This is a genomic window from Photobacterium ganghwense, assembly GCF_003025595.1.
Classification (GTDB): domain Bacteria; phylum Pseudomonadota; class Gammaproteobacteria; order Enterobacterales; family Vibrionaceae; genus Photobacterium; species Photobacterium ganghwense.
In genome coordinates, this window is sequence record NZ_PYMI01000001.1 from 1,152,461 (window position 1) to 1,267,803 (window position 115,343).

Below are 115,343 nucleotides of genomic sequence, written 5' to 3' on the forward strand. Positions count from 1 at the left end.
CTCCGCCAGCTGCACAAAGTTGAGCACAATCCCGTGCTTACGCCATTCGGTGATCAATGACATGATCTGCACCGAATCCAGACCGTAATCGACCAAGTTTTCATCCGGATCAAACTCGTTGACGTCTTCTTCCACCAGGCCGGCAATGCGCGCCAGCAGGCCGCTGCGGGTCAGAACAGCAGGCAGGTCATCCTGCTGGTCATCGATAAGTTGAGGCTGTTGAGGCTCTCCAATCAAGGCGGCGGTAGACACCACCATCCCGGCCCGTCCGGCCACATAGCGCAGCGCCATTTCATGCTCTTCCAGTGAAAAATCAGCAATGGCGTCCCCCACCATGAACGGTTTGATATCACGCATAAAGGCATCCACCGCCGTCATCAGGCAGCCGATGTGGCCATAGATCCCGCCAATCAGCAGCTGATCCCGACCCAGCTCTTTGAGCATGTGCTCCAGCGGCGAACGCTGAAACGCCGAGTAACGCCACTTGTCGAGGACGGTATCGCCGGCTTCCGGCGCCAGCGCCTCAACCACTTGTTGTAGCTCAGGAGACTTGTTCAGGCCCGGGCCCCACATGTCGTTGAGCAGGGCACGATCTGCCATGTTCTGCTCTTTCGGCTGGGCGGTGTAAATCACCGGAATACCGTTGGCTTTGCAAAAACGCTTCAGGGCAACCAGATTACTCAGCAAGGTCTGCATCAGCGCGCTGTCACGCTCATAGAAACTGACAAAGTACTCTTGCATGTCGTGGATCAGAAAAGCCGCTTTCTCCGGCGCAAATGCCCACTCGACTTTATTGGCAGGAAACGCCTCGGCAGCTGGCATGGTGTAAGTCGGCAATGATGGGATAGTCATGATAAAACGTCCTTTTCTGGCTGAGGCTGTAACTGGGCGTGAACTTGGTCGGCGATCTGCTGACGCAGGGCTTTTTTGTCAATTTTGCCGACATGGGTCATCGGCATGGCATCGACGGTTTCGATGCGATCGGGCAGCTTGTAGTCGGCGATACCGCATGCCCGCAGATGCTTTCGAATCGCAATGGTTTTGAGTTTGGGGTTAGTGGTAACGATAAAGGCACAGCTTTTCTCACCCATCACCGGATCCGGCATCGCCACCAGCGCGGCCTGAGTGATTTCCGGCAGGGCCAGCAGCTGGTTTTCGATCTCTTCCGCCGCAACTTTCTCGCCGCCACGATTAATCTGATCTTTGTCACGACCAACCACCATCAGGTAGCCGTCGTCAGTCATCACCACCACGTCGCCGGAGCGGTAGAAGCCATCCTGATCAAACGCGGTTTGGTTATGTTCGGGGCTGTTGTAGTACCCGCGGAAGGTATAAGGGCCACGGGTCAGCAGCGCACCGGGGGTGCCTCGCGGCACATCCTGACCGTTTTCGTCAACGATGCGGATTTCGTCATCTTCGCTGATAGGCCGCCCTTGGGTATTGAGCACATGCCATTCGCTGTCGTCGAAGCGGGTGTAGTTCACCAGCCCTTCGGCCATGCCGAAGACCTGCTGCAACTGACAGCCCAGTTCCGGCTGAATACGGCGAGCCAGACTCTCCCCGAGCCGGGCACCACCAACCTGCAGAAACTGCAGACTTGCCAATTCTGAGCCATCATCGGCCGCGGCCTGTAGCCACAATGTAACCGCCGGCGGCACCAGAGAGGTCATGGTGACCTGATGGCGTTTGATCAGCGGGAAGCAGGTCATCGGACTAGGCTCCGGTGCCAGTACCACGGTGCCTCCGGCATAGAACACCCCCAGCGCTCCCGGAGAGCTCAGGGTAAAGTTATGCGGCACCGGTAATGCACAGAGGAAAACCGAGTCGCGGTCCAGCAGGCAAATCTCGGCACTGGCTCGCACGCTGTAGTAGTAGTCATTGTGAGTACGTGGAATGAGTTTCGGCGTACCGGTACTGCCGCCGGATAACTGGAAGAAGGCAACTTCAGAGGCATCCAGCTCAGGCCATGAGCGGAGGGCGTCATTGTGGCCATGTGTTGTACTACCAGACACGGTATTGTCAGACACAATATGAGTCGCGGTCAGTTCACCTTTGATAGCCGCAGCCAGCGAGTGGCCCAAAGGCGCCTCATCAGAAGTCTCACCGTCCACCAGCCAGTGCTGCAGCGAAGGATACTGCTGGCTGAGCGCCTGTGGATACTCATTGTCGGCGAACAAGCTGTGGCGGGAAGACACCACCGCCAGCGTCGGCTGAATTTGCCCGGCATACGCCGACAGCTCGTGGCGGTTATGGCTGAACAACGCATTCACCGGCACCACGCCCAGTTTCATCAGGGCAAAAAAGACAATGTAGAACTCTGCCACATTTGGCAGGTGCACCAGGGCGGTATCCCCCGGTTTTACGCCCAGCTGCAGCAGCGAATCCGCCAATCGGGCAGCGTCCAGCTCCAACTGGCGATACGTCCAGCTGCGCTCGCCGCAAATCAGCGCCCGGTGTTCCGCGCGCTCACTCTGATGACGGATAAGGATGTCGGTCATCGGCACATCGGTCCAATAGCCTTTCTCCCGATATGAAGCGGCAATCTCGGCCGGCCAGGGGGTATACGCAATGCTCATGCGACCACCTGTTCGCCCAGTCCGAAGGCATTGAGCATGGTGCCCAATTTAGCCTCGGTTTCGGCCCACTCCGCCTGCGGACAGGACGCATTGACAATACCGGCCCCGGCAAACAACCGTACGGAGTTGTTAAACACCTTGCCACAGCGGATGGTCACCGCCCACTCACCGTTCCCCTGGGAGTCACACCAGCCCACCATGCCGGTGAACATGCCGCGCTCGTACGGCTCCAGCTCTTTAATCGCATCACGGGACAAGTTAAACGGGAAACCGCACACCGCGGGGGTCGGATGCAGCAGGCAGGCCAGTTGCAGCACATTGTAGCTGGCCTTGTTACTATCCTTGTTACTATCCTTGTTACTGGCCTTGTTACTAGAGTTGTTGTTGGCATTAAGGCTGGCTTGGCCGCTGGCTGACTGAGTTGCTGGTTCCTGATTCTCACAGACGTTGAGCTGCCCCTCGATACGAGTCGACAGATGCCACATCGCGGGGGTATGAATCAGTGACGGGCCGGCCGGGACGTCGAGCTCACGGCAATATGGCGCTAGCTGCTGGGCGATCTCGTCTATCACCAGCCGGTGCTCGTAGAGATCTTTTTGCGAATGAAGCAGCGCTTGGCTGATTTGCTCATCCGCGTCTTTACTAGCCTGACGCTTCGCTGAACCCGCCAGTGGATTAGACAGAATGTGGTTTCCTTCCTGGCGAATCAGCAGCTCAGGGCTGGCGCCCAGCAATACGGACTGATCCGGCTGCGGAACAGAAAAGTGGAACCCCTGCGGGTTTTGGCTGATCAGCCGGGCAAGAATATCGTGGGCCGAAACCGTGTCGCTCAGCTCGATATTAAGGACCCGAGACAACACGGCTTTCTCCAGACGGGTGTGATGGAACTTCTCTACCGCCTGAGCGACTGCGTGTTTGAACACCGATTCTTCCGGCTCACTGCGGGTCGACAAGACGTGGAATGGCTTGGCCCGAGCCGCGTCAGATTGCCCGCTGACCATCACCGGATTGTGTTCGGTCACTTCAACCTGTTCGGGAATATAAAGGCAAGAAGGCTCGGAGACATCAAACGGAATCGAACCGATAAGAATAGGATTTTCGATGCCGCGGGCTTTTGCCTCGGCAAATTGCTGCGAAATGACCTGCTGGAATTCGCTGTGCGGGTGTTCGCCGTTAATGGCGGGGGTGGTAATCCGCTGGCTAATTCCCCGTCCTCTGACGGTCCGGTAGGCGGAGGAGAAAAAAAGGTCACTGTCGGGTGAGAATACCGGATTCAGTGACTGATTCTCACTTTGCGCGTGTTGCATGTCACAACTCCCTTTTTACGCAAGACAAAGTGCAGCTTACTGGGGACAGTAAACCGGCTGTTTGTGCTTTGACGTTGGCTTTTGACGTTAGGTTTTAATTGTTAGAAAGTGACGTCACATTGCTGGTCGTAAGGAAAGAAAGAGCCAACTCCGTTGGCTCTTTCGGTGTCAGTCGTGCTGACCATTGTTATTAGAAGTCGTAGGAAATCCCTGCGTACACACTGCGGGCTTTCAGGATGTAATCAAGCTGTGTCGCGGTATCGTCCCGCTCTTCATCAGTCAGGTTGGTGACGCCCAACTTCAGGTTCAGGTTCTTGATGGCTTCGTAGCGGGCACCCAGATCCAGTGTGCCGTACCCATCCAGTTTTTCACCCGAACGTACATACTGAGAACCGGTGTACTGATAAGACGTGTAGGCATGCAGGTTATCCAGCGCCTGCCAGTCAATCTGAACATTCGCCGTATGTTTCGGAGTCAGGATCAGATCTTTCTTCGTGTTTTTGTCTTCAGCACTGGTGTACATGTAGTTTGCCGACACAGTGATCGTGTCGGTAAGATCAAACCATGCCATGGTTTCCACGCCTTTAACTTCAGCTTCATCTACGTTGAAGTAGCTCAGCTCAGTTTTCACACGATCCCAGTTCTCTGCCTGAATCATGTCCTCAATGTCGTTTTCGAACAGGGTCAGACCGGCACCCCAGCGACTAGCTTCGTAGCTGGTGCCCAGCTCATAGCTCAGAGAGGTTTCCGCTTTCAGGTTCGGGTTACCGACCACGCTACAGGCACCACGACAGGCCAGCACGGAGTAAGCATCACTGTACTGGTTCAGGCTTGGTGCTTTGAAGGCTTTACCCACACCACCTTTCACAACCCAGTTGTCGTTGATTTTGTACACCGCATACGCACGTGGGCTGAATTCGCCACCGTAGACTTCGTGGTCGTCAAATCGGCCACCCAGCGTGATCGCCAGATCTCCCAGAGAGAATTCATCCTGCAGGTAGACCGCTGCCTGGTTATAGCTCACCGAGCCACTGCCCAGCGTCAGGTTATTCTTGAGCTTGATGTCACGGTACTCCGCCCCGCCGGTCAGCAGGTGATCACCAACATAGCCCGACAACTGCACGTCAACCGTGTTGTTGGTCTGTTTGATGTCACCCACGGCACCATTCAGCTCAGAGTCATCCATCAGCTTGGACTCATCAAAGCTGTAGCGCAGACGGGAATCAAAGTTTTCCCAGTAGCCATTGTGAGTCAGGGCAACGTTATAACGCTCCAGCTCCTGCACATTGTTCACGGCACGGCCCCAGTTATTCCAGTCCGCATCACGATCATCTTTGCTGTACAGCAGATCCAGGTCGATATCCTGCTGCTGGTTCACCAGCCATTTCAGGTTTGAGAAAATGTTCAGCTCATCGCGTTCTTCCAGAACATCCGTATCCGGGTTAACGGATTTGTTGGTACGCCAGGCATCACGATCGCTTTTTTCAACAATCAGGTTCGCCAGCAGGGTGTCAGGAACCAGCGCACCGCTCACATAAGCGTTCAGCTTGTGGGTATCTCCACCGGAACCTTTGGTAATACCGTCATATTGGTAACCCACTGAACCCTGCACATCTTCTGTCGGCTTACGCAGGATCACGTTAACCACCCCGCCCAGCGCATCCGCACCATAAAGGGATGACATCGGGCCACGAATCACCTCGATACGCTCAACCGCAGACATCGGGATGCTGGACAGGTCAAAATCATTACCGTAGGCACTGGTCAGTGCATCACGGGAGTTAATACGACGACCATTTACCAGCAGTAGCGTGTAATCTGCCGCCAGGCCACGGATTTTGATTTCATTTCGGCCGTAAGACGTACCCGGGTTAATGTTGATACCTGGCAGCTTGCGGATCGCTTCTGCGACATCGTTGACCACCAACTGATCCAGATCTTCACGGGTGACATAAGACACAGAGGCTGGTGCTGTCAGCTCCGGGTGCGCCGTTTGACTCGCCGTCACCACCATCACTTCATCGGTGGCGCTCTCTGCCATCGCTGTAAATGATGAAACCAGGCCCAATACGCACAAGGCGCGGTTTAAACGAGTTAGCTTGATAACACTATCCCCTTGATGCTGATACATTTTCACACTCCATTACGAACAATGGCGCAAATGATAATTATTGTTATTTTCATCGTCAACAAGGAATCTACACTTTCATGCACTTTTTTGACATGCGTGTAAATTATTGACGCATATTAGTAACAGCTTGACTGGGGTTTTTCAGACTGAGGAGTGAAGATGAGGGTTGCCCCGGGGAATTACCCCGGAGCGTGTTGTGAAGCCTGCGACTGTTTCAACGCAGGAATGAACCAGCAGGCAAGCAGAGGAACGGTTAACGCAGAAACCATGGTCAAGGCGGCCAGTGTATCCAGCCCCAGCAACTGATGATCTTTGCCGGACACCAAATACAGCGAACTCATTACACTTGCCGCGCCGGCTGCCAGATTGGACATGGTTGACTGATACGTCATGAACGCGGCCCGAAACTGTGGCGGCGGAACCCGCGAAGTAAAGGCGGCCAGCACCGCACTGCGCGCCGAACTCGATGCCATAAACAGAATGAAAATCAGATATACCAGCTTGTCGGCGCCTTCACTGACAAAGCCGTAATACACCACTACAGCCACCACCGCGCTGAGGCCGAACAGCGCAGTTTGGCCAAGGCCTTTATCCATCATCCGGCCGGAGTAACGCATGGCAACAATGCTCATCAGACCACCCAGCAAATACAGATAGCTGATTTCATCGCGCGGGAACCCCAGATTGAACTGGAAGTACGTTGACAGGTTTGGCACCAACAGGAAATGGCCGAACAAGCTGACCGCCATCATGCCCATCGCGAGCAAGAACGGCGTAGACCAAATCATTGCCGACAGCCCAGATGCTCTCGCGCCATTCGTTGCTGTTGTCGTTGTTGTTGGTAACGGGGAGTGAGGTTGCAGCGAAGGCATGTACAGCTGTACTGCCATTGCCATCATCAGGCCCATTGCGCCAAACAGGAAGAACGTTGACTGCCAGCTCAGCCATTGGGACATCTGCAAAGAGACCGGAACGATAATGATCGCTGCCAGTGAAAAGCCACTGGCGACAAAAGCCATCGCCCTTCCCCGCTCGGCGACCTGAGTCACATCAATGACCGCCGCCATAATCAGTCCGCTCAGTGGACCAGAGAAACATCCTGCCGCGACAAACAACAGCAGTAACTGCTCCGGGGTGGCCGCAAAACCGCAGATCAAAATCAGTACTGAACGGAGGAAAAGAAACAGGGTCAGCGCCGAGCGCCGGTCATAGCGATCAAGAAGCGGAGCCAACAGAAAACCGACAATCGCCGAGCCCAATGTGGCTCCACCACTGATGTAGCCGATGTGCTCACCCTGAAAACCGATGTCCCGCACCAGATCCGGGCCAAGCGGCATAACCATCATCAGGGTACCGACAGAGAGCATGTTAATCAGCAAAGCAAGCCGTAAAACAGACTTGGAATTCAGCGTGTTATTGTCCATAACGACACTACCAGTAAGAAAAAAGGCGATTGTAGCGACCTTCACTCCAAATCACAATAATGATAATTATTATCAATCGAAATATTCTGAGCGAGTAAAGGTGAGCACTGACTCCCCCATCATCTGGTAATACACTTTGCCTTTTCGCCCGGAGGGCAACGTTGCCGCCAGTTCGCACTTCAGCTCAAAATGGAGCCATTGCTCATCCAGGTGGGTAAACGCCACTTCCAGAAAGTCAAAATAACGCTGTACCTGAGGATACAACGCTTTAAAAATGCTCTCTTTGGCAGAGAAAATCAGTGTCATCAGGACACAATCATCCATCCCCTGCGTACTGAGCCTTCGCCCTTCTTCAGGGTCAGTCACCACTCCTGCCATTCCGGCAACGAGCTCTGGTGCAATCAATCGTTCAATATCCAGCCCAACACCGCAGCGATCATGAGTTTGATGGCTGATCACACAGGCTGCCAACTGGTCATGATGACTGATACTGCCGACAATGCCATGCGGCCAGATTGGCGCTCGATTCGGCCCAATTGCCACATCCTGAGACTGGATGCCTCTCTGCTCCAGCAATGTGCGCGCCAGAAAACGCCCGGCCAGAAACTCAGCCTGGCGTTTAGCCACCGCTGTTTTAACAGGCTCAGGCGCCGATATCGAGAGTTGCCGGAACAACTCGTCAGAAAAATGACCTAACTCGAAACGACCAACCAGCATAGCAAGATCGTCATCAGGCAGGAAAACGGACTCAACCTCGTGAATAAATGCCGAATCATCCATGTGAATACAACACTCTATTAAACGATAATAACTCGCATTATCGCAATAATAGAATTGCAATACAACGGCCATTTCGTTCTACGAAAATGCGATAACAACAACCGTATTTACCATCATTTCTACAGCTAGGGCCGATTGCCAAGGGCTCTACATCAGCAATGGGCTGTAGGCAGAATATCCGCCAACAAGTGACATACTGCCATTTTGGCCTTCACGATCCACCCAGTTAACCGTTACCTTCAGTTTCTTGAACAGGATATTGCCAGAGGCATCCGTTTTTGCCGCCCCAACCACTGCGACGCTACCGGTCATGGGTGAAAAGTCAATTTTACAAGACTCCAGATTCGACAACGTCAGCGAGGTCACAGTACCGTTGCAACTGACATTGGCTCCAACATTCTGCCACAGCATGAGTTGCTGCTCTGCTTTACGCACGGCCTGATACTGTAAATCGGTTTGTTCACTTTTCAGCTCGACATAGGACTGCAGTTTCAAAATGGCAACCAGCGAAAAAGAGATCACCAGCACTGACACCAGCACCTCTACCAAACTGAAGCCTCGCGATGGCTTAATCTGCAAATTAAAAGTCATGCCAACTCCCTTTCAAAATAACAGGCTTCTTACCAAAGGGGCTCTCAGAGTAATCGACTTTACCTTTAGAATAACCCGGCTGGAAAGCCCCAAACACATGAGAAATACGATCTGGTGAGTCTAAATTGAATGCTCCACGCGTTATGAAACTGCCGCGAAAATAAAAAGGCACATTAGCTAAATCAGTGCCCGGCAAATACACCCCAAGACCAGAATCACTCCAGGCAGCCAGCAGTTGTTCATTTGTCATGCTGATATCAAATAAATAGAGATTCCCATGAAAATAGATATTGGCTGAGGAGTACAACAAACCATCTTTAATAACAACCGTCACGGCATCTTCCGCACTGGCAACTTGCGGATACGTTACTCCTTCCAAGTCACAGGTGCCTTCAATCCATATGTAACGCTGTTTCTCTTTCAATGGCTTAGATTTATTTGTATCAATGATATTTTGAATTTTAGTTCCACAATTTTGTACTTTTTTAAACTCGACTGTTTTTTTAACGTCACCGACGGTTATCTCTTTGCTCAGGGTATCTCCGGTAATTTTCACTTGAAATTTATCCACCACCTCAGCCCAACGCTCCCTCGGCACCGCAAAGTTTTCGTCAAAGAGATCAAGCTCTAATATATCTTGCTGAATATCATTCTTATATTCTTCAGGTTTTTTAGGAGAAACCGTTTTATGTGATTCATTACAACTAATTTCCATCCCATCTATTTTTTTTCTGTGCCCATTCTGATCATGGGGATCACGCACAACTAAATCGGCACCATTAAGCAGGTGAAGTTTCCCGCCGGTTCTAATCGAACTGCAGTCATATCCCGCACCATTTTTCGCACCTTCATAAGGATCTATTGTTTGAGAAACGTTGAAAGCGATACTGCCAGATGAAGAAAAAGCGGCCGTTGGTCCATTCGAACCTGATGCCATAATATAGAGAGACGATACGGCTTCACCATTTGTTACCGCATCTTTCGATACTGACGTTAATTTATATTTTCCTGATGCAGGAATATGATTAAAACTTATCGTGCCATCATGACAACTAGTGAAATCATGAGAGGCCGTCACATCTTTGGAGGTAACAATAATTTCTGCCGCACATTGTAATGCCGTATTTGACTTCGCTTTTAATTCTTTAGAGACAATCACATTTTGGGCTTTTTTCAAGTTGAATCCCTGTACGGCTAATACACTAAATGCATACAAAGCCATAACTATGGCTATTACCATAGTGATCATCAATGTTGAAAAGCCATGCGCTTTCTGCCGGATTCTATTCATGACTCAATGTCCTATGGCGCTATATTCGGTAGAGTGACATTCACACTTCGCTGCTCAGTCATGGTGCCAAGCGTTCCCTGAATGGTAATGGTTAAATTTTCGATACTTGCCGATGAACCCGGTTTTACAGAGGGTAACTTTGTTCGTAAAAAGTCTAATTGCGTTACCGTTACCATCGGATTGTTGTAATCCTGCCAATGAGAACTGCTACAAGACCAATTAGTTAGCCCACTATAGTTTTTATAAATTTCGAATTCTTTCTTGCCGTCTTTATTACTGTCATTCCAGCGATAACCTCGGGCATCGTTATCCCTGACACTGACCACACCCGGGCTAGAATCCTCATTGTAGGCAAACACAATACAAGTACCACTCGAAGCAGTTGCAGACCCATCAAGTAGAAGGCTCGATTTTGCGCCCGAAACATCATTCAGAATAAAGTTATTCGAAGACGTACAGTCTCCGCAGTATCCTGCACGGCGGATATCATCCGCCATCATGAGTAAAATCCCGTCTAATTCTGATTTCAAAGACGCATGCTTTAATTGATTATTACTGGTCGATAAGCCAAACGAATAAGATGAAGTAATGACACTTAACGCAATCAATCCAAGAAAGGTAGAGATCAGTAATTCAATTAATGTAAATCCCTTCATTATACGCATAAAGATTTACCACCATGTGTTAAGCTAGAACAAGGAAATATAAAGCCTACATCCGTTATCCTTACGCCTGATACAAAATTGGGGTCACTGGTACTGTTTACCAGTACTCTTCGGCTATTTGTTGATTTTCCTGTTGTGGGATTAAAGGCGACTAATATTCCTTCAGAGAGATTAACAACACCCCCACCAGCATTAACCGTTTTTATATTGTAATGATGACTATTATCGAATATAAAACGAGGATAATCCGATGAGGCTAATTCACAGCTATCACTGTCTCCTTGCTTTCTCATGCCTATACAGTGATTATTATTCGAGTCAATTTCATAAAATAACTCAACAGAAACGTTTCTCTTTACTGCTTCTGTTTTAGCCAATCTAACAAATTCAAATAATTGTTCGGCTTCGCTATTTACCTTGCTGTGATTAACCATGGTATTAAAATTTGGAACCGAAAAGGTAGCTATTATTCCAATTATACTGATGCTGAGTATGAGTTCTAAAAGCGTTATACCTTGATTCATCTTCCAATATTTCATAAAAACCACTAAAACTGAAATAGATTACTTGAAAGCAATCTATCACAGGGTTTAATTTTGAGCATATCCACAAAATTTGTTTTCGTCGCGGTTAAAAAAATGAGTGAAATGAAAAGGTGTTTTTTTCAGAAAGGTTTGACCTTGATTGAATTACTGATCGTCGTCAGCATCATCAGTATTATTAGTGCCATTGCCGTCCCAGCTTACAACAACCACGTCGAGTCAGCGCGACGAGTCGAAGCGCGTTCAAGTCTGATGGAACTGCATTTATGGGCGGAACAATATTTCACTCTCAACAGAAGCTATCCCAGTTCTGGTAACTTAAGTGCGGGATCGCCATCCTGCAGCGCCTGTACACTCTCCACGCACTATACATTTTCGATTACTAATTCCGGGGCGGGGCAAGACCGGTTTGTGATTACAGCTGCACCCAAATCAACCGGGGCACAAAAAAATGACAGTTGTAAAAAGCTGACCATCAATGCTGCTGGTATTAAGAAAGGCTATGGTTCTGGGGGGGCTAACAACTCGGATTGCTGGTCATGACAAGTGAAAAGTAAAAAGTGAGTAACCAGATCTATTTACTGTCATAGGCGTATAGCTCTTGCAGTATGCGCTACCATAAATAAGCGTTAACCATATACGGTTCACAAGCAACAAAAAAGCCAGCATTTGCTGGCTTTTGTATTTTATCAGGGCTTATGAATTACCCGGTCAAATCATCAAAAAACTTCTTCACGCCGTCGAAGAAACCTTCTGATTTTGGCTTATGCTTTTTCGCGGCTGAGCCACCCAGGGTCTCTTCCAGCTCCTGCAGCAGTTCTTTCTGGCGTGTACTCAGATTCACCGGTGTTTCAACAACCAGCTTACAGATCAGATCACCCACTGCGCCACCGCGTACCGATTTCACACCTTTACCACGCATGCGGAACATGCGCCCGGTTTGGGTCTCTGCCGGTACTTTCAGTTTCACACGGCCATCCAGCGTCGGGACTTCCACCTCGCCGCCCAGTGCCGCCATCGTAAAGCTGACTGGTACTTCGCAGTACAGGTTGTTGCCGTCACGCTCGAAAATGTGGTGCTGCGCCACGTGAACCTGAACGTACAGATCCCCGGCTGGTGCACCAAATTCTCCGGCCTCACCTTCACCGGTCAGACGAATACGGTCACCCGTATCCACACCGGCAGGGATTTTAACTGACAGTGTCTTGGTTTCTTCTTTGCGACCCTGACCATGACAAGTACCACACGGCTCTTTAATGATCTTACCGCGGCCATGACAATGCGGACAGGTTTGCTGTACTGCAAAGAAGCCCTGACGCATCTGTACCTGGCCTGAGCCATGACAGGTACCACAAGTGGTTGCAGAGGTACCTTTTTTCGCACCGCTACCGTCACAGGTATCACAGTGAACCAGTGTCGGAACACGAATTTCTTTGGTACAACCGCGAACAGCTTCTTCGAGTGTCAGCTCCATGTTGTAGCGCAGATCGGCGCCGCGCTGCGCACGTTGCTGACCACCCCGACGGCCACCGCCACCGAAGATATCGCCAAACACATCACCGAAAATATCACCGAAATCAGCACCGCCGCCGAAACCGCCACCACCAAAGCCACCGCCCTGTTCAAAGGCTGCGTGACCGTACTGATCGTACGCGGCGCGCTTCTGAGGATCCGTCAGGATTTCATACGCGTGCTTTACTTCTTTGAATTTTTCCGCTGCCTGTTCATCCCCCTGATTACGGTCAGGGTGGAATTTCATGGCAAGACGCTTGTACGCCTTTTTAATGTCACGTTCTGAAGCATCACGAGCAACGCCCAGAACCTCGTAAAAATCTCTTTTTGACATAAGGATTTGTCACCTGCCTTAATACAGCTACGGGCGTAAGAGTAGCCTCCAACGCCCGTGCTCAAAATAAGATTAAGCGTTAGCTCTCTTATTTCTTGTCATCTTTGACTTCTTCAAACTCAGCATCAACAACGTTGTCGTCTTGCTTCGCTTGCTGCTCGCCAGCACCGCCTTGGGCTTGCTGAGCTTGAGCTTGCTGCTGGGCAATTTCCATCAGCTTCTGAGAGGCTGCGATCAGTGCTTGTACTTTCGCATCGATTTCCGCTTTGTCTTCGCCTTTACGTGCTGTTTCCAGCTCGTTTACAGCCGCTTCAATCTTCTCTTTCTCATCAGCTGGCAGTGCATCACCCGCTTCTTCGATTTGCTTACGAGTACCGTGAACCAGCTGGTCAGCTTGGTTACGTGCAGCCGCTAACTCTTCGAACTTTTTGTCCGCTTCTTTGTTAGCTTCTGCTTCCTGAACCATTTTCTCGATCTCTTCCTCGCTCAGACCGCCTGAAGCCTGGATAGTGATCTTCTGCTCTTTACCCGTTTGCTTGTCTTTCGCAGACACGTGCAGGATACCGTCCGCATCCAGGTCGAATGTTACTTCGATCTGAGGCATACCGCGTGGAGCAGGCTGGATGCCTTCCAGGTTGAACTGACCAAGCGACTTGTTGAAGTGCGCTTGCTTACGCTCACCCTGCAGAACGTGGATAGTTACTGCGTTCTGGTTATCTTCTGCTGTCGAGAACACCTGGTTCGCCTTAGTAGGGATTGTGGTGTTTTTCTCAATCAGCTTAGTCATCACACCGCCCATGGTTTCGATACCCAGAGACAGTGGAGTTACATCCAGCAGCAGTACGTCTTTTACTTCACCAGCTAGTACGCCACCCTGAACCGCAGCACCGATAGCAACAGCTTCATCAGGGTTCACGTCTTTACGTGCTTCTTTGCCGAAGAACTCAGCCACTTTCGCCTGAACCATAGGCATACGAGTCTGACCACCCACCAGGATAACGTCAGTGATGTCGCCTACAGACAGATCAGCATCAGCCAGTGCTACTTTCAGCGGCTCAAGAGAACGCTGTACCAGATCTTCAACCAGAGACTCAAGCTTCGCACGAGTCACTTTGATGTTCATGTGCTTAGGACCTGTTGCATCTGCAGTGATGTAAGGTAGGTTCACATCAGTTTGCTGTGCAGATGACAGTTCGATTTTCGCTTTCTCTGCGGCTTCTTTCAGACGCTGCATCGCCAACGGATCGTTCTTCAGGTTGATACCTTGCTCTTTGTTGAACTCGTCAACCAGATAGTTGATCATGCGGTTGTCGAAGTCTTCACCACCCAGGTGTGTGTCACCGTTGGTTGCCAGAACTTCGAAGGTTTTCTCGCCTTCAACTTCATCGATTTCGATGATAGAGATATCAAATGTACCACCACCCAGGTCGTAAACCGCGATAGTGCGGTCGCCGCCTTTCTTGTCCAGACCGTAAGCCAGAGCAGCTGCAGTTGGTTCGTTGATGATACGTTTAACTTCCAGACCTGCGATACGGCCAGCATCTTTTGTTGCCTGACGCTGTGCATCGTTAAAGTAAGCAGGAACGGTGATTACTGCGCCAGTTACTTCCTCACCCAGGAAGTCTTCAGCAGTTTTCTTCATTTTTTTCAGAACTTCAGCAGATACCTGAGGCGCTGCCATTTTCTGGCCTTTCGCTTCTACCCATGCATCGCCGTTGTCAGCCTTAACAATTTTGAAAGGCATGATTTCGATGTCGCGCTGAACTTCTTCGTCTTCAAAACGACGGCCGATCAGACGCTTGATCGCAAACAGTGTGTTTTCAGGGTTAGTCACCGCCTGACGTTTAGCAGGCTGACCAACCAGAGTTTCACCGTCTTGGGTGTAAGCGATAACAGATGCCGTTGTGCGCTCACCCTCAGCATTTTCAATTACACGTGGCTTGTCACCATCAAGTACTGCTACACAAGAGTTGGTTGTACCCAAGTCAATACCAATGATTTTACCCATCAGGCTTTCTCCGAAATTCATTTAGCTTATTTGCCAATAAACCGTTCTTGGTTATTGGCAACGCGGAAGCGTCCGCAGAAATTGGTTTACGATGTCGTATGACTACTAGATAAGGGCAGCCATTCGCTTTTCAAGGGTGACATCGAAAAAAAATTCAAAAAAATAAAAGCCCGCCTGAAAAGCGGGCTTGGTTGGCAACTCTGCCCGCTTACGCCTGAGTATCGACGTTACCGGATGCCGCTTTAGATACCATGACCATCGCCGGACGTACCACACGGCCGTTCAGCTCATAGCCCTTCTGCATCACCAGCATCACAGTGTTTGGCTCGTGCTCAGCGCTTTCCTGAATCGACATCGCCTGATGGAATTCAGGGTTGAACGCTTCACCAACCGGGTTGATAGCAACCAGACCAAATTTCGCGACAGTGTCGGTCATGGTCTTCAGCGTCAGCTCAACGCCTTCCAGCATTGGCTTGATCGCTTCATCAGTCTTGTCGGCCATCTCAATGGCACGTTCCATATTGTCGATAACCGGCAGTAGTTCGCCCGCAAAACGCTCCAGCGCAAATTTACGTGCTTTATCGATTTCCTGCTCAGTACGGCGACGCATATTTTCTACGTCAGCGCGAGCACGCAGAACGCTGTCCTGCTGCTCTCTCACTCGAGCTTCGCTTGTCAGCAACGCCGCTTCCAGCTCAGCAATACGTGCTGCTTGCTGTTCTTCCAGCGTCATTTCCACAACGTCGGCTTCAGCATTGTCTGTTGATTCAGTCTCAACCGTTTCAACTGTCTCGTCTTGCTTCAGCTGCTCGTCCTGTACTTTTTTCTCTTCGTTGCTCATGCTTTCGCTTCTCCGCCAAGATCATGGTGTTCATTCAGAGGATGATATCGTCCACATCATCCTAAAATCTACGTATGCGCATATTATGGGGATGAAGTTCAATGATTCAAGCCGATATCGCTCACAAAGCGCGACAAGTCGACAATCCAAACGCTATACTGGCTGTCTATTAATTTGTTGGATCATGAACATGACACGCGTATTCAGCACTATTGCGATTATTGGCAAACCCCGCAACCCGGACGCCCTGCAGACTCATATGAGCCTGTATAGCTGGCTGACCGAACGGGGATACGACGTCATGGTTGAACACCGACTTGCGAACGATCTGGACTTACCCGCTAATGTGTTCAGTGACTTGCTGACGATCGGCGATAAAGCTGACCTTGCCATTGTGGTTGGCGGTGACGGTAACATGCTGGGTGCGGCACGGGTGCTTTCCCGCTTTGATATTACGGTGATTGGTGTAAACCGCGGCAGCCTCGGCTTTCTGACAGATCTGGATCCCGATGCCTTCGAGGAAGAGTTACAGCTGGTATTGCACGGTGAATACGTGGTCGAAAAACGGTTTCTGCTGGAAGCGGAAGTCCACCGGCACGGCATGATAAAAAGCCGGAATGCGGCACTCAACGAAGCCGTGCTTCACCCGGATAAAATCGCGCACATGATTGAGTTTGAAGTGTATATCGATGACCGCTTCGCTTTCTCTCAGCGCTCGGACGGGCTGATTATCTCCACCCCAACCGGCTCCACCGCGTACTCACTGTCTGGTGGCGGACCAATCCTATCTTCTGAGCTGAATGCCATTTCGCTGGTTCCAATGTTCCCGCACACGCTGTCGTGTCGCCCGTTGGTGGTTGACGGTAACAGCCGAATCAAACTGCTTGTCTCACCGGAAAACGGCAGCACGCTGGAAGTCAGCTGCGACGGTCAGGTTTCCCTGCCAGTCAGCCCAGGCGATGAAATCCACATTTATCAGAGCCCGGAAACCCTAAAGCTGATCCACCCGAAAAATTACAGTTATTACGAGGTGCTGCGCGGCAAACTGGGGTGGTCAAGCCGGCTGTTTTAACGCCATCTTCCCCCATCAAGCCAGCCTATAAAGCTGGCTTTTTTATTCTCCTTTATCAGCATGTTATCTCCCTCCCAAATCACCTGCTAAAAATTTCTCAACAGTACTTTACTGTATGTAGATACAGTATATACTGTATGAAAAAACAGGTGTTGATTTAAACAGGTGAACACATGCTGGCTCATATGACGATCTCAAACTTTGCAATTGTCAAAAACCTTGAATTTGAACTGAAACCGGGAATGACCACCATTACCGGTGAAACCGGTGCCGGTAAGTCGATTGCTATCGATGCCCTTGGCCTTTGCCTGGGCGATCGAGCCGAAGCCAGCATGGTCCGCCCCCATGAGGATAAAGCCGAAATCTCGGCTGCCTTTTCACTGCTGAATAACCAAGCTGCACGTCGCTGGCTGGAAGACAATGATCTGATTGATGGCGACGAGTGCATTCTGCGTCGTGTAATCACCAAAGAAGGTCGCTCCCGGGGTTTTATTAACGGTAGCCCGGTGCCAGCCTCGCAGCAAAAAGCACTGGGACAGTTGCTGATCAATATTCATGGCCAGCACGCTCATCAGCAGCTTATGCGGGCCGACTACCAGCAGCAGATGCTAGATCAGTACGCCGGCCACCATCAGTTGATGGAAAAAACCCGCGATAGCTACCAGCGCTGGCGCCTCGCCAGTAACGAGCTGAAACGTTTGACCCAGAGCCGCGAAGAAAACGAAGCTCAGAAACAACTGATTCAGTACCAGGTAAAAGAGCTGGATGAGCTGGCACTGGGTGAAGAGGAATACGCGGAAATCGAAGATGATCACAAACGTTTGTCGAACTGTGGCGAGCTGGCTGTGTCCAGTCAGATGGCTCTTTCCATGCTGTACGACAACGATGATGGCAACGCATTGCAGTTGCTGCAAATGGCCAGCCAGCAAGTGATTAATCTGGGGGATATCGACAGCAGCCTGAGTGCCATTCCGCAGATGCTGGAAGACGCCATTATTCAGGTACAGGAAGCCAGCCAAGAGCTACGCGGTTATCTGGATAACTTGGATATGGATCCGCAGCGCCTGATTTATCTGGAAGAGCGCTTGGCAAAGATTATGTCACTGTCACGCAAACATTATGTGATGCCAAACGAGCTGTATAACAAGCACCAGGATCTACTGAAAGAGCTTGAAATGTTGGATTGCAGTGACGAACGCTTGGAAGATATGGCCGAGCAAGTCGAACTACTGCGCCAGAAGTTTTTAGCCTGGGCGGAAAAACTGAGCAAGAGCCGCCGCCGCTACGCCAAAGAGCTCGATAAAAAGATCTCTGACAGCATGCATCAGCTGAGCATGGAGAACGGCATCTTTAAAATCGACATCCAGAGCGATGCCACCAGTCTGCTCAGCCCGCTGGGATTCGACACCATTACGTTTTTGGTTTCCACCAACCCGGGACAACCATTACAGCCGCTGGGCAAAGTAGCCTCTGGGGGTGAACTGTCGCGTATTTCCCTGGCTATCCAGGTGATCACCGCGCAGAAAGTCGAGACTCCGAGCCTGATCTTCGATGAGGTAGACGTAGGTATCAGTGGCCCGACGGCCGCCATCGTCGGTAAAATGCTGCGCACTCTGGGCGAATCAACCCAAGTCATGTGTGTCACGCATTTACCTCAGGTCGCCGGTTGTGGCCACCAGCAAATGTTCGTTGCCAAAAAATCAAGCAACGGGCAGACCGAAACCAACATGTATCCGCTTTCGGCGGAAGAACGTGTCGGCGAGCTGGCACGCCTGTTAGGTGGCAGTGAAATTACCGAACGTACCCTGGCAAATGCAAAAGAGCTGCTGTTTGCTGCGTAATTAGAATAAACTTAACCGTTGATGCAACTAATTGGTTGTACAGGGGTCTCAATTAGCGTTTTTTTCTTAACCGCTTTTTTACTTCTGCCAACGGGTTGTTTATTATCGCTGCAGAATAAAGCTAATTTGCCGGGATGCTATGAGTTGGAAAAACCTTGCTGCCGTGACACTGGCAGTCAGCCTGCTGGGCGGCTGCTCCGTCGTCGAACGGCTGGTGTACCGCATCGATATTAACCAGGGCAACTACCTGGAACAAAAAGATATCGATACGCTTCGGTACGGAATGAATAAAGAGCAGGTACAGTACGTACTGGGATCACCGATGCTGGTTGAACCGGAATACCCGAATACCTGGTATTACGTGTACTATCACAAGCCAGGTCATGATCCGGTACAGCAGAAAAACCTGATTCTGAAGTTTAACGATCAAAATCAGCTGGTGAGTTTAGATGGGGACTACCAACGAGGCCCTAACTTCACCAGTCAGATTAACTAAGTAGTGATCCTCCGATCGCAAAAAGCTCGCCACTGGCGAGCTTTTTTATATCCATAGTTCCGTTCGGACAGTCAAAAAACAAAGCCTTAATTCGCTTTTTTCTCTTCTGCCTTCTCCGCTTCTTTGGCCGCAAGAGCTTCCTGTTTCGCTTGCTCTGCCCGCTTACGGCGGATGTCTTTCGGATCGGCTAACAGTGGGCGGTAGATTTCAATGCGATCACCGTCATGAACGGTTGCATCCAACTTCACGTTGCGGCTGAAAATTCCCACTTTATTTTTTTTCAGGTCGATTTCCGGATACAACTCCAGGACACCAGACTGTTCGATAATCTGCTGCACTTGCATATCCGGTGTTACCGCTACGCGAATCACCTTCTGCACATGAGGCAGTGCATAGACCACCTCCACATGGATCAGCTTTTCATCAGAAGCCATACACTTCTCTCGCTCGCTGAGTAAACGCACTTATCATGTTACCGGTCAGCTCTTTAAAAACCTTACCAAACGCCGCTTCAACCAGCGCATTGGTAAATTCAAAGTCGAGCTTCAGCTCTACCTTACAGGCATCGGCATCCAGTTCAATAAAATGCCAGCCGCCCACTAAGCGCCGGAACGGGCCATCCACCAGCTGCATGTCAATCTTGCTACCTGCTGTCAGCGCATTTCGGGTAACAAACGTCTTCTTAATCCCGGCTTTCGACACATCGACGGCTGCCATCATATGCAGCTCAGAGCTTTCAATGATCTTCGTGCCGGAACATCCCGGAAGAAACGCCGGATACGATTCAACATCATTCACAAGTTCAAACATCTGCTTCGCACTGAATGGTACCAGTGCAGAGCGGCTAATCTGAGGCATAGCTTCTCCTTTACCCAACGAACGCGCCGCTTCACATTTCAGTTATCAGGCACACTCGCCAAACCTATGAGAAGGGCTGGCACAATGATACCATCACTGGGCTAACAGCCAAAATCAGCGTAATGCTCACTCTTCAAACTTTTGATTTTGTGGCGTTACACTTTCGACCAGCGGGCAAATTCACGCTGGGACTACAGAGATTTAAGAGAAACTATGGCAAAGAAAAAACCAAGCAAGCCGGGCAGCAATACCATTGCGAAAAACAAAACTGCCCGTTTTGAATTTGCGATTCAGGATGAATACGAAGCCGGTGTCGAGCTTCAGGGCTGGGAAGTGAAAGCTATTCGCTCCGGTAAAGTCAACATTTCAGAAAGTTACGTATTCCTGCGTAATGGCGAAGCCTTTATTTCAGGCACTCAAATCACACCGCTGAATGCTGCATCTACTCACGTGGTTGCTGACCCGAACCGTACCCGTAAGCTGCTGCTAAGCCGCCGCGAGCTTGATAAACTGGCGGGTGCTGTGAACCGTGACGGTGAAACCATCGTAGCCCTGAGCATGTACTGGAAAGGTTCCTGGGTTAAACTAAAGATAGGTACCGCGAAAGGTAAGAAACTGCACGATAAGCGTGCTGATAAGAAAGATCGTGACTGGCAGCGCGACAAAGCGCGCATTATGAAGCACAGTAACCGTTAATCTTTCAGGGCTTTACTGATACCTGCCAGCTAAGTGATGGATTTTTCTCCACAAACACAGAGCGGGCAGTGAATTGTGTTGACGGTGATAGTAAATCTGTTACCATCAATCATAACTCTGGGGCTGATTTAGGATTCGACAGGATCACGACGGCTTGTGGAGCATGCCGAGGTGCGGTTTGCCTCGTTAAAAAGCCGCAAAAAAATAGTCGCAAACGACGAAAACTACGCACTAGCAGCTTAATACCCTGCTTAGAGCCTACCCTCCCTAGCCTTAGCTCGTAGGACGGGGATCAAGGGTAGTCAAACCCAAACGAGATCGCGTGGATGATTTGACCTGGGATCTGAAGCGTTAAACCTGATTCAGGTGTGTCTTTGTGTGGCGTGTCTTTCCGCAGCACACTGACGAGATTAAAGACAGACTAAGCATGTAGCGCCATTAGTTAGACTGGTTTTGGACGCGGGTTCAACTCCCGCCAGCTCCACCAAACGTTTGGAAAGGCGATAACCTTCGGGTTATCGCCTTTTTGTTTTTTATACATTCAACGTTATGCGCCATGCCAAACTTTGCATTTATCAATGGCCTCATCATCCAAAGTTCCAACTCCAGCTTAACGCTGATAGGCCTTCAAGTGCCTCTCACTTCATTAATTAAATGCTTAAATAGAACGTTTTAGTCTGAAACAAGAGTGGCTCTAATTCCTCAAAAACCCCGAAAAATTTCCATCCGGTGGTGTGATAGGAAAGGCTTGTGCTCACGATGCAGGTTCACCGCCATGTCATCTCGAATCCCTAATACTTCTGGATCTTCCAACTGGCGGGCAATCATCACTTTGCCGCTATCTTGAAATGAGATGAAACCCAAATCGAAGGCTTTGTCGATATTCGCGAGCAACAACAAGCCATTATAGGGATTCAGACGCTCGCGGTTGTTAGCATCGCGCCAAGGCTTAATGTGAGAAGCCACTAACATCTGAGTTTCCGAATATCCGGTGACCGCACAATGGCCATGCCAATAGCGGATCAATTGCTCTCGAAAATGCCCCTGACCTAAGCGGGTACTCACCAAAATCGATTTCTCGGTTGCAGAAAGAGCGTTGTCTTCAAGGATATCTTCGACGTCTTGCTTTAAATCGACTTGAGCGATATCAGCTAAAAACCGCGAGTAAGCATTGAGCGCCGCGCTGTACATGCCATTTCCGTTGGTGTTGCGAATTTTAAACTCATCCAACTGTCTGGTTCGCTCAACGAGCGCATGAAATTGTTGATAAGAGCGAATTTTTGTCAAAGGCTGCAGCTCTATGAGCTGTTTCTCAGCCATCCACCGAGGAATTGAACTTTGCAATGCTTGCAAATAGTTTTTTGCCGTTTTTTCTGACTTCCCCAACCCGATTAGCCAATTTGAGAACAAATCAGATAGATTGCTCAGGTTGTTGGTCAACGCATCTTTTAAATCGGTAGCCGCGATTGGGCTACGCATGTAATCAAATAGCTCATCATCAAGCCGCACATGTGAAACCGTCTTGGCCGAGAAACGTTTGACCGAATATGAGTCAACACCTGGGTGGTAAACCAAATGCCAAAAACCCTCAGTTTTTAAGTGATAAAATGGGTTTTCTGGTGTATTTCGGTCATTGGCTTGGCGCATCTGGGCAAAACATTCGCTAAAACTCGCTTTCAACAAGTCATCAAATACAATCCGATTTTGCGTGATAATACCTTCATCAATCAGCTTCATCACTGCCAGCAGCATACAAACCTTATGCGGGCTATTACGGCCATTAATGCTATTGGTATTAAGATTTTGAAACTTATCGATATAGTATTGAAGATACATAGGCTTAGCTGAAGGTTAAACGCGGTGACTCGCACGGCTGATAATAAACAAAATGAATAATAAACCCATCGCACAACAAGTTCGATAACCATTTATTTTAAAAGTATTTTATCACTCAAAAACTGTGACCATCCTACACTTATTCGCCTTACTACACGCCCTTTAAAGGGCTTATACCCAAATATGCGCACTCCATAACAAGCTATCGAAAATTAGTAACCCAACAGCAGTTTGTTTATCTAGATAATCGCATACGTTAAACCAGCCACTCATGCTGGCCCAGAAAATCCAAAAAGGTCCGTACTCTTCGGGGAACATGTTTTCGGCTGCTGTAGGCGGCGAACAGTTCAAGGTCGGCAGGGCTGGCGTCTAATGCAATGCACTTCAGGCTTCCGTTTTCCAATTCTGCCCGGCAGGCCACTTCAGCCAGAATTGCCAACCCCATTCCTTTAAGTGCGGCCGCTTTAGCCATTGCGCCACTGTTCACCTTAAAACGGGATGGCACGTGGCAGGTCACTTCTTTCCCTACTTGCTTGAAAATCCAAGGTTTACCGCAAATAGCGCTCAGGCTGGTGATACAAGGGTAGTCTTTCAACTCACTGATAGTCGCCGGAGGGGTGTGCTTAGCCATCCATCCGGGTGAAGCCACCACAACGCTGGGCCAACTTGCTACTTTTCTCGCAACCCAACCGCTGTCTTTAAGCTGGCCGCGGTTAAAGCTGAGCACTAAATCAAAGCTGTCCAACGAAGAAAGATCTGGCTGTAAGCGGGTATCGCAGGAAATCGCAATGTTCGGATGCAAACAGGCGAAGTGAGTGACCACCTCGGCCAAATCCGGAAGATCCGGCATGAGTAAGCGCAAGTTGCCACGCAAGGCGCGGGCATGGTTCCCCGACTCTTCCAGCGCGCTATCGAGGGCTGCAAAAAGCGGATAGGTTGACTCATATAACTGCTGCCCTTGTTCGGTAATGCTGACCCTACGGGTCGTGCGTTCAAACAAGCGAATCGACAAGCTCTCTTCCAGTTGCGCGATATGGCGGCTGATATTGGACGAGGGTAAGCCCAGGTAATCCGCCGCTTTGTTAAAGCTGCCAAACTTGCACACCTGGTAAAAACTGCGAAGCCACAGGTGATCAATCCGCTCAAGCACATCATTCTCCTTGAAAGTCAGTGGTGGAAAGTCAGTCGGCTTTTATCCCATCATGCGGGATAAACTAGCCCATTATTTCGTATTTATTGCCAAATATGGAATAGATAGCATAACGCCAACATTCACCAAACTGAATCACACTTAATGGACACACACCTGACACCCACTTCATACACGCGTTATGGATTACCTCTTGTGGCTTTCTTCATTCACTTTTTAGTCGCACTGGATGGATTGATGTCCGTCCCGCTCAGCGCGATGATGACGGCGGCCAGCCACACTCCGGTATCACAGGCTGGATACCTGACCTCGAGCTACACCCTTGCTGCTGCGATCACTTGCTTGCTCATTCGTTCACGTACATCCAATCGGTTCATCGTCATGCTTTACCTTATCGGCCTGGCCGCAAGTACGGTGGCTGTCACGGCAACCTCTGACTTTGCCTTCATGCTGGCAGCGCGAGTGGCTGCCGGTGTATTTGGTGGGGCATTAACGGTGCTGAATGTGGAACATTTGCTCGCCTGTACCCATCCCAGCCAAAAGAAAAAGTTCACCGCATACATCATGAGTACCTACCCGCTCGCGCTGACCGTTGGCATACCGGTTTTATTGCTGTTCGCCGGGAAGACTGACTGGCAAAGCGCCTTTTGGATGGTTGGCGGACTACTGGTCATCGCTTTGCTTGGTTTTGGCTTACTCCCCCTTTCTTCTTTTACAAGCATTGCAAACACAGCAAACGCATGCCCCCCACCGGCAGCTGGCAGCCAATCTCATACGGTGGACGAAGGTATGAACCGACCACTGATAGCGGGAATCGCTACGATTATTCTGGCGGTATTTAGCACCTTCCTGCTTTCCTTACAGTTTCCGGTGATGCTGCTTGAGCGACTGGCCATCAGCGAAGCGCAATTGAGTCTGAGCTACCTGCTTGGCGGGAGCGGCTGTTTTGTAGCGATGCAATGGTATGGCCGTCACCACCCGAAACAATCCCTTCGATTGATCACCGCACTCTCCGGCGGGATGGTTATCACTGCACTGGCGGGCTTCAGCCTCCAATGGAGCTTGCTGGCCGTGTTCTGCTTTGCCGGTTTTATGGTTGTCAGTGCCACCCGAACTTTGGTTCTGGTGACGGAAATCATCAGTTCGGTCAGCGACAGCATACGGGTCAGGGTGCTTGGGATGCAAAATGCCCTGCAGCATTTTGCGGTGGGGAGTGCGGGTGCCATCAGTAGCATGCTGATTATTCCCGCCGAGGCCGGTTCGCCCGGTTACACGCCTTTGCTGGTGTTTGCCATCTTGTGCATCGGGATCACACCCGTTATGTGGCGCATGACACTGCGGCTTTCTCGGGCGTGATAACGCACCGACATATCCGTGGCGCGACCTTGAATTCAGCTGCTGGCTTGTCCAATATGGGGAAAGAGCAGCCAAATAAGGAGCAAATTGATGAGGACATCCACGCCACGATTGAACCTACGAGTCATTGAAAAAAGCGACTATCCGGAGCTGGCGGCGCTGATGGACTTAGTCTTCCATGATGTGGGGGGATCCTGGCCCAGAATGACGATAATGGATCTGATCCATCAGTTTCCCGACGGTCAGATCTGTATTGAGGATGATGGCAAAATCATTGGTGCCGCCCTTACTATCAAAGTCGATTACAACCGCTTTTCCCTCCCCCATGTTTACACCGATATCATCAACGAAAACAATGTTATCCAGCATCAACCCAGTGGTGATGCCCTGTACGGGCTGGATGTGTTCGTGCATCCGGATTACCGCGGGCTGCGACTGGGTCGCCGACTGTATGAAGCCCGCAAAGAGCTGTGTCGCAATGACAACCTGAAAGCGATTCTGGCCGGTGGCCGGATTCCGGGCTATCACAAACATGCCAGTTCGATGAAAGTGACCGAATACATTGAAAAGGTCAAACGCCGCGAGCTGCATGATCCAATCCTGTCTTTCCAGCTTTCGAACGACTTTGATGTCAAACGGATCATGCGCCATTACCTGCCGGAAGATGACAGCTCATGCGGCTATGCCACCCTGCTGGAGTGGGATAACTTTTTCTACGAGGAAGACATTGATTCAGTTCACGATATCGATAAGACCCTGATTCGAATCGGCATTGTCCAGTGGCAGATGCGTGCCGTACGCAGCGTTGATGACCTGATTGATCAGGCTGAGTTTTTTGTCTCGTCGCTGTCGAACTACAAGGCAGACTTTGCCCTGTTCCCGGAATTTTTTAATGCCCCGCTGATGGGACTGCGCCGCGAGCAGAACTCGGTCGAGGCCATCCGCTTCCTTGCCTCGTTTACCGAAGTCATCAAGCAACGTTTTGCCGAGCTGGCCATTACTTACAACATCAATATTATTGCCGGGAGTATGCCGGAGCTGCGTGATGGCATGCTTTATAACGTTTCTTACCTGCTGCATCGGGACGGAACAATCGACGAGCAGGATAAAATCCACATCACCCCACACGAAAAGCGCGATTGGGTAATCGACGGCGGCAATCAGGTGAAAGTGTTCGATACCGATGCCGGACGGGTTGGGATCCTGATCTGTTACGACAGCGAGTTTCCGGAGCTGGGACGAATGCTGGCCGAGCAAAACGTGCAGATTATCTTTGTCCCCTTCTGGACCGATACCAAAAACGGCTATCAGCGGGTAAGGCTCTGCGCCCAGGCCCGGGCCATTGAAAACGAATGCTATGTTGCGATCGGCGGCAGCGTCGGCAACCTGCCGCGCGTGGATAACGTCGATATTCAGTACGCTCAGTCCGCGGTGTTCTCACCCTCGGATATTTATTTCCCCCATGACGCCACCATTGCCGAAGCCAGTCCGAATACGGAGATGATCATTTTTGCTGATGTGGATCTGGATAAACTCAAGCAGCTCAATACCGAAGGCTCGGTGACCAATTTACGCCACCGCCGCCTGGATTTGTATGGGGGATTTACCCAGCCTAAGTAACAGCAAGCACGCGAATCTGACCACGCACTGCCATGACGCTGAGCCTCAATATTGGCTCAGCGTTTATATTGGTGCTGTTCTCGGTCAAGTTTAAACAGGCTCAGCGGTTTGGCCGGTAACAGCCTGTGAGGCCAGCAGAGCATCGAATGCATGCAGAGCCGGAGTCCAGGCATCTTGCGCGGTGGCAACAAAGCAGGTTTCCACCACAGCCAGTGGATTGGGGAGCGGGTAACTGTGCAAGGCAAACCGCCCACGATGCGCGTCAACCACCGCCAGTGGCAACACAGCATACCCCATTCCGGCCGCGACACAGCCCAAAATCGCATCCAGCGTGCCGAATTCCACGATTCTGGCTGCCGGAATCCCGTGCTGAGCCAGCAGCAATTCGGTTTTCTGCCGGTAACTGCAGCCCTGACGAAAGGCAATAAAGGTCGAGGTCATAAGTTTTTCCGGCGAGGGGAACGCCGTCAGCGCAGATGATGAGACCAGCACCAGTTGCTCCCGAAACACCGGTACCGCCACCAGCTGGGAATGTCCAACCGGACCGGCGACAAACGCACAATCCAGCTCACCGGCCAGCAACTTTTGCAACAGGGTGGCGGTCGGGCCGCTTTCCAGGTGCAGGTGCACGTCCGGCACCGCAGCATGGTAAGCCGCCAGCACCGACGGCAAACGAATGGCCAGGGTGGTTTCCATCGCCCCCAGACGTAAGCTGCCGCTGGGTTTCCCCTGTCCCCGCAAGGCGGCCACGGCTTCATCATGCGTAGTCAGCATCTTCCGGGCATAATCAAGTAACGCATACCCGGCGGGGGTCGGCGCTGAACGCCCCTGACGCTGGATCAACTGAACCCCCAGCTCCTGCTCCAGCTTTTTAATGTGGGAAGTAATATTTGATTGCACAGTGTGCAGGCGTTCCGCCGCCGCAACAAAGCTGCCAGTTTCCACCACCATCGCGAACATTTTGAGAGATTTCAGCTGCATGTCGTCCTCCCTGTTTCCTGCCATCCTTGTTTTTTTATCTGAGTCATAGCGATAGCGCTTGTTGATAAAGACTATTTTTTTGATAAAGACTGGCTTTTTGATAAAAACTAAGTTGTCAGAAGCGAACCCAACTGCACCACAGCCCAAGTCACTATCTCTTTTACAGATACATAGCATCACAATGAATCATTTTTAGTCAATGGAAAATCCTGCCATGCTGATTCTGCAACAGCCTAAAACCGTTAAGGAATATCAGGCGCTGGATATAGAGGCTCAGGATAAACACATAGCACTCAAGCAGGAAGCGAGTGCTCTCGATGCCCCAAAAGTGGCATCCCCGGACAAACAGGACAGGATCATGCATCGCAGGCACACAGACCATCAGGACAATCACAGGCAACAGAAAACGGCGGCTATATTGGTTGGTATGACCGCGACCCTTATTGGCGTCGGCCTTGCCCGCTTTGCCTATACCCCGTTGATCCCCGCAATGATTGAAGCCAGTTGGTTCACCGCCAGTCAGGCAACCCAACTGGCTGCTGCGAATTTGCTGGGCTACCTGCTCGGTGCCGTCGGGGCGCACCGCCTGACCCGCATCATCAAGGTGCCATGGGTCATTGGCGGTTCGCTGCTGGTGATCATTCTGAGCTTTTTGCTGTGCGCACAACCCGCGTCTTTCGGCTGGTTTTATCTCTGGCGGTTGCTCTCCGGGCTGGCGGGCGCGCTGTTGATGGTATGCGGCCCCTCTCTGGCGCTGGCGCTGTTGCCGGTTTCACAGCGTCATCTCGGCTCCACATGCATCTTTATGGGCATCGGGCTGGGAATCGTGCTGTCCGCCGTCTTGCTCCCGCCCATGCTGGCACACGCCCTGACGCTGACCTGGCAAGGACTGACCGGACTGGCGGTGCTGTGTGGCCTGCTTAACTTGTGGGGACTGTGCCACCTTCGCCCTTCTGCGACAACTCAGCAACCATCCTCCGCCACACACAATGCAACGCCTGCCGCGGCGGCGATCCGCCTGGTTATTCTGGCTTATGCCCTTGATGCGGCGGGTTTCATCCCTCACACCCTGTTCTGGGTCGATTATCTCAGCCGGGAAATAATGCTGGGTACCACCAAAGCTGCGTTTTACTGGGGAGCATTGGGCATCGGCGCAGTCGCGGGGCCAATAGTGGCCGGTATCCTGTCTCGCACACTGGGCTGGAACCGCGCCCTGTTAATGGCATTTGGCCTTAAAACGGCCGCGGTTTTGCTTCCGGCATTCAGCCAGACTGGTTGGGTATTGTGGCTCTCTGCGGCCGGTGTCGGCGCGATGATCCCTGGCATCGTCGCCCTGACGGCAGGGCGGCTGGCCGAACTGGCTCACGTTGATCAGCATCAGCGAAACTGGGGAATGGCTACCGCGGCCTTTGCCGGCATGCAAGCGCTGGCCGGATTCAGCTTCGCAGCCTGTTACGCCTGGCTGGGGACCTATCAGCCCTTTTTTACCGTCGCCGGACTGTTACTGGGAGGAGGAACCCTTTGTGTGCTGCTGGCTGGCCGCCGGATGCAGCCTGGTCAGAAAGAGGTAGATCAATTGCAGCCAACTGCACCATACCACCGCGCCCAAAAAGAAACGGTAAAACAGCAAGAAACTGCAGCCCCGGCTTTACATAAAGAGACCCGATAATGCATCGCGCCGTCGACACAACAAGGAGTGTGAAATGAAACTGTACCTGAACGCCACATCGCCTTACGCCAGAGTGGTCCGTATTGCCTTGCTGGAAAAGCAACTGGAAGACATCTGCACCTTGGTCTGGGTGGATCCGTGGGCCTCACCGGACGTACTTCTGGCGGTCAACCCTGGGGCAAAAGTGCCGGTATTAGAAATCTCGCCCCACCTCGCGGTTTCTGAAACCTTACTGATCCTCGATTATCTGGAAGCCCACTATCCAGCAATTGCGCTTTATCCGGATCGAGCCCAAACCCTGCACTGGCTGGGACTGGGTCAGGGACTGATTGACGCTGCCTTTGCGACCGTCATCAGCCGAAAACATGAGACCGAGTCCGCCTCATCACTGCTGTCTCAGCGGCGGTTACAGGCCATCGAGCGTCTGTTAGCCGCATTAGATCAGGACTTACCGGCGCCGGCAGACCATTCCATCACAATCAGCCATATCATGGTCACCGTCGCCCTGGATTACCTAGCCTTTCGGCTACCGGATATACAGTGGCAACCGCAATATCCGGCACTGGCTCAGTGGTATCACGAGATATTGGCACGGGAGAGTTTTTGCCAGACTACCTTTAGCTAAAAACAGCGGAAAAGAAATAAGCCGGAGACGATAAATCGCCGATCCGGCATTTCGCCGATGGTATTTCGTTTAGGTCGTGTTGCTCTTCTTGCATCATTATGGCTGTGATGTGGTTTTATCTGGGTGCATACGTATTTCCCGTAATGTTTTCGACGCGCTTTACCATAAAAGCGTTTCCGAAATACTTTCTACGTTACTTGCATCGCCACTAACTCAGGTTGATTTTTACAACCAGCTCACTATTCCCAATTTCACCCCAGATAAAAACGGAATTAAAAATATTGTTTCCTAACCAAAGTCATCACGGCTAATTCTCTCAACCGTGTCAGTATTGCTACAGCGCATAATTTATCAACACAACACTCAATAAAGGTATCGATTACATGATAACAATAGCTTAACTTTATTGATGCCATAAAAAACACTAACCAATTAGTCAGTTATCGCACCATATTCACCAATGCGCTTACCCATACAACAAAACACACCAAAAACCTTACCATTCATATAGTTATAGTATTGGCAAGCAAAACGGTCACTAATGACTCATTACACTGTTTCGCTCATCTCACTGACAAAAGTGAGGAAAATCACACTCAGTGGTCGGATAAGCGCTTAATTCAATTCTAAAATTTTGTGCCATTTTTTTCCCATCCAGGAAATTTGTGATATTCCCATGACGAAACCTATCGCATTTTCTATACCCAATAGCTCCTTTTTTTTCTGTTATTAGTAAAATCAATATGACTTTTAAGAATGAATTTCTATTTTGTATTTTTAAGCAGGAAGCTAGTGAGCATGGAATATTTAGAGAGAATTAAGCGCCTTGCCAAAATTCAGGGGATAAGTCAGAAACAACTGGGTGAAGCCCTGGAACTTCAGCAAGGCACCATGAGCCGTAAGTTATCCGGTAAATACGGGATTGAAGTCCGTGAACTGGAAAAAATTGCCGAAGCACTGAATACCTCAATCAGTTATCTGCTAACCGGTCAGGTTGATACCGGCACACAAGCCACCACCACCATTAGTAATGGCAGCGATTACGGGACAACCAGCACTTATATTCCCATTATCCATCGCAAAGATTTTATGTCATTCCGCAACGGGGCCACGGTCGATGTCGTCAGCAAACGCGCGATTCCGCAGCATCTGGTGCGTGAAGACTGCCTCGGCCTGGTAGTGGATAATGAAAACATTGCGCAATGTGCGCCGGTCGGCAGCTACGCGCTGGCCACCAAGAAAGCACCTTACCGCCCGAAACAGCCGGTATTTGCCTCGGTTCGCGGCAGTGAGCCGGATTTTTACCACATGACTCAGCTGGCCGACGGGGTGGTATTTTCAACCTCTCAACCGGATTTCCCGAATCTGTTCGTCAATAACGGAGAATTCCAGATCCACGGCTACATCATTCAGTCCGATTGGTCTTACGACCGCTAAGGCTGCCACAGCACGCATTTGACCGGTGCTGTGTCTTCTCCTCCTACGCTCCTCCTGGCGCAGCCCATCCGGGCTGCCCGGTGGACGTGGTTCCCCTTGAGGTGACAAACCGCCTCGGCCGCGTACAATAAAGCCATACATTCACCTTCCCTTAAGAATAAAGGTTAGCAAGAGCCGGTATGTCCAAGATTATTGTCGCATCGACCAACCCAGCCAAAATCGCCGCGGTGGAGCAAGCCTTTGAACAGGCCTTTCCAGCCAGACTGTTTGAGTTTGAAGGCATCAGTGTCGCCAGTGGCGTGCGCGACCAACCAATGACCGCCGATGAAACCCTGCAGGGCGCCCGCAACCGGGTCACCAATGCCCGTCAGGCTGTCCCGGATGCCGATTACTACGTAGGCCTGGAAGCCGGACTGGACGGAAACCTGACCTTTGCCTGGATGGTGATTGAAAGCGGCCAGCGTCGCGGTGAAGCCCGCTCGGCGTCTCTGCCATTGCCTCCGGCGGCACTGGAAAAACTGCATCAGGGTCAAGAGTTGGGTGATGTGATGGATGACATGTTCAACCAGACCAACATCAAACAGAAAGGTGGAGCAATTGCGATGCTGACCAATCACATGCTGAGCCGCAGCTCGGTCTATCATCAGGCGCTGCTGCTGGCGCTGATCCCGTTTCTGAACCCGGCATTGTTTCCGGCAGAAGATTAACGGCGCATAAACGGAATTCCCCCGAAATAACGGCTTCATGTTCAGCGAATAAAAAAATCCCCCTCAGCCCGACGGCTGAAGGGGATTGGGTCAGATTTGGCTTGTCAGAATAGCAAAATTACTGATTCGGACGCTGCTGATCCAGCAAGGCTGCCAGCCAGGCTTTGGTGGCTTCATCGTGATGCTTGAGCTCATTGGAGCCTCGGGTGATAGTTGCCACCCCTACCCCCAGCAGTTCACTGATCTTACGCTGACTGCGCTCACCATTGAGCAGTTCATGCAGAATATTCACCCGGGATAACAGCACCGAACGCTCATCAGGGGTTAACAGGAGTTTGAGCATGACATCGTCTTTCTGCTCAGTTGCAGCCTGACGTAAAATCTCGACCACCTGTTGCCACTCAGTGAATTCCGGCGTTTCTTGGATATTCGACATGTCATCCTCGTTTGATGTACTCGTTACCGAGTACTGATTCTATCCCGTTCCGCGTTATCCACCTAGCCCAAAAATCACAATCCGGCAGCTTAGTACTTGGCCGCCAGCTCATTTTTGGTCAACAACGGTGTTTTCACCCCGGTCAGGTTACCGTAGTAAATTTCAAACATCAGGATGTTCTGCACGTACGTCCGGGTTTCATTGAACGGAATTGCTTCAATAAACGCGTAAGCATCCAACTGGCCGTTGGTGCCTGCCCGCCAGCGATCAACCCGCCCCGGACCGGCGTTATAACCAGCAAAGGCAAAAATACGGTTATTATCGAATCGCTCCAGCATCATTTTCAGATACCCGCTGCCCAGACGGATATTCACCCCGGGATCAAACAGGCTATTCTGGCCTTCATAGTTGCGCCCCAGCTTTTTCGCAGTTTCCCGCGCCGTTGCCGGCATCAACTGCATCAGTCCCCGCGCCCCGACCGGTGATACCGCTTCGCTGTTAAGCGCACTTTCCTGACGGGCCAGCGCCATCATGGTCGTGGTCGACAGTTCACGTTTCTTGCTGAAGAAATCAAACCACCACTTATGGGCCACCGGGAAGCGCAGCTCAATGTACTCCCATAATTGGCCGGAAATCGTGGCCTGCACCGCGAGGTGATGCCATTTATTCACCGCCGCATACTGGGCCAGCGCAACAATGTCGTCGTTGTTCAGTCCCTGCAGCAGGTAATACCATTCACGGTTGGCAGCCAGCAGTTTGTCGAGCGCAATCAGCTCTCGGATTCGGGTCAGGGTCTCCGCATATTTTTTGGTAACAGCCGGATTACTGCTGGCCGACTTCACCGGGTACTCAATCGGTTTGCCCAGCACAGTAGCCGCTGCGGCACTGTAGAAATCGCGCTGTCCCAGAATCTCGGTGTATTTTTCCTGCGCCAGTTTGCGGTTACCAGCCTGCTCAGCCAACCGCGCCTGCCAGAAAGTCCAGCGGGTGGTTTTCTTGGCGTCCTCAGGCAGACGTTTGACCCAAACCGACACTTCCTGCCAACGGTTTTCCCGCATAGCCTGACGAATACGGCGCTCCAGCAGGGGAATATTGGTGCTCTTGGCCAACATCTGATCGCGCCATACCTGCAGCTCGGCATCTTCCGTACCGATCAGCCGACTGGCGGTATAATCAGCCAGCGCCTGTTTGGTCTCAGCCTTAAAATGCTGCCCTTCCACCGTACGAGGATACTGTTTGATCGCCTCACGAATATCATCCCGCACCAGTTTTTTGTACGTCAGCTCGGTCAGTGTCTGGTTGAACGGCGTCACTTTGCTGCGTTTGGCAAAATCCGCTACGCCCTGCGGTTTATCGTACAGATCCAGCATCTGCTGGCCCTGGGCCTGCCCGTTTTTGCTCAGCAGCTTATTCAGGTATTTCAGACGACTACGGCTGCCTTCGGCATACACCAGCAGCATCCGTTCAAGCACCTTCTCATCCGTACGCAACCCGGCCTGCTGCCAGTTGTCCAGCAGCGAATCACAGGCTTTGTGGGTCGAGCTGCCGGTTAGCCAGAGAGACTCCGCGCCCTGCCAGGCCTCTTTTTTGTTCCCTTTCTGGCTCTGGGCATAGTAATAGTGACAGCGCAGTGACAGGCTTCGCGGCGGTAACGGCTGCACCGACAGAAACTCCTGCCAGCGCTCAGCATCCGCCAAGTGACCCAGATAGCGAACCTGTACCGTATCGCTGAACGGCAGGCTCTTGTATTTCTGGATAAAGGCATCAACGTCAGCCGGAGACTTTCCGGCCAGCGACTGAGTAAAATCACGGTATTCCAGATACGGCGTCAACGGATAATCATCCAGTTTTTTACGCAGTGCCTGATAGGCCGCCTGGTCTTTTTCATCCAACGCAACCTGAGCCTGCTCATACCATTCCCGCTGCTGTTCCAGCGTGGCAGCCTGAACCGGTGACAGCAGCATTAGCCCAAGGCCGGCAACCCAGCCAGACCAGAATTTGTTATTTAACTTGCAATGCACAGCATCATCCCATTGTTAACTTTCATGCCGGTGGAAATTGATTGTCAGCACTCTACTTGAACATTGTGGCGCTAAAACCACAATGGCTGACGAGGAAGTCGGGACCCACTTCACACCCGAGCTTCCCAGAACTAGCACAGCTTGGTGATCGGCTCATGACAGAGGCCTGTATTGAGCTTACTCGTTCCTGCGCATTTTTTCCGGCGACTTCTTGCCGCCCCCGAAACGGTCAATGCGCCACTCTAACTGCAAACGAAGTGATAACCAGCATTTTGATGTGATCTGCGGCAGTGAGTTCCGTTTAATAACGGGTATTAACCACTAATTATGAACATTGCTGTTAAACTTATGTCCAGAACAGGTAAAATACCCCTTTTCATTGAGTTTAGAGATCGCAAACGGATATGGCTGAATACGTCTATACCATGTCGCGCGTAGGCAAAATCGTCCCGCCTAAGCGCCAAATACTGAAAGATATTTCCCTAAGCTTCTTCCCTGGCGCCAAGATCGGTGTCCTGGGCCTGAACGGTTCCGGTAAATCAACTCTGCTGCGCATCATGGCGGGTATCGATACCGATATCGAAGGTGAAGCGCGTCCGCAACCGGGCCTGAATGTCGGCTACCTGCCGCAGGAGCCAGTACTGGACGAAGAAAAAACCGTCCGCGAAGTGGTTGAAGAAGCCGTGGGCGATGTGAAGCACGCCCTGACCCGTCTGGACGCTGTGTACGCCGCGTACGCCGAGCCGGATGCGGACTTCGACGCTCTGGCCAAAGAGCAAGGCGAGCTGGAAGCACTGATCGCCGCGAAAGACGGTCACAACCTGGACAACCAACTGGAGCGTGCGGCCGATGCCCTGCGCCTGCCGGAATGGGATGCCAAAGTCAAACACCTGTCGGGTGGTGAGCGCCGCCGTGTGGCAATCTGTCGCCTGCTGCTGGAAAAACCAGACATGCTGCTGCTAGACGAACCAACCAACCACTTGGATGCCGAATCCGTGGCTTGGCTAGAGCACTTCCTGGTCGATTACAGTGGTACTGTTGTGGCTATCACGCACGACCGTTACTTCCTGGATAACGCTGCCGGCTGGATTCTGGAACTTGACCGTGGTGAAGGTATTCCATGGGAAGGTAACTACACCTCATGGCTGGAGCAGAAAGATGCCCGTCTGAAGCAGGAAGCCTCTCAGGAGAAAGCCCGCCAGAAGACCATCGAGAAAGAGCTGGAATGGGTTCGCCAGAATCCAAAAGGCCGTCAGGCGAAATCAAAAGCGCGTATGGCTCGCTTCGAAGAGCTGAACAACACCGAACACCAGCGTCGTAACGAAACCAACGAACTGTTCATCCCGCCGGGTGAGCGTCTGGGTGAGAAGGTTATCGAGGTACAGAACCTGACCAAGTCATTCGGTGACCGCGTTCTGATCGACGATCTGTCTTTCAGCGTGCCTAAGGGTGCTATCGTGGGCATCATCGGTGCCAACGGTGCCGGTAAATCGACCCTGTTCAAGATGCTGAGCGGCACTGAGCAGCCGGATTCAGGCTCTATCGAGCTGGGCGAAACCGTGAAACTGGCATCGGTTGAACAGTTCCGTGACAGCATGAACGACAACAACACGGTTTACCAGGAGATCTCGGAAGGTTCGGATATTATCCGTATCAACAACTTCGAGCTGCAATCCCGTGCTTACGTGTCACGCTTTAACTTCAAAGGCAGCGACCAGCAGAAGCGCATCGGGGAACTGTCCGGGGGTGAGCGTAACCGTGTTCACCTGGCAAAACTGCTGAAAGCCGGCGGCAACGTACTGCTGCTCGATGAACCAACCAACGACCTGGACGTAGAAACACTGCGCGCCCTGGAAGAGGCCCTGCTGGAATTCCCTGGCTGTGCCATGGTGATCTCGCACGACCGTTGGTTCCTGGACCGTATCGCGACCCACATTCTGGACTACCGTGATGAAGGTCAGGTGAACTTCTTCGAAGGTAACTACACCGAATACACCGACTGGCTGAAGAAAACGCTGGGTGCGCAGGCTGCAGAGCCACACCGCATCAAGTACAAGCGTATTGCGAAGTAACCCTGAGCAATATGGCGTAGCCAAACTAAAAAAACCGGGCACTGAGCCCGGTTTTTTATTGCTGTTATTACTGCTTATGTGATGTATGCGCCACTTAGTGCTCGCCAGCAAGCTTTAGCCACACTCTTTAGCCACACACGCGATCAAACGCAGTCAGGGCTTCCTGCAAATCTTCGACCGGGATAATTTCAATCCCCGGCACCTGACGGCTGGCATTAGCTCTCGGCACAATCGCCCGGGTAAAACCCTGTTTGGCCGCTTCGCGGATACGCTCGACTCCATTGGCCGCCGGACGAATATCGGCATTCAGGCCAATCTCCCCGAAGACCAGCACATCCTGCGGGATCGGGGCATTTTTAAAGCTTGAGAAAATCGCCAGCAGCACCGCCAAATCCGCAGACGTCTCATCCACCTTGATCCCGCCGACACAGTTCACAAAAATGTCCATGTCCGACAGCATCACCCCGCCATGGCGGGCCAGAACGGCAATCGACATCGCCAGGCGGTTCGAGTCATAGCCGACCGTCAGCCGACGCGGGTTTTCCGTCACGGACTGGTTGCACAGCGCCTGAATTTCCACCAGCAACGGACGCGTCCCTTCCCACAATGTGGTACACGCCGAACCAGCGTGATTCTTGTTCGAGCGGCTGAGGAAAATCGCCGACGGGTTCTTGACCTGCTTCATCCCGGTTTCCGTCATGGCAAAGAAGCAGGACTCGGAATCGGCCCCGAAACGGTTCTTTGAGGTCCGCAACACCCGGAATTTTTCATCGGCCGTAGAAGACAGCGCGAACAACCCGTCGACAATGTGGATCAGCTGCATCGGGCCGGCCACATTCGAGTCTTTATTGATGTGACCCACGATCATAAAAGTGACCCCTTCGGTTTTGGCAAACCGGGTCAACGCCGCCGCCGATTCCTTCACCTGGCTCGGGCTGCCGGCCGCCGAATCGTTATGGGCAACAGTCATAGTCTGGATCGAGTCAATGATCACAAACTCCGCTTTTTGTGCGGTGATATGGTTGAGCACCTGCTCAACAGAGGTTTCAGCCACTACGCTGATCTTATCAAGGTGATCGATACCCAGACGTTTGGCGCGCTGGGAGATCTGGTGAATCGACTCTTCCCCGGACACGTACAACGCTGACTTGGTTGCCGCCACCGCGCCGATGCTTTGCAGAAGCAGCGTTGACTTACCGGCTCCCGGGTCGCCGCACAGCAACAGCACGGAACCCGGCACGATACCACCGCCAAACACCCGATCCAGCTCAGACACGCCCGAGCTGTAGCGCGGCAGATCCTTGCTTTCGACTTCCGACAGCTTCTGGACTTTGGTCGAGCTGCCAGCATAGCTACTGGTGCCTGCTGCGGCAGCCCCGCCAACGGCAGCACGGGTTTTCGGTATGGTAAACTCCGTTATCGTATTCCATGCGGCACACGCGCTACACTGCCCCTGCCAGCGGGGGAAATCGGCTCCACAGTCGCTACAGACATAAGCACGCTTGGTTTTAGCCATGTATCACCTTGAAAATTGTATAAACTCACAGTATCCCCGAAGAGATCTGCTTTATGTAAAAAATCGGGCCGAGCGTTGATCACTGACTCAGTTTTTAGGGCAAAATACCGATAATAAACGAAGAGGTTAATAATAAAAAAGAACTATGTTGCTTGATGCTTACAAAGGACTGATCGAACAGCTGATTCCCGCTTATGACAGCGAAGACTTTGACAATGTCTTCCAAATGATGACTGATGGCGAGGACGGACCGACCAAGCTGCAGATAAAAATGGAGCTGCACCGGCTGATGACACCATGTCGTCAGGCCGTTGATCTGCGAGGCAGGGTGAAGGGGGAATGTCGCCCGTACGAACTGCACGGTATTCAGCACTGGCTGGATGACGTTGCCATTAACACCTACCATAAACGCATTAACGCTTACGGTGGTAAGTTCCGGGTTGGCCTGTATGAAGCGCTGATGAACACCCGCAACAATTTCCGGGTGATGCACCAACAAGGCAAACTGCAACCCAGCCCGGTTCCCGACGTGGCGGTATCGCAGCGCGATACCCAGTTTGATGCGCCGCTGATCCGGTTTGGCCATTACCTGACCCGCAATGAAAACCGCCTGAAAATAGCGACTCCGGTAACTCTTGAGCTGCCGCTCGGTCAAATGATTCATGGCTTTACCGCCGACCTGTCCTATTCCGGTGCCCGCTTTAAAGTACCGGCGGCGTTCAACTATCACCTGGGGATGGACATTACCGCCCGTTTTCCCAAACTGGCTGACGTGCTCAATGACGATAAGCTGAATCAGGGTGTAGCCTACCGGATCCTCGGGGTTGATGAAAACCCCGACAACGACAGTTACAAGTGGCTGCGCCTCAAAGTGGTTGGCGACAACCAGATTCTGCGAACAGCCATAGACCACAGCCTGCATCGCTCCCAGAGCCGCCTGCGCCAGAATCATGACGACAAGGTGATTCAGGTACGCACCCGAGGCTATGAACATTGCTTTCTCAAGCACAGCGGAGCGATGCCGTTGTTTTTTGCCGGCTCGGAACTGAAATACAGCCTGCTGACTCAGCATAACCGCCACCTGTGGGAACGCTGGCACGATGAACGCAATCAGCCGATGCTGAACCATCTGCTGTCTGAGCCCCGCATCGCCAGTTTAGGCAAATCCGGCCTGAAACAGTCCAGCACCCTGATTTACGGCTTCAGCCACCAGCATGACAACAAAACCTATTTTTACTCGGCCGCCATTCCGGAGATGGACAGTGAGCAGCGACGGCTGTTCTGGCACATCGGTGCCCAACGCGACAGCTGGCAGGTGATGCGCCTGACCCTGCAATCGATCGAAAAAGACGATCTTGACTGGCTGAAAGACATCGCACCGGACATGGCCGAGCAGCTCAGTACCCTGACGCACATCGGGCTGCTGCAGGATCTGACCAACCCGCTTTCCCGTCAGGATTACCGGTTGTCGGTCAAACCCAGTCTGCCGGGCAAAGCGCTGCAGGCATTTCGCCACCCACGTAATCCCGTCGCCTCAGCCAGGGCTATCTATTTTGACCCTAAGCCCCAGCGCAGTGAAGACCGCTATTTGTTTGAAACGCCGGTTGAGTTCCAGCTCGACGATCAGCCGATACAACCGGCTGTCAGCATCGATTTTTCCACCCGCGGCCTGAACCTGCGCCTGCCTGCCCCGGTTGTTGCCAAGCGGGGCGATGATGTCGCGATCTCATTCCCGCAGCTGCAAAAACTTGATCGCAATGCGCCGCTGTACAACATTCCGTACAAGATCGTCCGAATCAGCCCTGATCACTGCAATATCCAGCTGACCACCGGCAGCGGTGCCCAGGCAGCCAAAAGCGAGCACTTCCTGCGCAAGCTGATCCAGCACAACGAGAACCGACTGGTGATCGAGGAAGAACAGCTCCCACAAGGGGAGCTGCTGATGGCGATGCACAAACTGCTGCTGACCCGGCTGTGCAGTATTCCGTATTTCGCGGAGAAGGTGGATCACAAAGTCCGGCTGAAAGCGATCGGCTGCAATTTCCCGCCACCGCCGTTGATCCGGCTGTTTCACCAGACCACCGGCGGCAACGGTTATTCACTGGAGCCGCTCTTTCGCAACCGAATCAAACGTATGCTGGCAGAAACCATGCGTCCGGTTGAGATTCGCCAGCCGCACATCCATGAGTTGTATCTGCACATTGAGCGCGACGGCGACAAACTGCTGCGCCTCAAGAGCAAGCTGCTGGACGAGTTCGACAGTGTTGATGATCGGATCCAGTTCATCAAACAGGCGCGCCATTACGGGGAATTTATGGCTGTCAGGGTGACTGCGGTACCGGTTCTGAGTCCGATGACTGCCCTGATCGGCAAAGAGCTCGGCGAGCTGGCCCGCTTAACGCTGCACCGGGCAAGGGCACTGGAAGAAGAGCTTAGCGCCCTGATTGGCTGCGGGGAGTTGCTGGATATCACCGATGAGGTGCTGATTCGGCTGGAAATTCAGTAAGCCAGTCGGGCTGGCTGCTCATACGACGGCTCAAAAAACAGGCCACAAAACAGATCACCGCGCCATTCATACAGCAACACAAAGCAGGGACTCACGAATCATAAACTCAAGAACCTGGAACTCACGAACCAGGAACTCCCAAAAAAGCGGGGCGCATCCGACGGAGGCGCCCCGCTTTTTTCGTTCAGCCGTGATTACCAGTTAAGCTGCTGCGGCAACAATGACGCTGACAACAGGCAGATCACCGCCCCGAGATCGGCAAATCGCACAGCGACCGGCGCTTCAGCTTCCACCTTTGGCTTGGCATGGTAAGCCACGCCCAGCCCGGCAGCATTGATCATCGCCAGATCATTGGCACCATCACCGATAGCGACCGTGTTGTGCAATGGAATGTCATGCTGTGCGGCCAGAGTACGCAAAATTTCCGCTTTCTTCTGGGCATCCACCACGTCACCCAATACCTGCCCGGTCAGCTTGCCCTCAATGATTTCCAGAGTATTAGACTGTGCATGTTCCAGCTCCAGCGTGTCTTTCAGATAATCCGAGAAATAGGTAAATCCGCCGGAGGCAATCGCCACTTTCCAGCCAAAGTGGTGCAAGCTGGCTACCAGCTCCGGCAATTCCGGCATCAGGGGCAAGCGCTCGCGTACAGCCGCCAGAATGGAGGCATCAGCCCCAGTCAGGGTTGCCACCCGCTCACGCAGGCTCTGTTCAAAGTCCAGCTCGCCCTGCATGGCCCGCTCGGTTACCTCGGCGACTTGCTCACCAACACCGGCCAGCACCGCAATTTCATCGATACACTCAATCTGAATCGCGGTCGAGTCCATGTCCATCACCAGCAGCCCCGGTTCACGCAGCACCGGCAGATCCCGCAGGTCAGCAATGTCGACTTTCTGGGCGACCACCGCTTGCTCCAGCAGCAATGAATACGGGTTATCAAGCAGCAGGCAGTCGTACTCCCCAACCTTCCAGGCGGCGGTCACATTCAGCGGCTCTTCGTAGGCAGCTTCAATGTTGTCGATCACCTCGCCGTACAGGCCCTGACCATAAATCAGGGTGGAAGAGCGCTGGCGATCCAAATTGGTGGCCGTCGCCACTGACGGGAAACGCTTGAGTAAAGTGGTGTGTTTTCGAATATTAAGCACTGGCAATACATCCGTGTTAAAGTAAACGTCTGGGTACACGTTACCCCATAGCAAATTACCTGGGCAACCCCCCATATGAAGATTGCATCACGGGAACCATCGTGTCAGAGGTGCTGTGACGCTAAAAGCACCGCTATAACCACTATGGTATCTAAGGTACTGTGAAACCATGAAATTGAAAAAATCACGCTTTCAACGCGCCTGGCAGCTCTTTGTGGTGTTCAGTTGTCTGGCCGCTCTGTTCACCATGCTGGAATACGGTTCGGATCTGACCAAACGTAACTACCGCGCCCTGAGCGAGCAGACCCAGCAACTTTCGCGTCTGGCGATTCGTCAGGCCGCCGAAACGGCTTCGCTCAATCTGGTTGAGAAAAACCATGATCCGCTTCAGGCACTGGCCGAGCAGCTGTCGCGCGAGCCGCTGATCCTTGATGCCACCATCTACGATCTGGAAGGCGTCACACTGGCCCAGGCCGAAGATGCCATGCCGCTGGAGCAGGTCACCGGATTGTCCACCCCGTTATCGGTCGCCAGTATCGGCCGTCAACAACTGGTTGAGCCGGTAATGAACCAGGATCAGGTGGTCGGTTATATCCGCATCACGCTGGAGCACGATCAGCTGTTGGCTGATACCCTGAAGAATATTGATTATGTCACCAATGTGATTCGCGGGTTGATCATTGCCGCGCTGGCGATTGGTTTTCTGCTCGCCTTCACCTTTGGCCGTCGCAAAGACATCTGGCACTTTCCGTTTTTGCTGAACGCCAACAAGCCGGAATAAGTCAGCTGTTGATTGCTTGTCGATGGCCGTTTCTGCTCGCTAACACAGTAACGGTTTCCTCCCTGACATAGCCGCCCTGGTTCAACCATACTGACCCCACAACCTGCCCCACAACAAAAAAGGGCTTGCCAATCGGCAAGCCCTTTTTGCTGTCATCCCGTGAGCGATTATGCGTCTTCCGCATCGCCCAGCAGTACCGACTCCAGCGCGATTTCAATCATCTCGTTGAAAGTCAGCTGACGCTCTTCCGACGTCGTCGCCTCACCACGCAGGATGTGGTCAGACACTGTACAGATAGTTACGGCTTTCGCGCCGTATTCTGCCGCCAGACCGTAAATACCGGCCGCTTCCATTTCCACACCCACAATGCCGTATTTCTTCATGGTTTCGAAGAAGTCAAAGTCCGGGTTGTAGAACAGGTCTGCCGAGAAGATGTTCCCCACCTTCACGTCGATACCTTTGGCTTTAGCTGCCTGAACCGCGTTTTGTACCATGCCGTAATCCGCCAGTGCGGCAAAATCGTGGCCACCAAAGCGAATACGGTTCACTTTTGAGTCCGTTGATGCGCCCATACCGATCACAACATCACGCAGGTTTACGTCATCACGCACTGCACCGCAGCTGCCCACGCGAATGATCTTCTTCACACCGAAGTCTTTAACCAGCTCAGTCGCGTAGATAGAACAAGACGGGATACCCATACCGTGGCCCATCACTGAAATCTTGCGGCCTTTGTACGTACCGGTGAAACCGTACATATTGCGTACGTTACACACTTCTTTGGCATCGTCCAGGAAGGTCTCTGCGATGTATTTCGCACGCAGTGGGTCACCCGGCATCAGTACTACGTCAGCAAAATCGCCCATTTCAGCATTAATGTGAGGAGTCGCCATTATTGATTCCTTAATATTTTCTGTGGGTTGGACAGGATAACTTCCGGTTTTCCAACCCCAATGTATACGAGTCTTTCAACGGCTGTTTCGATCTAGGACAAATATAGACCGAAACCGCCGGAGTGTGAGTCAATTCGTGATCTGCAAGGCTTACAGGAACGACTTACCGTATTCCATGTCAGAGATACCAAAATGTTCCGCCAGTGACTGACCGATGTCAGCGAACGTTTCGCGGCGGCCCAGAGATCCCGGTTTAACTTTAGGACCGGCAACCAGTACAGGGATATGCTCACGCGTGTGGTCTGTACCCGGCCAAGTTGGGTCACAGCCGTGGTCAGCCGTGATGATCAGCACGTCATCTTCCTGTAGCATCGCCAGAATTTCAGGCAGACGCTCATCGAAGTATTCCAGTGCCGCAGCATAACCTGCCACATCACGACGGTGGCCGTAGGCTGAGTCAAAATCAACAAAGTTGGTGAAGACGATGCTGTTGTCACCAGCGGTTTTGATTTCTTCAACAGTGGCTTCAAACAGCGCCGGAATACCGGTCGCTTTCACTTTCTTGGTAATCCCGCAGCCGGCATAGATATCGGAAATCTTACCGATAGAGATCACTTCGCCGCCCTTTTCATCCACCAGCTTCTGCAGCACAGTGGCCGATGGTGGTTCAACAGACAGGTCACGACGGTTACCGGTACGCTCAAACTGGCCTTTACCCGGACCAATGAACGGACGGGCAATAACACGGCCGATGTTGTAGTCTTCCAGCTCTTCACGCACGATCTGACACAGTGCCAGCAGGTTATCCAGGCCATATGTTTCTTCGTGGCAGGCAATCTGGAACACAGAGTCCGCCGAGGTATAAAAAATTGGCTTACCGGTCTTCATGTGTTCTTCGCCAAGATCGTCCAGTACCTGTGTACCCGATGCGTGGCAGTTACCCAGGTAACCTGGCAGGTTCGCACGCTCTACGATGCGGTCCAGCAGTTCCGGCGGGAAGCTGTTGCTGTGGTCGGTAAAGTAGCCCCAGTCAAACAGTACCGGCACACCGGCAATTTCCCAGTGACCAGACGGGGTGTCTTTACCGGACGACAGTTCTTTGGCGTGGCCATAGGCACCGGTAATTTCCGCGTTCGGATCCAGACCTTCCGGGAAATAACCTGAAGACTCCTCACAGGCTTTACCCAGTCCCAGCTTGTTCAGGTTAGGCAGTTTCAGCGCGCCGCTGCGTACGCCGTTGTCGGCTTCGCCACGGGCGCAGGCCTGTGCAATGTGGCCCAGGGTATTGGCACCCACATCCCCAAATTGCACAGCATCTTCAGTGGCACCTACACCAAATGAATCAAGTACCAGGATAATAGAACGTTTCATTTTGAACTCCATTAAACATCTTCCGGGCGAACACGGCGGTAGACAACAGGCGTTGGCTCCGGCTTGTCGTCGCTAATCGTTATGCTGGCGCGAACGGCTTTCGCGGCTTCTTCCCACTGGGCTTCGTTTCGGGCGTGAATCACTGCCAGTGGAGTATCGGCATCAGCCACATCACCAAGGCGAATCATGTCACTCAGACCCACGGCATAGTCGATGGTATCTGCCGCAACCCGGCGACCGCCGCCCATGCCGACCACGGCCATACCCAAACCACGGGTATCCATAGCAAATACGTAACCGCTCTTCTCGGCAAAGACTGGCTTGGCAATCTCTGCCTTTTCCAGGTACGCGTCGTAGTTATCCATGAAGTCAGCCGGACCACCCAGCCCTGCCACCATTTTACCGAAACGCTTGGCGGCTTCGCCGTTGTCCAGCACGGCCTGCAGTTTCTCGGTCGCCTGATCAAGATCAGCCGCTAAGCCACTGTTTACCAACATTTCAGCACACAATGCCATGGTCACTTCAAATAAGCGAGGATTGCGGTATTCACCGTTCAGGAATTGCACGGCTTCGCGGACTTCGAGTGCATTACCGGCAGTCGATGCCAGCACTTGGTTCATGTCGGTCAGCAGCGCGGTGGTTTTCGTACCGGCGCCGTTGGCCACTGCCACAATAGACTTCGCCAGCTCTTCAGAGGCGTCATAGGTTGGCATGAAAGCGCCGGAGCCGACTTTGACATCCATGACCAGCGAACCCAGGCCCGCGGCCAGTTTTTTCGACAGAATCGATGCTGTGATCAGGGAAATATTATCCACGGTCGCCGTCACGTCACGGGTCGCGTACACCCGCTTATCCGCCGGAGCCAGATCACCGGTCTGGCCGATAATCGCGACACCTGCGTCTTTGGTAACCTGACCGAACACATCGTTGTTTGGTGAGATATCGTAGCCAGGGATCGATTCCAGCTTATCCAGCGTACCACCGGTGTGACCCAGGCCACGGCCGGAAATCATCGGGACGTAACCGCCACAGGCTGCCACCATAGGGCCCAGCATCAGGGAAGTAACATCGCCCACCCCGCCGGTCGAGTGCTTGTCGACAATCGGGCCGTCAAAGTTCATGTGGCTCCAGTCAATCACCATGCCGGAATCACGCATTGCACAGGTCAGGGCAACACGCTCAGCCATGGTCATGTCATTGAAGTACACCGCCATTGCAAAGGCTGCAATCTGGCCTTCAGATACGGTGTCTTTGGCAATGCCCTGGACAAAAAAGTTAATTTCGTCAGCGGTCAGCTCGATGTTGTCACGTTTCTTGCGGATAATTTCTTGTGGTAAATACATGGTATTTCCCCAGTCAGAGTCTTATGTAGGGTCAGATCCTTTACCGCATCGCCAACCACACAAGCTATTCAGGCTGGCACACATTCAACTGTCAGGATCGATTTTCAGGCGAAGAGAAGCCGCCTCTTCCTGACACACAGGTTCAGCGAGGAACCAGGCAGTAAAGAGTCACAATTCAGATGGTTTGTTGACCAAAAAGTAAGGTGGCACTGCGCCACCTTACCTGGAAAGATTAGTAGCCGCCTTCAGCCGCTTTTTCGCCTTCACCCAAGGTGTGCAGCAAGTTAGCCAGCAGGCTTGATGCGCCAAAGCGGTAGTGCATGTTGTCTGCCCACTCAGCGCCAAGAATACGGTCAGCCATCGCCAGGAATTGCTGGGCATCTTCTGCGGTCCGAACGCCACCTGCAGGCTTAAAGCCAACAGTTTTCTCAACGCCCATGTCTTTAATCACGGTCAGCATGATTTCTGCCGCTTCCGGCGTCGCGTTTACTGCCACTTTACCGGTGGAGGTTTTGATGAAATCCGCACCAGCGTTGATGGAGATTTCAGAGGCTTTCTTGATCAGCTCAGGCGTTTTCAGTTCACCGGTTTCGATGATCACTTTCAGCAGCACGTCACCACAAGCCGCTTTACACTGTTTCACCAGTTCAAAACCGACTTCTTCGTTACCGGCGATCAGGGCACGGTACGGGAATACCACATCCACTTCATCGGCGCCGTAGGCCACAGCAGCTTTGGTTTCTGCAACGGCGATGTCGATGTCGTCGTTGCCGTGCGGGAAGTTAGTCACTGTCGCTACACGAACATCTGGCGTGCCTTGTTCACGGAGCTGCTTCTTCGCAACTGGGATAAAACGTGGGTAGATACAGACTGCCGCCGTGTTGCCAACAGGGGTCTTGGCGTTCTTACACAATTCGATCACTTTCGCATCAGTGTCGTCATCGTTCAGAGTGGTAAGATCCATTAGTTGTAGTGCACGCAGTGCAGCAGCTTTTAAATCGCTCATGACTATCTCCAGTCCAGTTATGTTCTATCAAGCTTCAGAAACTGTTCCATACGCCTGACGGTTAACGTATGCGCCACCGCCAAACGGCCCGCCTATGCGAACAGTGCTACCCGACTGTTGGTCTGCGACCGCGGGTAATACGGACTTGACTCCTTGAAGACTCAGACCAACGACGCGAGATCGTCAGCCTGATTGCTATCCGTGTCACCGTTACACCGAATCTGGTGCCAGATTCGGCTCACGTTGATGTTGATCAGTCTTATTGATTCATATCTCAATATTTAAGAGACAAACTGAAACAACCGTAATGTGTTTGTGATGGTGCCCTGACATCATACCAAGAGCGCCTGACTGCCACCATGAAAGTTACGTTTCCCAGCGTGGACAATGTGTTTACCCCAAGAATAAACACGCACAACTTTAAGGGTTAAAATTCAGCCCTGGTAGTCAGGAAAAAAACCGCTCCACCAGCCACTGATAGGCAATGCCGCCGATATACACCCCGACGATTCCCATCACGCCGGACAAGACAGGAGGGGCGGGAATGGGCAGCTTAATGGCTGAAAACACAATCCCAACAATAAACCCCGCCAGTAACGCTAAAAGTACTTCACTCATCTTCTTGCTCTCTGTCTAAAACAGCACAAGAAGAAGTGTAGTCTGCCCGGCAACGAATGTAATGCTAGCAAAGGAAATGAGCAGAAACCGGAGCGCAATCGATTTTATGGCACGTCATGGAAACAGCCATTTCGATGTTTACCCTATCTGTTGAACGCCAATACCTTCACACAAGCCCCCACTTGGCCTTGAAACGACAAGCCCTGACAGCACTCGCTGATGATTGCCGGCACCTCAGATTAGGGACGAGTAGAGACAGGTGCATTTCAGAAAATGGCACGCTTTAACGAATCAGGTTCAGAAACAGACGGAGACAATTACAGCCCGAAGGCGGATAACGCTCTGACTGGCGTAATGCCGAAAGCGCTAATGAAGCACAAGCCGTGGGAGGAAACAATGATGGTGAGGTATCACCGGGATGAGAAGGACGGAAAACAAAAACGCCGCAGACAGTGCTGCGGCGTTGTCGGTAATCTGACGGGGAATTACAGTGACATACCCACGAACAGACCAGCGATAGTTGCAGACATCAGGTTAGACAATGTACCTGCAGCAACCGCTTTCATACCGAAGCGTGCGATGTCGTGGCGACGGCTTGGAGCCAGACCACCCAGACCACCCAGCAGGATCGCTACTGAAGACAGGTTAGCGAAGCCACACAGTGCGAAGGAGATAATCGCTTCAGTCTTAGGAGACAGTACCACTTCCGCCCCTTCCGCCAGGTATGGCGCAAAGTTCAGGTAAGCAACGAATTCGTTCACAACCAGTTTCTGGCCGATGAAAGAACCGGCAATAGTGGCTTCTTCCCATGGCACACCAATCAGGAACGCCAGTGGTGAGAACACGTAACCCAGAATCAGTTCCAGCGTCAGCTCAGGCATACCGAACCAACCGCCGATACCACCCAGCATACCGTTGATCAGCGCGATCAGACCGATGAATGCCAGCAGCATCGCACCTACGTTCAGTGCCAGTTGCATACCAGAAGATGCACCCGCTGCCGCAGCATCGATAACGTTAGCAGGCTTATCATCACCCGTTGCCGTTGCATCACTTGCCAGCTGCTCAATTGGCTCTTCAGTTTCAGGCTTGATGATTTTCGCGAACAGCAGACCACCCGGTGCAGCCATGAAAGATGCCGCGATCAGGTATTCCAGAGGAACACCCATTGATGCGTAACCCGCCAGTACACCACCCGCTACAGATGCCAAACCACCACACATAACAGCAAACAGCTCAGACTGAGTCATTTTTGGTACGAACGGACGGATAACCAGAGGCGCTTCCGTTTGACCAACAAAGATGTTAGCTGTTGCAGACATGGATTCCGCACGAGATGTGCCCAGTGCTTTTTGCAGTGCACCACCCAGAATGTTAATTACAACCTGCATGATACCCATGTAGTAAAGCACGCTGATCAGTGCAGAGAAGAACACGATAACAGGCAGAACACGCAGGGCGAAGACAAAGCCACCGCCACCAAATACTTCAAACATTTTGTCTGAAGTCAGGCCACCGAATAGGAAGTTGATACCGTCATTACCGTAGGAAATAACGTTAGCAACCGCGGTTGACATGCCATACAGCACATCACGGCCAACAGGTACATACAGAACAAATGCACCCAGAATAAATTGGATGGCAAATGCACCACCAACAGTACGTAGATTGATAGCTTTGCGGTTATCAGATAACAGCACTGCCAGACCCAGCAGTACCACCATCCCAACCAGGCTCATAAACACGCTCATAGTTTATGGCATCCCTTTAAGTTAAGTTTGGCGTCTCGACAATTCGGCTCAGTTAAGAGTCCGGCGCATTATACTCATGCGGCGCCGGATAAAATAATGCCCGCTTCACAGTTTGCAAGGAAAGAGATAGCAAGCTCAGCAGCAAACGTGAGTGCCATCACAAAACATTAGAGCTTTTACGCAACCGTTAGCGCAATCGTTTTTAAATCTGTGACGCCCGTTCAATGGGGAATATGAAAAAGTTCAGCTGTGGTTAAGGTGATGACTTTTTCGATCTCCTCCCGGGGCTCCGATCGCAGCGTAACCAGCGCATCCATCACCGCAACCAACCGGTCGGGACGATTCGGCTGGCCCTGAAAGCCGGCCACCGGCATATCGGGGGCATCGGTTTCCAGCAACAGTGCCGACAAAGGCAGCTGCGCTATGGCGGCACGCGTTTTCTTTGCTCGCTCATAAGTGATGGTTCCCCCGACTCCGATTTTCAGGCCCAGATCAATCATCTGTCTGGCCTGCTCCAGACTGCCGCTGAAAGCGTGATATACCCCACCGGCGACCGGCGGGATCTGCTTGAGCAGCCGCAACAATTCCGGGTAGGCTTTACGGCAATGCAAAATTACCGGTAAGCCGTAATGGTTCGCCAGCCTGAGCTGGGATGACAGTAACGTAAGCTGTTGATCACGATCGACCTCTGCAATGGCAAAGTCTAGTCCACATTCACCCACCGCTACGCAGTGTGACCGATTTTTTGCTCTCAAAAGTGATTCAGCTTCCAACTCTGCCGCCAGTTGCCGCTCGGCGGCAACGGTATGATCTGCACTGAAAAACGGGTGCAGACCGAGGGCAAAGTACACCCCGTCTTGCTCCGTGGCGAGCTGACGTACCGCCTGCCAGTTGCGCACCCCCACCGACGGTATCACCAGTTTGTTCACCCCGGCCTGACGCGCCAGCGCCAGATAATGAGCCGGGTCTTCACTAAATGGCGCAAAATCAAAATGGCAATGGCTGTCTATCATCCTGGTATGCTCCCGCCTGCGGCTGCGAATCTCGGCATCGCAGGCCAAAGTACCGGCCAGAGCGCCTCTGGCCAGCGGCTGTTATCCGTTGGCATCTGATTTTGCGCTGTTGATATGTGTCACAGGCTGGTCACAGACCTTGGAACCGATACCTGCATTAACATTAGCATTGGCATCAGCACCAATATCGGTATCGCCAGCATGGGATGGCATGGTGCCTCCCCGACACGCCGTGCGGCGTTGGTCAGGATGACGCGGATCATCTTCATCGTAACGCACTGGCGCACAGCAGCGGCGGTTCTCCGGAACCAGCCCCATTCTCTCGCACCAGCGATCGTACGCGGCCACCCAACGTTTTATTACCCTAATCATACTTCTCATCCTGCTGTACTGACTTGGCTATCATGACGATCATACTACGTCCCGAGGCCAGAATGGTACGGTGCGGATAACGGGGAGCCTGATTGATCGGGTAAATGTCATCCGGGCTCTGTTTCGCCGTGTTAATCACCACATGCCATTCGCTGCTGTCGCGATCCGGCAGAGTAAAAGCCAGCGGATCCCAATAAGCATTGCAGACCACATACAGCTCATCCTGGGTGATGGGGTGATACACCGTCAGCGCCAGAGAATGCGAATGTTCCGACCAGTCCGGTTTATTCGGCTCCACCCCGTGCCAGCGGATGTTGACGTTTTCCACCACAGAGCTGAGAGAGCGGTGCATGTTCCAGTCGAGGGTCGGCTCTGCCCGCCGAATTTGCCCCAGCAGCGTCACAAAGCGCAGTAAATCCTGATTTTTGTCGACCAGGCTCCAGTCAAACCAGCTGATTTCATTATCCTGGCAGTAAGCATTGTTATTGCCCTGCTGGGTGCGGCGCACTTCATCCCCCATATTGAGCATCGGCATCCCGAGCGACAGGTAGAGCGTGGCCAGCATGTTCTTGCACTGGCGATGGCGCATCGCCTCCACTTCCGGCAGTTCGGTCGGACCTTCGACTCCGTAATTGCTCGACAGGTTATGGTTGTCGCCATCCTGGTTATTCTCGCCGTTGGCCCAGTTGTGCTTTTCGCTGTAGCTAACCAGATCATTGAGGGTAAAACCGTCGTGGGCACAGATAAAATTTACCGAGCGGTGCGGAGAATGCTGCCGTCCGCAGTAAATATCCGGGGAGCCCAGCACTCTTGAGGCAAAACGGCTGACATAACCGTTGTCTCCCCGCCAGAAGGCACGCACGTCATCGCGGAATTTTCCGTTCCATTCATTCCAGCGATCGCCGATGAACGAGCCCACCTGATACAACCCGGCCGCATCCCAGGCTTCGGCGATGATTTTGGTGCCGCACAAAATCGGGTCAGAATCGATAGACCAGAGCAGCGGCGGCTCTTTCATTGGCTGGCCGCGACTGTCACGCGCCAGCACTGACGCCAGATCAAACCGGAAGCCGTCCACCCGCATTTCCGTCACCCAGAAATGCAGGGCATCAATGATCATTCGCCGAAACACGCTGTGATTGGCATTGCAGGTGTTGCCACAGCCACTGTAGTTGCGGTACTGGCCGTTCTTTTTATCAACCAGGTAATAGGCACCATTCTGCAGCCCTTTGAAGCAGAACGTCGGCCCGTGTTCATCGCCTTCCGCGGTGTGGTTAAACACCACATCAAGAATCACTTCAATATCGGCTTTGTGCAGCTCCCTTACCATAGTTTTGAATTCATTGATGGCACTGAGCGGATCATTGTCCACGCTGTAGCCAGCATGCACCGAGAAGAAATTGATGGGGCTGTACCCCCAGTAATTCGGGTGGCCGTCCGGAGCATCGCTGACATCAAACTGCTGCACCGGCAGTAACTCTACCGCGGTGACGCCCAGCGCTTTGAGATAAGGGATCTTTTCAATCACGCCGGCAAAGGTGCCGCGTTTGTCTGCCGCAACGCCGGAGTTCGGGTGTTTGGTGAATCCACCAACGTGCATTTCGTAGATAATGGTCTCGGTCAGCGAATGGCTGGGCACGGGCACGCCCTGCCAGTCAAAACCGAGCTGATCGACCACCATGCTCTTCATGCAGGCGTCCATATTGCCGCCCGGACCAATTGCCCGCTCGCGGCGGTAGTTGTTACCAAAGCAAATGGCCTGACTGTAGGGATCAATCAATATCTTGTCTTTATCAAAACGCAGCCCTTTTTCCGGCAACCAGGGGCCATCTACCTGGAACCCGTAAATCTGGCCGTGACCAATGTTACAGACAAAAATAAACCAGTAATGGCCACGTTTATGCCGCAAGGGATTGAGTTCAAACGTATGGCTCGGGCACGTCGCATCGGCATCCTCAAACAGATGCAGCAAAACCCGGGTAGCGTCTTTGGAATAAAGGCTGAAATTAACCCCGCTTTCCTGCACGCTGGCCCCCAGCGGGTGCGCTTCCCCTTGCCTGGTATACACCTCACTCGCCGGTGCGAGTGCCCTTAACTGCGTGTCTGCTGCAATGGCCATGTGCCGTCTCCGTGGTTGTACCGTTCGAATGGTGTCAGCCATCCATCAAATCATATGCACACAAAAGAATACTAGACACAAATTGATGAAAAAGGGGGACTTTTCACAAAACGGTGGCGTACCCGTGATTGTGGTACGGAACGGGGATACTGACGCCGCTAACAATGCAGACAATGCAAATAAAATTGAGAAGAAAAGGGGTAAAATAAGCGGGCATAAAAAAGGCCGCCACAGATGTGACGGCCTGAAAGTCAGCGTCATCGCCCAAGGGCGCATGACGGCCCCGATCAGTGCTCGCGGGTCGCGCGGAAGTCGACGTCCGGGAAGCGCTCTTTGGCCAGATTCAGGTTTACCATCGTCGGCGCGATGTAGGTCAGGTTATCGCCGCCGTCCAGTGCCAGGTTAGACTGGTTCTTACGCTTGAATTCTTCAAACGTCTTGCTGTCACCACACTCTACCCAGCGTGCTGTTGCAACGTTAACGCCTTCGTAGATAGCTTCAACGTTGTATTCCGCTTTCAGGCGAGCAACGACCACGTCAAACTGCAGCACACCCACCGCACCCACGATCAGATCGTTGTTTTGCAGCGGACGGAACACCTGTACCGCGCCTTCTTCAGACAGCTGAACCAGACCTTTCAGCAGTTGCTTCTGCTTCAGAGGATCTTTCAGACGAATACGGCGGAACAGTTCTGGTGCAAAGTTCGGGATACCGGAGAACTTCAGCGACTCACCTTGGGTGAAGGTATCACCGATCTGAATCGTACCGTGGTTGTGCAGACCAATGATGTCACCGGCAAAGGCGTTTTCCGCCCGGGCACGGTCACCGGCCATGAAGGTTACTGCATCTGAAATGCTCACCTGCTTGCCAATACGCACGTGGTTCATCTTCATGCCCTGAGTGTAAGTCCCAGATACCACACGCATGAAAGCAATACGGTCACGGTGTTTCGGATCCATGTTTGCCTGGATCTTAAACACAAAGCCGGAGAATTTTTCTTCGGTGGCAGACACTTCACGCTCGTTCGCCTGACGTGGCAGCGGCGCAGGTGCCCACTTCGTCAGTCCGTCCAGCATGTGGTCAACACCAAAGTTACCCAGAGCCGTACCGAAGAACACTGGCGTCAGTTCGCCTTTCAGGAACATTTCCTGATCGAACTCGTGGGACGCACCCAGTACCAGTTCCAGCTCCTCACGCAGCTGTTCAGCCAGTTCAGTACCAACAGCGTCATCCAGTTCAGGATTGTCCAGACCTTTGACGATGCGTACTTCCTGAATGGTGTGGCCCTGACCGGTCGCGTACAGGATCGTCTCATCACGGTGGATGTGGTACACCCCTTTGAACTCTTTACCACAGCCAATCGGCCATGATACCGGCGCACACGCAATGTTCAGCTCGCTTTCCACTTCATCCAGCAGCTCCATCGGGTCGCGGATGTCACGGTCCAGTTTGTTCATGAAAGTGATGATCGGCGTATCACGCAGACGGGTTACTTCCATCAGCTTGCGGGTACGATCCTCAACACCTTTCGCTGCGTCGATTACCATCAGACAGGAGTCAACAGCAGTCAGGGTACGGTAGGTATCTTCCGAGAAGTCTTCGTGTCCCGGGGTATCCAGCAGGTTCACCAGACAGTCGTTGTACGGGAACTGCATGACCGAGGTGGTTACCGAGATCCCACGCTCTTTTTCCATTTCCATCCAGTCGGATTTAGCGTGCTGGTTTGAGCCTCGGCCCTTAACCGTACCGGCTTTCTGAATCGCGTTTCCGAACAACAGTACTTTTTCAGTGATGGTGGTTTTACCCGCATCCGGGTGAGAAATGATCGCAAACGTACGGCGTTTGCCCACTTCAGTAAGAAAAGACATAGCGTTGATAATCCTGTGAGAGATTTCAAAATCGAATGGCAGCATGCCGTCACCGGGCGCTTGCTACCGAGCTCCATATAGCGTGCCTGATCAAGCCTGTGACCAGACGCCGTCCTCTGCCTGCGCAGATATGAGGATGGGTTGTACAACAATCAGTTACATTGTTTTTCCTCTGCGGTGCCGCGTGACGGATAATGTATGGGAGCGATAAGAATGGCGGAATTATACGCAAACTCCGCCCAAAGCAACAGCGTTAACGCGCAACTATTGATTAACCGGCTGACAGCATAAGTGGGTACGTCATGATCAACGCATCCTCTCGCCCGTTCTCGGCCGGGTAATAGCCTTCACGGCGGTTAATCTCGTTAAACCCGAGGGCTTCGTAGAGCTGAAATGCACGGGTATTGCTGGCGCGCACTTCCAGCCAGATTTCCTCCGCATCGCGGGAGGCCATCTCGTCGATAAACCCCTCCAGCAGCTGTTTACCGTAGCCCTTGCCCTGACACGCCGGATCCACGGCAATGTTCAGCAGGGTCGCTTCTCCGGCCACCAGCTGACCGAAACAATAACCGGCCACTTTGCCGTTCAGCTCCAGTGCCAGGTTCACCGCAATTCTATTGGGTTCTTTGCGGATCAGGGATTCCGCCCAGGGAAAGGCGTGAGCCGCCTGTTCGATACGCCATACGTCATCAAGATGATGTGGCGCCAGAGGTACAATCTTAAGTGTCATATGAACAAATTTGTTGCCAGAGGGCCTTTTTCGCGGCCGGGTTGGTATGCATCTGTTTCAGTGATATCGAGGTGAGTAACTGACACCCGGCCGGATGGGCTGTTTCACAGCCTGCCACCCAGCACCAGGTGAGGTGGTGTTCGCGCACCAGTTCAACCGCCGCCGACGGCAAGGCCATTGCCTGCTCCGGGGACAGTTTCATGCTGCTGAGGATACGGCCGAACAACCAGCGATCGTGTTCATCCAGCTCGTCATCGCACACAAACAACAGCTGGCAGGAAGCCGGAAGATCAATCGCCGAACGCTCCCAGCCCGGAAAAAAGTCCGGTTTTCTGACCTGCCAGTAGGTCAGCCCCATTTCTTTCATCAGCTGTAAATCACGTTGTTTCATCCACTCACCTCGATGATGCTCACTTCCGGCGGGGATACTACCAGATCCTGCAGCCCAGACGGCAGGAAAATGGCAAAAAAAATACCACCCGCAGGTGGTATCTTCCGCTTCCCAGCCATGCCCGGCCTACTGGCCATGGCTGCCGGTATACGGCCGCGACAGCAGCGCATCCGTTACAGGGCCGAAAATTCTTCGCAGTAGGCAATGGTGCCCTGCCGCCCGGCTAAGGTGCCCGGGATCAGTTCCAACACCATAAAGGCTTCTTCCGGAACCGGCCACTGGCATTGCAGGCCATGGTTGACGGCCGGTTCAAAACCGGCCTTCGGGTAATACTCGCTGTGACCAAGCACCACGACCACCGGGTAACCCAGCTCGGCCAGTGTCTGCTTGGCTTCTTCCATCATCGCCTGTCCGATACCCTGGCCCTGGTAAGCCGGACTGACCGCCATCGGTGCCAGCCCCTGCCAGTTGTCATCCTGCCCGTCGAGGGTCACCGGACTGAAAAAGGCATAACCGATCACTTCACCGTCATCATTGCAAGCCACCAGTGCCAGTGTTCGGTTACCGTTTTCCCGTAACCGCTGCACCAGATTGGCTTCTGCTTCAGTGTCAAACACTGACTTGAGTAACGCTTCAATCGGCAGGATATCTGCCGGCGACTCGGATCTAATGAGCATTCATAACCTCTTTATGCGCAATCGGCTCCGCCATCCCTTTGTGGATGAAATCGGCTGACTGCTGCAAAACAAATTGCACCGGTGCAGGGAGTGAATCCAGGTCGATACTGTCCATCAGGTTTTTCACTTCCAGCCCCAGCTCGGTGTCCCCTTCAATACGAAGACGGCGCTGGAAGAACAGTGTATCAGGATCTTCTTTGCGCGCAGCAATTAAAACCAGATCATTGCATTCGCCACTAAAGCTGACGTCTTCCTGCTCGACCTTATCGGCCACCACCAGCTGCTCATCACGGTAGCTGATATACCAGCATAACCCCAGATCGCGGACTTCCACTTTCAGCCAGCGATCTTCGAGAAAGTCAAAATCACCGTCTTCCAGGGCTTCCCGGAACACCATACCCAGCCCTTCCAGCATCACCTTTTTCTGCAGGGCAAACGGTGTCAGTTTCGCGGGAATACGCAATAACGCCGGTCCGCGTCGGACCAGCTGTTTTCTCAGCTCGGTAATCACTGTTTATTTTTCCTGTCTGGGTCTTGTTATAGAAGGATTGTATGGCAAGTCCCGAGACCGATTTCATGCCTTGAGTCAAAAAAAGCGCCTTTGACCGCGTAAAGTTTGGTATTGAGCCCTACTGGCCTATATAGTAACGAGAAAACTACCTGTCGCCCCGCCGAACTGGATGGCAGCCATACACGGATAACATGTTAACTATCATGCCGACAGAGCAACTTAAGTACTGGTTTCCCCTGTTGACCGATAACAGCCCGTTTCTGGTGGCTGTGCTGGACCCCCATCATCACTATCTGATCGTCAATAACCGCTACAGCGAAATCAGTGGCATGACGCCGGATGCATTGATTGGCCGCAATGATATCGACACGCTGGGGCCGGCTTTCTATCAGGCCATCCGCCCCTATTACGAGCGGGCTTTTCAGGGCGAGAGCCTGGAAAGTGAGGTCGTTCTGAACGACAACCAGCATGACACCAGCATGCAGTTCAGCCTGCGGCCGCTGTCTCATCAGCCGGATGGCCGTGTTGCGGCGGTGGTCATGCACTGTCTGGACACCTCTGAGCGCCAGATCCTGGCTCAGTCCATTCAGGAGCTGGAACAGCATGTACAGGCACTGAATGCCCTGATCGATGACGGCAGCCTGATCGTGGTCAATAACATGGTGGTCTCCGCCAACCCGCAGGCAGCCATGCTGCTCGGTTTTGAGTTTCCGCAGGATATTCAGAACACCGAACTCGGCAAATTGCTGGTGGACGGCAACAACCAGCCGCTGCAATTCCCACAGCTGGCATCACTGGGCAAAGGCGAAACCCTGAACTGCCAGACCAGCCGCCGCTGTCCGGTACAACGGGCCGTGCGACTGGCCGCCAGACCGATCAGCCAACTTGGTTCTCCGGCCCAGCTGGTATTGCTGCAGGACAACAGCCGACCGGCTTCCCGCCAGGACAAGTTGGATCACCTTTTGTTCACCAACCCGCTGACCGGGCTGTTCAGCCGCCACGGCTTCAGTCGCCGTCTCGATCAGCTGTTGCATCAGGAAACCCCGCTCTGCCTGCTGTATCTGGATGTCGATAACTTCAAGAACATCAATGATTCACTCGGTCACCATATCGGGGATCAGGTGCTGCAGGAAATTGCCGGACGGCTGCGCCGCCAACTGCCGGAGGAAGCCATTATCGGCCACCTCAGCGGCGATGAATTTGCCATCCTGCTGCCCAATCCGGAGCACAGCCGAACCGGTGATCAGCATGATCAACCAACCGTTCAACCTGCACCACTTTCGCAAGCACCTCGCCTGCTCAATCGGACTGATCAGTGCCCCCGATGACGGAACGGATGCCCGCCTGCTGCTGCAAAATGCCGAAACCGCGATGTATGAAGCGAAAAACCGCGGGCGGAACCGGATGGTGAAGTTCAGCCATGAGATGAACAAAGAAGCGCGCATGCTGTTGTGGCTGGAGATTGAACTGCAAAAGGCACTGCAAAACAATGGCCTGGAAGTATGGTATCAACCCAAGGTCAATGCCCGCGATTTTGCGATCTGCGGCGCGGAAGCTCTGGTACGCTGGAAACATCCGGTCGAAGGTTACATCAGCCCCGGCCAGTTTATTCCGGTCGCTGAGCGCTCCGGGCTGATTGAACAACTGGGACAAACCGTGATTCGGGAAGTGTTTACCACGGTAAAACGCTGGAAAGATCAGGGGTTGCTCGCAGGAAAGGTGGCCATCAATCTGTCGCCACAGCAGTTCGGTAACCCGAACCTGATCCAAATTGTGGATCAGCTGCGCCGGGATACTCGGGTCAATCCGGCTGACATCACTTTCGAGTTGACGGAAAGCGCGGTTATGAGTGATGGCGAGCACGCCATTCAGATGCTTAATGCAATTAAGCAGCTGGGCTTTGCCCTGTCGATTGATGACTTCGGCACCGGTTATTCCTCGCTCTCGTATCTCGCCCGTTTCCCGCTTGATGAGCTGAAAATCGACCGGGCCTTTATTCAGGATATCGACACCATTCCCAAGCAGCTGACCCTGATCGAAAACATCATCAATCTGGGCAAAGCACTGAACATGAGTGTCGTCGCAGAGGGGATTGAAACCCGCCAGCAGGCAACTCTGCTGTCGAACCTCAACTGTGACTCAATTCAGGGCTTCCATTTCTACAAGCCCCTGCCCAAAAACGAGCTGGAGGCGATCCTGCACAAACATGCCCGGGTAAGCTGACCTTTTTTATCAGGTACCTTCACCCACAGCGCTTGCATGCGTTATCCAGCACGGCCACCGGGGGGGATGGCGCATGTGAGTTGTCCGTCCCCCGATTCTGAAACGGGAAACACCGAAGCCTCAGTTGCCAGTTGCCAGTTGCCAGTTGCCAGTTGCCAGCGCATAAAATTATCCCCCCGGCGGCCTAAACTCAACAAAACCTGCCTGATATCAATACACCCCGTCCCTTCGCCCCCTACTATTTGCCCACTATTTTTCATCCAACACTGGTCGATAAAAAGATTATGGAGCTACTTTGCCCCGCCGGTAACCTGCCGGCGCTGAAAACAGCCATAGATAACGGTGCCGACGCGGTGTATATCGGTTTTAAAGACGATACCAATGCCCGCCATTTTGCCGGCCTGAACTTTACCGGACGCAAACTGGACAAAGCCGTCGAGTACGTACGTGATCACCAGCGAAAACTGCATGTTGCCCTCAATACTTTCGCCCATCCAGACGGTTTCGAGCGCTGGCGGCGCGCAGTCGATACGGCTGCCAGTTTGGGCGTCGATGCGCTGATCGTGGCCGATATCGCGGTACTGGAATATGCCGCCCGCACCTACCCGGATCTGGAGCTGCACCTTTCGGTACAGGCTTCCGCCACCAACAGTGCAGCCATTGAGTTTTACCAGCAGAATTTTAACGTTAAACGCGTGGTACTGCCGCGCGTGCTGTCCATCCATCAGGTCAAACAACTGGCCCGTACCACCTCGGTGGAACTGGAAGTGTTCGCGTTCGGCAGCCTGTGCATCATGTCTGAGGGGCGCTGCTACCTGTCTTCCTACATGACCGGTGAATCCCCCAACACGGTTGGTGCCTGCTCTCCGGCAAAATACGTCCGCTGGCAGGAAACCGAGCAGGGGCTCGATTCCCGTTTGAATGAAGTGCTGATTGATCGTTACCGTGCCGGTGAAAATGCCGGTTACCCGACCCTGTGCAAAGGCCGCTTTGATGTCAGCCTAGAGGGTGAGTCTCGCCGTTACCATGCGCTGGAAGAGCCCACCAGCCTGAATACACTGGCGATCCTGCCCGAGCTGTTCAAAGCCAATATTGCGTCGGTCAAAATCGAGGGCCGCCAGCGCAGCCCGGCTTATGTGGAGCAGGTCACCCGAACCTGGCGCGCAGCCATTGACCGCTACCAGGCGTCACCAGACACCTATCAGGTTGACCCGGCCTGGGATGCCTGCCTTGGCAATGTGTCCGAGGGCCGACAAACCACCCTCGGTGCCTACCACCGGAAATGGCAATAACAGGAGTCCACGATGAAATATGCTTTAGGCCCCCTTCTGTATTTCTGGCCGCAAACCGATGTTGAGGCGTTCTACCAACAGGCGAAAGACAGCACAGCGGAGATTATCTATCTGGGAGAAACCGTCTGCTCCAAGCGACGGGAGATGAAACCGGCGCACTGGCTGGCGATAGCCAAAGAACTGGCTGCTGGTGGCAAACAGGTGGTGTTGTCAACCATGGCGCTGCTGGAAGCCCCCAGCGAAGTGAATATCATGAAGAAGTATGTCGACAACGGCGATTTCATGATTGAAGCCAATGACGTTTCTGCCATTCAGCTCGCTCATCAAAGCAAGGTGCCCTTTGTGGTCGGCCCTGCGGTGAACTGCTACAACGCCCAGACGCTAAAACTGTTTCTGGATAAAGGCATGGTACGCTGGTGTATGCCGGTCGAGCTGTCCCGCGAGTGGCTGCAGAATGTGCTCACCGACTGTGACACGCTGGGGATCCGCCATCAGTTTGAAACGGAAGTGTTCAGCTACGGCTACCTGCCGCTGGCCTACTCTGCCCGCTGCTTCACCGCCCGTGCCGAAGACCGCGCCAAAGATGACTGTGAAACCTGCTGTATCAAGTACCCGAATGGAATTACGGTACACAGCCAGGAGTCCCAGAAAGTCTTCACCCTGAACGGTATCCAGACCCAGTCCGGCTATTGTTATAACCTGATCAACGATCAGGCGGGCATGGACGGCTTGGTTGATGTGATTCGCCTCAGCCCGCTCGGAGTCGATACCCTGGCAACGGTTGACCAATTCAGGGCCAACCGTCAGGGCGAGAGCCGCTATCCGCTGGAAGACGGCCATCACTGTAACGGTTACTGGCATAATCTGGCTGGCCTGACGATTCAGGACTGAGCCAAGCAGAAACAAAAAGCCGCGAGAGATCGCGGCTTTTTGTTTGCTTAAGATTTTTACTGTCTTAGCAGGTTCCAATCCGGGCTGTGGCGTGACCTGACGGCGACTCAGCGTTCGTCAGGAGTCTTCGTCTTCAGCCGGAATCATCGGTGTCTCACGCCGCGCTTCTGCCGTCAGGCGGCTCAGCTCCAGCGTGGCAAAACGGTGCTCGACAAACTCATACACATTGCCGGACAACGCCAGTTTATAAAGCATCAGGGCTGAGGCGTAATCCTTGTTATGATGGTACACCTTACCCATGTAGAAATAGGCTTCGGTCAGACGCTCTGCCAACACCTCATTGTCTTCGCTTTCGGTGGTGATCTGTCCCAGGAACTCCCGTTCACTGATCTCCCCCAGATACAGGCGGACAATATGCCAGCCCCAGTCCTGCTTGTCCGCCGCGGCGTAACGCTGACGCAGCTTGTCCAACGCCTGCTGCTCATCCACTTCCAGCTCGACCAGATAGAGCCAGATCACCCGGTAAGGATCATTGATATCCTGCTGGTAATGGGCATTCAGATCTTCGCTGGCCAAATCATACCGGCCGCCATAATACAGGGCGATACCGCGGTTGCGCTGGGCAAACGGGTGGCGAATATTCAGCTCTAGCGTGGAGTCGAAGGCTTCATAGGCCGCATCAAAGTGGGCACTTTGGGTAAAATACACCCCGAGGATATTGAAGACATCCGGCTGATCCGGTTTAAGCGACAAGGATTGGTTAAAATCCAGGCGGGCCAGGTCGCGTAACCCCAGGCTGTCATGCAACAGGCCACGCTCATAATAAATCTGAGCCAGTGTATTACCGTCCAGATCATCGCGTCTGAGTAGCTGATCGATACGCGCCAGCTGAATTTGCTGTTGAATCGTCGGCTGAAAAGGAACTGCCATCGGCGGTTGAGTCCACTGCGACGGCGGTGACGAGCAGCCTGCCAGCATCATAGTGAATGCCAGGCACGCCAGTTTAATCCTATTTGCAATCAATGCAGTTCTCCCTGGGTGAGACTTTACTTATCTCTAGCATAATACCAAACGGTCCATGACGAAGGGCTTTACAGCAAAAGCCAGTGGGCCTCAGAGGCAAATCCCCGATAACCCAGCCCATGCCATCGCCCATTTGGCCAGAATAAAAAAGGGGCTGAATAGCCCCTTTATATCATGCTTTTAACCAAAAACCTTAGGCTTCTGGCTGCTGTTCACCAGCAGGTGCAGCATTCTGGTCTTCCTGAGCTTCTTTCATGCTCAGACGGATACGACCCTGACGGTCGATTTCCAGAACTTTCACCTTCACTTCCTGACCCAGTTCCAGGTGATCTGCCACTTTCTCAATGCGCTCCTGAGAGATTTGAGAAATGTGAACCAGACCTTCTTTAGAACCAATCACAGAAACGAATGCACCGAAGTCAACAATACGCATTACCTTACCGGTATAGATGCGGCCAACTTCAACATCAGCAGTGATTTCTTCGATACGACGGATAGCTTCTTTCGCAGCAGTACCTTCGGTCGCTGCGATCTTCACAGTACCGTCGTCTTCGATTTCAATCGTAGTACCAGTTTCTTCAGTCAGCGCACGAATCACAGCACCACCCTTACCGATCACATCTTTGATCTTCTCAGGGTTGATCTTCATGGTGTGGATACGTGGTGCGAACTCAGAGATATCATCACGTGGCGCGTTGATCGCCTGGTCCATCACGCTCAGGATGTGCGTACGCGCACCTCTCGCCTGATTCAGGGCGATTTGCATGATTTCTTTAGTGATACCTTCGATCTTGATATCCATCTGCAGGGCTGTTACGCCGTCAGCGGTACCCGCCACTTTAAAGTCCATGTCACCCAGGTGATCTTCGTCACCCAGAATGTCAGACAGAACCACAAAGTCTTCGCCTTCTTTAACCAGACCCATTGCGATACCGGCTACAGAGGCTTTAATTGGCACACCCGCGTCCATCAGCGCCAGAGACGTACCACATACTGATGCCATTGAAGACGAACCGTTTGATTCAGTGATCTCAGACACAACACGTACTGTGTACGGGAACTCGTCAACAGAAGGCATTACTGCGGCAATACCACGCTTAGCCAGTTTACCGTGGCCGATTTCACGACGCTTCGGAGAACCTACAAAGCCAGTCTCACCCACACAGTATGGAGGGAAGTTGTAGTGCAGCAGGAAGTGATCTTTACGCTCACCAGTCAGCTCGTCGATGATTTGCGCATCACGCTGTGTACCCAGAGTTGCCGTTACCAGCGCCTGTGTTTCACCACGGGTAAACAGAGATGAACCGTGAGTACGTGGCAGAACGCCAGTACGTACGTCCAGTGCACGAACCATGTCTTTTTCACGACCGTCGATACGTGGGTGGCCAGCGATAATGCGGCTACGTACCACTTTCTTCTCCAGAGAACCCAGCATGTCGCGGATTTCACGCTCGTCCAGAGTTTCGTCCTGCGCCAGCAGCGCTTCAACCACGTCGCCCTTGATCTGGCCAACTTGCTCGTAACGCGCCATTTTCTCAGTGATCTGGTAAGCGTCAGTCAGACGGGCTTCAGCCAGTTCAGCAACACGGGTTTTCAGCTCAGTGTTTTCAACCGGTGCAACCCAGTTCCACGCAGGCGTGTTCACTTCAGCTGCGAACTCTTTGATCGCGTTGATCACAACTTGTTGTTGGTCGTGACCGAACACAACCGCTTGCAGCATTTGCTCTTCACTCAGGCGGTCAGCTTCTGATTCAACCATCAGAACTGCGCTGTCAGTACCAGCAACAACCAGGTCCAGACGGCTTTGTGCTAGTTCAGTGTTGCTTGGGTTCAGAACCAGTTGGTCGTTGATGTAACCCACACGAGCAGCACCGATTGGACCGTTAAACGGAATACCAGAGATTGCCAGCGCCGCAGACGTTGCGATCATAGTAATGATGTCTGGTTGTACATCTGGGTTTACAGAAACCACAGTTGCAATAACCTGAACTTCGTTTTTGAATGCATCTGGGAATAGCGGACGGATTGGACGGTCAATCAGACGAGCAGTCAGTGTTTCGCCTTCTGATGGACGGCCTTCGCGTTTGAAGAAACCACCAGGGATTTTACCCGCAGCGTAAGTACGCTCTTGGTAGTTTACTGTCAGAGGGAAGAAGTCCTGGCCTTCAACAGCTTCTTTCTTGCCCACAACGCTGACGAATACAGAAGTATCGTCCATGCTCGCCATCACAGCGGCAGTCGCCTGACGTGCCATAACGCCAGTTTCTAGAGTAACTGTGTGGTTACCGTACTGGAAAGTCTTTACGATAGGATTCACGTGAATTTCCTTAATATTATTCCGCTTTCTATTTGCGTCGATAAGTATATCTGACACAAGGAAAAGCGTCATGTGATGAAAGACACTTTACAGTAAATTCACGTATCGCGACTAATGCGAAGCCACCCGCTCAAAACGTATCCAACGTGGGCAGACTCGCATTAGCCGCGACCTTAGGGTCGACGAAAACGACTCGTGATTTCTATAAAGCGTAGAAAAAAGAAAGGAGCCTTAACGGCTCCTTTCCTAAGCAATCTTAGCGACGCAGGCCCAGACGCTTAACTAGGTCTTGGTAGCGATCCAGATTCTTACCTTTTAGGTAATCCAGAAGCTTACGACGACGAGAAACCATGCGCAGCAGGCCACGACGGCTGTGGTGGTCGTGTTTGTGGTTAGCAAAGTGACCTTGAAGGTGGTTGATTTGTGCTGTTAGCAGTGCAACCTGAACTTCAGGAGAACCAGTGTCGTTTGCGCCTTGTGCGTATTCAGCAACGATTGCTGCTTTAGTTTCTGCATTCAGAGACATAACTCATTCCTAATAAAAAGGGTTTTAATTTGTGCCAGCCAATCTCTGATTCAGCCGACACCCGAAGCGCGGATTATACTGGCAGCCACCGTGAACTACAAGCAAATATTCCGGCCCTGCTGACAATATTCACAGGCCGTTCGCCCTGCTAAAAGCCCGACGTTCAGGGTGCCCGCGGATAAAGAAAAAGCGGAATCCCGAAGGTTTCCGCTTTGGTTCAGTCCGGTTACCAGCATCTCTGCCAGCCGCGCTTCAACATGGTAGCTTATTGGATGGTTTGCTTGTTTGCCATCACACGTTTCGGTGCCAGCATGCCTTCCCGGTCAATCACGCCAACGCCGATAAAATCGCGCTGTTGACCTACCGTGATGCGTACCTGCGTCCCTTCCGCCGGCACACGCCCCGCATTAACCGGGTTACCGTTCAGAATATAGACGGCCAGCGCCGGCAGGATGTTCACTTCAGGCAAGTCCTGAACCGCGGTATCCGTGGGCAGCAGAAGTTGATCCAGCACTTCACTTGGCACCACATCATCCGCTTTGGCCTGCTCCAGCATCGCTTCCAGCTGTTCCAGGGTAACCATGCGCTCAACCGGGAAGTTCGACACTCCGGTCCGGCGCAGGAAAGTTACGTGCGCGCCGCAACCAAGCATTTCGCCCAGATCATCAACGATGGTACGGATGTACGTCCCTTTCGAGACATGCAGCTCCATTTCCACCTCGTTGTTGCTAAAGCGCAGCAGTTCAACCGAATACACGGTGATCTTGCGGGCTTCACGCGGTACTTCAATGCCTTCACGGGCATATTCATACAGCTTACGGCCCTGGTACTTCAGTGCCGAGTACATCGACGGTACCTGATCCGTGGTGCCACGGAATTTGGCAATGCAGCGTTCCAGCTGACCGCGGTCGACTTTCACTTCACGCGTCTGCACCACTTCACCGTCCGAGTCAGACGTGTCGGTCCGCTCACCCAGTTTGGCAATAACACGGTAGCGTTTGTCAGAGTCCAGCAGGAACTGAGAAAACTTGGTTGCTTCACCAAAACAAATTGGCAGCATCCCGGTTGCCAGCGGATCCAGCGCCCCGGTATGGCCGGCTTTTTCCGCGAAGAAGATACGCTTCACTTTCTGCAGCGCATCGTTTGAACTGATCCCGGTTGGTTTGTCCAGCAGGATCACCCCGTCAACCGGACGCCCCTTACGACGACGTGCCATCAGTTACTCCTCGTCTTCCTCGCGTGGGCTATTGCCACGGCGGTCTTCATCATCACGGACCGCTTTTGTTACCAGGTTCGAGATACGCATACCTTCAGTCAGTGACTTATCGAAAATGAAGTTCAGTTCCGGCGTGACGCGCAGGCGGATTTGCTTACCCAGCAGCGAACGGATGTACGGCGCCATTTCGCGCAGTGCTTCCAGGCTGTCTTCTGCTGTTTGCTCACCCACCGTCAGGAAGGTTACGTACACTTTTGCGTAACCCATATCACGGGAAACGTCGACGCTGGAGATGGTGGCCATGCCAATACGTGGGTCTTTGATCTCGCGTTGCAGGATCACCGCCAGCTCTTTTTGCAGCTGCTGAGCAACACGCTGAGTACGGCTAAATTCTTTAGACATTCTTTTCCTCTCTTAGAGAACAGGCTCTTGAAAGAATGGGGAGCCGAAGCTCCCCATGGATATTATGTAAACCTTTTAGCAGGTTACAGCCTTGAGGATTAGTCAAGGGTACGCTGAATCTCAATGATTTCGTAAACTTCGATCTGGTCACCAACGCGAACATCATTGTAGTTCTTAACGCCGATACCACATTCGTAGCCGTTCTTCACTTCGCTCACGTCATCTTTGAAGCGACGCAGAGATTCCAGTTCACCTTCGTAGATAACCACGTTATCACGCAGAACGCGGATTGGGTTATTACGCTTGATGGTACCTTCAGTAACCATACAGCCTGCAATAGCGCCCAGTTTCGGTGACTTGAACACGTCACGAACTTCAGCCAGACCAATGATTTCCTGCTTGAACTCAGGTGACAGCATACCGCTCATCGCCGCTTTCACTTCGTCGATCAGCTGGTAGATGATTGAGTAGTAACGCAGATCCAGGTTCTCAGTTTCAATCGTCTTACGTGCAGAAGCATCAGCACGCACGTTGAAGCCCAGGACGATTGCGTTAGACGCAGCAGCCAGTACGGCGTCAGTTTCAGTGATACCACCTACACCTGAACCTACGATGTTCACTTTCACTTCGTCGGTAGACAGTTTGCGTAGTGAGTCAGCGATTGCTTCCACAGAACCCTGTACGTCAGCTTTCAGTACCACATTCAGTTCAGCAACTTCACCGGCAGCCATGTTGGCAAACATGTTTTCCAGTTTCGCTTTCTGCTGGCGAGCCAGTTTAACGTCACGGAATTTGCCTTGGCGGTACATTGCAACTTCACGCGCTTTACGCTCGTCACGTACAACTGTCGCTTCGTCACCGGCAGACGGTACGCCTGACAGACCTAGGATCTCAACTGGGATAGATGGACCAGCAGATTCGATCTCCTGACCACGCTCATCACGCATCGCACGAACACGGCCATGCTCCAGACCACACAGAACGATATCGCCCTTGCACAGGGTACCTTCCTGTACCAGAACTGTCGCTACCGGACCGCGGCCTTTATCAAGACGTGATTCAACAACCACACCTTTCGCCATGCCTTCAGCAACTGCTGTTAGTTCAAGAACTTCAGCTTGAAGTAGGATTGCTTCTAGCAGACCGTCGATGTTCGTACCCTGCTTCGCAGAGATGTGAACGAAGATGTTCTCACCGCCCCATTCTTCTGGGATAACGTCGTACTGAGCAAGCTCGTTCTTCACGTTATCTGGGTTCGCATCTTCTTTGTCGATCTTGTTCACGGCAACAATCAGAGGTACGCCAGCCGCTTTCGCGTGCTGAATCGCTTCGATTGTCTGTGGCATTACGCCATCGTCTGCTGCTACAACAAGAACAACGATATCCGTTGCCTGAGCACCACGAGCACGCATTGCGGTAAACGCGGCGTGTCCCGGAGTATCCAGGAAGGTGATCATGCCGTTGTCGGTTTCAACATGGTATGCACCGATGTGCTGGGTAATACCACCGGCTTCGCCCGCAGCAACGTGTGCTTTACGGATGTAGTCAAGCGTAGACGTTTTACCGTGGTCAACGTGACCCATGATGGTAACAACTGGCGCACGAGGAACAGTAGCCAGGTTCTCATCACGATCAGACAGTACCGCTTCTTCCAGCTCGTTTTCTTTACGCAGGATAACCTTGTGACCCATTTCTTCAGCAACCAGTGCAGCGGTTTCCTGATCGATCACTTGGTTGATGGTTGCCATCGCACCCATCTTCATCATCACTTTGATAACTTCAGCAGCTTTTACCGCCATCTTGTTAGCAAGTTCTGACACAACGATTGTTTCGCCGATAACAACGTCTGACTTAGCGACAGTCGCTGTCTTGTCGAAGCCGTGCTGCATTGAGGTTGGCTTAGCCAGCTGCTGCTTGCCACGGCCACGAGGGGCACGGCCACCACGAGGGGCGCGTTCTTCTTGCTGCTTAGCACCGCTCGGCTTTTTCTTCTTGCGGCGGCGTGCTTGTTCTTCTTTACGATCTTGCTCGTCTTCAGCCGCACGTGCGTAACTGGACGTCGTAGTATGGTAGTCGTCTTTATCCATATTACCTGCATTCTGGTCAGGTTTTGACCAGTTCTTTTCATTCATTTCTGCCATCTTGCGTGCCTCTTCTAGCTGACGCTGACTCTCTTCTTCGGCTTTACGCTTGGCTTCCTCTTCCCGGCGACGTTGGAGCGCCTCGGCTTCTTTCTTAGCCTGTTCATCAGCGGCGGCGCGTTTGGCTTTTTCTTCAACCAGACGCTTATCATCAGCTTCACGCTTCAGCTTTTCCTCAGCTTTGCGTTCAGCATTGAGTTCTGACTCTTGCTTAGCTTTTTCTTCAGCTAGGCGTTTCTCTTCCTCAGCGCGCTGTGCAGCCAGCTCAGCATCACGCTTAGCTTGCTCCTCAGCTTCACGTTTCGCGGCTTCTTCCGTTGCACGTTTAGCTGCTTCTTCTGCCTCACGCTGGGCGGCTTCATCCGCCTGGCGCTTCGCTTCTTCCGCGGCACGCTGTTCTTCTTCAAGAGCAGAACGTTTAACATAGGTACGCTTTTTACGCACTTCTACCTGAACACTTTTATTCTTGCCACCAGAGCCCGAAACACTCAGAGTGCTTCGGGTCTTACGTTGCAAGGTAAGGCGTGTAGGAGCCTCGCCAGTACTGCTGCCACCATGTTCTTTTTTCAGGTGGGCCAGCAGCGACTGCTTTTCCTGTTGGCTTACGGTATCGTCAGCTTTTTTGCTGATACCTGCATCGGCAAACTGTTGAAGCAAACGGTCAATTTGCGTACCGATTTCCTCGGATAGTGCTTTAACTGTAACCTCTGACATGCTGCTCCTCCCTTGCGATTTATGAATTATGCTTCGTCACTGAACCAGCAGATATTACGCGCTGCCATGATCAGCTCGCCGGCTCTCGCTTCATCGACACCATCGATATCAATCAGATCGTCGGTACCCTGATCAGCCAGATCTTCCAGCGTGCGAACGCCTTTCGCGGCCAGTTTGAACGCCAATTCACGCTCCAGGCCTTCCAGACCCAGCAGGTCTTCGGCTGGTTCAGCACCTTCCAGTGCTTCTTCCTGAGCCAGAGCAAGCGTGGTCAGTGCTTCTTTTGCACGGTTACGCAGCTCTTCAACTGTTGCTTCATCCAGGCCTTCAACAGCCAGCAGTTCAGCAACTGGAACGTAAGCGATTTCTTCCAGCGTCGTGAAGCCTTCTTCAACCAGACCTGCGGCGAATTCTTCATCGATATCCAGGTACTTAGTGAATACCTCGATAGATTCCTGAGCTTCTTCCTGGTGTTTCTTCTGAAGATCTTCCACTGTCATCACGTTCAGTTCCCAGCCAGTCAGCTGAGAAGCCAGACGTACGTTCTGACCGCTACGGCCGATAGCCTGCGCCAGGTTATCTTTCTCTACGGCGATATCCATGGTGTGGTTGTCTTCATCAACGATGATAGAACTCACTTCAGCAGGAGCCATAGCATTGATCACGAACTGTGCAGGGTTCTCATCCCACAGCACGATATCAATACGCTCGCCGCCCAGCTCACCAGACACAGCCTGAACACGTGCACCACGCATACCAACACACGCACCCACAGGGTCAATACGCTTGTCGTTGGTCTTCACGGCAATTTTCGCACGAGAACCCGGATCGCGTGCCGCGCCCATCAGCTCAATCATCTCTTCGCCGATTTCTGGCACTTCGATGCGGAACAGTTCTGACAGCATTTCAGATTTAGAACGCGTCATGAACAACTGGAAGCCGCGCGCTTCTGGACGCACTGCGTACAGCAGACCACGAACACGGTCACCCGGACGGAAGTTTTCACGAGGCAGCTGATCTTCACGCAGAATCACAGCTTCAGCGTTGTTGCCAAGGTCAATGATAACAGCATCGCGGTTAACTTTCTTGACCACACCGGTAATTAGTTCACCTTCGTTATCGATGAACTGTTCAACGACCTGTGCACGTTCTGCTTCGCGAACTTTCTGAACGATAACCTGCTTGGCTGTCTGAGTAGTGATACGGTCAAACGTTACAGATTCGATCTGCTCTTCAACGTAGTCACCCAGCTCGACGGTTTCGTCATCGTACTGAGCTGCTTCCAAAGTGATTTCCAGCGTAGGCTGAGTCACTTCGTCAACCGCTTTCCAGCGACGGAAAGTTTCGAACTCACCCGTTTTACGATCGATCGCAATACGAACGTCGATTTCAGCTTCGTATTTTTTCTTTGTTGCTGTTGCCAGCGCGATCTCTAGTGCTTCGAAGATACGCTCACGAGGAACAGCTTTTTCGTTGGATACCGCTTCAACGACAGCCAAGATTTCTTTGTTCATTTCTAATGCCCCAATTTAGCGGTTAGAATTTTGGAACCAGGTTGGCTTTGGAAATATTGCTAAGTGCAAATGTTTCTTCATTGCCATCAACGTTTAACGTAACTAGCTCGCCATCAACGGCAACGATGTCACCTTTCCACTTACGACGGTTGCCCATCGCCATTTTCAATACCAGGCTGACCTCGTGGCCAATAAATTGTTGGTAATGTGCGGCTTTAAATAGCGGCCTTTCCAGACCCGGGGAAGAAACCTCCAGGTTGTAAGCAACAGTAATTGGATCTTCAACATCCATTACCGCACTGATCTGGCGGCTCACTTCGGCACAATCTTCTACTGTGATCCCGTTTTCGTGATCAATGTAGACACGCAGTGTCGAGTGTTCGCCTGCGCGGATAAATTCCAGACCCACCAGCTCGTAGCCTGTAGCCGTTACCGGCGCTTCAAGCAGTTCGGTCAATTGCATCTCTAAAGCTGTCAAAACAACCCCCCGGAAACAAAAAAAGGGCTATAAAGCCCAGTAGATACCTGAATGGTCATATTTCAGATAATAAAAAACCCCGAATTACGGGGTTTATTATCACTGGACCCTGATAATCACAGTTCTTACTGTGACTGAAAAAACACACTTCCTTACAAGGATAGTTGTTTTTTCGGAAAGTGGTTGCGGGGGCCGGATTTGAACCAACGACCTTCGGGTTATGAGCCCGACGAGCTACCAAGCTGCTCCACCCCGCGTCCGTAATCTGATGCGAATTATATCGTTCAGAGGTTACTCTTTCAAGTAACGAAACAATGGTGCCGAGAAGGGGACTTGAACCCCTACACCTTACGGCACTAGCACCTCATGCTAGCGTGTCTACCAATTTCACCATCTCGGCTAAATTCTTAGTTACTGAGGAATGTCACTGTTAACTGGTGCATTCTCAGTTTTTTCAACCACTTGCTCAGTTGCTGGGGCACTTAGGTCTTCCCAACCGCTGTTTTCGTGTGCTTGTTTAGTGCTCATGTTACCCAGCACCAGGCTAATCACGAAGAAGATGGTTGCAAAAATTGCGGTCATTCGGGTCAGAAAGTTACCAGAGCCGCTTGCGCCAAACAGTGTACCTGAAGCGCCAGCCCCGAATGAAGCTCCCATATCTGCGCCTTTACCTTGTTGAACCAAAACCAGGCCAATCACACCAAGCGCAGCCAACAGATAAATCACAAGTAGAATTTCGTACATGGGTTCCACCTATGGTTAAGTTGTTGTGCCGGCTTTGCTTTAGCAGTGCCAGCGCACCCCTTCCTAAGGAGCGGGATGAATACTAGCGAAAGCGCTCTTTAGTGACAAGTAAAATTTCATCGAAAAATCAGTTTCGTGAATCACCTGTCGAAGAAATAAGCAAAACCGGCGCTCTTCCTGACGCGAACACGCGCGCCATTAACAGTTGTCTTTGACGGCCTGCGCTATTTGCTGTGCGGATGCTTCAACCAGCTCGGCATCCTCACCTTCAACCATCACCCGGATCAGCGGTTCTGTGCCGGATTTTCGCAGCAGAACGCGACCTTTATTACCCAGTTTAGCTTCTACAGCTGCCTGGGCAGACAATACCGCATCTGATTCCAGCGGATTGGAATCCCCCGAGAATCGCACATTGACCAGCACCTGCGGGTACATGGTCATGCCATCGGCCAGCTCTTTCAGTGACATTTTACTGCCAACCATCGCAGCCATGATCTGCAGCCCCGCTACAATACCGTCACCGGTTGTGACTTTATCCAGCAGGATCACGTGACCAGAGTTTTCTGCACCAATCAGCCAATTATGTTTTTGCAGCTCTTCCATGACATAGCGGTCACCCACTTTGGCACGAACGAACGGAATCCCCAGTTGTTTGAGGGCATTTTCCATCCCCAGGTTGGTCATCAGCGTACCAACAACACCACCTTTCAGCTCGCCACGGCGCAGGGCATCACGGGCAATGATGTAGGCAATCTGATCGCCGTCGATTTTGTTGCCCTCTTCATCCACCATGATCACCCGGTCACCATCGCCGTCCAGTGCAATGCCAAAGTTCGCCTTCTCTTCTAGCACTTTCGCCTGCAGGGCTGCAACATCAGTCGCGCCGACCTGATCATTGATGTTGGTACCGTTCGGGGAACACCCGATAGTGATCACTTCAGCACCCAGCTCTTTAAAGACATTCGGGGCGATGTGATAAGTGGCACCGTGAGCACAGTCGACAACAATTTTGTAGCCGGCCAGATCGTATTTGCTCGGGAAAGTGCCTTTGCAAAACTCAATGTAACGTCCGGCGGCATCGTTGATACGGTATGCTTTCCCCAGCAGCGCAGACTCCACACAGGTCAGCGGCTTGTCCATTTCTTCTTCGATAGCCAGCTCAACCTCATCCGGCAGTTTGGTGCCTTCCGAAGAAAAGAACTTGATCCCGTTGTCGTAATACGGATTGTGGGATGCAGAAATCACAATGCCCGCTTCTGCCCGGAAAGTGCGGGTCAGATAAGCAACAGCTGGTGTAGGCATCGGACCGGTAAATGCTGCCTGCAGCCCCGCCGCCGCCAGACCTGCTTCCAGTGCTGATTCCAGCATGTAACCGGAAATACGGGTATCCTTACCAATAATTACTTTTCGGGTTCCTTCTTTGGCCAGAACCCGTCCGGCCGCCCAACCCAGTTTAAGAACAAAATCAGGCGTGATTGGCGCTTTGCCCACAAACCCGCGCACCCCGTCGGTGCCAAAATATTTACGCTCTGCCATGAATCACTCCTAGCAACTAATGATTTCAACCAGGGTTGTTATAATTTCAGACCCGTCTGATGTGATTAACGCTGCGCCAGCGTCATTTCACACACCTTCAGTACATCGACGGTTTCTTTAGCATCGTGTACCCGGATGATCTGCGCACCTTTCATGGCGGCAATCGCGGCGCACGCCAGACTTCCGGCCAGACAGTCCGCTGGCTGTTTCTCTAATAATTTATGAATCATTGATTTACGCGACATCCCCACCAACAGGGGCAAACCGAACTGATGGAACGACTCGAGATGCGCCAGCAGCCGGTAGTTATGCTCAAGGGTTTTACCAAATCCAAACCCCGGATCCAACAATAGCTTATCGCGGGCAATGCCTGCCGCTTCGCAAGCGGCGACCCGCTCAGCCAAAAAGTCGCCGACATCCGCAATTACATCCTGATAGGAAGGTTCTGCCTGCATGGTCCGAGGCTGTCCCTGCATATGCATCAGACAAACCGGCACCCCGGCAGCAGCCGCAGCAGCCAGTGCACCAGGCTCCCGTAGCGCACGAATATCATTGATCAGATCCGCACCGGCTTTGACTGACTCCGTCATGACTTCGGCTTTGCTGGTATCAATGGAGATCCAGCAGTCGAATCGCTGGCTGATGGCTTCAATTACCGGGATGACCCGGTCCAACTCGTCCTGCTGACTGACATCCGCCGCACCCGGGCGGGTTGATTCACCACCGATATCCAAAATAGTCGTACCGGCAGCCAGCATCTCTTCGGCATGACGTAATGCCGCATCCATCCGGTTGAAACGGCCGCCATCAGAAAAGGAGTCTGGTGTGACATTGAGGATCCCCATGGTATGGGGACGTGACAGATCCAGGGTTTTCTCTTTATTCGTCAGAATCAAGTTTTGGCTCCTCAACTGGTTCAATTCCATGAGCATAAAACAATAAAAAACCCCGACCAGAGCCGGGGTTTAAATCATATCGGGCGGTTATGCGTTTGGCTTATCATCTTCACTGCGATGAATCGCCGGTGCATCGGCAGTTTCCTGCTCGTCATCCACCTCTTGGGCTGGCGCTTGCTCAGCAGTTTGTTCTGCTTTGGCTTCGTGCGGCTCACACACTTTCATGGTGTCGTTTTCGTCACCCCAACCTTTTGGTGCGCGAATCACTTCTTTGCGCTTCATCAGGTCGTCAATCTGGCCGGCATCGATGGTTTCATACTTCATCAGTGCATCTTTCATCGAGTGCATGATGTCCATGTTAGCCATCAGAATCTCACGGGCACGCTCGTAATTACGATCGATAATTGCACGTACTTCCGCATCGATAGCGCGCGCTGTTTCATCAGACATGTGCTTGGTTTTCGTGACCGAACGACCCAGGAACACTTCGCCTTCATCTTCAGCATACAACAGTGGACCCATCTTCTCGGAGAAGCCCCACTGTGTCACCATCTTACGGGCGATTTCGGTCGCACGTTCGATATCGTTTGATGCACCAGTAGATACTTTTTCTATACCGTAGATCAGTTCTTCTGCCAGACGACCGCCGTACAGGCTGGAAATCATCGATTCCAGGTACTCACGTGAGTGGCTGACACGATCCTGCTCAGGCAGGTACATGGTCACACCCAGCGCTCGGCCGCGTGGAATGATAGACACTTTATAAACAGGGTCATGATCCGGTACCAGGCGACCAATGATAGCGTGGCCCGCTTCATGGTATGCCGTGGACTCTTTCTGCTCCTGCGTCATCACCATAGACTTACGCTCAGCACCCATCATGATCTTGTCTTTGGCCAGTTCAAACTCAACCATAGACACGGTGCGCTTGTTACCACGCGCCGCAAACAACGCCGCTTCGTTCACCAAGTTAGCCAGGTCAGCACCAGAGAAGCCTGGAGTACCACGTGCAATCAGCTCAGGTTTCACATCACCATCCAGTGGCACTTTACGCATGTGCACTTTCAGGATCTGCTCACGACCACGAACATCCGGCAGACCAACGACCACCTGACGGTCGAAACGACCAGGACGCAGCAGAGCCGGGTCCAGAACGTCCGGACGGTTGGTTGCCGCAATCACGATAATGCCTTCATTACCTTCAAAGCCGTCCATTTCAACCAGCATCTGGTTCAGGGTTTGCTCACGCTCATCGTGACCACCACCGACACCAGCGCCACGCTGACGACCCACCGCATCAATCTCATCAATAAAGATGATACAAGGTGCAGCTTTCTTGGCTTGCTCGAACATGTCACGGACACGGGATGCACCCACACCGACGAACATTTCAACGAAGTCAGAACCAGAGATAGTAAAGAACGGTACTTTGGCTTCACCGGCGATGGCTTTTGCCAGCAGGGTTTTACCGGTACCTGGAGGACCAACCATCAGAACACCAGTCGGAATCTTACCGCCCAGTTTCTGGAAGCGGCTTGGATCACGCAGGTAATCCACCAGCTCTTTCACATCTTCCTTGGCTTCATCACAGCCAGCGACGTCTGCAAAGGTGGTTTTGATCTGGTCTTCACTCATCATACGGGCTTTCGATTTACCGAACGACATGGCACCTTTGCCACCCCCGCCCTGCATCTGACGCATGAAGAAGATCCAGACCCCGATCAGCAACAGCATCGGGAACCAGGAAATGAAAATAGATGCTAACAAGCTAGGTTCTTCTGGTGGAGTACCCAGCACTTTAACATTTGCGTTAATCAGATCGTCTAACAGCTTTTGATCGTTGTAGACAGGCAGATAGGTGACGTATCGCGTGTTATCACGTTTGAATACGGTAATTTCACGATCATTGAATCGCACTTCCCTAATCTGATCCTGACCGATTTCACGGACAAAGGTTGTATAGTCGACTTGACGGCCAGCATTATCACCGGGTCCGAAGCTCTGAAAAACAGACATCAGAACCACAGCGATGACTAACCACAGAATCAAGTTTTTTGCCATGTCACTCAAGGTGTTAACCTCGCGATAACTAAATAAATGAATTTAGGGTACTACAGTTTGTAACCTGTAGCTACAATATATACCTCACGAGAGCGATCCCGCGATGAATCCGGTTTGCGGATTTTGACCACTTTGAACATAGAGCGCACTTCCGCCAGATATGGGTCAAAGCCTTCACCTTGAAAAACTTTTACCGCAAAGCTGCCGTTAGGCGCAAGTACTTGTCTACACATATCTAATGCTAGTTCAACAAGATACATTGCTCTAGGCTGATCTGATGCCAGGTTACCACTCATGTTAGGCGCCATGTCCGACAGAACCACATCGACCATGTCCGGCTGAATACGCTCCAACAGAGCATCCAACACGGCTTCCTCACGGAAATCACCTTGCAGGAAGCTTACGCCCGGCAGTGAGTCCATTGGCAGAATGTCACAGGCAATCACCTGACCTTCGTCACCAACAATCTCAGCCGCATACTGTGACCAGCCGCCAGGTGCCGCCCCCAGATCCACGACTGTCATACCAGGTTTCAGAAGCTTATCTTTTTTCTGGATTTCTTCAATTTTGAAGATGGCACGGGAGCGGTAGCCCTTTTTTTGTGCTTCCTGAACATATTTGTCATCAAAATGTTCTTTCAGCCAACGGCCGGAGCTGGCCGAATGCTTTTTTTTACTCATGATTTACCTAATGAGTTTGGGGACTTATCAAGTATACTCAGCAACACCATTGATGGCGTATACTAAACAAATTAGTCATCCAGACTATATGGCGTTAGAATACGCGGTTTTCAACCCTAGAATGAAATAGAGTCGACATGAATCTAAGCACCAAGCAGAAGCAATACCTTAAAGGTCTTGCGCACAACCTAAAACCTGTAGTCTTAATGGGTGCAAATGGCTTAACTGAAGCCGTGCTGGCCGAAATCGAACTGGCACTTGACCACCATGAGCTTATCAAGGTTAAGGTTGCTGCTGAAGAGCGCGAAACCAAGTTTTTGATCGTTGATGCCATTGTTCGCGAAACCAAAGCTGAAAAGGTTCAGGTTATCGGGAACACGCTGGTTCTTTACCGTCAAAGTGAAAATCGAAAAATCGAATTGCCACGCAAATAAAAAAGGCCGCCGCTGCGGCCTTTTTTATACCTCAATCACGGCAGGGTGTGCCGTGATTTTTATCTGATAGTCACAATTTCTAACAAATTCTGCTGGTTACAGGTAGGCAACGTCAGAAATTTCGAATTCGCGCTTACCGCCCGGCGTCGTGATTGACACTTCGTCGTCTTGCATTTTACCAATCAGACCACGAGCGATCGGCGAGTTCACAGAGATACGACCCGCTTTGATGTCAGCTTCGTCATCACCTACGATCTGGTAGGTCACTTCTTCATCGGTATCAATGTCGATCAGCGTAACTGTCGAGCCGAAAATCACTTTGCCAGCGTTCTGCATCTTAGTCACATCGATCACCTGCGCCATCGACAGCTTGTACTCGATGTCGCGAATTTGTGCTTCACAAATGCCCTGCTCTTCACGCGCAGCGTGGTATTCTGCGTTTTCCTTCAGGTCACCCAGTTCGCGTGCTTCTGCAATCGCTTGAGAGATCAGCGGGCGACGTTTCATCAGAATATCCAGTTCTTCACGCAGCATCTTTTCGCCGCGCACTGTCATTGGAATCTTATCCATATTTTTATTTACCTCAACGCCCGTATAGCCAAGGCTATAGAAGGCAAAACAAAGCCAGCCCGGCGACCAGGCCGAACCATATCAATTAAAGGGAACGCTTCATTCTAAACAAAGATTCCTCAGAGATCACCTTTGTTCCTCAGCAACCCTCCTCAAACCGGCGAAATTCGCAGTCTTCTGACAAGGCCTAACGAATGCCACAAAATAAGTATATGTAGCAGATCACAAATATACGCAAAGTAACAAATTAACCCTACGTTTTAGATGTCAATAAAAGACTAAAAACAACTAAAAAGCCACAACCTAAAGGAACTTCCAAGTTTTAAAGTAAACACCTGAAAAACAAGGATTAAAAATATCTAAAATGCACAATTTTCCTTTTGGATAAGTATTTTTCAGTTTTTTTTACTAACAGTTCGCCAGGCACAACCAGTAAAAAGAACACTATGCATTTAGCACAAGAATGCATCAGACAAAAAATTCCAAAAGGATTCGATAATGAACAAGACACTGATTGCACTGACAGTAGCAGCGGCTTCAATCTCTTCTGTAGCTACAGCCGCAGAAGTTTACTCGGACGAAACTTCTAGCCTGGCAATTGGCGGCCGTTTCGAAGCTCGTGGCGTTATGAAAGAAAACGACCAGGGCAGCAACAAAGTCACCGATAAATCACGTGTACGTATCAACGTAGCAGGTAAAACTGACATCACTGATTCTCTGTACGGTATCGGTTTCTGGGAAGGCGAGTACACCAGCTCTGGCTCTTCTGACGACAAAGGTGATGTCAACAACCGTCACCTGAACGCAGGTATCGGCGGCGACTTTGGTAAAGTGGTATACGGTAAAACTGACGGCTCTCTGGGCATGATCACTGACTTTACCGATATCATGGCTTACCACGGTAACGAAGCGGGTAACAAAGTAGCTGCAGCTGACCGTGCCGGTGACAACCTGGCTTACACCGGTTCTTTCGATCTGGGCGGCAACAACCTGACTCTGAAAGCGAACTACGTGTTTGACGACGGCAAAGGCTCTGAAGGTCTGGACGACGGTTACTCTGTAGGTGCAATCTACGCTCTGGACATGGGTCTGGCGTTCGGTGCAGGTTACGGTGAGCAAGACACAGCGACTAACAGTGCATTTAACGGCGAAACTCAGAAGCAAACATTCGGTGCAATCTCTTACACCGTGGGTGACTTCTACTTTGCGGGTCTGTACCAAGACGCTCGCCACACTGAAGAAAACTCTGACAAACAACGTGGTTACGAATTCGCAGCGTCTTACACTATGGATAAGACTGTATTCATCGCGACTTACAACTTCCGTGAAGACCGTTCAAACGACGTTGACCTGAACGACTCGATTGCTATTGATGCGACTCACTACTTCAACAGCAACTTCCGTACTTACGCGTCTTACAAGTTCAACCTGCTGGATTCTGACAAAGTAGGTAAAGCGAACGCATCTGACGAGTTCGTACTGGGTGCTCGTTACGACTTCTAATGCAATGGTTGCCTGACAAAGGCAAAGTCATTACATAGACTTTACAGCGTCAGCCTTCGGGTTGGCGCTGTTTTGTTTTATGATGACTGACCCTGACACGCAATGCAAAAGGCCACTTATGCTGCGAATACTGTTTTCGACTCTCGCCCTGTTCCTGACTACTCAGGTGCACGCTTCTTCTATATCACTCCAGCAAGCGCTGAGTCAGTTGCCTGACGGCAATGATACAGCGTTACTGGTTGCCGACAGCCAGACCGGCGAAGTCCTTTACCAGCAGCGGGCCGATCAACTGCAGCCACCTGCCAGCACGCAGAAAATGCTGACTGCGCTGGCTGCCCAGCTGTACCTCGGGCCTCAATACCGCTTTACCACTCGGGTGGAAACCCGCGGCAATGATCTGATTTTCCGTTTCAGTGGTGACCCGACTCTGACCCGCACGCAGCTGACCCAACTATTACAGCAACTCAAAAAGAAAGGCATCACCTCGATCAGCGGTGACATTTTGCTTAACGGCGGGCAGTTCACCAGCTACGAGCGTGCGCCTGGCTGGCCCTGGGACATTCTGGGCGTCTGTTATAGCGCGCCAGCCAGCAGCCTGACCCTGGAGCACAACTGTGTGCAGGGCGCACTGTATAGTAACCGCTCACTTGGCGAACCGACCCGGGTTAACATTCCTTCTCACCAGCCGATCACCGTGACCACAAATGCCGTCATCGTGAACAAAGCCCAGCATGAAGCCAGCCATTGCGAGCTGGAACTGGATATTGCCGGGACAGGCAACACCTACCACCTGGACGGTTGCCTAGTAAAACGCGACCAGCCCCTGCCACTCAAATTCGCGGTTCAGGATACAACGGACTACATCAGTAAAATTCTGCGCAGCGAGCTGACCCGCCAACGAATCAGCTTCAAGGGTAAAATTAAGCGGGATGATAAGGCGCAGGGCCAGCTTGTTGTCCAGCACCAGTCACAGCCGCTCAATGTCCTGCTGGATATCATGGTCAAAGCGTCAGATAACCTGATTGCCGATAACCTAACCAAAACCCTGGGTGCCCGCTACTACAAACAACCGGGCAGCTTCAAAAACGGTGTGGCCGCCATTGAAGCGATCCTGAAAGAAAAAGCCGGGATCACACTGGACAATGCGGTACTGGTCGACGGTTCCGGTCTCTCGCGCAATAACCGTTTAACTGCCGAACAAATGCTGCAAGTGATCGCTTACATTCGAAAGCATGACAACCAACTGGGGCTGCTGAAAACCTTCCCGGTCAGCGGCGAGAGCGGTACGCTGCAGTATCGGCGCAGCATCCGCCAGAAACCGCTTCAGGGCCAGATTCATGCTAAAAGCGGCTCACTGTATGGAACGTATAACCTAGCAGGGATCCTGACAGCAAAATCCGGCAGAGAGCTGTTGTTTGTCCAGCTGGTGACTAACTATCACCCACCAAAGCAGGATAAAAACGCACCGGCTGTCACACCTCCGATTCAGGCCTTTGAGAACACCTTGTACCATACGCTCTACGAGCAGTTTTGACGATCGCTCCCCTGCCTAGTCAGGACGGGGACATACAGATGAAAAAAAAGCGAGAGGCAGAACCTCTCGCTTTTTTATTGCTCAAACCGGATGGTCGTGAACTGGATAAAACGTTTAGCTAGGCCAGCCCCAGCACTGAGTTCACCGTGGTGAAGTAAATCACCATCCCGGTAATATCGACCACGGATGCCAGCACCGGGCTGACCAGTACTGCCGGATCCAGTTTGCACGCCCGGGCAATCATCGGTAGTACCCCGCCGACGGTGGTAGACAACACCACCTGTAAGGCAATGGCAATCCCGATCGCCAAAGCAATATCCGCCAGTTGCATTCCCACCGGCAGTACAGTGCTGTCACTGAACAGCAACACCCGGCCAACGATTACTGTCGCCAGTACCGCAGCAACAACCATCGCCACCCGGAATTCTTTCCACAGCACTTTCAGCCAGTCCCGACAATGTATCTCTTCCATTGCCAGAGCCCGCACCACCAACGTGGCAGCCTGAGAGCCGGTATTCCCGCCCGCCGCGGCAATCACCGGCATGTAAATCGCCAGCAGCACCAGCTGGCTCAATGTGTCCTCGTAATGCGAAATGATCAGCCCGGACACAATGCCGAGCAGTGCCAGCCCGACGATCCAGCCGATCCGCTCGCGCACATGGCTGAATACGCTGTTTTTCAAATAGTGCCCGGCCGGCTCGGCTTCCGAGCAGATCAAGCCCAGACCGTTAGCCAGGTGGCGCATACACACTTCTTCATCCATTTCATCCAGCAGATCCAACAACGTCTGAACATGACGCAGCGGAACTTCATGCAAGATTGCAATCGCCTCAGAAAGAGGCATTTTGACCAGCAGTGCAGCCTGCTCCGATAGATCGTATTTCAGCAGTGCATTGCGAGCAGCCAGAATATCAGTATGTACAAAAGGTTTATTTGTATCAGCAGCATGCGCTGCATAGTTCATTACCGCCATGGCGAATCTCCCGATTGGCAATGCCGTCTGTCACACAGACAGCTTGGGTAACGACCACCTGAATCGCACAGTGCCACCCTTAAAGCAGTGGACACCAAGGCACAACAGTGCCACGGCCTGATACCTGAAACAGAGGCAGGCAGATGCAATTCAATACAGAGAAAGAATGGGGAAAACCGGGGAAGAGTGTGTCAAAAAACTTATCAGCAGGATAAAAATGAGAACAGACTTTTCCGAACCTGAGAAACCGGGTTCGGACAATGAGAGACCGACACCGTCAGCAGGTTTGATTTTCCACCTTCATACTCGGGGGATGGTCGGTATCGTTCATTGAAGTCTCCAATAAATCATCAAGTCGCTTATGCGACGCTCTAATTGTACGCGATTCAGTTAGCAGTTCAATAGAGCCGCAGGACAAAAGTGTCAAATTTTCATCAGGATTTTATTGCCCTGTGAGAACCATAAAAAAGCCCGCTCTATAGAGCGGGCTGTGTGTACATCAAAATCAGTCAGCTATTACGCGATGTGCGCTTTCACGCGCGCGTGCAGCTCTTGAACAGACGTCACTTTGTTACGGTCATCTGCCGTCCAGGACATGCAGGTTGCGAAGGCAGCGTTCAGCGTCGTGGTGTAGTTCACCTTCTCCGCCAGTGCGCCGCGACGCAGTACTTTCGAGTCTTCAATCGCCTGACGGCCTTCCGCAGTGTTCACGATGTAGGTGTACTCATTGTTCTTGATACGGTCAAGAATATGAGGACGACCTTCGTGTACTTTGTTAACCAGACGCGGGTTGATGCCAGCTTCACCCAGTACGACCGCAGTGCCGTGTGTAGCATCCAGCTCGTAGCCCAGTTTGATCAGCTTGGAAGCCAGGTCGACAACACGCTGCTTGTCGTTACCACGAACTGACAGCAGTGCGCGTCCTTTTTCTTGCTTCACTTTGCCACAGCCCAATTCAGCTTTGGCAAAGGCTTCGGCAAACGTGTCGCCCACACCCATGACTTCACCGGTTGAGCGCATCTCAGGGCCCAGTAGCGGGTCAACGCCAGGGAACTTGTTAAACGGCAGCACCACTTCTTTCACCGAGTAGTACGGTGGGATGATCTCTTTGGTAAAGCCCTGTTGTTCCAGAGACTGGCCGGCCATAACGCGCGCGGCAATCTTCGCCAGCGGGGCACCTGTGGCTTTCGAAACGAATGGCACGGTACGGGCCGCTCGTGGGTTCACCTCAATCAGGTACACTTCGTTGTCTTTCACCGCAAACTGGGTGTTCATCAGACCACGCACGCCCAGCTCAAACGCCAGTTTCTCAACCTGACGACGCATTTCGTCCTGGATTTCCTGGCTCAGGGTGTAAGCCGGCAGAGAACAGGCTGAGTCACCGGAGTGAACGCCTGCCTGCTCGATGTGCTCCATGATACCGCCGATAACCACGCGCTCACCGTCGCAAATCGCATCCACGTCAACTTCAGTTGCGTCATCAAGGAAACGGTCCAGCAGTACCGGAGATTCGTTAGAAACGCTGACCGCTTCATTGAAGTAACGACGCAGGTCTGCTTCATCGTACACGATTTCCATCGCACGGCCGCCCAGTACATAAGAAGGACGAACCACCAACGGGAAGCCAATTTCTTTCGACTTCTCAACCGCTTGCTCAATCGCAGTAACAGTTGCGTTATCTGGTTGCTTCAGGCCCAGACGCTCAACAGCCGCCTGGAAACGCTCACGGTCTTCAGCACGGTCAATCGCATCCGGGCTGGTACCGATAATCGGCACACCCGCCGCTTCCAGAGCGCGAGCCAGTTTCAGTGGAGTCTGACCACCGTACTGCACGATAACGCCTTTTGGCTTCTCGACACGAACGATAGACAGAACGTCTTCCAGAGTCACAGGCTCAAAGTACAGACGGTCAGACGTATCGTAGTCAGTCGATACCGTCTCTGGGTTACAGTTCACCATGATGGTTTCGTAACCGTCTTCACGCAGTGCCAGCGATGCGTGGACACAGCAGTAGTCAAATTCGATACCCTGGCCGATACGGTTCGGGCCGCCACCCAGCACCATGATTTTATCTTTGTCGGTCGGCTGCGCTTCACATTCGTCATCGTAAGATGAGTACATGTAAGCCGTGTCTGAGGAAAACTCAGCCGCACAGGTATCCACGCGCTTGTACACCGGGTGGATGTCGTACTGGTCACGCAGTTTGCGGATTTCAGACTCCGCTACACCCAGCAGTTTCGCCAGACGCGCGTCCGCAAAGCCTTTACGTTTCAGCTTACGCAGTACATCCGCGTTCAGACCGGCAAAGCCACCTTCTTTGACTTCGTTTTCCATTTTCACCAGTTCTTCAATCTGAACCAGGAACCAGTGGTCAACGTTTGTCAGCTTGTAAACACCGTCAACCGACATTCCGGCACGGAAAGCGTCAGCGATGTACCAGATACGCTCTGCACCCGGCTCTTTCAGCTCGTGGCGGATTTGAGTCAGTGCATCAGGCGCATCCAGGTCAACCATTTCATCGAAACCTGTGGCACCAACTTCCAAACCGCGCAGCGCTTTGTGCAGAGATTCCTGCTGGTTACGGCCAATCGCCATCACCTCGCCCACGGACTTCATCTGCGTGGTCAGACGGTCGTTAGCACCGGCAAATTTTTCGAAGTTAAAGCGAGGGATCTTCGTTACGACGTAATCGATGGTTGGCTCGAACGAGGCCGGTGTTGCGCCACCTGTGATGTCGTTCATCAACTCGTCCAGCGTAAAACCAACGGCCAGTTTCGCCGCCACTTTCGCAATCGGGAAGCCTGTTGCTTTTGATGCCAGAGCAGAAGAGCGCGACACACGCGGGTTCATCTCGATGATAACCATACGGCCATCTTTCGGGTTGATACCAAACTGTACGTTTGAACCGCCGGTTTCAACACCGATTTCGCGCAGAACCGCCAGCGAAGCATTACGCATCAGCTGGTATTCTTTATCCGTCAGGGTTTGCGCCGGAGCAACCGTGATAGAGTCACCGGTATGGATGCCCATTGCATCGAAGTTTTCGATAGCACAGACGATGATGCAGTTGTCGTTTTTATCACGAACCACTTCCATCTCGTACTCTTTCCAGCCAATCAGCGACTCGTCAATCAGCAGTTCGTTAGTCGGTGACAGGTCCAGACCACGGCGACAGATTTCTTCGAACTCTTCTTTGTTATACGCAATACCACCACCGGTACCACCCATGGTGAAAGACGGGCGGATAATACATGGGAAGCCCACCATATCCAGCACTTTATAGGCTTCTTCCATGGTTTTCGCGGTATCAGCGCGCGGACATTCCAGACCAATGGATTTCATCGCCGCATCAAAGCGAGAACGGTCTTCCGCCTTGTCGATAGCATCTGCTGTCGCACCAATCATCTCAACGCCGAACTCAGCCAATACGCCGTGACGTTCCAGATCCAGCGCACAGTTCAGTGCGGTCTGGCCGCCCATGGTCGGCAGCACAGCGTCAGGACGCTCTTTCTCGATGATCTTGCGGACCACTTCCCAGTGAATTGGCTCAATGTAGGTCGCATCAGCCATTTCCGGGTCAGTCATAATAGTGGCCGGGTTCGAGTTCACCAGAATGACACGGTAGCCTTCTTCACGAAGGGCTTTACAAGCCTGTGCACCTGAGTAGTCGAACTCACATGCCTGACCGATAACGATTGGGCCAGCACCCAGAATTAGAACACTTTTAATGTCAGTACGTTTTGGCATTGCTTACTACTCCGGCTTAGGCGCTGTGCTGTTTGATTAGTTCGATAAAGTGATCAAAAAGTGGTGCCGCGTCGTGCGGACCCGGGCTCGCCTCAGGGTGGCCCTGGAAGCTGAACGCAGGTTTGTCAGTGCGGTGAATCCCTTGCAGGGAGCCGTCAAACAGTGACTTATGGGTGGCACGCAGATTGTCCGGCAATGTTTCTTCGTCAGCTGCAAAGCCGTGGTTCTGGCTGGTAATCATCACGACGTTGCGATCTAGGTCTTTAACCGGGTGGTTGGCACCGTGGTGACCAAACTTCATCTTAACGGTCTTCGCCCCGCTAGCCAGAGCCAGAATCTGGTGGCCCAGACAGATGCCGAAAATCGGCAGACCTTTTTCCAGGAACACTTTGGTCGCTTCGATGGCATAGGTACATGGCTCCGGATCACCCGGTCCGTTTGACAGGAAAACACCGTCCGGCTTAAGAGCCAGCACGTCTTCTGCCGACGTTTGCGCCGGAACGACAGTCAGACGACAGCCACGGTCAACCAGCATGCGCAGAATGTTGCGCTTGGCACCGAAGTCATACGCAACGACGTGGTATGGCAGCTCGCTGTCATCCTGCGCTTCAGGCAGCCCGCCTTCCAGCGTCCACGAACCTTGCTTCCACTCGTACATTTCCGTTGTTGAGACCACTTTCGCCAGGTCCATGCCTTTCAGACCCGGGAAATCTTTCGCTTTTGCCAGTGCCAGCGCTTCATCCAGGTTGTCGCCCGCCATGATACAGCCGTTCTGCGCGCCTTTTTCACGCAGCAGACGAGTCAGTTTGCGGGTGTCGATGTCAGCGATGCCAACGATGTTCTGGGATCTCAGGTAATCAGAAAGGGTTTGCTGACTACGGAAGTTGGAAGCGATAAGAGGGAGGTCGCGGATTACCAGGCCTTGAGCGTGGATGGAGGAGGATTCTTCGTCTTCGGAATTCGTTCCGGTATTGCCAATGTGGGGATAGGTAAGAGTAACGATCTGTTGAGAGTAAGAAGGGTCGGTGAGGATCTCTTGGTACCCCGTCATCGAGGTATTAAAAACAACTTCACCAACGGCCGAACCATCTGCCCCAATGGACACGCCGTGGAACACTGTCCCATCTTCCAGGACTAACAGCGCTGATTTACTCAAGACAACCTCCAAGAATAATAATAATGCAATAGAAACAAATAAATTTTCACTTACTCATTCCATACAAAGTCAAAAGCCGAGTCAAGCGCATTTTTGACAAATTGCGCGCATTCTAGAGATGACCGTTTGCGCTGTCAACCTTTCACAATAAATTAATACAAGATTACAGCCAACTGACCCAAATTACGCATCGAGACTGACAAAAGAGCAAGAAAAGTCCTGTATTTTCATTCAACCCCGTACACCAGGAAAAATTTTATCGTTTGCTTTTTCTTGGAATGTTAAAAGAAAATAACTCACCTTCAAAACCGTCAAAAAACCCAAAGATAACCCAACATTTTGATGACCAGACCACAAAAACCAACCACAAACCCACAAAAAACAAAACTTGAACCGCGAAAACACCATACTCAGCAGACTTTGACGCAAACACCATAACCACAGAAAAAATTTAACTATTTATGCAAAACATACTGAGTAAATCATCGCCACGCATACCCTAAAGGTATTTTTTACGTTGCTATTGAGAAGCCGTAAAACAAAAAGGCCGCGACAAACGAGTCTCCCTGAAAAGAGAAACTACGTCTGTCACGGCCTTTGATCGGGTGTGTTTGGGGATATCTGTGTCGGAAGGTACCTGGTTACAGCTGATCCAGTCCCAATACATCCTGCATGGTGTAGAAGCCAGGCTGACGCTCATTGAGCCAGGCGGCGGCTCGCACAGCACCATTGGCGAAGGTCATGCGATCGGTCGCCTTATGCGTGATCTCTACCCGCTCACCAATGTCGGCAAACATCGCTGTGTGCTCACCCACAATGTCACCGGCACGGATAGTGGCAAAGCCGATTTCATCACGACGGCGCTCACCAGTGATCCCCTCTCGGGCGTAGACAGCCACGTCACTGAGTTTATTGCCCATGGCCCCGGCAATCGCTTCACCCATGCCAATCGCCGTGCCTGACGGAGCATCAACCTTGTGACGGTGATGAGCTTCAATAATCTCAATGTCACAGTAGTCACCCATCACTTTGGCGGCTTTCTCAAGCAACTTAAACACCAGGTTCACCCCGACGCTATAGTTCGGTGCCATCACAATCGGCGTCGTCTTGGCGGCTTCATCGATCAGCTCGCGCTCCTGCTCGGTAAAACCGGTTGTACCGATCACAATCTTTTTGCCATGCTGCTTACAGAAGGCCAGATTCGCCAGCGTCGCCACCGGCGCCGTAAAGTCGATCAATACATCAAAGTCATCCACGGCTTTCGCCAGATCATCAACAATAGTCACGGATACCGGTCCCAGACCGGCCAGTTCGCCAGCATCCACACCAACCAGTGTAGACTCCGGACGCTCTGTGGCAGCGCCTAGTTGTGCCTGCTCAGACAGGTGTGTCGCTTTCAGCAGCTGGCGGCCCATGCGTCCTGCCGCACCAGCAATCGCAATTCTTACCATTGCGTAATTTCTCCCTGGGTGAATTCGTTTCGGTGTCTCCCAATGTAGCCTGTTGAGACAGATAAAAAAAGCCCCGGCGACTGGCCGGGGCTCGGATTAATGCCAGGCTGAGCTCAATCAGCCGACGTTTTTGACCTGCAGCTCGCGCGGCACTTCAAAAAACATATTTTCTTCACGGCCAGTCAGCTCTTCCACTTCCGCGCCGGTCAGCGCCTGAATACGGGCGATGATCTGATTAACCAGCTCTTCTGGTGCCGAGGCCCCTGCGGTAACGCCAATTTTGCCTTTGTCGATAAACCAGCTGCTGTCGATATCCTCGGCGCAGTCAGTCAGGTAACCCGGAGTACCAAGCTTTTCAGCCAGTTCACGCAGGCGGTTTGAGTTAGAAGAGTTTTTAGACCCCACCACAATCATCACATCAACATCGGCGGCCATTTCACGCACGGCATCCTGGCGGTTCTGAGTCGCGTAACAGATATCGTCTTTGCGCGGGCCCTGAATCTCCGGGAACACTTCCCGCAGTTTGTTGATCACATCTGCCGTTTCATCAACAGACAGAGTGGTCTGGCTGACGTAATGCAGGTTGCTTGGGTCTTTAACCGGCAGCCCTTCCACATCCTCTGGTTTCTCGACCAGATACATGCCGCCGGTTTCACTCGCATACTGCCCCATAGTGCCTTCCACTTCCGGATGGCCGGCGTGGCCAATCAGCACCACTTCCATATTCCGGCGACTGGCGCGGGCAACTTCCATATGGACCTTGGTAACCAGTGGGCAGGTTGCGTCAAACACTGTCAGGTTACGGGCCTTGGCTTCGTTGCGAACCGCCTGCGACACGCCGTGAGCAGAGAAGATCACGATGTTGTCATCCGGCACTTCGTGCAGCTCTTCGACAAAAATCGCGCCGCGCTGCTTCAGCCCTTCCACCACAAAGCGGTTATGGACAACTTCATGGCGAACGTAGATTGGCGGCTGGTAAAGTTCCAGCGCACGCTCGACGATACTGATCGCGCGGTCAACACCGGCACAGAAACCACGGGGGTTTGCGAGTAAGATTTTCATTGCTAGCTGCTCTTAATTTTCAATGGCAACGACTTCCACATCGAAAGTCACGCGCTGCCCGGCAAGCGGATGGTTAAAGTCGACAGTCACAGAATCACCGGTTACATCCGTAATGATGCCCGGAATATCCTGCCCGTCCGGACCGGCAAATGCGATAATGTTGCCGACTTCCGCCGGGGCTTCAGCACCAAAGCGGGTCCGATCAATATGGTGAATGTTATCCGGATTCGGCATCCCGAAGGCATCTTCCGGTTCCAGCTCAAAGCTGCTTTTTTCGCCCTGGGTCAGACCTAAAAGGCATCTTTCAAAATTTTCGGTCAGGCTGCCGTCGCCCATCCGGAACTTGGCCGGTTTACCCATTGCCTGGGTGGAATCCGCCACTGAGCCGTCTTCCAGTTTGATGGCAAAATGCATCAGTACTTCGCTGTTTTCCGTAATCACCGACATGTAGGGTCCTTTTGCGTTCATTCGTTATCCACCCGGCAGCACAGGCTGCGTCATTGCAGCGGCAGCGCACCGGTTTTCGTTTCTCTCACAGGCGGTTTTCGCGCAGGGAAACGACGGCTTCTTTGTCGCCGGGCATGTTTTATCCCGCCCATTTAACAACAAAGCGCCGCCCGTATCAACGGACGGCGCTCAGGGTTATCTTAGCCAAGGAGGCGATCAGTGCTTAACCGGCTGCTTTTTCTTATCGTCAATCAGGCCTTCGATGATAATCAGGCCAGCACCGATGCAGATTGCCGTATCGGCAATATTGAATGCCGGCCAGTGATAATTCCCGACATAAAAGTCCAGGAAATCCACCACAAAGCCATGATACATCCGATCAAACAGGTTACCCAGCGCACCACCGATAATCATCGCGTAGCTGCTGTTCGCCAGCTTGTTGGATGCCGGCGAGCGGCGCATCCAGAAAACCAGTAACGCACAAACCCCCAGAGCGATCGCTGTGAACAGCCAACGCTGCCAGCCACCGGCGTCGCTCAGAAAGCTGAATGCGGCCCCGTAATTATGAACGTACAGCAGGTTGAAAAACGGCAGAAGTTCGATGCGGTTAGGCCATCCGTACTCCATGGTATTCATGACCACCAGCTTGCTGGCAATGTCCACGATGAACACCAGAGCCGCCAGCCATAGCCAGCGGACTCCCGATTGTTTCAACGACAGCTTGTTCTCAGACGATAAATCACTCATCAGGCAAACTTACGCTCTTCGCCATCACCTTCAACGTTGCTGACACAACGGCCACAGATAGACTCGTGACCTGCGATTGTGCCAACATCAGCAACGTGGTGCCAACAACGGTCACACTTCGCAGCTTCAGACGCTTTCACAATCACATACAGACCATCTACGTCAGTTTCCTGCGCGTCTTCCGGCTTGCTGTCAACGGTGATCACTTGCGCTTTAGACGTCAGCAACACAAAACGCAGCTCGTCTTCCAGCAGGTTCAGCTTCGCCGCCAGTTCAGCGGTAGCAGCCAGTGTCACTTCGGCCTGCAGAGCGCCACCGATGACTTTATCGTTACGGGCAGACTCCAGCAGCTTGTTCACCGCACCACGTACTTTCTGGATTTCAGTCCAGAATTCGTTGTTCAGCGCTTCGCCGTCCGCCAGACCAAACAGGCCTTCGAACCACTCACCAGTGAAGACAAACTTCTCGCGCGACTCACCGTTACCCTGCGCAGCCGGCATCTCGTTCCAGATTTCATCGGCCGTGAACGACATGATTGGTGCCATCCAGCGAACCATCGCTTCGATGATGTAGAACAGTGCTGTCTGACAGCTACGTTGTGCGTGACCGCCAAGTTTTGCTGTGTACTGACGGTCTTTGATCACATCGAGATAGAAAGAGCCCATCTCGATGGAACAGAAGTGCATCAGACGCTGAGTTACAGCGTGCAGGTTGTATTCGTCATAGGCTTTGATGATGTCAGCCTGTGCCGCTTTCGCACGACCTACCGCCCAACGATCCAGTGCCACCATGTCTTCCGCCGCTACGCAATCGGTCGCTGGGTTAAAGCCACTCAGGTTCGCCAGGAAGAAACGTGCGGTGTTACGGATACGACGATACGCATCAGCAGAACGTTTCAGGATTTCATCCGAAACGGCAACTTCACCAGTGTAGTCGGTTGAAGCAACCCACAGACGCAGGATGTCAGCACCCAGCTTGTTGGTCACATCTTTTGGCGCAACTACGTTACCGATAGATTTAGACATCTTACGGCCTTGGCCATCCACCACGAAACCGTGAGTCAGAACCTGACGGTACGGTGCCTTGCCTTTCATCGCTACCGATGAGATCAGCGAAGACTGGAACCAACCGCGGTGCTGGTCAGAACCTTCCAGGTACAGATCGGCGCTGTTGCCATGGTACTCTTCACGGCTGTCAACCACGGAGAAGTGAGTCACACCGGAATCGAACCATACGTCCAGCGTATCCAGCACTTTCTCGTAATTTGCCGCGTCGGCGTCACCCATCAGCACAGCCGGATCCAGATCCCACCAAGCCTGAATGCCTTTCTGCTCAACCAACTGAGCCACTTTCTCAATCAGTTCAGCTGTGTTCGGATGCAGTTCCTGCGTCTCTTTGTGAACGAACAGGGCAATTGGCACACCCCAAGTACGCTGACGTGAGATACACCACTCCGGACGACCTTCCACCATTGACTCGATACGGCTTTGACCCCACTCAGGCATCCACTGAACGCCTTTGATTTCTTCCAGCGCTTTCGCGCGCAGGCCAGCCTGATCCATTGATACGAACCATTGTGGCGTTGCACGGAAGATGATTGGCGTTTTGTGGCGCCAGCAGTGCGGGTAGCTGTGCTCGTACGCATGGTGGTGCAGCAGCGCACCGTGCTCTTTCAGCGTTTCGACCACGGCATCGTTGGCTTTAAATACGTGCTGACCAGCAAACAGTTCAGTGTCAGGCAGGTATACACCGTTGCTGCCCACAGGGTTCGCCACTTCCAAATCGTATTTCTGACCCACCGCGAAGTCTTCCTGACCGTGGCCAGGAGCAGTGTGTACTACACCTGTACCCGATTCAGTCGTAACGTGATCGCCAAGAATCGCCGGTACATCAAAGCTGTAGAACGGGTGTTGGAAACGAACCAGTTCCAGATCAGCCCCTTTACAGAAGCCCAGGTTGTGGTAGTGCTCAATACCGGCACGATCCATCACGTCTTTCGCCAGCTCGGCAGCCATGATCAGACGCTCTTTCTTCTCACCTTCAACCTGAATCAGTACGTATTCCAGATCATCTCGCACCGCCACTGCACGGTTTGCAGGCAGGGTCCATGGCGTGGTGGTCCAGATAACGATAGATACATCACCTTCACCGGTGTGGCCATCAGCACAATGGAATTTCGCTACGGTCGCTGCTTCATCCACGGCCTTGAAACGCACGTCGATAGAAGGTGAAACTTTGTCTTTATATTCCACTTCAGCTTCAGCCAGCGCTGAACCACAGTCAGTACACCAGTGTACTGGCTTGAAGCCTTTCAGCAGGTGGCCTTGGTCAGCAATTTTGCCCAGCGAGCGAATAATGTTGGCTTCAGTACCGAAGTCCATCGTGCGGTACGGCTTGTCCCACTCACCCAGTACACCCAGGCGCATAAAACTTTCTTTCTGGCCTTCTACCTGACCCGCAGCGTATTCACGGCATTTTTCACGAAACTCTGCCGCCGTGATTTTCTGGCCCGGTTTGCCGACTTTTTTCTCTACCATCAGTTCGATAGGCAGGCCGTGACAGTCCCAGCCAGGAATATATGGTGCGTCAAAGCCAGACAGCGTCTTTGACTTAATAATAATGTCTTTAAGAATCTTGTTTAGCGCGTGACCAATGTGAATATCACCGTTGGCGTATGGAGGGCCATCGTGTAATACGAAGGATTTCTTACCCTTCTTGGCTTTACGGATTTCACCGTAAAGATCTTCATCGTACCAACGCTTAAGCATTGCTGGCTCACGCTGAGCTAGATTGCCTCGCATCGGAAACCCTGTTTCAGGCAGGTTCAGGGTATCTTTATAGTCGCTCATTGATTCTCGATTCCGTTACTTGGACGAAGTTGGACATTATTTCGCTCAGCCAGCCACACCCGTGCGGACTGGGCATCACGCTCAATTTGTGCTTTCAACGCATCAAATGATTCAAACTTTTTTTCGTCGCGGAGCTTATGCCGCAACACGACTTCAATCTGGGCTCCGTAAAGATCAGACTGAAAATCAAACAGGTGGACCTCCAGCTGGCGACGAACCCCGTTAACGGTAGGTCGTCGGCCGACATTGGCCACACCCGGAAGTGGCGTCGCTGCGACACCATACACCTCGACAGCATAAACGCCGGACACCGGTGATACCCGGCGCTTGAGCGGGACATTCGCAGTCGGAAATCCGATTGTCCGTCCCAGTTTCCGCCCATGGGAGACGCGCCCGGAGATACTAAACGGACGCCCTAGCATGGACTCAGCCAGTTCCAGCTTGTCTTCCGCCAGAGCCTGGCGAATAGCGGTACTGCTGACACGCTGCTGTGAGACACAAAAACTCTGCGTACTGACTACCGTAAAGCCGTATTGCCTGCCGGCAGCCTGCAGATACGCGTAATCTCCGCTTCGGCCTTTACCAAAGCGAAAATCATCGCCAACTACCAGAAACTTAACACCCAATTGCTCAACCAACAAGCGCCGGACAAAATCTTCTGCTGTCAGGCTGGCAAAGTGATGATTGAAGTGAACGCACAGAAAACGGTCAAGCCCAACTTGCTTCAGTTGTAAGTACTTGTCGCGAAAACGGGTTAACCGCGCCGGCGCATTATCCCCGGCAAACAGCTCCTGAGGCTGGGGTTCGAAACTCATGACGGCCGCAGGTAGGCCCAACGAGCTCGCCTCAGCCATGACATTACGCAGCACAGCCTGATGCCCCAGATGTACCCCATCAAAATTACCAATTGTCAGCACACAACCGTGGTGACTGGGTTTGATGTTATGTATTCCTCGGATTAATTCCATGCGTCTTTTTTCAGTTTCGCAGAGTGAAAAACTGACGGATTATATACTACTCTGAACCCATCATACCAATTCGAATCATAAACTGACTGTTTTATAGCCAGTTTACGTGTATTTCTCTCCCCCGCCTCCTATCTGTGTCTTTCGATTGGCCCGTTTCAGTTGAGGGCATACACCAACATCAGAGCCAGCGCCAGAACCGAAATCTGCACCTATAAAATAGAGAGGGAGTTTCCTCAGCCAGCAGTACGCAGGTGACGCGGACGAACACCCAGCGCGATGACCGATATCACATATGCCATGGCACCGGCACCAATTAAACCTGCCAGCCACAGCGCACGATGTGCCAGTGACCAGTCGAGCCACTGCTGCATCCCCGGCAGCATCCACAGCAGTACCGCCACCATCACAGCGCCAGACAGTGCCAGTCGCGCAACGAACCACAGCGTTTCACTGGTCAGTTGGTACACGCCTTCCCGGTGCAGCCCACGATAGAGCAGCGCGGCATTAACCAGCGCCGACAGCGCGGTTGCCATCGCCAACCCGACATAGCCAAAGAACGGGGCCAGCATGCCGTTGAACACCATGTTACTGACCATGGCGATAATACCGATTTTCACTGGCGTTTTGGTATCCTGACGGGCGTAGTAGCCCGGGGCCAGGATCTTGATCAGCATGAAGTTCAAAAGACCGGCCGACATCGCCCACAACGACAGCGCCGACTGGTTCACGTCATAGACACCAAACTCGCCCCGCATAAACAGTACCATCAGCATCGGCTTGGCCAGTATCATCATGCCGAGCATGGCCGGAATCCCAAGCAGCAGCACCATACGCACGCCCCAATCCATGGTGTGTGCAAACTGCTCACGGCTTTCGTCGACATGTTTGCGCGACAGCGCCGGCAGGATCACCGTCGCAATGGCGATCCCAAACAGCCCAAGCGGAAATTCCAACAGGCGATCGGAATAATAGAGCCAGCTGATTGAGCCGGTCATCAGGAAACTGGCAATAAAGGTATCCAGCAGCAGGTTAATTTGGCTGACTGACACCCCGAACAGCGCAGGCAGCATCAGCTTGCGGATTTTCACCACGCCTGGATCGTGCCATCCCCACTGCGGGCGCACCAACAATCCCTCTTTCTTAAGGAAAGGCAACTGGAACAGAAACTGGATCAGCCCGCCCAGAAAGACCCCGATCGCCAGTCCCAGCTCTGGCTGCTCCAGTTGCGGAGACAGGAACCAGGCACAACCAATAATAGCGACATTCAGAAACACCGGGGTAAAGGAAGAGATCGCAAACTTACCCAGCGTATTTAAAATGGCTCCAGACAGCGCGACGAACGTGATAAACCACAGATACGGGAAGGTCACTTTCAGCAGCAAACTGGCCAGCTCAAATTTCGCCGCCGCCGGACCGTCATTTACCCAGTCAAGAAACCAGCCGAAGCCAAACAGCGCAGTGACGGCCCCGGAGCCCAGGATACCCACCAAGGTAACCAGGGTCACAATCCCACCCAGAGTTCCGGAAGCCCGCGCAATCAACTGCCGCGTCTTATCCATATCCCCAGAGGCATGATATTCGGTCAAAACCGGAACAAAGGCTTGCGAGAAAGCACCTTCGGCAAATAATCGACGCAGAAAGTTAGGAATTTTATTAGCAAAAAAGAACACATCCGCGGCGGCACCGGCCCCCATCAGATTTGCGACGACCACATCGCGGACCAAACCAAGCACTCTGGAGACCAGTGTCATGGTGCTGACAATCAGCCCTGAGCGCAAAAGACGCTTGCTCACAAAAAAAAACCTCTTAAAGATGGACGCAAAAGGTGACTTCCGAGTCCAAATGCTGGTAAAATCTGCCGCCATATTAACCGTGTTATTCCGCAAGTGCCAATTCAATTGGTTCGGCGGTTATTTGCACAAATCATTTGACAATCTTCGGTTTAACAGGCATAGTCCTCGGCCTTAAATTGTCACCGTACCAAGTTTTGGAGTTATACCCTTGGCAAACATCAAATCTGCTAAGAAACGTGCGATCACTTCAGAGAAACGTCGTAAGCACAACGCTAGCCGTCGCTCTATGATGCGTACTTTCTTCAAGAAAGTTGTTGCTGCTATCGAAGCTGGCAACAAAGAAGCTGCAACTCAAGCTTTCGTTGAAATGCAACCTGTTATGGATCGTATGGCTACTAAAGGCCTGATCCACAAAAACAAAGCTGCACGTCACAAAGCTCGTCTTGCTGCTAAAATCAAAGCTCTGTAATTTGAGCCCTTTGATTCAATAAAAAAACCGGCATTAGCCGGTTTTTTTATATCCGCTCTCCGCGGAAAGTCATTCAACATGACAATACATCTTGTGCAAAAGCTGAATCATTGATCTGACTTCATCGCTTTTCAGACGATAGTACACCGTCTGTGCTTCCTTGCGTGTCTCAACCAATCCATCGCGCCGTAGCCAGGCCAGATGCTGCGACAAGGCCGACTGACTTAGCCCCAGCTTGTCACTCATCATGCCGACCGACATTTCTTCTTCCAGCAAATAACACAGAATGAACAAACGCCGTTCGTTGGCCATGGCTTTAAGCAGGGCTACCGCCTTCGGAGCGTTCTGCTCCATTTGCTGTAGTTCCATACTACTACCACCCACTAAGTTTAGTTAATGCTAATATACTTAAAAACTACGGGGTTTTCTAGCAGAAGGTGGTGATAATTACAGCAATCAGCTCAACCTTATTTAAACAATTTCCTAAAATCTGCCTCACAAATACGTTTTACCGCCGGGTGCATGATCATCCGCTCAGCAAAAATTACGTAATACTCTTCTTTTATTTCCCTCACCCGCTTCACTTCGTGAATGTTCTGATTACCCTCTTCCAGCTCTGCGGCATAAATGGACGGGGCAACAAACATCGATTTCTGGTACAAGCCAAACGCTTTCATCAGCGCCGCATCATCAAACTCGCCAAGGATATTGGGGGTGATTCCCATGCGATCAAACCAGTGGTGCAGCTTCCGCCCCATCGCGGTACGCCGCCCCGGAATCAGCAATTTGTAATTTTCGATACAGGCAGGGAAATTCTGGACTTTATCAGTATCAGAGCAGAAGAAACTCATGCTCGATTCGCCCAGCTTTTTACTGTACAGGCCAGGGCTCTGGCTGGAGTCGACCGGACAATCAGACAAAATCATATCCAGCTTGTGCTGGGACAGCTGCTCAAGCAGCATTTCGTGGGTAGATTCGTAACAGCGCAGGTGGATACGCTCGTCTTCCGGCAGGCCCTCCATCAGCACCTTACTGACCAGCCTTTTTGACAAGGCATCTGCCACCCCAACCTCCAGCAGCAGGTTTTCCCGCTGGGTATAGTTGACGATATCCAGCATTTCATAGCTGAGGTCGAACATTTTATCCGCGTACTTAAAAACCAGCTGGCCGAGTTCAGTCGGTTCGATATTACGTCCAACCCGTTTTGTCAGCTTGCCCTTGAGTCGCTCTTCCAGCGCCCGAATCTGGCCAGTTACTGTTTGAGGGGCGAGAAACAGTGCATCGGCAGCTTTCGTGACTGAGCCCTGTTTGCAGACCATCCAGAAGTAATAGAGGTGGTTGTAATTAAGGTGAGACATCGTTTGAAACCATGTTGTCCGGCTCACGCACGCTATGTCGTCAGCCAGAAAGAAAAAATCCCAGAAGCCAGCTTACGCTGAGCTTCCGGGACCTTCAACTCAAAATGTCTCTCGATTCAGGTTAACGTCACTGCTGACAGGCCATCTTGGGTCGCACAGCCAGTAGCGGTGAGTTAACGTCAGAATACTTGTGGTACTGAGGCTGTTTTTTGCTCAGTCTGGGCCATTTTCCGATAACGCTCTCCAACCCGTTGTTCCAGTGCCCGGGAGCGGAAGCCGTCTTGCGCTTCAGCCATCGAGGCCGTTCGCGCCGTCTTTCCGTCGTTCAAGCCAGCCAGGTAAGCCTGACACACTTCTGAATTGCTTGCTGCGGTACAGCCCTGATAATCAGGCGCCGAAATCACCGCCGCAGAGAACAGCATAGAAACCAGATACAGAGAACGTTTCATCTTATACCTCCTTGTTAGGCAAGGCACGGCTTAGCAGGAAGTAACCAATCACTGCAGAGGCCGTAGACCCTATCAGGATCCCCAGTCGAGAATAGGTACTGAAGTCTTCCGGTGCACCGACAAAGGCCAGTGACGAGATGAAGATCGACATCGTAAAACCGATACCACACAGTACAGAGACCGCAAAAATATGTTTAAAGCCAATGCCTTCCGGCATTTTCGCCCAACCAGCCTTCACTGCCAGGTAGCTTGCGGTGAAAATACCCAGCGGCTTACCAATCAACAGGCCAAGCGCAATACCCAGCGGCAGCATCGATGTCAGGCCTGCCAGTGAGACACCTTCCAGCGAGATACCTGCGTTTGCGAAGGCAAACAGCGGTAGAATCAGGTACGCCACATACGGGTGCAGGGCATGCTCCAGATGCTTCAGCGGTGAATGCTGATCACTGTGGCCTTCTTTCCCAGAGAGCGGGATAGCAAAGCCCAACACAACTCCAGCCAGCGTCGCGTGGACACCCGACTTCAGCACACTGACCCAAAGCACCGCACCCACAATCAGATACCAGGACAACTTGGTGACATTTTTCGCGTTCATGATGAACAGGGCGGCGGTTGATGCAAACGCAACAGCCAAAGCAATGGTCGACAGATCGCTGCTGTAGAACAGTGCGATAATCACGATTACGCCCAAGTCATCAATGATGGCCAGTGCCAGCAAGAACACTTTCAGTGAAACCGGTACACGGTTACCCAGCAGCGCCATGATGCCCAAGGCAAACGCAATGTCTGTCGCAGCCGGGATTGCCCAGCCCTGGATCGCCAGAGGGTCGTTCATGTTAAACAGGCTATACACCAGTGCCGGGGCAATCATGCCGCCGACCGCGGCAATCGCCGGGAATATCGCTTTTTCTTTAGTATTCAGGGCACCTTCAATCAGCTCGCGCTTAACTTCCAGGCCGATCAGCAGGAAAAAGATTGCCATCAGGCCATCATTAATCCAGTGAGCGACAGAAAGTCCGGCTACATAGCTATGCAGGGTGTGGTTATACACATCCTGCAGTGGTGAGTTGGCAATGATCATCGCAATCACTGCCGCAATAATCAGAATGATTCCGCCAGCGGACTCTAATTTTAAAAATTTACGAATTGCATCGGTCATCGACCGGAACTCCTTTCCATGAAACGAATGTCACAATAAAAAAGTAAAATTAGTTTAGTCGTCACACCGCCAAACTGTTAAGTCGTTTGTTTAGAAGTAAACACTCGGGAAAACCGATGATTTAAACCTTATAGAAAGTAATATCCGCACTATTGCAATTTTGACTCAAAAGCCGATACACAACGCGCCAGATTTGTTAAAACTCACTCGAAAAAACCAAATTATTCTCAAAAAACAGTAAAATCATGGTCTAATTCACAAATTCATCAGAGCCCAACAAACCAGTTAAAAATCAGTAAGTAACAGACAAAGTAAAGAATTAATGACAACCAGAACCAGAGTTTATTGCTCATAAAATAACCACAAAATGACTTTATGACAGGCAGTGTCATATTTCTGAAATATAACCCCTCTACCATCGCCGACAGATTTCAACGAAATGACACTCAAACGACATATTCCTGTCACGGAGAAATGATTATGACTACCCAAGCCACTACTGCTGAACAACCAATAAGCAGCTCTATGCGCTTGGTCCGCTGGGCAAACCTGGCGTTCATGCTGTATGTCCTGCTTGTCGCCGTTTCAACGGTAAGCAGCGGCTTCAAACTGTCTGTCGGTGAACAAGCTAAAACGCTTTTTGAATTTGCCTCTCATCCGATTGCCGGTTTGATGATTGGTCTGGTCGCGACATCGCTGATCCAGTCCTCCAGTACGGTAACGTCGATCATCGTCGGTCTGGTAGCCGGCGGCCTGCCGGTGGAAACAGCGATTCCAATGGTGATGGGTGCCAACATCGGTACCACTCTGACCAATACGCTGGTCAGCCTGGGTCACGCACGCTGTAAAGAAGAATTCCGCCGCGCCTTTGCCAGTGCCACTGTTCACGACTTCTTTAATCTGCTGGCGGTCTTTATCTTCCTGCCGCTCGAAATGATGTTTGGCCTGTTAGACAAAGTCTCTTCTTGGCTGGTATCCCCGATGCTGGATGCGGGCAACATGAGCATGAATGGCATGAACTTCATGAAAGTGGTGACCAAGCCGGGCGTCGAGCTGATCAAAGCCCCACTGGAAGGCATGGGCTCGATGGGTGGTGTGTTCATGATCTTAGTCGGTATCGGTCTGATCTTCGTGTCAATCACCGCGATGGGTAAACTGATGCGCAGCCTGATGGTTGGCCGTGCTCGCGACATCCTGAAAAGCGCAATTGGTCGCGGCCCTATGCATGGTATTGCATCAGGAACCCTGGTTACCGTTCTGGTTCAGTCGTCTTCAACCACGACCAGTCTGATGGTACCGCTGGTTGGTACCGGCGTGCTGAAAGTGCGTGACGTCTACCCGTTTACACTGGGTGCGAACATTGGTACCTGTATTACCGCCCTGCTGGCCGCTACAGCCGTCACCGGTGAGTTCGCAGTATTCGCGTTGCAAATCGCGCTGGTTCACCTGTCATTCAACGTGCTGGCCACTCTGCTGATTTACGGTGTACCGTTCCTGCGTGAATTGCCACTGAAAGGCGCTTTCTTCCTGGGTGACCTGGGTACGAAAAGCAAAGCAGCGGTTGCAGCCTACATCGGCCTGGTATTTATTGCCCTGCCAAGCTCAATCCTGGCACTGACAGCCTAAGTAAGCGACAACAGGCTGAAAAACCAAATACAAAAAGCCCCGCAGCACTGCTGCGGGGCTTTTTCTTTTCTGTCGGAAACGGTGCCGGTACATTTCCCTGGCACTCGCCCAATAGCGAAAGCTTAAACCGAAAACGGATACTTAATCGGATCGTGGTGCTGATAGCCAACCACCTCAAAGTCATCCATGGTGACCCAGGTCTCCAAGTCTTCCAGCGATTTAATGTCCGGGTTGATAATCAGCTGTGGTGATGGGAACGGCTCACGTTTAAGCTGTACATCGCGCATCAGTTCCAGCTGGTCTTCGTAAATGTGTGCATTCACAATCTTGTGGTAAGCCTGACCAGCTTTGTGCCCGGTAATCTGCGCCACCAGTGCCAGCAGTGTGTAAACCTGAATCTGGTTGAAGTTCAGGCCCAGAGGGACATCACATGAACGCTGGTAACTGGTCAGGTACAACGTATCACCCAGCAGTGAGAAAGTATGAGTGTGCATACAAGGACGCAGACAGCCCATGTCGAATTCTCCCGGGTTGTAAAACGTCAGAATTTCGCCCCGGTCATCAATCCCCTGGCTGAGGTCGTCAACAATTTTGCGCAGCTGATCGATGGTGGTGCCGTCTGGTTTACGCCAGCTTCGCCCCTGAACCCCGTAGACGCGGCCCATGTCATCTTCGCCTTTACGGTGCGGATTGTTCAACCAGGCTGCGTTGTCATTGGCGTTCATGTCCCAGGTTTTCGTGCCCAACGCACGAAAATCGGCGGCGTTGTCATAGCCGCGAATATAACCCAGCAGCTCGGCAATCGCGGCTTTCCAGAAGCTTTTACGGGTGGTGATCAGCGGAAACTGGTTGTTGGCTACATCGTAGGTTAAATCGGCGTTGATCACCGTACGGCAACGCTTGCCCGTGCGCTGGTTTTCGACCCACACCCCTTCGTCAACTATGCGCTGACACAATTCTAAATACTGCTTCATTCCGCTGATCCAAACTTACAAAAAATTAGGGGCAATTCTACCGAAAAATGGCCAATTCAGCGACCGGGAATCGCACCGCCCGGAGACAAAAAAGGCAGCCTTCTCAAGCTGCCTTTGGGGTACATAGCTGACAGTTTATGCGGTCTTGCTTTTCGGCTGGCATTTGTATGCCCACAGCATCATCAGTGCACCGGCAATCACCATCGGCAAAGACAGGATCTGCCCCATACTGATCCAGCCGCCAAACAAGCCAAGATGGGCATCCGGTTCACGGAAGTACTCAACGATAAACCGGAAGCTACCGTAACCAAACAGGAACAGGCCAGATACCGCACCTGCCGGACGCGGTTTACGGATAAACACGTTCAGGATGAGCAGCAGTACAACCCCTTCCAGGAAAAATTCATACAACTGAGACGGATGACGCGGTAGCGGCCCGCCAGTCGGGAACACCATGCCCCATGGCATATCTGTCGGGCGTCCCCACAATTCGCCATTGATGAAATTCCCTAGTCGGCCAACCCCCAGCCCAAACGGCACCAGTGGCGCAATAAAGTCAGCCACATTAAAGAAGGTACGGTTGTGTCGGTAGGCGTACCAGCACATCGCCGTAATCACACCCAACAGACCACCGTGGAACGACATCCCGCCGGTCCATACCTTAAACAGGTACAGCGGGTTATCGAGGAACATGTCAAAGTTGTAAAACAGCACGTAGCCTATACGGCCACCCAGCACAACACCAAGGAAGCCGGCGAACAGCAGATCGCTGACCTGCTCACGTGTCCAGCCACTGCCCGGCTTGTCTGCCCGACGGTTTGCCAGCCACATTGCAAAGACAAACCCCAGTAAGTACATCAGCCCATACCAGCGTATGGCCAACGGCCCGATTTCAATCAATACCGGGTCTATATTCGGAAACGTCAAATAACCTTGGCTCATCAAATCATTCTCAACATATACATAAGTTTGCCAGCTATCTTAGCCCGTAAACATTTTCACACTGACAAATAACAGAAAAATTGCAAAGATTTTTTTTAGTACCGGGGTCGGTAAACGGCTGACCCAGGCGGCACCAAAACGGGTGGTATACATGGAAGTTAGCACAATCCCCAGCAAGGCGGGCAGATACACATAGCCGATACTGAACAGCGGCAGATTCTGATCCCCCACCCCGGCAGCAATGAAACCGGCCATCCCGGCAATCGCGATCAGGGCACCGGAAAAAGAGGCGCAGCCAATGGCGCGGCGCATTTCAACACCGTGCCAGCTCAGATACGGCACCGTCAATGACCCGCCTCCGATCCCAGCCAGGCTGGATACCACACCGATCAGCCCACCCGAGCCAAACAGACGCACTCCGCCCGGCAGCGGGCGCTGTGACGAGAACCGCATCGACGCCAGCATTTGCAGCCCAAGCAACAATACAATCACAGCAAAAATTTTCGGTAGCATATGGGACGGAACCATTTCAGCCACCACGCTGCCCCCCAGTCCCCCGAGAATCACGCCGGGCGCCAGACTGCGCACAATGGAAACATCGATGTTGCCGAGGCGAAAGTGGTTTCGCGCCGAAGCGCCGGATGTCAGCACAATACTTGCCAACGAGGTCGCCAGCGCAATATGCATCACCAGGGTTGGTTCAATGCCAGCCAGCGGCAACAACCACACCAGTGCCGGAACCACAACCAGCCCTCCGCCAATCCCCAGTAACCCGGCCAGTACCCCGACAACGGCACCCAGGCCCAGACACACAGCAAACAGCCAGATTTCATTGCTGTAAGCAGCAAACAGGCTCAACGGCCCCGCAAAATTTTCAGTCATTTTCTCTATTTACCAGCCCGGATAAACCCACCCAGGCCATGTCCATCAACAAATTCAGTGGTTTTGGCACGAACATCCGCCGCGACAGTTGCCTTCAGCGCATAATCGGCCAACTGCTCCATCTCCGTGACCGGTATATGGCGCAGAATATATTTTATTTTGGCGACGTTTCGGGTATTCATACTCAAAGAGCGATACCCCATCCCTACCAGCAGCAGCGCACCAATCGGATCCCCCGCCAGTTCACCGCACACACTCACCGGCAGCTGATACTGACGGCTGGTTTCAACAATGTGCTTGAGCGCGTGCAGTACTGCAGGGTGCAACGCATCATAGACACCGGCAACCCTGGCGTTGTTCCGGTCCACGGCCAGCAAATACTGGGTCAGGTCATTGCTGCCGACGGATATGAAGTCCACCCGATCTTTGAGTACCGGCAGCTGATAGAGGATGGAAGGCACTTCAATCATGATCCCGATGCGCGGGCGGCGCAGGCGGTAGCCCTGCTCCAGCGCAATGCTGGCCACCTCGGTATACGCACGTTCAATCAGTCGCAGCGATTCATCCAGCTCCGCAATGCCAGAAATCATCGGCAGCAGGATATCCATGTTGTCGAACCCAATACTGGCCCGCAGCATCGCCCTGACCTGCATCAGGAAAATTTCCGGATGATCGAGCGTAAAACGGATCCCGCGCCAGCCAAGGAAAGGATTATCTTCTTCAATCGTGAGGTAGGGCAACGGTTTATCCCCACCAATATCCAGCGTACGCATAACAACCGGTTTGTCACGGTAGGTGGAAAGTATCGAACGGTATTGCTGGGTTTGCTCTTCCTCAGAAGGGAAGCTGCGCTGCATCAGGAACGGCACTTCGGTCCGGTACAGCCCAACGCCGTCCACGCCACGATTTACTGCAATGCTGGTATCGGCACTGAGCCCGGCGTTCAGGTAGACGTGAATACGCTCTCCGTCCTGCGTTTTCGCCGGCTTCCCTAAATCGCCTTCGACGACTTTGGCCAGCTCATTCTCTTCCCGCAGCAGACGGGTGTATTCTGCCAATACATGCCGATTGGGGTTGACCAGCAGATCACCACGGTACCCATCGACAATAACCCGGCAGTTGTGAATTTTTTCCGGTACAAAGTCCACCCCCATAATCGCGGGGATACCCAGTGCCCGCGACAGAATAGCCGCGTGCGAGTTGGCAGCCCCTTCCTGTGACACCACCGCCGCCAGTTTATCGCGCGGCACACTGGCCAGCATGCCGGCAGTCAGCTCCCGGGTCAGCAGGACGATCGGCTCATCCCATTCAATGTCTGCCACTTCGTCGTTGTGAAGGAAGAACAGCAACCGCTGGCCCAGCTCGCGAATATCCCGCGCCCGCTCTTTAAGATAGCTGTCTTTCATATTGGCAAAGCGCGCGGAATAAATTTCAACGACCTGACGAATGGCCCACTCAGCCAGATCGCCTCCCGCCACCTTACTGAACAGATCTTTGCGCAGCATCGGGTCGTTGAGCAAGTGACTGAACAGATCAAATATTGCCAGCGTTTCTTTGTGCAGCTCGCTGTCAAAGCGCTTACGAAGCCGACGGAACTCCGCACTGGCCATTTCAATGGCAATGCTTAACCGCTCTTGCTCGGCTTCTGAATCCAGGCAGGATGCCGGAGCGATCGCTTCCAGACGGGGTTGATTATCATCCCACCAGGCGCGGGCAATCGCCACACCGGTTGATGCCGCAGAGCCCATCAGGTGTAAGCCGTCATGCTGATCCGGCCACATGCCCTGAGCTTTGGCATGGGCAAGGATCATCGCCAGCTGGGCAGCCAGCGTAACCATGAAAGATTCTTCGCTTTCGTCAAATTCGCGCTGATCGCGCTGCTGAATAACCAGCACGCCCAGTACCTGGCGCTGGTGAATGATCGGGGTACCGAAAAAAGAGCCGAAGACTTCTTCCCCGGTGCCCGGGATGTGCTTGAAATGAGGATGATGCTGAGCATCAGCAACGTTGATGGGTTCGGCGCGTTCCGCCACCAGCCCCACCAACCCTTCACCAAAGGCTAAGCCGACATGGCGGTGCGGTTTAGTCAGCCCCTGCGTTGCCATCAGGGTGTAGCGTCTGCGTCGGTTGTCGACAATGTACACAGAGCAGCACTCCGTTTTCATTGCCTTGCACGTGCTGACCACCAACTGATCCAGCGCATCAAGCAGACTTGGTGCACTTGCTACTTTTTCAACAATTTCTCTCAGTTGTGTCAGCATCTCCCGCCTGCTCCACTTCGTTTGGATCAGCTCCGTTTAACCCGGCGCTTCCTGCGTTCCTTGCGCTCCTTAAACGGCATGGCCATTGCCGCAAATTCTTTCAGCGCCCGCCGGTAGACATCCCGCTTAAAGGACACAACCTGACGCACCGGGTACCAGTAGCTGACCCAACGCCAACCATCAAACTCCGGTGTGCTGCCACGCTGCATGTTCACCTTTGACTCATCACATTCTAGGCTAAGCAAAAACCATTTCTGCTTCTGCCCGATACAAACAGGCTTAGAATCCCAGCGTACCAAACGCTTCGGCAGTTTGTAGCGCAGCCAGTGACGGCTGGTTGCAATAATCCGAACATCTTTCTTGGTAAGCCCCACTTCCTCATACAGTTCCCGGTACATGGCTTGTTCGGGGGTTTCTCCCTCATCAATGCCTCCCTGGGGAAACTGCCAGGAATGTTGTCCATATCGTCGAGCCCAGAATACTTGGCCATGGCTATTGCAGATCACGATTCCCACATTCGGGCGGTATCCATCGCCATCAATCACTGGACGACCTCAAGTATAAATCTCTATTAACAGTGATTTTTTCACAGACAATGCTGGGGGTAAACAAACATTCTTATTTATCATTCTATTTTCTTACTGAAGCCTCACTTTCTGGATAACTTTTCAGCTCCGCTGGTTTTATAAACAGAGCAATGAGACCTAGGCCACATTTATACACGTTTTCTGTGGATAGATTTGTGAAGAAGCCGTAAATCCCGCTGTTTTATCCTTAAAACCCCCACGAAAACCGCCATACCCCAAGATCGAAAAAATCAAAAAATAAACTACAAAACAATAACTAACAAAACAAAACCCCATAAACCCTGAATTCATAGCAAATGCCATAACTTAAAAAACCGGGATCGGTTAAAGATCCACCACCCTTGACGTTATCCACATCAAAAATCATCAACCGCTCAATAATGACGCAACCAAGCGCGCAAAATAACAACACACCCCTGTATAAATCCTCAGTTTCTAGGCTGAATGAAATGCATACCTCCCCACCTGTGGATAACTAATTCTGTAAGATCATTCTGCTTTTCTCCCGGAGAGGTCAGAAACGTAACCCAGCTAAATATCATTAGAAATTAAAAATAAAATCAATAACTTATTATTATCACCTGCGCATATTGCTGCGTCATTACGGTGATCAGCCCTCTGAGGGATGATCCGTATCTCTCCGCTGTTCTCCACTTTATGATTCATCCTACGGCCTGTGGTAGGATAGCGAGCCACAGTGTGAGGTACCGTAACGATGCAACCAACCCCAAAAACTGAACAGGAACTCCTGGAGCGAGCCCAGTCTCTGGCCGGCCTGACTCTGGGCGAACTGGCCGATGCCGCCGGCATGATCACACCTCCGGATCTGCGTCGTGATAAAGGCTGGGTGGGACAGTTGCTGGAATGGCATCTTGGCGCCACCGCCGGCAGTAAACCGGTACCGGATTTCGCTGAACTGGGGATCGAACTCAAGACAATCCCGATTGGCTACAACGGCAAACCGCTGGAAACGACCTTCGTCTGTGTTGCCCCGTTGATCGGCCTGCAGGGAGTCAGTTGGGAAAACAGCCACATCCGCCATAAACTGGCGCGCGTCCTGTGGATGCCGGTTGAAGGGGAGCGGGATATTCCGCTCGGGGATCGTCATGTCGGCTCCCCCCTGCTCTGGAGCCCGTCACCGGAGGAAGAACAGCAACTCCGGCGTGACTGGGAAGAGTTGATGGACATGATTGTCCTCGGTCAGGTTGAGCAGATCACGGCCCGCCATGGCGAGGTCTTACAATTGCGGCCGAAAGCCGCAAACGGGCGGGTACTGACTGAAGCCTACGGTGCCAACGGTCAGCCGATAAAAACGCAGCCGCGTGGCTTCTACCTGAAAACCCCGTTCACGGCGAGCCTGCTGGAACGATACTTTGTCATCTAATAACGCAGTGATCTCATACCGCAGAGCTCAAAAAACTCATCATATAAGCACCTCACTCATCGCCACGTTCTGACACCAGTAACCTCAAAATCCAGTAAGGGCAGGCAAACAGGCGGCGACGCAACAAATTCAGGCTTACAACGCAATCGTCATATCCTGCTGGCAACTGCCCGACTGGCCATCGGTCGACATACATTCATCGTGTGGATCGGTCACTCTCAGGGTCACGGAGGAGATACCGAGAGGTTTGAGCAGCTCTCTAACCTGTTCAATTGATTGAAAAGTCACCATTTGGTCATTGTCATCTTTCAGCGGCTCCAGCTGATTTTTATACTCCACTTCCATCAAATAATCCGCACATCCGGCATAACTGGTCAGAATACAGCGCGGCATATCTCCCTGCTCTGACCGGGTCCAGTGTTTAAACTGTGACAGTTTCATAATCTCTCCCATCGCTTTCCGTCCAGTAACTATTGGTCAGAACTGCAACATCATCAAGCTGCTAGGATGAATTTCCAGGGTTTACCTGCTCTTCTCAGAGCCGCTGACACAGGATATAGTCATATTAGGGTCCGCCCACAATTTGACAGGCTAGCAGTCCAAGGAGGGCTGATGAAATACCATAAAATTCCTCACTCCACCCTGGAGGTGAGCAAAATTTGTCTTGGCACCATGACCTTTGGTGAACAGAACAGTGAACAGGATGCTCACAGCCAACTGGATTTTGCTTTTGAGCGCGGTGTGAACTTTATCGACACCGCTGAAATGTACCCAGTCCCCCCAAAACCGGAAACACAGGGACTGACCGAAACCTATATCGGCAGCTGGCTGAAAAAGACCGGTCGCCGTGACAAAGTGGTGCTGGCGACCAAAGTTGCCGGGCCTCGTAACCTTCCCTATATCCGCCCGGATATGGCGCTGGATCGCCGCAATATCCACGATGCCGTCGAAGACAGCCTGAACCGTCTGCAAACGGACTATATCGATCTTTACCAGCTGCACTGGCCCCAGCGGGAAACCAACTGCTTCGGTCAGCTGAATTATGAATATAAAGAAGATCACTCCGGCGTCACAATCACTGATACTCTGGAAGCGCTGGCTGAACTGGTACGTGCGGGTAAAATTCGCTACATCGGCTTGTCGAACGAAACGCCATGGGGCGTGATGTCGTTCCTGCGTCTGGCAGAAAAACATGAGCTGCCGCGCGTCGTTTCCATTCAGAACCCTTACAACCTGCTCAACCGCAGCTTTGAAGTCGGATTGTCCGAGATCAGCCACCATGAGGGCGTTGAGCTACTGGCTTACTCACCACTGGCATTCGGCACACTGAGCGGCAAATACCTCAACGGTGCCCGCCCGGAAGGTGCCCGGTGTACATTGTTTGAACGCTTCCAGCGCTACTTTAACCCTCAGGGTATTGCGGCGGCCGCAGCCTATGTGGATGTGGCACGTAAGCACGGCCTGGATCCGGCGCAAATGGCATTGGCCTTTGTGAACCAGCGTCCGTTCGTTGCTTCTAACATCATCGGTGCTACTAACCTGGAACAACTGGAAGCGAATATCGCGAGTATCGATCTGACGCTAAGTGACGAAGTACTGGCCGATCTGCAAGCGGTCGGAATTCAATACTCTAACCCTTGTCCTTAATATCGCCCGGTTATCACTGGCAGCCATAAAAAAAGCCCCCGTAAAAACGGGGGCAGTATGACATCAGCTCAACCAACCCAATCAATATGAGTTGATAGTTTTCACTTTAATGATTCCCCTTCCCCGCCACCAGATGCCTTTCGTCGCAAATCGTTGTGAAGTGTTGCAAGGGATAAACCGTCAAAATCGTATCCCCGCCAAGTCTTCCCGACGGGGACACTATTACGTTACAAGTCTCGATCGATACTTGTTGCGCAGACGCTGAGTTTTGCGTCCAGCCGGGGTCAGCAGACGATCCGACGCAATAAATTGCTCCTTGTCGATGCCGATATCACGACGTATATGGACCGACAGGTGTGGAATATGTACCTGGATACGGCGGTGCTCATGACGCCATTGGGCGGCTTCGCGTTGCAGATCCAGTTGGATAAAGAAAACAGCAAGACGTAAATAGACTGATTGGCGCATTATCGTGCTCTCCATAAAGGTTAAGAGTATTGGAGGGACGCGAAAACACTGCCGTTTCAGGCTGACAACTTAAGCAAAAAAGACTTAACTAGCCGCGACAGGTATCCGCGGCCCATTTACACAGCGGATTGCCGTTAGTGAAATTGTTTGAACGGGGTATCACCGAAAGAACAATTTTTTGTATTCAGTAGATTTTGCATCACTTGTTCCTCCGGTAATAAGTTATAAAGATGTGAAATATGGAGTTATTGTAAACAAACACGCTTACAAAACAAGCAGATATTCGCTACAGCAAAAATTACACGATAATCTTCCGGTAATCGTGGTGCACCGGTGAGAAATCAGGCTGGATACTCCGGCTCACATATGAAACACAGAGCATCGAACGGTTCAGCTTTGCCGGAAATGTCGCGGCGGGGGCACCAGATCGTGCTTATTCAGCAACCGGTACATGGTCGCCCGCGAGACCCCAAGCTCACGGGCCGCGGCTGAAATCTGGCCTTTGTTGTTTTCCAGTACGGCTAGCAAGGCACCACGTTCGGAGTCTTCACGGATTTTCTTGAGACTTTGGCGATCATCCGCCAGCCTCGGTAAATCAAAATGCTCGTCGTCCAGTTCTTTGCCATCAGCCAGCAGGATTGCCCGCTTAATCTGGCTGATCAGTTCTCGCACATTACCGGGCCACGAATAACTGCTGATCAGGCGTTTAGCCTCTTCGGTGATATGCTTGACCGGGCTGTTGTACTGCCGGGCAAATTTGAGCAGCAGGTACTCCGCCAGCAGCACAATATCGTCCCCTCGCTCCCGCAACGCCGGAACAGTCAGGCTGAGGATATTCAGGCGGTAATAAAGCTCTTCCCGCAGGCAACCCGATTCCAGCAACTCCTCCGGGGTATAGCGGGTCGCTGCAATCAACCGAAAACGCAGATCAATCACTCGCCCGCACTCGGTCGTAAAGCGTTCATCTTTCAGCAAACGCAATAACTCCTGCTGTCGCGCAGGACTGAGCGCAGAAATTTCGTCCAGATACAGCACCCCATTGTCTGCCGCATCAAAACAACAACGCTCTGGCTGATTGCTGTTTGCTTCGAGCATCCAGCGGCTATCAAGGGATTCACAGTTCACAATGACAAACGCCCCTTTTGAGCGGGTCGATGCCTGATGAATCGCCTGCGCCACCAGCTCTTTTCCGGTGCCGATTTCTCCCTGAATCAGTACCGGCATATCTGACATCGCCAGCCGTTTGACCTGATGACGCAGTTTTTTCATGGCCGTCTGTTCACCCTGCAAGCCATGTTGACCAAACTGCCCTAACTGAGGCCAGACCCGCCGCTCAAGCCGCAGCATCCCGAGCTGATGCCCGATCGTTTTAAGCAATTGAGATTCAGGTACCGGCGCCGTGAAATAGTCGATACAGAAACTGACGATAAACTGGCAGATAGCATCGTGCTGCAGTTGATCATCCCGGACCAGAGCCAGCCAACGCGCCTGCTTGTTGCGGGTAATAACACCGGCAATTCCCTGCAAACTGAAATCATCACGGGTCAGGTCGACAACCCCGATACAGGGACCGGTTTCCAGCAACAGGTTTTCAGCCGCCCGGAGATCATCACATCGATGGCAAAGCCAGCCGGCACGTTCCAGGGCAGTCGACCAGGGAATATCCCCACTTCCCAGCACCAGGAGTGTTCCAAGCAACGAGTTATTTTTCTTCACTTTGTCCATTCAGCGTACCTTTCCCGTGTCAGAGCCAGCATTATCGTGGCGCCCTGTCATGCAGTCATACCATGACGGGGAGTTTCTGCCAGTAAGGATCTTATGTTGCCTACCCGATCAAATGCAACTTGTTTACTATCAAATTTGTAACTAACCGTATTGATACAAAAAATTGTGGTACCAAAACACAAAAAGCGCCCGCAGGCGCTTTTTTTTCCGGTAGGGTTTGTGACTTAACTCACTTTAATGACTTCAGGCTCATCAAGTTCAGCATCAATTTCATTCTCGGTTTTGGCCACAATGGTGTTAACCGCAGTATCACCCACAACGTTTGAGCTGGTACAGAACATGTCATTAATACGGTCTACAGCAGCCACAATCGCCAGGCCTTCTGGTGGCAGACCCAGTTGGTGCAGCAACACGCCCACCATTACCACGCCACCACCCGGTACACCACCGGCACCAATCGACAGCAGTAGGATGGTCAGACCCAGTGTCACCACATCGGCGCTGTTAATTGGCTGGCCGAACGCATTGGCTACGAACAGGGTTGCCAGCGTGATGTAAATCGATACTCCGGACATGTTCATGGTCGCGCCCAGTGGCACACCAAATCCGGCAACCGATTTTGAAACCCCCAGTTTGTCAGTCAGTGTACGCATCGTCACCGGGATGGTGGCATTCGAACTGGCTGTCGACAGCGAGAACAGGATCTGCTCACGGGTGTGGCGCAGGAAAGTCATCGGTTTGATACCAGTTGTCAGCCCTACAGCCATCGGGTAGAAAATGAAGATCCAGAATACCAGCATGGTAATAACCAGTGCCACGTAACCCGCGACTGACATCAGCGTTTCAGCATTCAGTGTCGCGCCCAACTGTACCATCAGGGCAAATACACCGTATGGAGCCAGACTCATGACCAGCACGACCAGCTTCATCATCAGCTCATTCGCCACTTTAAAAGTGCGGATCGCCGGGCCACCGCGCGAGTCCAGAGCCTGAATGGCAAGACCTGTCAGAATCGCCATGAAGATAATCTGCAACATATCTCCATTAGCAAAAGCCTGTACTGGATTACTTGGTACGATATTAACAATCAGTGAGAAAATATCAGGGGTTTCAGTGGTAGTCAGCGTAACCGTTTCGGATACCGTACCTGCCAGATTAGCACCAGCGCCCGGCTGGAAAATCATCCCTACGGTCAGTGCTGCTGTAATCGCAATGATGGTGTTTAAAATGTATAGGGTAAAAGTTTTTCCACCAAGGCGACCAAATGCAGTGATGTCCTTCAGCTCCACGATACCGCAGACAATAGATACGAAAACCAGAGGCACGACCAGCAGTTTAATCAATGAGACAAACATCCCACCAACCCCTTCCGCCGCCCCTAGGACATAGGTATCCATCAGCGTTACGCCACTAAACAGGTATTGAATGGCCGTGCCGAGAATCAGCCCGGCAAACAAGCCTGTAAAAATCTTTCCTGATAGCGATTTGTTCATCGTCCATCTCCAGTCTGTTGTGCTTGTATATGTGTATTTAACGTCCTGCTCCCGCTGTTAACCGCGGGATACGGCGACATTTTACACAGATGCTTTTCCGGAAAAAGCGAAATATTTACACTGGAGTTACATTTCAAAAACCCAAAACAAACACTTTTAAATCACACAAATAACAGATGAAGTCACTAAAGCATTTAAATATCCATAGCTTACTGATAAACAAGACAGCATGATTAACCAAGAACACCGTTTTATTCACTCATTCATAAATGTTAAAGAGTGTGAATGGTGTCACAGCGGAAATTTACTAACTTGCGCAAAAGTTGCCCAATTTTCACTATTGGAAACTCTTTTTCTTTTATGAAGAAACAGACAATAAATGCAAATAACGGAGGATTGGGGAAAGCAAAAAGGAAGCAAAAGTAAGTAAAACTCTGACGCTGAAAAACCTTGTGTTCACAACTGAAACGGCCCCGTTGAGCCGTTTCAACGGCGGTCAGTTTTTGGCAGAGGCAAGGTGGGTCTGGCAAATTTCCGGGGTCAGT

97 protein-coding genes, 2 tRNA genes, 1 other RNA gene and 1 pseudogene (2 of these 101 running past the window's edge) are annotated in these 115,343 nt (G+C 52.1%); 25 read left to right on the plus strand and 76 right to left on the minus strand.

The genetic code is table 11. The features are described from left to right. From C9I92_RS05050 to C9I92_RS05095, 10 genes are all read right to left on the minus strand, one after another. A protein-coding gene (locus tag C9I92_RS05050; RefSeq protein WP_047886553.1) for an isochorismatase crosses the window boundary here: on the minus strand, window positions 1-852 show its 5' portion. It extends 99 nt beyond the left edge of the window; the window shows 852 of its 951 coding nt (coding positions 1-852); the start codon lies at window positions 850-852; the stop codon falls past the left edge of the window. After that, window positions 849-2,576, minus strand: coding sequence for a (2,3-dihydroxybenzoyl)adenylate synthase (locus tag C9I92_RS05055; RefSeq protein ID WP_047886552.1), 1,728 nt, complete (start codon window positions 2,574-2,576; stop codon window positions 849-851). Before C9I92_RS05055 ends, C9I92_RS05050 begins: the two co-directional genes overlap by 4 nt. After that, the gene (locus C9I92_RS05060; RefSeq protein WP_047886551.1) at window positions 2,573-3,883 is read right to left on the minus strand and encodes an isochorismate synthase; all 1,311 of its coding nucleotides are present in this window, start codon (window positions 3,881-3,883) and stop codon (window positions 2,573-2,575) included. Before C9I92_RS05060 ends, C9I92_RS05055 begins: the two co-directional genes overlap by 4 nt. A 190-nt stretch (window positions 3,884-4,073) precedes the next feature. Further along, window positions 4,074-6,014, minus strand: coding sequence for a TonB-dependent receptor domain-containing protein (locus C9I92_RS05065; RefSeq protein WP_047886550.1), 1,941 nt, complete (start codon window positions 6,012-6,014; stop codon window positions 4,074-4,076). A gap of 179 nt (window positions 6,015-6,193) precedes the next feature. Further along, entirely contained in the window at window positions 6,194-7,438 is a 1,245-nt protein-coding gene (locus tag C9I92_RS05070; protein ID WP_047886549.1) for an MFS transporter, read from the minus strand. Between the two features lie 72 nt (window positions 7,439-7,510). Next, window positions 7,511-8,218 carry a 4'-phosphopantetheinyl transferase family protein gene (locus tag C9I92_RS05075; RefSeq protein ID WP_053061906.1) on the minus strand — a complete coding sequence of 236 codons (708 nt, stop codon included), beginning with the start codon at window positions 8,216-8,218 and terminating at the stop codon, window positions 7,511-7,513. A gap of 147 nt (window positions 8,219-8,365) precedes the next feature. Next, window positions 8,366-8,809, minus strand: a complete 444-nt coding sequence (locus tag C9I92_RS05080; protein WP_047886548.1) for a prepilin-type N-terminal cleavage/methylation domain-containing protein — start codon at window positions 8,807-8,809, stop codon at window positions 8,366-8,368. Further along, entirely contained in the window at window positions 8,799-10,100 is a 1,302-nt protein-coding gene (locus tag C9I92_RS05085; RefSeq protein ID WP_047886547.1) for a pilus assembly FimT family protein, read from the minus strand. The genes C9I92_RS05080 and C9I92_RS05085 overlap by 11 nt, the downstream gene beginning before the upstream one ends. A gap of 11 nt (window positions 10,101-10,111) precedes the next feature. Then, window positions 10,112-10,765, minus strand: a complete 654-nt coding sequence (locus C9I92_RS05090; RefSeq protein ID WP_047886546.1) for a PilW family protein — start codon at window positions 10,763-10,765, stop codon at window positions 10,112-10,114. Next, window positions 10,756-11,304, minus strand: a complete 549-nt coding sequence (locus tag C9I92_RS05095) for a pilus assembly FimT family protein (RefSeq protein WP_107193813.1) — start codon at window positions 11,302-11,304, stop codon at window positions 10,756-10,758. The genes C9I92_RS05090 and C9I92_RS05095 overlap by 10 nt, the downstream gene beginning before the upstream one ends. A gap of 99 nt (window positions 11,305-11,403) precedes the next feature. On the opposite strand from C9I92_RS05095, the gene C9I92_RS05100 reads away from it, so the two are divergent. After that, window positions 11,404-11,850: a type IV pilin protein gene (locus tag C9I92_RS05100; protein ID WP_084712651.1), complete on the plus strand. Its 447-nt coding sequence runs from the start codon at window positions 11,404-11,406 to the stop codon at window positions 11,848-11,850. Between the two features lie 160 nt (window positions 11,851-12,010). Here C9I92_RS05100 and dnaJ read toward each other — a convergent pair whose 3' ends face one another. The 3 genes from dnaJ to grpE all read right to left on the minus strand — a co-directional run bounded on the left by dnaJ (window position 12,011) and on the right by grpE (window position 16,002). Then, a complete protein-coding gene (gene dnaJ / locus C9I92_RS05105; protein WP_047886544.1) occupies window positions 12,011-13,153 on the minus strand; it encodes a molecular chaperone DnaJ in 1,143 nt (380 codons plus the stop codon). Window positions 13,154-13,241: 88 nt separating this feature from the next. Then, window positions 13,242-15,161 carry a molecular chaperone DnaK gene (gene dnaK / locus C9I92_RS05110; RefSeq protein WP_047886626.1) on the minus strand — a complete coding sequence of 640 codons (1,920 nt, stop codon included), beginning with the start codon at window positions 15,159-15,161 and terminating at the stop codon, window positions 13,242-13,244. Window positions 15,162-15,369: 208 nt separating this feature from the next. Then, window positions 15,370-16,002, minus strand: a complete 633-nt coding sequence (gene grpE, locus C9I92_RS05115; protein ID WP_047886543.1) for a nucleotide exchange factor GrpE — start codon at window positions 16,000-16,002, stop codon at window positions 15,370-15,372. 181 nt (window positions 16,003-16,183) lie between these two features. Between grpE and nadK the strand changes: the two genes are divergently transcribed. The 3 genes from nadK (at window position 16,184) to bamE (ending at window position 19,411) form a co-directional block, all read left to right on the plus strand. Further along, window positions 16,184-17,074, plus strand: a complete 891-nt coding sequence (gene nadK, locus C9I92_RS05120; RefSeq protein WP_242551893.1) for an NAD(+) kinase — start codon at window positions 16,184-16,186, stop codon at window positions 17,072-17,074. Window positions 17,075-17,247: 173 nt separating this feature from the next. Then, window positions 17,248-18,915: a DNA repair protein RecN gene (gene recN, locus C9I92_RS05125; RefSeq protein ID WP_047886541.1), complete on the plus strand. Its 1,668-nt coding sequence runs from the start codon at window positions 17,248-17,250 to the stop codon at window positions 18,913-18,915. A 139-nt stretch (window positions 18,916-19,054) separates the two neighbouring features. Further along, window positions 19,055-19,411 carry an outer membrane protein assembly factor BamE gene (bamE, locus tag C9I92_RS05130; protein ID WP_047886540.1) on the plus strand — a complete coding sequence of 119 codons (357 nt, stop codon included), beginning with the start codon at window positions 19,055-19,057 and terminating at the stop codon, window positions 19,409-19,411. A gap of 86 nt (window positions 19,412-19,497) precedes the next feature. On the opposite strand, the gene C9I92_RS05135 is transcribed toward bamE, so the two are convergent. Together C9I92_RS05135 and C9I92_RS05140 are read right to left on the minus strand one after the other, a co-directional pair. Next, entirely contained in the window at window positions 19,498-19,845 is a 348-nt protein-coding gene (locus C9I92_RS05135) for an RnfH family protein (RefSeq protein WP_047886539.1), read from the minus strand. After that, window positions 19,835-20,269, minus strand: a complete 435-nt coding sequence (locus C9I92_RS05140; RefSeq protein ID WP_047886538.1) for an SRPBCC family protein — start codon at window positions 20,267-20,269, stop codon at window positions 19,835-19,837. Before C9I92_RS05140 ends, C9I92_RS05135 begins: the two co-directional genes overlap by 11 nt. A gap of 213 nt (window positions 20,270-20,482) precedes the next feature. Here C9I92_RS05140 and smpB point away from each other — a divergent pair, with 213 nt between their 5' ends. Further along, window positions 20,483-20,965, plus strand: a complete 483-nt coding sequence (gene smpB, locus C9I92_RS05145) for an SsrA-binding protein SmpB (RefSeq protein WP_047886537.1) — start codon at window positions 20,483-20,485, stop codon at window positions 20,963-20,965. A gap of 119 nt (window positions 20,966-21,084) precedes the next feature. Next, window positions 21,085-21,452, plus strand: a transfer-messenger RNA (tmRNA) gene (ssrA, locus tag C9I92_RS05150). A gap of 215 nt (window positions 21,453-21,667) precedes the next feature. Here the strand turns inward: ssrA and C9I92_RS05155 are convergent. Further along, window positions 21,668-22,801: an HNH endonuclease gene (locus C9I92_RS05155; protein ID WP_047886536.1), complete on the minus strand. Its 1,134-nt coding sequence runs from the start codon at window positions 22,799-22,801 to the stop codon at window positions 21,668-21,670. 256 nt (window positions 22,802-23,057) lie between these two features. Next, window positions 23,058-23,951: a LysR family transcriptional regulator gene (locus C9I92_RS05160; RefSeq protein ID WP_047886535.1), complete on the minus strand. Its 894-nt coding sequence runs from the start codon at window positions 23,949-23,951 to the stop codon at window positions 23,058-23,060. A gap of 195 nt (window positions 23,952-24,146) precedes the next feature. On the opposite strand from C9I92_RS05160, the gene C9I92_RS05165 reads away from it, so the two are divergent. Next, entirely contained in the window at window positions 24,147-25,307 is a 1,161-nt protein-coding gene (locus tag C9I92_RS05165) for an MFS transporter (RefSeq protein ID WP_169776051.1), read from the plus strand. Window positions 25,308-25,397: 90 nt separating this feature from the next. Beyond that, window positions 25,398-26,927: a bifunctional GNAT family N-acetyltransferase/carbon-nitrogen hydrolase family protein gene (locus C9I92_RS05170; protein WP_047886533.1), complete on the plus strand. Its 1,530-nt coding sequence runs from the start codon at window positions 25,398-25,400 to the stop codon at window positions 26,925-26,927. A gap of 90 nt (window positions 26,928-27,017) precedes the next feature. Here C9I92_RS05170 and C9I92_RS05175 read toward each other — a convergent pair whose 3' ends face one another. Then, window positions 27,018-27,908 carry a LysR substrate-binding domain-containing protein gene (locus C9I92_RS05175; RefSeq protein ID WP_047886532.1) on the minus strand — a complete coding sequence of 297 codons (891 nt, stop codon included), beginning with the start codon at window positions 27,906-27,908 and terminating at the stop codon, window positions 27,018-27,020. Between the two features lie 214 nt (window positions 27,909-28,122). Between C9I92_RS05175 and C9I92_RS05180 the strand changes: the two genes are divergently transcribed. The 4 genes from C9I92_RS05180 (at window position 28,123) to yjjX (ending at window position 32,346) form a co-directional block, all read left to right on the plus strand. After that, on the plus strand, window positions 28,123-29,577 hold the full coding sequence (locus C9I92_RS05180) for a YbfB/YjiJ family MFS transporter (RefSeq protein WP_207103327.1): 1,455 nt from the start codon (window positions 28,123-28,125) through the stop codon (window positions 29,575-29,577). Between the two features lie 34 nt (window positions 29,578-29,611). Next, window positions 29,612-30,202 carry a glutathione S-transferase family protein gene (locus tag C9I92_RS05185; RefSeq protein WP_047886531.1) on the plus strand — a complete coding sequence of 197 codons (591 nt, stop codon included), beginning with the start codon at window positions 29,612-29,614 and terminating at the stop codon, window positions 30,200-30,202. 798 nt (window positions 30,203-31,000) lie between these two features. Further along, complete coding sequence (locus C9I92_RS05190) at window positions 31,001-31,639, plus strand: helix-turn-helix domain-containing protein (protein ID WP_047886530.1); 639 nt, start codon at window positions 31,001-31,003, stop codon at window positions 31,637-31,639. Between the two features lie 179 nt (window positions 31,640-31,818). Continuing rightward, a complete protein-coding gene (yjjX, locus tag C9I92_RS05195; protein ID WP_047886529.1) occupies window positions 31,819-32,346 on the plus strand; it encodes an inosine/xanthosine triphosphatase in 528 nt (175 codons plus the stop codon). Between the two features lie 118 nt (window positions 32,347-32,464). Here the strand turns inward: yjjX and trpR are convergent, their stop codons facing one another. Continuing rightward, a complete protein-coding gene (gene trpR, locus C9I92_RS05200; RefSeq protein WP_047886528.1) occupies window positions 32,465-32,782 on the minus strand; it encodes a trp operon repressor in 318 nt (105 codons plus the stop codon). A gap of 89 nt (window positions 32,783-32,871) precedes the next feature. Further along, a complete protein-coding gene (sltY, locus tag C9I92_RS05205) occupies window positions 32,872-34,803 on the minus strand; it encodes a murein transglycosylase (protein WP_047886527.1) in 1,932 nt (643 codons plus the stop codon). 404 nt (window positions 34,804-35,207) lie between these two features. On the opposite strand from sltY, the gene ettA reads away from it, so the two are divergent. Next, window positions 35,208-36,875 (plus strand): energy-dependent translational throttle protein EttA, encoded by a 1,668-nt coding sequence (gene ettA / locus C9I92_RS05210; RefSeq protein WP_047886526.1) that lies wholly within the window; start codon window positions 35,208-35,210, stop codon window positions 36,873-36,875. Between the two features lie 127 nt (window positions 36,876-37,002). On the opposite strand, the gene radA is transcribed toward ettA, so the two are convergent. After that, entirely contained in the window at window positions 37,003-38,391 is a 1,389-nt protein-coding gene (radA, locus tag C9I92_RS05215; protein WP_047886525.1) for a DNA repair protein RadA, read from the minus strand. A 145-nt stretch (window positions 38,392-38,536) separates the two neighbouring features. Between radA and C9I92_RS05220 the strand changes: the two genes are divergently transcribed. After that, window positions 38,537-40,897 carry a PilZ domain-containing protein gene (locus tag C9I92_RS05220; protein ID WP_047886524.1) on the plus strand — a complete coding sequence of 787 codons (2,361 nt, stop codon included), beginning with the start codon at window positions 38,537-38,539 and terminating at the stop codon, window positions 40,895-40,897. A gap of 194 nt (window positions 40,898-41,091) precedes the next feature. On the opposite strand, the gene serB is transcribed toward C9I92_RS05220, so the two are convergent. Beyond that, window positions 41,092-42,042, minus strand: coding sequence for a phosphoserine phosphatase (serB, locus tag C9I92_RS05225; RefSeq protein WP_242551832.1), 951 nt, complete (start codon window positions 42,040-42,042; stop codon window positions 41,092-41,094). A 169-nt stretch (window positions 42,043-42,211) separates the two neighbouring features. Between serB and C9I92_RS05230 the strand changes: the two genes are divergently transcribed. Further along, window positions 42,212-42,823 carry a YtjB family periplasmic protein gene (locus C9I92_RS05230; RefSeq protein WP_047886523.1) on the plus strand — a complete coding sequence of 204 codons (612 nt, stop codon included), beginning with the start codon at window positions 42,212-42,214 and terminating at the stop codon, window positions 42,821-42,823. Window positions 42,824-42,990: 167 nt separating this feature from the next. Here the strand turns inward: C9I92_RS05230 and deoD are convergent, their stop codons facing one another. From deoD to ubiT, 14 genes are all read right to left on the minus strand, one after another. Next, a complete protein-coding gene (gene deoD / locus C9I92_RS05240) occupies window positions 42,991-43,716 on the minus strand; it encodes a purine-nucleoside phosphorylase (RefSeq protein ID WP_047886521.1) in 726 nt (241 codons plus the stop codon). Window positions 43,717-43,866: 150 nt separating this feature from the next. Continuing rightward, the gene (locus tag C9I92_RS05245; RefSeq protein ID WP_047886623.1) at window positions 43,867-45,087 is read right to left on the minus strand and encodes a phosphopentomutase; all 1,221 of its coding nucleotides are present in this window, start codon (window positions 45,085-45,087) and stop codon (window positions 43,867-43,869) included. A gap of 11 nt (window positions 45,088-45,098) precedes the next feature. Further along, entirely contained in the window at window positions 45,099-46,430 is a 1,332-nt protein-coding gene (deoA, locus tag C9I92_RS05250) for a thymidine phosphorylase (protein ID WP_047886520.1), read from the minus strand. Between the two features lie 232 nt (window positions 46,431-46,662). Further along, complete coding sequence (gene deoC / locus C9I92_RS05255; protein ID WP_047886519.1) at window positions 46,663-47,436, minus strand: deoxyribose-phosphate aldolase; 774 nt, start codon at window positions 47,434-47,436, stop codon at window positions 46,663-46,665. Between the two features lie 447 nt (window positions 47,437-47,883). Further along, window positions 47,884-48,054 (minus strand): XapX domain-containing protein, encoded by a 171-nt coding sequence (locus C9I92_RS05260; protein ID WP_047886518.1) that lies wholly within the window; start codon window positions 48,052-48,054, stop codon window positions 47,884-47,886. 485 nt (window positions 48,055-48,539) lie between these two features. After that, the gene (locus C9I92_RS05265; RefSeq protein WP_047886517.1) at window positions 48,540-49,805 is read right to left on the minus strand and encodes a NupC/NupG family nucleoside CNT transporter; all 1,266 of its coding nucleotides are present in this window, start codon (window positions 49,803-49,805) and stop codon (window positions 48,540-48,542) included. Between the two features lie 221 nt (window positions 49,806-50,026). Continuing rightward, on the minus strand, window positions 50,027-50,818 hold the full coding sequence (locus C9I92_RS05270; RefSeq protein ID WP_047886516.1) for a TatD family hydrolase: 792 nt from the start codon (window positions 50,816-50,818) through the stop codon (window positions 50,027-50,029). Window positions 50,819-50,899: 81 nt separating this feature from the next. After that, window positions 50,900-51,190, minus strand: a complete 291-nt coding sequence (locus C9I92_RS05275) for a DUF5363 family protein (RefSeq protein ID WP_084712648.1) — start codon at window positions 51,188-51,190, stop codon at window positions 50,900-50,902. Then, the gene (gene glgX / locus C9I92_RS05280) at window positions 51,183-53,309 is read right to left on the minus strand and encodes a glycogen debranching protein GlgX (RefSeq protein WP_047886514.1); all 2,127 of its coding nucleotides are present in this window, start codon (window positions 53,307-53,309) and stop codon (window positions 51,183-51,185) included. Before glgX ends, C9I92_RS05275 begins: the two co-directional genes overlap by 8 nt. A 287-nt stretch (window positions 53,310-53,596) precedes the next feature. Next, entirely contained in the window at window positions 53,597-55,177 is a 1,581-nt protein-coding gene (gene prfC, locus C9I92_RS05285; protein ID WP_207103331.1) for a peptide chain release factor 3, read from the minus strand. A gap of 271 nt (window positions 55,178-55,448) precedes the next feature. Continuing rightward, window positions 55,449-55,907 (minus strand): ribosomal protein S18-alanine N-acetyltransferase, encoded by a 459-nt coding sequence (gene rimI / locus C9I92_RS05290; protein WP_047886513.1) that lies wholly within the window; start codon window positions 55,905-55,907, stop codon window positions 55,449-55,451. Beyond that, window positions 55,897-56,298, minus strand: coding sequence for a DNA polymerase III subunit psi (locus C9I92_RS05295; RefSeq protein ID WP_047886512.1), 402 nt, complete (start codon window positions 56,296-56,298; stop codon window positions 55,897-55,899). Before C9I92_RS05295 ends, rimI begins: the two co-directional genes overlap by 11 nt. Before the next feature lie 173 nt (window positions 56,299-56,471). Beyond that, complete coding sequence (locus C9I92_RS05300) at window positions 56,472-56,975, minus strand: GNAT family N-acetyltransferase (protein ID WP_047886511.1); 504 nt, start codon at window positions 56,973-56,975, stop codon at window positions 56,472-56,474. Continuing rightward, window positions 56,965-57,486, minus strand: coding sequence for a ubiquinone anaerobic biosynthesis accessory factor UbiT (ubiT, locus tag C9I92_RS05305; protein WP_047886510.1), 522 nt, complete (start codon window positions 57,484-57,486; stop codon window positions 56,965-56,967). Before ubiT ends, C9I92_RS05300 begins: the two co-directional genes overlap by 11 nt. A gap of 203 nt (window positions 57,487-57,689) precedes the next feature. On the opposite strand from ubiT, the pseudogene C9I92_RS05310 reads away from it, so the two are divergent. The 3 genes and pseudogenes from C9I92_RS05310 (at window position 57,690) to C9I92_RS05320 (ending at window position 61,892) form a co-directional block, all read left to right on the plus strand. Then, window positions 57,690-59,709: pseudogene (locus C9I92_RS05310) on the plus strand (sensor domain-containing protein). A 284-nt stretch (window positions 59,710-59,993) separates the two neighbouring features. Next, on the plus strand, window positions 59,994-61,001 hold the full coding sequence (ubiU, locus tag C9I92_RS05315; RefSeq protein WP_047886509.1) for a ubiquinone anaerobic biosynthesis protein UbiU: 1,008 nt from the start codon (window positions 59,994-59,996) through the stop codon (window positions 60,999-61,001). Between the two features lie 12 nt (window positions 61,002-61,013). Further along, complete coding sequence (locus C9I92_RS05320) at window positions 61,014-61,892, plus strand: U32 family peptidase (RefSeq protein WP_047886508.1); 879 nt, start codon at window positions 61,014-61,016, stop codon at window positions 61,890-61,892. Between the two features lie 117 nt (window positions 61,893-62,009). Here C9I92_RS05320 and nlpI read toward each other — a convergent pair whose 3' ends face one another. From nlpI to rlmE, 15 genes are all read right to left on the minus strand, one after another. Next, window positions 62,010-62,915, minus strand: coding sequence for a lipoprotein NlpI (nlpI, locus tag C9I92_RS05325; protein WP_084712647.1), 906 nt, complete (start codon window positions 62,913-62,915; stop codon window positions 62,010-62,012). A 193-nt stretch (window positions 62,916-63,108) separates the two neighbouring features. After that, the gene (gene pnp, locus C9I92_RS05330) at window positions 63,109-65,232 is read right to left on the minus strand and encodes a polyribonucleotide nucleotidyltransferase (RefSeq protein ID WP_047886507.1); all 2,124 of its coding nucleotides are present in this window, start codon (window positions 65,230-65,232) and stop codon (window positions 63,109-63,111) included. Window positions 65,233-65,488: 256 nt separating this feature from the next. After that, window positions 65,489-65,758 carry a 30S ribosomal protein S15 gene (gene rpsO / locus C9I92_RS05335; RefSeq protein WP_047886506.1) on the minus strand — a complete coding sequence of 90 codons (270 nt, stop codon included), beginning with the start codon at window positions 65,756-65,758 and terminating at the stop codon, window positions 65,489-65,491. 265 nt (window positions 65,759-66,023) lie between these two features. Beyond that, on the minus strand, window positions 66,024-66,974 hold the full coding sequence (truB, locus tag C9I92_RS05340) for a tRNA pseudouridine(55) synthase TruB (RefSeq protein ID WP_047886505.1): 951 nt from the start codon (window positions 66,972-66,974) through the stop codon (window positions 66,024-66,026). Window positions 66,975-66,977: 3 nt separating this feature from the next. Next, a complete protein-coding gene (rbfA, locus tag C9I92_RS05345) occupies window positions 66,978-67,376 on the minus strand; it encodes a 30S ribosome-binding factor RbfA (protein WP_047886504.1) in 399 nt (132 codons plus the stop codon). A 98-nt stretch (window positions 67,377-67,474) separates the two neighbouring features. After that, the gene (infB, locus tag C9I92_RS05350) at window positions 67,475-70,231 is read right to left on the minus strand and encodes a translation initiation factor IF-2 (protein WP_047886503.1); all 2,757 of its coding nucleotides are present in this window, start codon (window positions 70,229-70,231) and stop codon (window positions 67,475-67,477) included. 26 nt (window positions 70,232-70,257) lie between these two features. Continuing rightward, window positions 70,258-71,745 carry a transcription termination factor NusA gene (gene nusA, locus C9I92_RS05355; protein ID WP_047886502.1) on the minus strand — a complete coding sequence of 496 codons (1,488 nt, stop codon included), beginning with the start codon at window positions 71,743-71,745 and terminating at the stop codon, window positions 70,258-70,260. A gap of 22 nt (window positions 71,746-71,767) precedes the next feature. Further along, a complete protein-coding gene (gene rimP / locus C9I92_RS05360; RefSeq protein WP_047886501.1) occupies window positions 71,768-72,223 on the minus strand; it encodes a ribosome maturation factor RimP in 456 nt (151 codons plus the stop codon). Window positions 72,224-72,403: 180 nt separating this feature from the next. After that, a tRNA-Met gene (locus tag C9I92_RS05365) sits at window positions 72,404-72,480 on the minus strand. 58 nt (window positions 72,481-72,538) lie between these two features. Further along, window positions 72,539-72,623, minus strand: a tRNA-Leu gene (locus C9I92_RS05370). Between the two features lie 11 nt (window positions 72,624-72,634). Continuing rightward, entirely contained in the window at window positions 72,635-72,967 is a 333-nt protein-coding gene (gene secG, locus C9I92_RS05375; protein ID WP_047886500.1) for a preprotein translocase subunit SecG, read from the minus strand. A gap of 198 nt (window positions 72,968-73,165) precedes the next feature. Continuing rightward, window positions 73,166-74,503, minus strand: a complete 1,338-nt coding sequence (gene glmM, locus C9I92_RS05380) for a phosphoglucosamine mutase (protein ID WP_047886499.1) — start codon at window positions 74,501-74,503, stop codon at window positions 73,166-73,168. A 65-nt stretch (window positions 74,504-74,568) separates the two neighbouring features. Further along, entirely contained in the window at window positions 74,569-75,399 is an 831-nt protein-coding gene (gene folP, locus C9I92_RS05385; protein WP_047886498.1) for a dihydropteroate synthase, read from the minus strand. Window positions 75,400-75,486: 87 nt separating this feature from the next. Continuing rightward, window positions 75,487-77,460 (minus strand): ATP-dependent zinc metalloprotease FtsH, encoded by a 1,974-nt coding sequence (gene ftsH, locus C9I92_RS05390; RefSeq protein WP_047886497.1) that lies wholly within the window; start codon window positions 77,458-77,460, stop codon window positions 75,487-75,489. 50 nt (window positions 77,461-77,510) lie between these two features. After that, window positions 77,511-78,140, minus strand: a complete 630-nt coding sequence (gene rlmE / locus C9I92_RS05395; protein ID WP_047886496.1) for a 23S rRNA (uridine(2552)-2'-O)-methyltransferase RlmE — start codon at window positions 78,138-78,140, stop codon at window positions 77,511-77,513. Between the two features lie 137 nt (window positions 78,141-78,277). Between rlmE and yhbY the strand changes: the two genes are divergently transcribed. Next, window positions 78,278-78,574 (plus strand): ribosome assembly RNA-binding protein YhbY, encoded by a 297-nt coding sequence (yhbY, locus tag C9I92_RS05400; protein WP_047886495.1) that lies wholly within the window; start codon window positions 78,278-78,280, stop codon window positions 78,572-78,574. Window positions 78,575-78,670: 96 nt separating this feature from the next. On the opposite strand, the gene greA is transcribed toward yhbY, so the two are convergent. Then, window positions 78,671-79,144: a transcription elongation factor GreA gene (greA, locus tag C9I92_RS05405; RefSeq protein WP_047886494.1), complete on the minus strand. Its 474-nt coding sequence runs from the start codon at window positions 79,142-79,144 to the stop codon at window positions 78,671-78,673. A gap of 498 nt (window positions 79,145-79,642) precedes the next feature. On the opposite strand from greA, the gene C9I92_RS05410 reads away from it, so the two are divergent. After that, entirely contained in the window at window positions 79,643-80,647 is a 1,005-nt protein-coding gene (locus C9I92_RS05410) for a porin (protein ID WP_047886493.1), read from the plus strand. A gap of 118 nt (window positions 80,648-80,765) precedes the next feature. Further along, window positions 80,766-82,181, plus strand: a complete 1,416-nt coding sequence (gene dacB, locus C9I92_RS05415; RefSeq protein WP_047886492.1) for a serine-type D-Ala-D-Ala carboxypeptidase — start codon at window positions 80,766-80,768, stop codon at window positions 82,179-82,181. Window positions 82,182-82,299: 118 nt separating this feature from the next. Here the strand turns inward: dacB and C9I92_RS05420 are convergent, their stop codons facing one another. From C9I92_RS05420 to murJ, 10 genes are all read right to left on the minus strand, one after another. After that, window positions 82,300-83,154 (minus strand): magnesium transporter, encoded by an 855-nt coding sequence (locus C9I92_RS05420; RefSeq protein ID WP_047886491.1) that lies wholly within the window; start codon window positions 83,152-83,154, stop codon window positions 82,300-82,302. Window positions 83,155-83,670: 516 nt separating this feature from the next. Continuing rightward, the gene (gene carB / locus C9I92_RS05425) at window positions 83,671-86,901 is read right to left on the minus strand and encodes a carbamoyl-phosphate synthase large subunit (RefSeq protein ID WP_047886490.1); all 3,231 of its coding nucleotides are present in this window, start codon (window positions 86,899-86,901) and stop codon (window positions 83,671-83,673) included. A 16-nt stretch (window positions 86,902-86,917) separates the two neighbouring features. Continuing rightward, entirely contained in the window at window positions 86,918-88,057 is a 1,140-nt protein-coding gene (gene carA / locus C9I92_RS05430) for a glutamine-hydrolyzing carbamoyl-phosphate synthase small subunit (RefSeq protein WP_047886489.1), read from the minus strand. Between the two features lie 641 nt (window positions 88,058-88,698). Continuing rightward, complete coding sequence (gene dapB, locus C9I92_RS05435) at window positions 88,699-89,508, minus strand: 4-hydroxy-tetrahydrodipicolinate reductase (RefSeq protein WP_047886488.1); 810 nt, start codon at window positions 89,506-89,508, stop codon at window positions 88,699-88,701. 117 nt (window positions 89,509-89,625) lie between these two features. Beyond that, a complete protein-coding gene (ispH, locus tag C9I92_RS05440) occupies window positions 89,626-90,570 on the minus strand; it encodes a 4-hydroxy-3-methylbut-2-enyl diphosphate reductase (protein ID WP_047886487.1) in 945 nt (314 codons plus the stop codon). Between the two features lie 12 nt (window positions 90,571-90,582). Next, window positions 90,583-91,017 carry an FKBP-type peptidyl-prolyl cis-trans isomerase gene (gene fkpB, locus C9I92_RS05445; protein WP_047886486.1) on the minus strand — a complete coding sequence of 145 codons (435 nt, stop codon included), beginning with the start codon at window positions 91,015-91,017 and terminating at the stop codon, window positions 90,583-90,585. 216 nt (window positions 91,018-91,233) lie between these two features. Beyond that, entirely contained in the window at window positions 91,234-91,764 is a 531-nt protein-coding gene (gene lspA / locus C9I92_RS05450) for a signal peptidase II (RefSeq protein WP_047886485.1), read from the minus strand. Next, entirely contained in the window at window positions 91,764-94,613 is a 2,850-nt protein-coding gene (gene ileS / locus C9I92_RS05455; RefSeq protein WP_047886484.1) for an isoleucine--tRNA ligase, read from the minus strand. Before ileS ends, lspA begins: the two co-directional genes overlap by 1 nt. Then, the gene (gene ribF / locus C9I92_RS05460) at window positions 94,610-95,581 is read right to left on the minus strand and encodes a bifunctional riboflavin kinase/FAD synthetase (RefSeq protein WP_047886483.1); all 972 of its coding nucleotides are present in this window, start codon (window positions 95,579-95,581) and stop codon (window positions 94,610-94,612) included. The genes ileS and ribF overlap by 4 nt, the downstream gene beginning before the upstream one ends. Window positions 95,582-95,814: 233 nt before the next feature. Beyond that, window positions 95,815-97,374 (minus strand): murein biosynthesis integral membrane protein MurJ, encoded by a 1,560-nt coding sequence (murJ, locus tag C9I92_RS05465; protein ID WP_277991773.1) that lies wholly within the window; start codon window positions 97,372-97,374, stop codon window positions 95,815-95,817. A gap of 208 nt (window positions 97,375-97,582) precedes the next feature. Between murJ and rpsT the strand changes: the two genes are divergently transcribed. Further along, the gene (gene rpsT / locus C9I92_RS05470) at window positions 97,583-97,843 is read left to right on the plus strand and encodes a 30S ribosomal protein S20 (RefSeq protein WP_047886482.1); all 261 of its coding nucleotides are present in this window, start codon (window positions 97,583-97,585) and stop codon (window positions 97,841-97,843) included. Window positions 97,844-97,912: 69 nt separating this feature from the next. On the opposite strand, the gene C9I92_RS05475 is transcribed toward rpsT, so the two are convergent. From C9I92_RS05475 to nhaA, 4 genes are all read right to left on the minus strand, one after another. Beyond that, entirely contained in the window at window positions 97,913-98,212 is a 300-nt protein-coding gene (locus tag C9I92_RS05475) for an ArsR/SmtB family transcription factor (RefSeq protein WP_047886481.1), read from the minus strand. Between the two features lie 98 nt (window positions 98,213-98,310). Next, complete coding sequence (gene nhaR, locus C9I92_RS05480) at window positions 98,311-99,201, minus strand: transcriptional activator NhaR (RefSeq protein ID WP_047886480.1); 891 nt, start codon at window positions 99,199-99,201, stop codon at window positions 98,311-98,313. Between the two features lie 179 nt (window positions 99,202-99,380). Beyond that, window positions 99,381-99,650 carry a hypothetical protein gene (locus tag C9I92_RS05485; protein ID WP_047886479.1) on the minus strand — a complete coding sequence of 90 codons (270 nt, stop codon included), beginning with the start codon at window positions 99,648-99,650 and terminating at the stop codon, window positions 99,381-99,383. Window position 99,651: 1 nt separating this feature from the next. Then, window positions 99,652-100,809: a Na+/H+ antiporter NhaA gene (gene nhaA, locus C9I92_RS05490; RefSeq protein ID WP_047886478.1), complete on the minus strand. Its 1,158-nt coding sequence runs from the start codon at window positions 100,807-100,809 to the stop codon at window positions 99,652-99,654. Window positions 100,810-101,289: 480 nt separating this feature from the next. Here nhaA and C9I92_RS05495 point away from each other — a divergent pair, with 480 nt between their 5' ends. Then, window positions 101,290-102,435, plus strand: coding sequence for a Na/Pi symporter (locus tag C9I92_RS05495; protein WP_047886477.1), 1,146 nt, complete (start codon window positions 101,290-101,292; stop codon window positions 102,433-102,435). A gap of 122 nt (window positions 102,436-102,557) precedes the next feature. Here the strand turns inward: C9I92_RS05495 and C9I92_RS05500 are convergent, their stop codons facing one another. The 5 genes from C9I92_RS05500 to rppH form a co-directional block, all read right to left on the minus strand. Further along, a complete protein-coding gene (locus tag C9I92_RS05500; RefSeq protein WP_047886476.1) occupies window positions 102,558-103,409 on the minus strand; it encodes a thymidylate synthase in 852 nt (283 codons plus the stop codon). 135 nt (window positions 103,410-103,544) lie between these two features. Next, entirely contained in the window at window positions 103,545-104,351 is an 807-nt protein-coding gene (gene lgt, locus C9I92_RS05505; RefSeq protein WP_047886475.1) for a prolipoprotein diacylglyceryl transferase, read from the minus strand. 39 nt (window positions 104,352-104,390) lie between these two features. Then, window positions 104,391-105,233, minus strand: coding sequence for a sulfite exporter TauE/SafE family protein (locus C9I92_RS05510; RefSeq protein WP_047886474.1), 843 nt, complete (start codon window positions 105,231-105,233; stop codon window positions 104,391-104,393). Between the two features lie 5 nt (window positions 105,234-105,238). Further along, window positions 105,239-107,494 carry a phosphoenolpyruvate--protein phosphotransferase gene (gene ptsP / locus C9I92_RS05515; protein WP_047886473.1) on the minus strand — a complete coding sequence of 752 codons (2,256 nt, stop codon included), beginning with the start codon at window positions 107,492-107,494 and terminating at the stop codon, window positions 105,239-105,241. A 26-nt stretch (window positions 107,495-107,520) separates the two neighbouring features. Next, window positions 107,521-108,039, minus strand: coding sequence for an RNA pyrophosphohydrolase (rppH, locus tag C9I92_RS05520; protein ID WP_047886472.1), 519 nt, complete (start codon window positions 108,037-108,039; stop codon window positions 107,521-107,523). A gap of 757 nt (window positions 108,040-108,796) precedes the next feature. On the opposite strand from rppH, the gene mutH reads away from it, so the two are divergent. Next, a complete protein-coding gene (mutH, locus tag C9I92_RS05525) occupies window positions 108,797-109,465 on the plus strand; it encodes a DNA mismatch repair endonuclease MutH (RefSeq protein ID WP_047886471.1) in 669 nt (222 codons plus the stop codon). A 135-nt stretch (window positions 109,466-109,600) separates the two neighbouring features. Here the strand turns inward: mutH and C9I92_RS05530 are convergent, their stop codons facing one another. Continuing rightward, the gene (locus C9I92_RS05530; protein WP_047886619.1) at window positions 109,601-109,906 is read right to left on the minus strand and encodes a DUF6482 family protein; all 306 of its coding nucleotides are present in this window, start codon (window positions 109,904-109,906) and stop codon (window positions 109,601-109,603) included. 171 nt (window positions 109,907-110,077) lie between these two features. Here C9I92_RS05530 and C9I92_RS05535 point away from each other — a divergent pair, with 171 nt between their 5' ends. After that, entirely contained in the window at window positions 110,078-111,112 is a 1,035-nt protein-coding gene (locus C9I92_RS05535) for an NADP(H)-dependent aldo-keto reductase (RefSeq protein WP_047886470.1), read from the plus strand. Window positions 111,113-111,334: 222 nt separating this feature from the next. Here the strand turns inward: C9I92_RS05535 and C9I92_RS05540 are convergent, their stop codons facing one another. The 4 genes from C9I92_RS05540 to C9I92_RS05555 form a co-directional block, all read right to left on the minus strand. Then, window positions 111,335-111,580 carry a hypothetical protein gene (locus C9I92_RS05540; protein WP_047886469.1) on the minus strand — a complete coding sequence of 82 codons (246 nt, stop codon included), beginning with the start codon at window positions 111,578-111,580 and terminating at the stop codon, window positions 111,335-111,337. 390 nt (window positions 111,581-111,970) lie between these two features. Next, a complete protein-coding gene (locus C9I92_RS05545; protein WP_047886468.1) occupies window positions 111,971-113,305 on the minus strand; it encodes a sigma-54-dependent transcriptional regulator in 1,335 nt (444 codons plus the stop codon). A 224-nt stretch (window positions 113,306-113,529) separates the two neighbouring features. Continuing rightward, on the minus strand, window positions 113,530-114,798 hold the full coding sequence (locus C9I92_RS05550; RefSeq protein ID WP_047886467.1) for a dicarboxylate/amino acid:cation symporter: 1,269 nt from the start codon (window positions 114,796-114,798) through the stop codon (window positions 113,530-113,532). Window positions 114,799-115,294: 496 nt separating this feature from the next. Further along, window positions 115,295-115,343, minus strand: the final stretch of a protein-coding gene (locus tag C9I92_RS05555; RefSeq protein ID WP_047886466.1) for a hypothetical protein. It continues 371 nt past the right edge of the window; only the last 49 of its 420 coding nucleotides appear in the window; the start codon falls outside the window, past its right edge — the gene reads right to left on this strand; its stop codon occupies window positions 115,295-115,297.

What these genes read in the sequence shown, in the direction of transcription:
- C9I92_RS05510 (WP_047886474.1), bottom strand. Translation starts at nt 105,233, where the DNA reads ATGACTGAAAATTTTGCGGGGCCGTTGAGCCTGTTTGCTGCTTACAGC.
- nhaA (WP_047886478.1), bottom strand. Translation starts at nt 100,809, where the DNA reads ATGACCGATGCAATTCGTAAATTTTTAAAATTAGAGTCCGCTGGCGGA.
- radA (WP_047886525.1), bottom strand. Translation starts at nt 38,391, where the DNA reads ATGGCTAAAACCAAGCGTGCTTATGTCTGTAGCGACTGTGGAGCCGAT.
- C9I92_RS05135 (WP_047886539.1), bottom strand. Translation starts at nt 19,845, where the DNA reads ATGGCTTCTGATGAAAAGCTGATCCATGTGGAGGTGGTCTATGCACTG.
- C9I92_RS05495 (WP_047886477.1), top strand. Translation starts at nt 101,290, where the DNA reads ATGACTACCCAAGCCACTACTGCTGAACAACCAATAAGCAGCTCTATG.
- yjjX (WP_047886529.1), top strand. Translation starts at nt 31,819, where the DNA reads ATGTCCAAGATTATTGTCGCATCGACCAACCCAGCCAAAATCGCCGCG.
- rlmE (WP_047886496.1), bottom strand. Translation starts at nt 78,140, where the DNA reads ATGAGTAAAAAAAAGCATTCGGCCAGCTCCGGCCGTTGGCTGAAAGAA.
- C9I92_RS05170 (WP_047886533.1), top strand. Translation starts at nt 25,398, where the DNA reads ATGAGGACATCCACGCCACGATTGAACCTACGAGTCATTGAAAAAAGC.
- dnaJ (WP_047886544.1), bottom strand. Translation starts at nt 13,153, where the DNA reads ATGTCAAAAAGAGATTTTTACGAGGTTCTGGGCGTTGCTCGTGATGCT.
- smpB (WP_047886537.1), top strand. Translation starts at nt 20,483, where the DNA reads ATGGCAAAGAAAAAACCAAGCAAGCCGGGCAGCAATACCATTGCGAAA.
- recN (WP_047886541.1), top strand. Translation starts at nt 17,248, where the DNA reads ATGCTGGCTCATATGACGATCTCAAACTTTGCAATTGTCAAAAACCTT.
- grpE (WP_047886543.1), bottom strand. Translation starts at nt 16,002, where the DNA reads ATGAGCAACGAAGAGAAAAAAGTACAGGACGAGCAGCTGAAGCAAGAC.
- C9I92_RS05535 (WP_047886470.1), top strand. Translation starts at nt 110,078, where the DNA reads ATGAAATACCATAAAATTCCTCACTCCACCCTGGAGGTGAGCAAAATT.
- dnaK (WP_047886626.1), bottom strand. Translation starts at nt 15,161, where the DNA reads ATGGGTAAAATCATTGGTATTGACTTGGGTACAACCAACTCTTGTGTA.
- nhaR (WP_047886480.1), bottom strand. Translation starts at nt 99,201, where the DNA reads ATGTCTCACCTTAATTACAACCACCTCTATTACTTCTGGATGGTCTGC.
- bamE (WP_047886540.1), top strand. Translation starts at nt 19,055, where the DNA reads ATGAGTTGGAAAAACCTTGCTGCCGTGACACTGGCAGTCAGCCTGCTG.
- C9I92_RS05545 (WP_047886468.1), bottom strand. Translation starts at nt 113,305, where the DNA reads ATGGACAAAGTGAAGAAAAATAACTCGTTGCTTGGAACACTCCTGGTG.
- C9I92_RS05060 (WP_047886551.1), bottom strand. Translation starts at nt 3,883, where the DNA reads ATGCAACACGCGCAAAGTGAGAATCAGTCACTGAATCCGGTATTCTCA.
- C9I92_RS05140 (WP_047886538.1), bottom strand. Translation starts at nt 20,269, where the DNA reads ATGCCTCAGATTAGCCGCTCTGCACTGGTACCATTCAGTGCGAAGCAG.
- C9I92_RS05275 (WP_084712648.1), bottom strand. Translation starts at nt 51,190, where the DNA reads ATGATTAGGGTAATAAAACGTTGGGTGGCCGCGTACGATCGCTGGTGC.
- dapB (WP_047886488.1), bottom strand. Translation starts at nt 89,508, where the DNA reads ATGGTAAGAATTGCGATTGCTGGTGCGGCAGGACGCATGGGCCGCCAG.
- rpsO (WP_047886506.1), bottom strand. Translation starts at nt 65,758, where the DNA reads ATGTCTCTGAATGCAGAAACTAAAGCAGCAATCGTTGCTGAATACGCA.
- C9I92_RS05100 (WP_084712651.1), top strand. Translation starts at nt 11,404, where the DNA reads ATGAGTGAAATGAAAAGGTGTTTTTTTCAGAAAGGTTTGACCTTGATT.
- C9I92_RS05085 (WP_047886547.1), bottom strand. Translation starts at nt 10,100, where the DNA reads ATGAATAGAATCCGGCAGAAAGCGCATGGCTTTTCAACATTGATGATC.
- secG (WP_047886500.1), bottom strand. Translation starts at nt 72,967, where the DNA reads ATGTACGAAATTCTACTTGTGATTTATCTGTTGGCTGCGCTTGGTGTG.
- C9I92_RS05540 (WP_047886469.1), bottom strand. Translation starts at nt 111,580, where the DNA reads ATGCGCCAATCAGTCTATTTACGTCTTGCTGTTTTCTTTATCCAACTG.
- deoA (WP_047886520.1), bottom strand. Translation starts at nt 46,430, where the DNA reads ATGTATTTACCACAAGAAATTATCCGCAAGAAACGTGACAACATCGAG.
- C9I92_RS05220 (WP_047886524.1), top strand. Translation starts at nt 38,537, where the DNA reads ATGTTGCTTGATGCTTACAAAGGACTGATCGAACAGCTGATTCCCGCT.
- fkpB (WP_047886486.1), bottom strand. Translation starts at nt 91,017, where the DNA reads ATGTCGGTGATTACGGAAAACAGCGAAGTACTGATGCATTTTGCCATC.
- C9I92_RS05295 (WP_047886512.1), bottom strand. Translation starts at nt 56,298, where the DNA reads ATGAAACAACGTGATTTACAGCTGATGAAAGAAATGGGGCTGACCTAC.
- C9I92_RS05175 (WP_047886532.1), bottom strand. Translation starts at nt 27,908, where the DNA reads ATGCAGCTGAAATCTCTCAAAATGTTCGCGATGGTGGTGGAAACTGGC.
- ispH (WP_047886487.1), bottom strand. Translation starts at nt 90,570, where the DNA reads ATGAAAATCTTACTCGCAAACCCCCGTGGTTTCTGTGCCGGTGTTGAC.
- C9I92_RS05090 (WP_047886546.1), bottom strand. Translation starts at nt 10,765, where the DNA reads ATGCGTATAATGAAGGGATTTACATTAATTGAATTACTGATCTCTACC.
- greA (WP_047886494.1), bottom strand. Translation starts at nt 79,144, where the DNA reads ATGGATAAGATTCCAATGACAGTGCGCGGCGAAAAGATGCTGCGTGAA.
- C9I92_RS05550 (WP_047886467.1), bottom strand. Translation starts at nt 114,798, where the DNA reads ATGAACAAATCGCTATCAGGAAAGATTTTTACAGGCTTGTTTGCCGGG.
- ftsH (WP_047886497.1), bottom strand. Translation starts at nt 77,460, where the DNA reads ATGGCAAAAAACTTGATTCTGTGGTTAGTCATCGCTGTGGTTCTGATG.
- C9I92_RS05260 (WP_047886518.1), bottom strand. Translation starts at nt 48,054, where the DNA reads ATGAGTGAAGTACTTTTAGCGTTACTGGCGGGGTTTATTGTTGGGATT.
- C9I92_RS05185 (WP_047886531.1), top strand. Translation starts at nt 29,612, where the DNA reads ATGAAACTGTACCTGAACGCCACATCGCCTTACGCCAGAGTGGTCCGT.
- ubiU (WP_047886509.1), top strand. Translation starts at nt 59,994, where the DNA reads ATGGAGCTACTTTGCCCCGCCGGTAACCTGCCGGCGCTGAAAACAGCC.
- C9I92_RS05410 (WP_047886493.1), top strand. Translation starts at nt 79,643, where the DNA reads ATGAACAAGACACTGATTGCACTGACAGTAGCAGCGGCTTCAATCTCT.
- C9I92_RS05485 (WP_047886479.1), bottom strand. Translation starts at nt 99,650, where the DNA reads ATGAAACGTTCTCTGTATCTGGTTTCTATGCTGTTCTCTGCGGCGGTG.
- C9I92_RS05080 (WP_047886548.1), bottom strand. Translation starts at nt 8,809, where the DNA reads ATGACTTTTAATTTGCAGATTAAGCCATCGCGAGGCTTCAGTTTGGTA.
- deoC (WP_047886519.1), bottom strand. Translation starts at nt 47,436, where the DNA reads ATGAGCGATTTAAAAGCTGCTGCACTGCGTGCACTACAACTAATGGAT.
- lspA (WP_047886485.1), bottom strand. Translation starts at nt 91,764, where the DNA reads ATGAGTGATTTATCGTCTGAGAACAAGCTGTCGTTGAAACAATCGGGA.
- lgt (WP_047886475.1), bottom strand. Translation starts at nt 104,351, where the DNA reads ATGAGCCAAGGTTATTTGACGTTTCCGAATATAGACCCGGTATTGATT.
- C9I92_RS05155 (WP_047886536.1), bottom strand. Translation starts at nt 22,801, where the DNA reads ATGTATCTTCAATACTATATCGATAAGTTTCAAAATCTTAATACCAAT.
- yhbY (WP_047886495.1), top strand. Translation starts at nt 78,278, where the DNA reads ATGAATCTAAGCACCAAGCAGAAGCAATACCTTAAAGGTCTTGCGCAC.
- mutH (WP_047886471.1), top strand. Translation starts at nt 108,797, where the DNA reads ATGCAACCAACCCCAAAAACTGAACAGGAACTCCTGGAGCGAGCCCAG.
- C9I92_RS05190 (WP_047886530.1), top strand. Translation starts at nt 31,001, where the DNA reads ATGGAATATTTAGAGAGAATTAAGCGCCTTGCCAAAATTCAGGGGATA.
- infB (WP_047886503.1), bottom strand. Translation starts at nt 70,231, where the DNA reads ATGTCAGAGGTTACAGTTAAAGCACTATCCGAGGAAATCGGTACGCAA.
- C9I92_RS05475 (WP_047886481.1), bottom strand. Translation starts at nt 98,212, where the DNA reads ATGGAACTACAGCAAATGGAGCAGAACGCTCCGAAGGCGGTAGCCCTG.
- prfC (WP_207103331.1), bottom strand. Translation starts at nt 55,177, where the DNA reads ATGTCTTTTCTTACTGAAGTGGGCAAACGCCGTACGTTTGCGATCATT.
- dacB (WP_047886492.1), top strand. Translation starts at nt 80,766, where the DNA reads ATGCTGCGAATACTGTTTTCGACTCTCGCCCTGTTCCTGACTACTCAG.
- C9I92_RS05320 (WP_047886508.1), top strand. Translation starts at nt 61,014, where the DNA reads ATGAAATATGCTTTAGGCCCCCTTCTGTATTTCTGGCCGCAAACCGAT.
- C9I92_RS05245 (WP_047886623.1), bottom strand. Translation starts at nt 45,087, where the DNA reads ATGAAACGTTCTATTATCCTGGTACTTGATTCATTTGGTGTAGGTGCC.
- C9I92_RS05500 (WP_047886476.1), bottom strand. Translation starts at nt 103,409, where the DNA reads ATGAAGCAGTATTTAGAATTGTGTCAGCGCATAGTTGACGAAGGGGTG.
- C9I92_RS05530 (WP_047886619.1), bottom strand. Translation starts at nt 109,906, where the DNA reads ATGAAACTGTCACAGTTTAAACACTGGACCCGGTCAGAGCAGGGAGAT.
- rimI (WP_047886513.1), bottom strand. Translation starts at nt 55,907, where the DNA reads ATGACACTTAAGATTGTACCTCTGGCGCCACATCATCTTGATGACGTA.
- carB (WP_047886490.1), bottom strand. Translation starts at nt 86,901, where the DNA reads ATGCCAAAACGTACTGACATTAAAAGTGTTCTAATTCTGGGTGCTGGC.
- C9I92_RS05230 (WP_047886523.1), top strand. Translation starts at nt 42,212, where the DNA reads ATGAAATTGAAAAAATCACGCTTTCAACGCGCCTGGCAGCTCTTTGTG.
- rbfA (WP_047886504.1), bottom strand. Translation starts at nt 67,376, where the DNA reads ATGTCTAAAGAATTTAGCCGTACTCAGCGTGTTGCTCAGCAGCTGCAA.
- C9I92_RS05300 (WP_047886511.1), bottom strand. Translation starts at nt 56,975, where the DNA reads ATGCTCATTAGATCCGAGTCGCCGGCAGATATCCTGCCGATTGAAGCG.
- C9I92_RS05070 (WP_047886549.1), bottom strand. Translation starts at nt 7,438, where the DNA reads ATGGACAATAACACGCTGAATTCCAAGTCTGTTTTACGGCTTGCTTTG.
- C9I92_RS05065 (WP_047886550.1), bottom strand. Translation starts at nt 6,014, where the DNA reads ATGTATCAGCATCAAGGGGATAGTGTTATCAAGCTAACTCGTTTAAAC.
- trpR (WP_047886528.1), bottom strand. Translation starts at nt 32,782, where the DNA reads ATGTCGAATATCCAAGAAACGCCGGAATTCACTGAGTGGCAACAGGTG.
- C9I92_RS05270 (WP_047886516.1), bottom strand. Translation starts at nt 50,818, where the DNA reads ATGATAGACAGCCATTGCCATTTTGATTTTGCGCCATTTAGTGAAGAC.
- ettA (WP_047886526.1), top strand. Translation starts at nt 35,208, where the DNA reads ATGGCTGAATACGTCTATACCATGTCGCGCGTAGGCAAAATCGTCCCG.
- glmM (WP_047886499.1), bottom strand. Translation starts at nt 74,503, where the DNA reads ATGGCAGAGCGTAAATATTTTGGCACCGACGGGGTGCGCGGGTTTGTG.
- C9I92_RS05055 (WP_047886552.1), bottom strand. Translation starts at nt 2,576, where the DNA reads ATGAGCATTGCGTATACCCCCTGGCCGGCCGAGATTGCCGCTTCATAT.
- C9I92_RS05075 (WP_053061906.1), bottom strand. Translation starts at nt 8,218, where the DNA reads ATGGATGATTCGGCATTTATTCACGAGGTTGAGTCCGTTTTCCTGCCT.
- C9I92_RS05095 (WP_107193813.1), bottom strand. Translation starts at nt 11,304, where the DNA reads ATGAAATATTGGAAGATGAATCAAGGTATAACGCTTTTAGAACTCATA.
- glgX (WP_047886514.1), bottom strand. Translation starts at nt 53,309, where the DNA reads ATGGCCATTGCAGCAGACACGCAGTTAAGGGCACTCGCACCGGCGAGT.
- ptsP (WP_047886473.1), bottom strand. Translation starts at nt 107,494, where the DNA reads ATGCTGACACAACTGAGAGAAATTGTTGAAAAAGTAGCAAGTGCACCA.
- C9I92_RS05420 (WP_047886491.1), bottom strand. Translation starts at nt 83,154, where the DNA reads ATGGCGGTAATGAACTATGCAGCGCATGCTGCTGATACAAATAAACCT.
- deoD (WP_047886521.1), bottom strand. Translation starts at nt 43,716, where the DNA reads ATGGCGACTCCTCACATTAATGCTGAAATGGGCGATTTTGCTGACGTA.
- ileS (WP_047886484.1), bottom strand. Translation starts at nt 94,613, where the DNA reads ATGAGCGACTATAAAGATACCCTGAACCTGCCTGAAACAGGGTTTCCG.
- truB (WP_047886505.1), bottom strand. Translation starts at nt 66,974, where the DNA reads ATGGCACGTCGTCGTAAGGGGCGTCCGGTTGACGGGGTGATCCTGCTG.
- C9I92_RS05180 (WP_207103327.1), top strand. Translation starts at nt 28,123, where the DNA reads ATGCTGATTCTGCAACAGCCTAAAACCGTTAAGGAATATCAGGCGCTG.
- nusA (WP_047886502.1), bottom strand. Translation starts at nt 71,745, where the DNA reads ATGAACAAAGAAATCTTGGCTGTCGTTGAAGCGGTATCCAACGAAAAA.
- C9I92_RS05265 (WP_047886517.1), bottom strand. Translation starts at nt 49,805, where the DNA reads ATGAGCGTGTTTATGAGCCTGGTTGGGATGGTGGTACTGCTGGGTCTG.
- ribF (WP_047886483.1), bottom strand. Translation starts at nt 95,581, where the DNA reads ATGGAATTAATCCGAGGAATACATAACATCAAACCCAGTCACCACGGT.